This is a genomic window from Flavobacterium crassostreae (assembly GCF_001831475.1).
GTDB classification, from domain to species: Bacteria; Bacteroidota; Bacteroidia; order Flavobacteriales; family Flavobacteriaceae; genus Flavobacterium; species Flavobacterium crassostreae.
Window position 1 is genome coordinate 865,072 of record NZ_CP017688.1, and the last position, 115,343, is coordinate 980,414.

The following is a 115,343-nucleotide window of genomic DNA, read 5'->3' on the forward strand; positions in this document are numbered from 1 at the left end:
TTTTATGACTACGACGAAAAATACCGTCCTCTGGTACTCCTAGCTGGATTGTTACTAGTATTAGAAATAGCCTTAAGAAACACCATTTACAAAAGCTTTCTTTAAAACCGTTCCAAATCCAGAGATCCAATAAAACAAATAAGCGGCAATTAAAAGCTAGAAATTGAAAATGTGCCCCAATTTGAGGGCTTAGAATTTTAAAAAAATTATGGAACTAGACCAAAGCAATTACTTATACCTCCTCTTTTTACTGCCAATACTAGTGGCAGTATTCCTTTATAATATATATTGGAAAAGAAAAAAACAACGCGAGTTTGGTGACTTAAATTTGATTGCACGGCTAAGTCCAGAGCGTTCCGTATTCAAGCCGATTTTAAAACTAGTAGTGCTTCTATTGGCCATAGCCGGATTGATTTTGGGACTAGTTAACCCAAAAATTGGCACCACCATGGAAACCGTAAAACGAGAAGGAATAGACATTGTTTTTGCCATGGACGTATCCAAGAGTATGTTGGCCCAAGATATTGCGCCAAGTAGGTTAGAGAAGAGCAAACAAATTGTTTCGCAAATCATCAACCAGCTAGGCAATGATCGCATTGGTATTGTAGCCTATGCAGGTAGCGCTTTTCCGGTATTGCCTATCACTACAGATTATAGCGTAGCAAAAATGTTTTTGCAAAGCATGAGTCCAGATATCGTATCCTCACAAGGTACCGCCCTAGACGAGGCAATAAAATTATCGGCAACTTATTTTGACCCAAAAAGCAAAACCAGCAAGTTGTTAGTTCTAATTTCTGACGGAGAAGACCATTCTGAAGGGGCTCAATCCGTAGCCGCAGACGCAAACAAGCAAGGCATGCGTATTGTGACCATAGGAATAGGAACCGAAAAAGGAAGCACCATTCCACTGCCCACAACCACAGGCCAACCAAATTACCAACGCGATAATGCAGGCGCAATTGTTACCACCAAATTAAACCGAGCCAATCTTCAGGCTATAGCCAAAGCTACTAAGGGCGGTTATATAGATGGTAACAATACCAAAGAAGTGGTAGAATATCTAAAAAACACCCTAAATACCATCCAAAAAACGGAGTTCGAATCCACACAGATGGCTAATTTTCAATCTCAATTTCAGTGGTTTTTAGGATTTGCATTCGTACTGCTATTTTTGGATCTATTCTTTTTAGAAAAAAAGACCACATGGCTAAAAAAATTAAATCTCTTTAACGACAAGTCGTAACTACTTTAGCACAGACACCGGTTTGTTGGAGAAATAAAAACAGAATTAAATGAAAAATAGTAAAAAATACCACGCCGTTTTTATCTTGTTTCTTTTTTGCGGATTGCCTACCGCATGGGCACAAGACCAAGGCAGCATTTTGCCCCAAGCCAACCAGCAATACAAAGACAAAAACTTTGTAGAAGCCGAGGCCAATTACAGAGTTTCAAGTTCTAAATCTGCACATAAAACCAGCTCGACCTACAATCTAGGTAATGCCATTTATAGACAAAATCAAGCATCCGAGGCCAAACATGCCTACCAAGAGGCACTACAAACAGCCAAAACCGCTACGCAAAAACACCAAGCATTGCATAACCTTGGCAACGTTTTTATGAAAGAAAAAGACTATACACAGGCCGTTGCAGCATATAAAAATGCCCTAAGAAACAACCCCTCCGATGAAGAAACGAGATACAATTATGCTTTGGCCAAAAAAATGTTGAAAGAAAATCCGCCAAAAGAAGACCAAAACAAGAAGGATAAGGATAAAAAAGACAAAGACAAAGACAAGGATAAAAAAGACGATACTAAAGATAAAGACAAAAAAGAAGACCCCAAGAAAGATGGGGACAAAGACCAGAAAGATTCCAAAAATCCAGACCAAGAAGCTCCCAAGCCCCAACCAGAGAGCATGTCAGAACAACGTTTAAAAAACCTCTTGAACGCCGTAAATAACGAAGAAAAGAAAGTACAAGACAAAGTAAACGCAAACAAAGTAAAAGGCAAACCAACCAAAACAGAAAAAGACTGGTAAAAAAGTAATTTTCGAGGCTTGCAACCCAGCACTAAAACCCAAACCAGAACCTATTCTGTGGATAAATGAACAAAGATTAAGGATGAAAAAGTTTTTATTTATAGTACTATGGAGCTTTCAAGGGCTTTTGGCCCAAGTGCAATTTGAAGCAAAAGTTAGCAAAACAACTCTGGGTTTAAACGAGAGACTTCGGATTGATTTTGCAATGAATATTGATGGAGACAACTTCAACGAACCCTCTTTTGACGGATTTCAGGTAATTGCAGGACCAAGCCAGCAAGTTAGCCAGTCTTGGATAAACGGCCGGAGCTCTTTTGAAAAAATTTACTCCTATTATTTATTACCTAACCGCAAAGGAATACTTACCATCAAGCCAGCCACCATAGAGTACAATGGCCAGATTTACAAAACTACTCCCATAAAAGTAACGGTCACCGCTGCAGTAGAACAGCCTAAAGACCCTAATGATACGAGTATTTCGGCAGATAATAATTTATACTTAATAGCAACTATATCTAAAACCAACCCGTATGTAAATGAACCCATAACGGTAGTCTACAAATTGTATTTTGCAAACATTGGGATTTCTAATTTTAGGGAACTCAACAAACCCAAGTACAACGATTTTTGGAGTCAGAATATAGAAATAAAACAACTAGAGGCCGAAGAAGGAATATTCAAAGGAGAAAACTACCGCTATGTAGTGTTAAAAAAAGTAGTACTCTATCCACAGAAATCTGGCAAGCTAATTATAGAACCACTCACCTTAGATGTAGATGTGCAATTGCCTACCAATAGGCGCGATATTTTTGGCAGAATGTTACTTTCAGAGACCAGCAAAAAAGTTTCTGCAGGCGCCAAAACAATACAAGTACGGCCTTTGCCAGAAAGCGGCAAGCCAGACGATTTTACGGGAGCAGTAGGAACGTTTGATTTTAAAGTAACGCCTTCTAAAACAAGCTTAAAAAATGGCGAAAGCTTGGACTTGTTAGTACATGTAACCGGTAAAGGGAACCTAAAATTATTTAGTTTGCCCAAGCCAGTTGTGCCAAATGCCCTTGAGATGTATGATGCAGTACACCAAGAGAGCGTTACCACATCTTTGGCAGGAATGTCCGGAAAAATAACAGACAAGTACGCCATTGTGCCTCAGTATAAGGGCAATTATCCCATAAAACCGCTGCGTTTTTCTTATTTTGATTTAAATTCAGGTAGTTACAAAACCCTAAGTTCTCCAGAGATCTTGATCCAGGTTTTGAATGGTCCTACAGATACCCGAGCTACAGATAGTCTGAGCATAGCATCCGGAACAAATACCATACACACACCGCAGTTTGCTAACATCAAGACCAATACGGAACTAAAACCAACCAATCCAAAAGACTTTTTTGGATCGACAACCTACTTCTGGTTATTGCTGTTGCCATTTTTAGGAATACCATTACTTATACTATTTAAAAACAAAAAAGAAGCTTTTGATCGCGATATAGTAGGCAGCAAAATCCGCAACAACAATAGGTTGGCCAAAAAATATTTGTCTCAAGCCAAAAAGCAAACACACCATAAAGAATTGTTTTATATTGCCCTAGAGAAGGCCATGCATAACTTTCTTAAGGCAAAGTTGCATATGGAAACCTCAGAGATGAGTAAAGACAATATAAAGACCATTTTGTTAGATAAAAATGCAAATCCGGCTACTGTAGACCAATTTATAGCACTTACTGAAAATTGCGAAATTGCACGATACGCACCAGCATCTAGTGCCGCAATCCAGAACGATTATGACAAAGCAGTAAGCATAATTGCATCCTTAGAAAAAGAAATCTAACCAAAATTTGCAAAAAGTAAATTCCATGCCAAATCGGTTATCGTTGGTTTATAACCTAACTTAGAAACCCAAAAAAATGAAAAACATTGTATATCTATTACTACTATTTGCTCCACTTTTAGTTGCTCAAAACAACTTTGAAAAAGGCAACCAATTGTATGCAAAAGGCAATTACGCCCAAGCCGCCGCCGCATATAATTTGGTTTTAGACGCTAATTTAGAATCTGCAGAACTATACTACAACCTAGCCAATTGCTATTATAAATTAAATAAAGTAGCCCCAGCAATTTATAATTACGAAAAAGCATTGGTCCTAAAACCCAAGGATCCCCAAACAATAAACAATTTAAAATTTGCTCAAAAAAGAACCGTAGATACCGTCAAAGACATTCCTAAAGTAGGTTTTGCAAAATTACTTAGAGATTTTACGGCCCAATACCACTACAACACTTGGGGGTATCTCTCTGTTGGGATAGCAAGTTTGTTTTTGTTGCTATTTATAGGATATTATTTTTCTCAAAAAAGCCTTTTCAAACGAGTTTTTTTTGGAGGAATGCTACTACTAAGTGTACTACTGGCCAGTAGTATTATGGCTGCTATTTTTGAACGCCAAGAGTGCCAAAAAGACCAACCAGCTATTGTTTTTGCCGAAAAAACAAACCTCCAAAAAACACCACAACAAAACAGTAAAACAATAATTACAGTGCACGAGGGTACAAAGGTGTTTGTAATTAAAACCATACAAGATTGGAAAAAAGTACAATTAACAGATGGCACCAAGGGCTGGATAAACCAAAACGCCATTAAAGAAGTAAAATAATTCGATGCACTATTCTTCCGTGTGGGACGGTGTTGGCTTAGTAGTTTGGGTGTTTTTAAAATCCGAGTACCATTTTTCAAGAGAAGGATATATAAAGCGGGCTGTTTTTTGTATCGGGTTATACAACAAAGACTGTTCAAAGGTTTCCTCTTTAACAAGCATGTTGTTCAAGTTGATTTTCTGAAAAAGATTGCATACCACACTCAACAACAAAATAGTTTTGAGCACACTCAGCAATCCACCTGCAAGAGTGTTAATCCATCCCAAAAAAGCAAAATCCATAATTTTGGTAAACACCTTTGCAAGCAAATGAATCCCAATGACAATTGCCAAAAAGGTGAGCGCAAAAGCCATTATTTCAACATATTTGGAAGACCAAGAAAATGCTTTAACCAAGTATTCTTTTACAAAATGCGAACATTTAATGGCCAAATAAATCCCTAAAACCAAAGAGAGCAAAGACGCTAATTCTGCAAAAAGACCATTTCTAAGCCCCTTGTATAAGGCATAAACCAGCAAAGCTCCTAAAACAATATCCAAAAAACCCATAATTATAAATTAGTAAGTGAAGCCACAAATATAAAATAAATCAAACCGCCATTGTCAATTTTCAAGTTGTTATCTTTGCCAAAAATAATCTAGCGGTTTTACCAGATACAGCAAATCCCGAAACCGTTGGTCCCAACCAACCACCATCATGTCAAGAGATATACAACTTAAAGAACGCTGGGAACAGCTTGTAACCATACTATCGGATCAATTCTCACAAGGAGAAGACTTAGATCTAGATGCCATTATATACCTAATCGGAGTCCAAGAATTAGGCAAAGTGCACCGAGAGTACAAAAAAGACGAAAAATTAAACCTCATGCACATTGCCATTTGTAGATTATTAGAACCCTATGGTTTTTATGAATTTGAATTTTTTGACTCCGATGGCTGGCCACACTATACCGTCAAAGAAGCCTTGCCGCCGCTAAAACCAGGAGAACAATCCGTACTGATGAAAGAAGCCATCGTTACTTATTTCTTAGAGCGCGAGCTCATAGACTAAAACAGCAACAAAATTAGTCCGCAAACTTTAAACATAAAACGGTAAACCTAAAACAAATTTTGTAAATTTGTTGACCCAATTAGTGCATGAAAATGATAGACAAGATAAAAGAATATATTGACCAAGTACAGGCTTTTTCTACACAAGACAAGGCCGAATTAGAAACCTTTAGAATCAAATTTTTAGGAAGCAAAGGGCTACTAAAAGATTTTTTTGCAGCGTTCAAAGACGTGCCAAACGATCAAAAAAAAGAATTTGGTCAAGTAATCAACTTACTAAAAACCTCCGCCGAAGAAAAAGTAAAATCCATTCAAGAAACCCTAGCAAGCAAAGAAGAGACCAAAGGCATTTTTGGAGACCTAACCCGATCCTCAGAACCAGTAATCATTGGATCCAGACACCCCATCTCTATAGTCAAAAATCAAATTATAGACATCTTTTCCAACATAGGTTTCAACGTGTCCGAAGGCCCCGAAATCGAAGACGATTGGCATAATTTTACCGCATTAAACCTGCCAGAATACCATCCGGCACGAGACATGCAAGACACCTTTTTTATCCAAACCAATCCAGACACCCTACTGCGCACCCACACCTCATCGGTACAAGTACGTTACATGGAAGAAAACAAACCACCCATACGCACCATCTCACCAGGGCGTGTATTTAGAAACGAAGCCATATCCTCCCGTTCCCACTGTATATTCCATCAAGTAGAAGGCCTCTACATAGACAACGAAGTATCCTTTGCAGACCTAAAACAAACCCTATTGCACTTCACCAAAGAAATGTTTGGTAAGTCCAAAATACGCCTAAGACCATCCTACTTTCCGTTCACAGAGCCAAGCGCCGAGATAGACATTTATTGGGGACTAAAAACCGAAACCGATTATCGAATCACCAAAGGAACCGGTTGGTTAGAAATAGGAGGTTGCGGTATGGTAGACCCAAACGTTCTAAAAAACTGCGGCATCAACCCCGAAGAATACAACGGATTTGCTTTCGGAATGGGCGTAGAGCGCATAGCCATGCTACTTTACCAAATCGGAGACATCCGTATGTTTTATGAAAATGACGTGCGTTTCTTAGAACAATTCAAAGCAAATATTTAAAAAACAAGGAGCTATTTCCAGCTATTCGTTACAATCTTTTGTTGTTTTAAAGAAAAACAACAAAAGGATTTCCACTTCTATCTGGGCTAGAAATTGGGCGCGCGCACTAGTTAAAGCCAACCCAATCACAACAAAAATCGGGTCTAATGACAGCAGTTCCAAACCACAGCTACAGAATTACAACAGCATGAAAAAAGACATAATAATACCCATAGTAGAAAACGTTTTTCTGGCAGCAGTCCCAGAATGGAGCGATGAATTCATGGAAAAAGTATGGTACGCCTACTTAGTCAATGACAGCGACTACCTTATAGAAAGCGTGATGGTAGTCTCCAAAGCATTTGGAACCCTCCAAGGCGAAATGAAAAAAACCTCCCTACTACGCCACGCATTTGTTAGCGTTCCAAGCGTATCGGTAGTCAAGCTAGAAATGATCGAAAAAAGCGTCCTACAACTCCACAACGAGTTCTCGGTTACCTATTTTATAGAAAACACACTATACGACAAAAAATTTATCTTTAAAGCAAATTCCATCCAAGAAGCAAACCTCGAAGAAGTTCCAATTCTATTCCAAGATGGCGTTATACAACGATAGCCTTAAAACCATATTATAACCAACCAAGGCGCTACCCCAAACAGAGTAGCGCCTTGCTTATTTTTGCAAAAGCCAAACAAATAATTTAGTCTAATTTGTCGGTCAGTTTCTTGAAAACACTCTTGGCATCCTTACCTTGGTATAAAATTTGGTACACCGCATCAATAATAGGCGTTTTAGCACCATAATCCTGATTAAGTTGGTAGGCGCTTTGGGTAGCATAATACCCCTCGCATACCATACTCATCTCCATCATAGCACTCTTTACAGTATAGCCTTTGCCAATCATGTTACCAAAGGTGCGGTTTCTAGAAAATATAGAATAGCCAGTAACCAATAAATCACCCAAATAAGCCGAGTCATTAATGTTACGTTTCATTTTGTGTACCTTTTTGATAAATTTTTTCATCTCCCGTATACCGTTACTCATCAACACCGATTGAAAATTATCGCCATACCCCAAACCATGTGCAATACCGGCCGCAATAGCATAAATATTTTTAAGCATAGCGGCATATTCTGTACCAATAATATCGTCTGTGATTTTGGTTTTTATAAAATCTCCAGACAAATGCTTGGCAACTATTTTGGCCTTAGCAGCATCTCCACAGGCAATAGTTAGGTACGACAAACGCTCTAGTGCCACTTCTTCGGCATGACAAGGCCCAGTAATCACCCCAATGTGGTCATAAGGAATGTCATAGGTAAAATGAAAATGCTCCCCTACAATCATGCTAGTCTCGGGTACAATTCCTTTAATGGCAGAAAAAATTATTTTGTCCTTTAACGAAACCTTTAATTTTTGTAACTCTCCCCCCAAAAAAGCAGAAGGAATAGCAAAAATAATATAATCGGCATACGCCACGGCTTGGTTAATATCGTTAGTTAAGTGTAGTTTTTGGGTGTCAAACTCTACCGCGCTTAAATAATTGGGGTTATGTTTGTATTTTTTGATGTGTTCTATCGCAGATTCGTTACGCATATACCAGTATACCTCCGAAAGATTTACGCATAACATTTTGGTAATTGCAGTAGCCCAGCTTCCTCCGCCAATAACTGCAAATTTTATATTTTGGGTCATTTTTTTAATTTTATTCAAAAGTACTTAAAAAAGCATAAATCCTATGCTAAAAAAAAGCCAACAAAATCAAGTGATGCAGAAGTATTTGTTTTTTTGTGTCTAAAAAAACAAGCATTTTAGTAATTATATAAAATAATCTAACATAATTTGCGTTATTGTGATATAATTTTTATTTTTTAGTAGATTGCGTATTAAATTAGTAGTGTGCACTTTAAAAAAAAGGCGCCTTCTTAAACAGAAGAGCGCCTTTTAATTGCACCGGTATTCTAGCATGCTAGACCGTGTCTGGAATTAATAACTTCTTTCTACAATAGCTTTCACTTTTTCTAATGTGATATTTTGTTTTTCGCCTAAGGCTTTCCATCCTCTATCTTCAAAACGCTTTACGATAAAAGTAGCGGTGTTGCTATACTCTTGGGTATAATCGGATAGTTTTGTGTCCATTCCCATGCGGTGAAAAAAGGTAACGGTTTTGTTTATTGCTTCGTTTGCAATTTCGTCTTCGGTGCCTTCTAAATTAAAGATTCGTTTACCGTATTGCGCTAGTTTGGCTTTTTTGGTTTCAAACATAACCGTATACAAACTCGGAGCAATGATGGCAAGTGTTCTGGCATGATCTATCCCGTACATGGCCGTTAATTCATGACCAATCATGTGGGTTGCCCAATCACTCGGAACCCCTTTTTGTATCAAACCATTAAGTGCCATAGTACACGACCACATAAAGTTGGATGCTAAGGCATAATCACTAGGGTCTTCTACCACCTTTGGACCAACTTCAATTAAGGTATGCAAAATTCCTTCGGCAATTCGATCTTGCAAATACCCCTCATGTGGATACGTCAAGTATTGCTCCATAACATGTGTATAGGCATCTACCACACCATTTTGTAGTTGTCTTTTAGGCAAAGATTGAATTACAGTAGGATCACAGATAGAGAATTTTGGGAACAAGGCCGAACCTCCAAAGGCTAATTTTTCTTTGGTGGCTTGGATGGTAACTACTGCTCCAGAGTTCATTTCGCTTCCGGTAGCTGGCAGAGTAAGTACGGTTCCAAATGGCACTGCATTTTCTTTAATCAAAATACGCTTTTGCAAAATTTCGATAGGATCCCCTTTGTAATTAACTGCTCCCGAGATAAATTTTACCCCATCAATAACAGATCCACCACCTACAGCAAGTATAAAATCAATTTTTTGTTCCTTAACAATAGCCACTGCTTTCATCAAAGTTTCAAAATGCGGATTGGCTTCGATACCGCTAAATTCTACAATTTCGTGCCCTTTAAGGTTGCGGATAACTTGTTCGTGGATTCCGTTTTTAAAGATACTGCCGCCTCCGTAGGCTACCAAAATTTTTGCTCCAGCAGGTACCAGGTCACCTAATTTTTCTATTTGTCCTTTTCCAAAAACAAGATTGGTAGGGTTGTATAATTCAAAGTTGGTCATAATTTAAAATATTTAAAATTTAAGAAGGCTCTATCGCTACAATTCTGCGATAGAGTTGGAGCCAGATAAAGCCTTCTCAGTATTATTATGTATTATTTTTTGGCATGCAATTGTTCTAACAATTTTCCGGCAACTAATTTAGACGAAGCAGGGTTTTGCCCCGTAATCAATAAACCATCTTCTACAGCATACGGATTCCAGTCTGCTCCCTTAGAGTAAGTGGCACCATTGGCTTGCAAAGCATCTTCTAATAAAAACGGAACTACCTCTGACAATCCTACAGCAGCTTCTTCGGTATTTGAAAATCCGGTCACTTTTTTTCCTTTCACTAAAAATTCGCCGTTTACTTTTACATTTTTTAATACCGCTGGAGAGTGGCACACAAAAGCTACTGGCTTGTTGTTGGTATAAAAAGCGGCAATTAAAGCATCAGAATCTTTATTCGCAGCTAAATCCCAAAGTGGCCCATGTCCTCCTGGATAAAAAACGGCATCATAATCCGACTCTTTTATGTCAGTTAGTTTATGTGTTTTGCTCAATTTAGCTTGTAATGCCGTGTCTTTATCAAAACGTTTCGTGTCTTCTGTTGCAAAGGATTCATCCGCACTTTTTGGATCAATTGGAGGTTGCCCTCCTAGTGGAGTTGCAATGTCAATTACAACTCCTTTGTCTGCTAACTCATAATATGGTGCAGCAAATTCTTCTACCCAAAATCCTGTTTTTTCTCCTGTGTTCCCTAAATCAGAGTGACTAGTTAGAACAAATAATACTTTTTTCATGTTTGTTTTTTTTGTTTTTTGCGCAGCTGCTCTAAAACAACCTACGGTTACTACTATTAAGGCAAATAATGCAATTTTTTTCATTGGGGTTATTTTGTTGGTACAAATCTACGGGTATTATGCTATCAGTAAAAATAATTTAAATTATGTTTGTGATAAATATATTTATATCATGGTAAATCTAGAATGGTACCGTACTTTTAAATCGGTCTACAAAAACGGCAATTTCTCCTTGGCTGCCAAAGAGTTGTTTATAAGCCAACCTGCAGTGAGTCAGCAAATAGCCATGCTGGAGGCTCATGTGGGCTATACTTTATTTAACCGAAAATCAAAAGGTGTTGAACCTACGGAATATGCTAAGTTATTGAATAACTTGATTATAGAAGCGCTGGATCGTTTAGAGAATGTAGAAAATGGTTTTCGTGCCAAAGCATTTAACGCCAATAGATTGATTACTGTGGGGATTTCTAGGCATCTTTTTAATAGCTTGGGCAGGGTATTGATTTCAAAATTTGATTATATTGATTTTAGTTTTCACGAAAGTGAATTGTTGTTTGAATTGGTGAATACCAAAAAAATTGATTTTGCCATCCTTACGCAAAAACACGACACCTTTGATACCGTTCAGACCAAGGTAGGCACAATCAAACCAGTAGTGGTAGGTTCTAGGGATATAGATCTCTCGGGGCTACAACACCCTATTGAAATCCAGCATAATAACGCTATAGAGCAATGGCTAAACGAACAAATTTGGTACAGCCATGATGCCAGAATACCACATGTTAAGTTATTTTGGCTGCATGTTTTTGACAAAAAACGGCCTACTATAGTTCCTAATTATATTATTCCTTCAGAATTTGAAATGCTATCTGCCATGGTTCAAAATTCCGGAATTGCCATTAGTTGGAATTGTAATGCCAAGTTTTTTATAACTCAGGGCACTTTGCAAATGGTGTGGGATAGTGCCAAAATGCCTGGCACAGATGTGTATTTGCTGTCTGGCAAAAACGAGCATTTTAATACCGCATTTAAAGAAATCGAGACCGAATTGGTCAAAATACTGCAGTAATTATTTTTTATAAAAAAGATTGTGGTCCAGGTATTCCCAAACCTTAGCAGGCACCAAAGGCCGAATGTTTTTTCCTTCTTTGATGTTGTTACGAATAAAAGTAGACGATATCTCGACTACTGGAGCGTCAATAAGATGAATCTTGGGATGGTTTTTTAACGCTACGTTTTCTTGTTCAGATGAAATTGCTTCGCGGTTTGGTCCTTTGGCTTCGAGTCTAGGATAAACGTAGATGTCGTGATTTTGCAAAATAACGTCGTAGTTTTTCCATTTATGAAGTGATTTTAAATTGTCTTCGCCCATAAGCAACGAAAACGTATGATGAGCATATTTCTCTTCTAGGTGAACTAAAGTGTTCACGGTATAATTCGGTTGTGCTAATTTAAACTCAATATCCGAGGGTTTTATTTTGGCAAAATCTTCGGTGGCTAGATGTACCATGTGCAATCTATGAAAATCATCGAGCAAAGTGCTTTTGTTTTTGTGCGGATTGTGCGGCGTAACCACCATCCAGATTTGATCCAAATCAGAATGCTCTGCCATGTGATTGGCAAGGATTAAATGACCAATATGAACGGGGTTAAAGGTCCCAAAATAAAGTCCTATTTTCATCGATTTTCTTTCTAGCTATAATTAGATAATTAGTGTTTGCTCACAAAATCGTGCACCAACTGCTGGGCTTCTTGTAGGGCAACTTCCAATTCATAATTTTTAATAACTACATCAAATTGCGGAGCCGTTGCTAGTTCTACAGATGCTTTGGCAATACGCATATTGATTTTGTCTTCACTTTCGGTGGAGCGTTTTTTGAGTCGGATTTTTAATTCATCAATACTTGGCGGTTTTACAAACACGGCCAAAGTTTGTTCCGGAAATTTAGATTTAATACGCAATCCGCCTGCTACATCAATATCAAAAATAACATTTTTACCTTTGGCCCAAATGCGTTCAATTTCACTTTTCAGGGTGCCATAAAAGTTATCTCGGTAGACTTCTTCCCATTCCAAAAAATCTTCATTTTTGATATGTGTTTTAAAATCTTCGGTAGATATAAAATAATAATCCGTACCATTAATCTCTTCTCCCCGAGGGTCTCTAGAAGCAGCCGAGATAGAAAACTCTAAATTTAACTCTGGCTGGCCTAACAAATGTTTGACTATAGTGGTTTTTCCGGATCCCGATGGTGCCGAAAATACAATTAATTTTCCTCCTCTGCTCATGGTGTTGTGTTACTTATGCGTGCTAACGTAGCCAATTTATAATACGTTTAAAACTTGTTCTTTAATTTTTTCTAGTTCGTCTTTCATCTGGACTACCAATTTTTGCATTTGCGCATGGTTGGATTTAGAGCCCATGGTATTGATCTCTCTACCCATTTCTTGGGTAATAAAACCTAATTTTCGGCCATTGGTTTGCGTGCCCTTGATGGTTTCCAAAAAATAATCCAAATGGTTGGTCAGCCGCACTTTTTCTTCGGTAATATCTAATTTTTCTAAATAATAGATAAGCTCTTGCTCAAAACGGTTTTCGTCTACGTTTACTTTTAATTCGGCAATAGCCGTTTGCAAGCGGTCTTTGATAGCCTGCACGCGCTCTGGATCTAGTGCCAAGGCTTCGGTCATATATTCTCGAATGTTGCCAATACGCAACTGAAATTCTTTTTCAAGAGATTTTCCTTCGTCTTTTCTAAAATCCAAAATGTTCTGTATGGCCTCTTCAATAACGCCCTGGATGTGCGTCCAGTCTTCTGGGTCAATTTCTTCGCGTTCTATTTTTAAAGCATCGGGCATTCTTACTGCCATCTTCATCAATTCGGTTGGATCGGCTGCGGCATATACTTCTTGCAATTGGTTCATGTATGCCTTTACAATTGGAGCATTTACTTTAGTGGAGGTTTGTTCTGCGGTGCTTTCTATAAAAACCGAAAAATCTACTTTTCCTCTTTCTAATTTAGCCGCAATTTGGGTTCTTAAACCCAATTCCATCTCTCGGTACAAAGAAGGCATTCTTACATTTAAGTCTAACCCTTTACTGTTTAGGGATTTTACCTCTACAGTTATTTTTTTGTTAGGCAAGAGTACAGACGCTTTACCAAAACCAGTCATTGATTGTATCATATAGTTGTATAAAAGAGCTCAAAGATAACAAAAAGGGGCGTAACCCACAAAGCAAGTATTTTTAGAGAATAGAGTAGGGTTTTTTAGGCTACTGGAGTCGGTTTTCGGGTTGCCAGATAGACTCCAATAAACAGCAACAGAGCCGAGGCTATTTTGGTAAAAGACAAGGTGTCTTTGCCTAAACCAATAGCAAAAAGGGTCGCAAAAAAAGGCTGTAAATAAATAAAAACAGCCACCGTAGTTGGTTTTAACTCCTTCATGCTAAGTAGGTTGATTAAATACGTCAAAAAAGTAGAGACAACAACCACAAAAACTATTTTCCAGCCAATATCCACCGGAATAGCCTCCCAGTGCATCGCCTGGATTTGGTTCCAGCCAAAAGGCACTACCATTAGCAAACCAAATAAATAAATCCATTTTACAAAAGTAAAAGCCCGGTATTTATCCATTAATTTTTTGACCACAATCAAATAAAAACCATACGATATGGCATTGACCAACACCAATAGATTGCCTAAAGCAGCATGACTACCATTGGCTACCGTTTTGCCATACAAAATCAAAGATCCAGTACCCAGTAATCCCAACAAAATTCCAACAAACACTCTTTTTTGTAAGCGTTCCCTCATAATTATAGCCGATAAAACCAGTACAATCATGGGAGTAGTAACCATTATTACTGCCGCAGATATAGGAGAAGTAAGACTCAGTCCCTTAAAAAAAGTAAGCATATTAAAGGCAACCCCAAAAAAAGCAGCCGCAACAATCCGAGGAAAATCCTGAAGTGCAATTTTTTCTTTAGGCATAAACAACCACGCCAACCAAAACAATACCGTAGCCCCACCAACACGCAACAAGATAAAGCCATAAGCACCGATATATTGTGGCATTACGTCTTTGGCAATAGTAAAAGTAAGTCCATAAATGATCGAGACTAGAGTTGCCCCCAAAAGCGCAATATTTCTTCTAGACATGGTCCAGAGCCTTCATAACCTGAAGCATATTTTGTTGTGTCCCGCCCACAAACACCTGATTAGCAATCACAAAAACAGGACGACTCAAAAAGGTGTAATGCTCCAAGAGGTATTTTTTATAATCGGCTTCCGTCAACGATTTGTTCTTCAAATCCATGGATTTATACAACTGCGCCTTTTTGCTAAACAAAGCCTCATAACTTCCGCATAATGCATGCATTTCTTCCAATTCTTGCAAACTAAGCGGGGTTTGTTTAATATCCCTAAAAACAAGATCCGTACCTTTTGGCAAGGTTTTTATAATTTTTCGGCAAGTATCACACGAGGCAATATAATATATTTTGTTTGGCATTTTTGATATCTTTTTTTGCAAAGAAAATCCATTTGAAACTGAAAATGATTATTTTTATCAAAAAAAATAAAAAAATGAATCCCGTACTAGCCATCACACACACCAACAGAAAAATACTAAGCCAGCATCTAACCAACTACACCTTAGAGCAACTCAATACCATTCCGGCAGGGCACAACAACAATTTAATTTGGAATATAGCCCACGTAGTAGTAGTACAACAAATGCTTGTTTATGGCCTATCCGGACTACCCATAAACCTGCCAGAAGAAATCGTAGAAAAATACAAAAAAGGCAGCAAACCAGAGCAAGACGCCACACAAGAAGAGGTAGACGCCATTCAGACCATGCTTTTAAGCACCATAGACCAAACCCAAAAAGACCTAGACAACCAGCTTTTTGTACAATTTAAAGAATACCCAACCTCCACCGGATTTGTTCTAAAAAACGCCCAAGATGCCATGAATTTTAATAACTTTCACGAAGGCATACACTTAGGCGTTATATTTAGTATCCGAAAACTTATTTAGTAATTTGTGTGGAGCTATTTCCCGTTATCCGCTGTATCTTTTGTAGCTTAAAGAAAGCTACAAAAGGATGCCGCTACTACCGGGGCTAGAATACAGCAGCTACGTTATTTGAGCAACAAATAATCCTTCAAATCCTCATAGGGTATAAACAACTCTTGTGGTCCATCTGCATACGAGGCAATCTCATAGCGGTTGTAGTACAAAAGAATTCCTTTGTCCGAATAAAAAATATTTAAAGGAAGCTGGAACTGATCGCCCTCAAACATAAACGTAGTGGTATTGATTGCATGATTTTCAGGAATACGGTACTTGCTTCTAAATCTTTTTTCGGCAAAAGCCTTAAAGGCCTTCTCATCTTTAAACAACTGCTTGGTAGCGATGCTTTTTCCGGTCTTTGGGTCAAACAACAAAGAGCGCAAGCCTTGGTATCCATGAGCGCCTCCAGTATACGTATAGTGGTTGATTTCTAGATTTAAAATGCGGTCCGATTGGTATTTAATAGTACCTTCAATTTTGGCTTCCCAACCAAACTCATCTTTTGGAAATTCTGTTTTTAATTTTTCGTAAGAGCCGATAAATGCCTTCAACAATTCGTTATAATCTTTAGAAGTATAGGGTTTTTCGCCAAAATAAATAAGCTCTTTCAATACCCAAAAAACTTTCTTATTAATACTATCTGCTACTACCGCCTTGCCTTTTGCCACCGGAATAGTTAGGCTGGCTTCTGGACACGATTCGTTGCACAACAATGCTGATTTTTGGTTATAGGTTTGGGTCTCAAAAGACAACTCTTGTTGGCAGCCTAGTAATAAAAAAAATAGGCCCATTAAATAAAAAGGATGTTTCATCTCAAAAAAAATTGATTTAAATAAAAATAGCTCCACTTGCTTGGAGAATCGTTGTGATGCATGGATTGCTGGACGGAATAGAGATCCAAAAAAATTAATCTCTAAGGTAATGAATATAACCTACATTAAACCAAACCAACCAATCATTTGTTTTGTTTTCGGTATAAATTTTTCTGTTCGGATTTAGACCATCTACCCAATCTGAAGTAAAATATTGAAAACGCAAATCTACCATTAAATCCTCTAGGGCGCTTAATTTATAACGAGTTCCAAGGCTGGATACAATAGAGAATACAGCTCCTTTTTCGGTGGCAAATCCATAAGGATGGCCTTTGGAGGGAGTCAAGTATTTAGGATAGGTAACCGCAGTAGTCCCTAGCATGCCTAAAGTAGAGCTTGCTTTGGTGTTGTAGTGGCTAAGTTGCATACCTAAACTCATAAACGGCGAGAGATTGTTGTCTACCTTTTCAAAATCATGGATGTTTTTAAAATGGTACTCTAATTGCAAACCTAAATTTAATAACTGCGTAGATCCATACATGGCTTTTAGTTGTTGTACTGCAAGCGAGTTTGGATTTGCTTCAACATATTTTCCGTGGTGTTTTAAATTGGATTTGCTGTAAGATAATTCGGTTCTAATTTTAAAATGTTCTTTAAAATAACTGTCTTTACTAAACAATTTTTGGTTGTAAGAAAAATTCAAAAAATGTACGAATCCAATACCAAAACCAGAATTTTTAAAATTATTACCCGAGTTGTTTCTTTGGCCATAATCCGACCGTAGCTCTACAGGTCCAGCAATAACGCCGATTTCGGGAGCAAAATTATATTGAGCTGCAAGGTTGTTGGATAGCCCAAATAAAATAAAGAAGATAAAAGAAATCTTTTGCAACATCGTATAGAATTTCATGTGGAAACAAATATATAAAAACATCTGCTAACACATAAAATAAAACAAAAAATAACCCATTAAATAGTGGTTTGCTAATTAAAACCGATCTTTTATTTAACAAATTGCCCACTGCAGGGTCTTTTTGGTATGAAAAATAAAAAAATAAATATTTTTAGTATAAATAATAACAGAATGAAATAAAAGTATTTTTATATTAATGTATATTTGTGCGCACTAACGAAAACGTTTTCTTTAACGTTCATAATCTTATAATCATGTCACAAAGTATATCTACTTTTATTGAAGCGGTTACAAAAAAAAACCCAAACGAGCCAGAATTTTTGCAGGCAGTTTTAGAAGTTGCTGAAACAGTAATTCCTTTTATAGAGAAAAACAAGAAATACCAAAACAAAATGCTTTTGGAGCGTATGGTAGAGTCGGACCGTATTATTATGTTTCGAGTAGCTTGGATTGATGATAAAGGAGAAACTCAAGTTAATAGAGGATACCGTATTCAGATGAATTCGGCTATTGGACCATACAAAGGAGGGCTACGTTTTCACCCTTCTGTAAATTTAAGTATTTTAAAGTTTTTGGCCTTTGAGCAAACCTTTAAAAACAGTTTAACGACCTTGCCAATGGGCGGTGGAAAAGGTGGTGCAGATTTTGATCCAAAAGGAAAATCAGATAACGAAGTTATGCGTTTTTGCCAAAGCTTTATGACAGAATTGTCTAAGCACATTGGAGCCAATACAGACGTTCCTGCTGGAGATATTGGAGTTGGAGGAAGAGAAGTTGGATTTATGTTTGGTCAATATAAAAGATTAAGAAACGAATTTACAGGAGTATTAACCGGTAAAGGAATTTCTTTTGGAGGATCTCTAATCAGGCCAGAAGCAACAGGATACGGAGCAGTTTATTTTGCACAAAGTATGTTGGGAACCAAAGGAGATAGTTTTGCAGGCAAAACTGTTGTGGTTTCTGGATCCGGAAACGTGGCACAATACGCTACCGAAAAAGCAACTCAATTGGGTGGTAAAGTAGTAACTTTATCGGATTCTGCAGGATACATCTATGATGCAGACGGAATTGACGCAGAGAAATTAGCGCACGTGATGGTTATTAAAAACGAATTAAGAGGAAGAATTAGTGACTACGTTACTAAATATCCAAACGCTAAATATGTTGCAGGAGCACGTCCATGGGAAGTGAAAGGTGATATTGCCTTGCCTTGTGCAACGCAAAACGAATTGAACGAAGCAGAAGCAAAAGCTTTGGTTGCTAATGGATGTATTTGTGTTGCAGAAGGTGCAAACATGCCAACTACACCAGAGGCTGTTTTGGTGTTTCAAAATGCTAAAATATTATTTGCTCCCGGAAAAGCATCTAATGCAGGAGGTGTTGCTACGTCTGGTTTAGAGATGTCTCAAAACTCTTTGCGATTAAACTGGACTGCCGAAGAAGTAGATGAAAAATTAAAAGGAATTATGCTTGCTATTCACGCCTCTTGTGTAGAATATGGTGCAGATTCTACAGGGTATGTGGACTACGTAAAAGGAGCAAACATTGCTGGATTTGTTAAGGTAGCTGATGCTATGTTAGCGCAAGGTGTGGTGTAAGCCTTTTCGGGTTTTATATTTTATTTAAAATGCCTTTTGCCATAAATTTGGTAAGAGGCATTTTTTTATTTTATCCCAAAATAACCAATTCCGTTCTTTATGTTATCTTTGTGTATCTAATGTATACTGGTAAGATGACAAAAAGTATTTTCAGTTTCCTGTTTATTCTAAGCCTACAAATGGGTTTTTCTCAAAATAAGTTGTCTTGGCAAGGCTATTTTTCGTACAACGAAATTAAAGATGTTGCCGCCTCTAACACGGCTCTATACGCTGCCTCTGAAAACGCATTATTTTCGGTCAAAACCAGTACTAACGAAATCAAAACCACCACCACTCTAGACGGACTTTCCGGACAAACCATAAGTGCCATGTATTATAGTGCTGCTTTTAACAAAAGAGTCGTAGGGTATCAAAACGGCTTGCTTACGGTGCTCAATGAGTCGGATAATACGATTCTAAAAGTAGTAGATATTATTAGTAAGCAATTGCCTGCAAACGTAAAAAAAATCAACGATTTTATGGAATACGAAGGTATTCTATATATATCCTGTGATTTTGGGATTGTACAATTCAATTTAAAAACAATGCTTTTTGGAGACACCTATTTTATAGGTAACAACGGTGCGCAGCTACAAGTTAGGCAAACCGCCATCCTGGGAGCATATATCTATGCCGCCACCAACAATGGAATTCGTCGTGCGCTAGTGGCTAATAAAAATTTAAATGATTACCAACAATGGACTCAAGTAGCGGCAGATGATTGTGTTGCAATCCGTTCCTTTGACACAGATTTAGTAGCTATAAACACTAGTGGATTTGTTTATAAATACAATTCAAATTCAAATTTGTTTGTTGGTTTTACCCAACTGCCTCAGCCAGCGGTAGCATTATACGCCAGTGCGGATTATATGGTAATTACGACCGCTAAATCCTTGTATTTGTACAACCGCCAATTTGTTTTACTACGTCAGATAGACAATAAAACCATACCGGGCATAACCTCTGATTTTACTTGCGCCACCAGCATTGCCGAAAAGCTATACATAGGCACCAAAGCAGATGGATTGCTAGTGACTACTTTGGCGACAAGTTCTGGTTTTGAGTCCGTAACCCCTATGGGACCTTTGCGTAACAGTATTTTTGCTCTAGAGAATGGATCCGATTTTTTCTGGGCAGTTTACGGTGATTATTCCGGAGAATACAATCCGTATGATTTAGATAGCTATGGAATAAGTAAGTTTTCTAAAGAAGGATGGCTAAACATCCCTTATTCGGAAGTATTGGGTGCTAAATCCATAGTTAGAGTGCTGATAAATCCAACCAATGAAAACCAAGTTTATATGGGTTCTAGTTATTCTGGGTTGTTAAAAATAGAGAATAACGTCCCTACATTTTTATACAACCAGACCAATAGTGGGCTAGATGAAATCAGTTTTATTCCCGGATATAATAATGACGTAAGAGTCAATGGTGGTGTTTTTGATGCATCAGGAAACCTATGGCTAAACAATAGTCTTGTCAAAGAAGGATTAAAAGTATTTAAAACCAATGGACAATGGCAAAGCTACCCCATAGATAAGGTTTTGGACAAAAGTGAAGACGTAAGCTACGGAAGAATGGCAATAGACAAATATGGCACCAAATGGCTTGCCACCAATAGAGACGGAGTGATTGGTTTTAACGAAAGCAGCAATACTTTCAAGAAAATAACCTTTGGTCCAGACACAGGCAATTTGCCCTATTCGGATGCCAGAGTAGCAGCAGTAGATACTAACGGACAGCTTTGGATCGGTACCACCAAGGGACTTCGGGTGTTATCTAGTGTGGCTAATTTTAAAACAGACAAGCAACTAACAACCAGTCCAATAATAATACTCGAAGATAAATTAGCTCAGGAGTTATTATACGAACAATTTATTACTGATATCGTAGTGGATGGCGCTAACAATAAGTGGATAGGTACTGCAGATTCAGGAGTATTTATGGTCTCTGAGGATGGTAAAGAAACCAAATACCATTTTACTATAAATAATTCGCCATTGCCCAGTAACGGGATTAATGATATTGCTATAAACAAGAGTAGTGGTGAGGTATTTATTGCCACAGACAAAGGCATGATTTCGTTTAGAGGTCTAGCCACATCAGCCAATCAAGATTTAAGCAAAGTTTATGTGTACCCCAACCCGGTACGACCAGAATATACAGGAGAAGTAAAAATTTCGGGTTTAGTAGACCAAGCCAATATAAAAATCACAGACGTTACCGGAAATCTAGTCTTTGAGACAACCGCAGAGGGCGGCACCGTAGCCTGGGATACTACCGCTTTTGGCAAATACAAAGTAGCCTCAGGAGTGTATATGATCTTTATATCTGCCGAAGATGGGATAGAGACTAAAGTTAAAAAAGTAATGATAATTAGGTAATTATAAGTATAGAATGCACAAAACGATAAACCAGAACTGTTTTGATTTTTTAAGATTTTTTTTTTGTGTCCATATTGCATTGTCCCATCTTGCAGAACTTTCTCAAGCCCAAAAATTAGCATTTATATTAGACTATGCCAATTCATCCCTAGGAGTTTGTGGCTTTTTTGTAATAAGTGGTTTTTTGGTTGCCAAAAGCTACACCAGTACGCCATCCCTAAAAAAATATTTTATCAAAAGAGCCAAGCGCATCTTGCCTGCATATTTTTTTATGGTTCTTTTTGCAGCAATTATTTTATCGGTTTTTAGCTCCTTGTCTATTGGAGGCTATTTTTCAGACACCGACCTGTTTAAATATATTGGCTGGAATCTTGTTTTTATGAATTTTGTTCAGCCATGTCTTCCGGGCCTGTTTGAAAACAATTTACTCTGTGCCGTAAATGGATCTTTATGGACGTTAAAAGTAGAAGAAGGGTTCTACTTGATTTTGCCTATCATTTTTTATTTTATCCAAAAAACCAAAAAAGCGCATGCCTTACTTTTAACGCTGTACTTATTTTCTATTTTGTATTGGTTTGTAATGGATAGCTGGTTTAATTTGCCTGTTTTGGCAAAACAATTGCCAGGTTATTTAGCCTACTTTTCTGTTGGAATTGGTTTATTTTTAAATCTTGGAATTGTTTTGCAAAACAAAACAAAACTGTTTTTAATAGCGGTTTTTGGTATAGCGATAGATCATTATGCTAATTTTCAAGTCCAATTTTTATACCCAGCCGCATTTGGAATAGTGGTTATTCTGGCAGCATATAGCTTGCCTTTTTTAAATAATTTTGGCAAATATGGCGATTTTACATACGGAGTTTATATAGTTCATTTTCCCTTAATCCAACTTTTTAGACAGTATGATTTGTTCGAAAAATACAATCCATTCTGGATGGCTTTTTATATCCTGGTACTTTCTATTGCATTTGCCATTTTTTCTTGGTTTGGGATAGAAAAAAGGTTTTTAGACCGATACAAAACAGCCAACCAACAACTAGCTACTTAATCATTCCAAACATGCACGTAAAAACCAAAGCCATTGTCTTATCTAGTATTAAGTTTCAAGAAAAAAGTCTGATTGTCAAGTGTTTTACGCAATCACATGGTCTGAAGTCGTATTTTGTTCGGAACGCATTTTCGGGCAGAAAATCCAACCAAAAAATTGCTTATTTTCAGCCTCTTTCTATTCTTGAAATAGAAGCAGTCCATAAAAACAAAGGCACCTTAGAGAATTTTAAAGAGATAAAAATAAGCATCCCATTTCAAAGCATTCCTACAGATATTTATAAAAGTACCATGGTATTGTTTCTTTCCGAAATCTTATACCATTCCATTCATGAAGAAGAAAAAAATGAGCCCCTGTTTAGTTTTCTTGAAACAGCATTACTTTGGCTAGACCAGCACGAAGATAGGGCCAATTTTCATTTGATTTTAATGCTAGAAACCACCAAATATTTGGGTTTTTACCCAGATGTTTCGGGCATAGACCATCCCTTTTTTGAAATGACAGAAGGAATATTTTCGCCACTGCATGCCATAAGCTCTCTCTCAGAGCAACAAACCAATTTATTTAAAAAACTAATAGATTTACGATTTGGCACCAATCAAAAAATGTTTCATGTGGCAGAACGCCAAATACTACTCAAAATCCTGATAGAGTATTATTCCTTGCATTTGGATGGTTTTAAAAAGCCTAAATCATTGGATGTTTTAAAAGAAGTGTTTTCGTAGCATTGTTTTAAAAAAGAGCAAAGAGATGCGTATCCCAAAAAATCACTTTAGAATTAGTAAGATATATCTCTTCCTTTAAGCAACTTTCGGACTTCAGTATTCTACTTTCCACATAATTTTATTACTTTCGCATTTCGATTAAAGAAAAGGATAAAATGAGCACAAAATTTACTGAATACAAAGGACTTGACTTGCCAACAGTAGCGTCAGAAGTACTGGATTTCTGGAAGCAAGAAAACATATTTGAAAAAAGTGTAACCACCCGTGAAGGTAGCGAGCCATTCGTGTTTTTTGAAGGGCCGCCTTCGGCAAATGGTTTGCCAGGTATTCACCACGTTATGGCACGTGCCATTAAAGATATATTTTGTAGATATAAAACACAAAAAGGCTACCAAGTAAAGCGTAAAGCCGGTTGGGATACGCATGGTTTGCCCGTAGAATTAGGTACCGAAAAAGAACTCGGAATTACTAAAGAAGATATTGGAACCAAAATTTCTATAGAAGAATATAACGAAGCCTGCAAGAAAACCGTAATGCGGTATACCGATGTATGGAATGATTTGACCCAAAAAATGGGTTATTGGGTAGACATGGAAGATCCGTATGTGACCTACAAACCCAAATATATGGAAACCGTTTGGTGGATTTTAAAACAAATCTACAACAAAGATTTGATGTACAAGGGCTACACCATCCAACCGTATTCGCCAAAGGCAGGAACCGGATTATCCTCTCATGAGGTAAACCAACCAGGGAGCTACCGTGATGTTACAGATACCACGGTTGTGGCACAATTCAAAGCAATTAACGAAACTTTGCCAGCTGCTTGGCAAGGATTGGGCGAGATCCTAATCTTAGCCTGGACAACCACCCCTTGGACCTTGCCATCGAACACCGCTTTGACCGTTGGGCCAAAAATTGACTATGTAGTAGTAAAAACGTTCAATCAATATACCTTTTTGCCTACTAATGTAGTACTTGCCAAAAACTTAGTAGCAAAACAATTCGGAAAAGGGTTTTTTGCCACTGAAGATGCCGCAGACTTTGCTAATTTCAAAGCGGCAGACAAAAAAATACCCTATCAAGTTATTGCTGAGGCAAAAGGAACGGATTTAGTAGGGATCCAATACGAACAACTAATGCCATTGGCACTTCCGTATCAAAACCCCGAAAATGCCTTTAGAGTAATTTTGGGAGATTTTGTAACCACCGAAGATGGAACCGGAATTGTACATACCGCGCCAACATTTGGTGCAGATGATGCCAAAGTTGCCAAAGAAGCCACGCCAGAAGTCCCACCAATGTTAGTTTTGGATGCCGACGGAACTCCAGTGCCATTGGTTACCCTACAAGGAAAATTTATTGATGGCCTAGGAGTTTATTCTGGCAAATACGTCAAAAACGAATATTATAACGATGGCGAAGCTCCAGAGCGTTCCGCAGATGTAGAAATTGCCATCCAATTAAAAGAAGAAAATAAAGCATTCAAGGTAGAAAAATACGTACACAGTTACCCACATTGTTGGAGAACTGACAAGCCTATTTTATACTATCCACTAGATTCTTGGTTTATAAAAATCACCGAAGTTAGAGACAGAATGTTCGAATTGAACGAAACCATCAACTGGAAGCCAAAAGCAACCGGAGAAGGTCGTTTTGGAAACTGGCTAAAAAATGCCAACGACTGGAACTTATCTCGTTCCAGATATTGGGGAATTCCGCTACCAATCTGGAGAACAGAAGACAAGCAAGAAGAAATCTTGATAGGATCTGTAGAAGAATTATACAACGAAATAGAGAAATCCATTGCTGCCGGTTTCCAAAAAGAAAACCCTTTCAAAGGTTTTGAGGCCGGAAACATGGACGAAAGCAACTATGACTTAATCGACCTGCATAAAAATGTAGTAGATCAAATTACGTTACTTTCTGCGTCTGGAAAACCAATGACCCGCGAAGCAGATTTGATAGACGTATGGTTTGACTCAGGATCCATGCCGTATGCACAATGGCATTACCCTTTTGAAAACAAAGAAAAAATAGACCAGAACAAAGATTTTCCGGCTAATTTTATAGCCGAAGGAGTAGACCAAACCCGTGGATGGTTTTATACCCTACATGCTATTGGGACCTTAGTATTTGATAAAGTTGCCTACAAAAATGTAGTTTCGAACGGTTTAGTATTAGATAAAAATGGACAAAAAATGTCCAAACGTTTAGGTAATGCTGCAGATCCATTTGAAACATTGTCAGAATACGGTCCAGATGCAACACGCTGGTACATGATCTCTAATGCCAATCCTTGGGACAACCTAAAATTTGACTTAGAGGGTATTGCAGAGGTGCGTCGTAAATTTTTCGGAACACTTTACAACACCTATTCGTTCTTTAGTTTGTATGCCAATATTGATGGCTTTAAATACCAAGAAGCCGAAATTCCGTTGCAACAAAGACCAGAAATAGACCAGTGGATCATGTCTGAATTACATACACTAATCCAAGAAGTGGATGGTTTTTATGCCGAATACGAGCCTACAAAAGCAGCCAGAGCCATATCGGATTTTGTACAAGAAAACCTAAGCAACTGGTATGTACGTTTGTGTCGTCGTCGTTTCTGGAAAGGAGAATATGCACAAGATAAAATAGCAGCCTACCAAACGTTATATAGCTGTTTGTTAACGGTAAGTAAATTAAGCGCGCCAATTGCGCCGTTCTTTATGGACAAACTTTACAGAGACTTAACCCTTACAACACAGTCAGAAAGCTATGAGAGTGTACATTTGGCGAAGTTTCCAGAATACGTTGAAAACTTTGTTAATAAGTCTTTAGAGAGCAGAATGCAGAAGGCACAAACCATTTCATCGTTGGTATTGTCACTACGTAAAAAAGAAATGATTAAGGTACGTCAACCATTGCAAAAGGTAATGATTCCGGTACTTGATGAAAATGAAAGAGCCGAAATTGAAGCAGTTTCAGATTTAATAAAAGCAGAGGTAAACGTTAAGGAAATCTTGTTGTTAGACGATGCTTCGGGTGTTTTAGTAAAACAAATTAAGCCTAATTTTAAAGCATTAGGACCACGTTTTGGTAAAGATATGGGTTTGATTGCTAAAGAGATACAAAATTTTTCGGCAGATCAAATCAAACAAATCGAAGCCCACGGAAGCATAGAGGTAGTAATTGCCGCAAAAAGCATAACTTTAACACAAGAAGATGTAGAGATAAGTTCTCAGGATATAGCCGGCTGGCTGGTTGCAAATGCCAACGGAATTACCGTAGCCTTAGACATTGTAATCTCTCCCGAATTGAAAAAAGAAGGAATAGCAAGAGAATTGGTAAACAGAATTCAGAACATCAGAAAAGACTCTGGTTTGGACGTAACGGATAAGATAAAGGTGTATTTGCAACAAAATGCTACATTAGAAGCAGCTGTAAAAACAAACCAAGCCTACATAAAATCAGAAACCTTAACAGAAGAATTGATTTTTTTAGAAGAAATAGAAAATGGAGTTGCCATTGAATTTGACGAGATAAAAACAAAAATAACAATTACTAAATAATACAAAGACATGGTAGATGAAGCAACGCGATACTCTGATGCCGATTTGGCAGAGTTTAAAGAATTAATTCTTAAAAAAATTGAAAAAGCACAAGCAGATTTAGATTTGATAAAAAGTGCCTATATGAATGATTTGAACAACGGTACGGAAGATACCTCGCCTACATTCAAAGCATTTGAGGAAGGAAGCGAAACCATGTCTAAAGAGGCCAACTCCCAACTGGCAATCCGTCAAGAAAAATTTATCAGAGATCTAAAAAACGCCTTATTTCGTGTAGAAAACAAAACCTATGGGATTTGTAAAGTAACCGGAAAATTGATAGGCAAAGACAGACTAAGAATTGTTCCTCACGCCACGATGAGTATTGAGGCCAAAAATCTACAAAAATAATTACAGAATACAGAAAAGATTTAACGCTCCATTAGGAGCGTTTTTTTTGATAAAATTACTACTTTTACGCCACTAAAATTTAAAAAATGTCATTACGAAAAGCGTACCTCCTTATCTTTATTATATTAATTGTGGATCAGGTTTCTAAAATAGTTGTAAAAACTAATTTTGAATTAGGAGAAGAAGTAGGTGTTTTTAGCTGGTTTAAAATTCTATTTATTGAAAACGAAGGAATGGCTTGGGGAACCGAAATTCCTGGAGCGTATGGCAAATTATTTCTTACACTGTTTCGGTTAATTGCCGTTGTCGGTATTGGATATTGGCTGTGGGATAGCGCTACCAATAAAACACCTTCTACTAATTATCTTGTGGTGGCCATTGCACTGATTCTAGCGGGAGCCTTCGGTAATATTATAGACTCCGTTTTTTATGGAGTAATTTTTGATCATAGTAACGGGCAATTGGCGACTCTTTTTAGTGACCAACCTTACGGAACCTATTTTCATGGTAAAGTAGTAGATATGTTTTATTTTCCTTTTTGGACTGGTAATTTACCTAGCTGGTTACCCATTTGGGGCGGCAGAAATTTCACCTTTTTTAATGCCATTTTCAATGTTGCAGACATGGCTATTTGTATCGGTGTCGGTATTTTGATCTTTTTCAACAAAAAAGCATTTGACAAATAAAACGTTTTAACTTCGTTTTTTTGCCAAACTTGTTTTCTTTATAATAGTTATAAACCCATGCTAAATACACGGGCGATGCGATGCTAAAAATGGTAACAACTTTGTGGCGTAATGCAATAGTCTAATTTTATATCGGCCTCAAAAACATCCATTATAGCCTCCTCGGCCTCAAAGAAAGAAAGTCCAATTTTGATGGTTTCGGGCGCACATTCAGCCAAAAATTTATCATAAAATCCTTTTCCGTAGCCTACTCTATTGCCTTTTTTATCAAAAGCCAGTAGGGGTACAAAAACTACTTCGATTTTTTTTGAGGGCACTTCAATCCCGGTAACAGGCTCCGGAATGTGGTAGGCGTTTTTTTGGATTTTGGTATTGTCTGTAAGCAAAAAATGAGTCATTATTCTGGTTTCAAAATCTGCTTTAGAGACAATTATTTCTTTGTCCTTGCCTGCAAGCAAATGCAATAATAATTCGGTATCTACCTCTTTGTGTTCTACAATAGATAAAAACAAATGAAAATAACTTTTATCCCAAATAGGGAGTCTAAGTACCCCATTGGCAATAGCTAGACTGCTTTGTTCTATTTCTGTTTCCGAAAGATTTTGCCTAAGCGCTTTATACTTTGTTCTGAATTCTTGTTTAGTGGCTTTCATTTAAAATTATTTTAGAAATATGATAAATGGCATCCCCTTGGTAAATAATGGGAGCGTGATTGGCATTAATTATATAACCATCATTGGGAGCTTTCACTTTACGTTCAAATTTTCCAAATGGATCTGTAATGGTTGCTAAAACGGTGCCTTTTGTTACAAAAGCTCCTAGGTAGCCGTTGTCATGCAAGAGTCCGGAGCATTTGGCTCGCAACCAAGCAGATTTTTGAATGTAGATGGTTTTTTGAGCAGGTTCTTCAGGCGAGGTCTCCAGAGAGAGCATGTTTAGATGGGCTAAAAATCTTTTTACGCCAGCCACCCCAGTATCGGCAACAGTATAATCAATGTCTAATGATTTTCCGCCCTCAAAGAGTAGCATCTTTACCTGTAGCTTTTGGCTGGCATTTCTAAAACTTCCAGCGATATTTTTAGAATATAGTGTAAAGGGCGCATTAAATGCATCGGCCAAAGCCTTTAAGGCATCATCATGGGGCGCAAGTCGGATTTGCGGGGCATTAAATCGACTAGCACCACCAGCATGAAAATCTACGGCATAGTCTACAAATGGCATGATTTCGGTTAGAATATGGTAGGCAAATCTACTAGCCAAAGAGCCCTTTTTGCTTCCCGGAAAAACCCGATTTAAATCTCTCCCATCCGGAAATTCTCGGGATTTATTTACAAAACCAAACATGTTGATTACGGGGATACAAATAATGGTCCCTCGTTTTGGTTTGTTGATTTTTTTGGTAATAATTTGGCGTACAATTTCTACACCATTTATTTCATCGCCATGTATTCCGGCCGAGAAAAGCACTGTGGGTCCTTCGGTTTTTGCACGCTGAATCAGTATCGGGATTTTGAGTTTGGTGGTATTGTGCAATTTGGCAATTTCCATATAAATGGTTTTGCTTTGTCCAGGTAAAATAGTTTCTCCTAGAAGGATAAATGGTTTTGTATTTTTCATTATGGAATTAAAGTCTAAAAATAGAAATAATTATTTTGAATTCGTAAATTTGAAAATAAAATCAGGCTTTTATTTAGCAAGCTCTCTTCGCTACTGCAAAAAGAGCTACATAAAGTCTTTTTTGAAACCAAAACCATGCAAAAACCCACTCTTGAGCTCCAGATACAAACCTTGCCAGATAGTCCTGGGGTATACCAATATTATGATAAAGACGGCAAGATTTTATATGTAGGAAAAGCCAAAAATTTAAAGAAACGAGTAGCTTCTTATTTTAACAAAGTACACGATACTGCCAAGACAAATGTTCTGGTCAAAAAAATTGTTTCTATCCAACATATTGTAGTCCCTACCGAAACGGACGCTCTTTTGTTAGAAAACAATTTGATCAAAACCCTGCAACCGAGGTATAATGTTTTGCTCCGTGATGACAAGAGTTATCCTTGGATTTGCATCAAAAAAGAGCCTTTTTCGCGTATTTTTTCTACCCGCAGGATGGTGAAAGATGGTTCAGAATACTTTGGACCTTATACCAGTTTTAAGACCGTTAACACCATTTTAGAACTAATAAAAGAACTGTATCCATTACGGACTTGCAACTATGATTTAAGCCCCTCTAACATTGCTGCTGGCAAATTTAAGGTATGTTTAGAATACCATATTGGCAATTGCAAAGGGCCTTGTGAAGGGCTAGAAAGCTTAGAGAACTACCAAAAACAAGTAGATGCAATCCGAGAAATACTTAAAGGGAATTTTAAAGAAAGCATGAAAGATTTTAAAAGTATCATGATGCATTTGGCACAAGAGTTGCATTTTGAAGAAGCCCAAAAAATTAAAGATAAAATAACCATACTAGAGAACTACCAGTCTCGCTCTACCATTGTAAACCCCAAAATCACCAATATAGATGTTTTTTCGATAATATCGGATCAGGCTGCGGCTTATGTCAATTTTTTGCAAATTTCTCATGGTGCTATTATACGGTCCCATACCATGGAAATTAAGAAAAAACTAGAAGAAACGGATGAAGAATTAATCACCTTAGCCATTATTGAACTCAGAGAACGATTCCAGTTGCTCTCTACCGAAATTATTGTCCCTTTTAAGATCGATCTAGGCGAGAATCTCAAGATAACCGTTCCGCAGTTAGGAGACAAAAAACACATTTTGGATTTATCCATCCGCAATGCAAAATTTTATAGAATAGAACAGCTAAAACAATTGCAAATAGTAGATCCAGACCGCCATACCAATAGAATTATGGCGCAAATGCAAAAAGACCTGCGATTGCCTTTAGAGCCCAGACATATAGAGTGTTTTGATAATTCCAATATTCAGGGGACCAATCCTGTAGCTGCTTGTGTAGTGTTTAAAGACGGCAAGCCCAGCAAAAAAGACTACCGCCATTTTAATATAAAAACCGTAGAGGGGCCGGATGATTTTGCCTCTATGACCGAAGTCGTTTACAGAAGATACAAACGCTTGCTGGACGAAAAACAGTCCCTTCCTCAATTAATCTTAATAGATGGAGGCAAAGGGCAGTTGTCTGCGGCGCTTAAAAGTTTAGACGCTTTGGAGCTACGAGGCAAAATCAGTATTATTGGAATTGCAAAAAGACTGGAAGAATTGTTCTATCCTGGAGATTCTGTTCCACTATACTTAGATAAAAAATCCGAAACCCTAAAAGTACTCCAGCAATTACGAAACGAAGCACACCGTTTTGGAATTACACATCACAGAGACAAACGAAGCAAAGAAGCACTACAATCTTCGATAGAATCAATTCCGGGAATTGGCGAAAAAACCATGTTTACACTCCTACAGCACTTTAAAAGTGTTAAAAGATTAAAATTAGCCACCCAAAACGAAATAACGGCAGTAATAGGAGTCTCAAAAGCAAAAAAAATTGTCGACTTTTACAAAACAGTAACCAACGAATAAAACAATGCCATTAATACCATGGCATTGGGATTTCTAAATTAGCCGTAATCATGAAAAAGCATGCCCTTTTAATACTAGTTCTATTGTTTTGTTTGCCCCTTTTTTCTCAAGAGCAAAATAGGCCAAAGGTGGGCTTGGTTTTGAGTGGAGGAGGCGCCAAAGGATTTGCACATATAGGCGTTTTGAAAGTGTTAGAAGATGCTGGGATTAAAATTGATTATATAGGAGGCACTAGTATGGGAGCCGTAATAGGAGGTTTGTATGCTTCGGGATACACGGCTTCACAGATTGATTCGGTACTACAGGTTACTAATTTTGATGAATTGATTAGTGATTTTATACCCCGATCTTCCAAAAATTTTTACGAAAAAAGAAACGACGAACTCTATGCATTAGTACTGCCATTTACCAAATTTAAAGTAGGCATACCCGAGGCGCTATCTAAAGGCATGTATAATTTTAATTTAATTAGTAAGTTAACAAAAAATGTCCGGCACATTAGAGACTTTAACCAGCTTCCAATTCCTTTTTTATGTATCGGGACCGATATAGAAACCGGAAAAGCCGTTATCCTCAATAGAGGCAATCTAGCCCAAGCAATAATTGCGAGTGCCGCCTTCCCGTCTTTGTTCTCGCCAGTGGAGATAGAAGGACAACTACTTGTAGACGGCGGAGTTACCAATAACTATCCCATTGAAGAAGTCCGAAAACTAGGAGCAGATATCATCATAGGAGTAGACGTACAAGATGGTTTATTGACTCGAAATTCGCTCAAAGACGCCACCAAAATTTTAGTACAAATAACCAACCTACACTCCATCGAAAAAATGAAGGAAAACGTACTAAAAACAGATATCTATATCAAGCCAGATATTAAAGATTATGGTGTTATTTCTTTTGATAAAGGCAATGAGATTATCAAAAAAGGAGAAGACGCCACCTTTGCCGTTTATGACAAAATACGGTTGCTGGCCCAAAGCCAAGTTCCGTACACAAAGCCAAAAATGGTTATCAATAAAGATAGTTTAGATATTAAGGAAATAAATATCAGCCCTTTAGATAATTTTACCAAAGACTATGTTTTGGGTAAATTACGATTTAAGCCCAACACCAAGATAAGCTACAAACAATTAGAACGGGGAGTAAATAATATCAATGCTACTCGAAATTTTAGTGTTATTAATTATTCTTTAGACGCAAACAACACCTCCGATAATTTAAATTTGGACTTAAAAGAAAACCAAACCAAATCCTATCTTAAATTTGGCTTGCATTATGATGGCTTGTTCAAAAGCGGTGTTTTAGTAAACCTAACCCGTAAAAAAACATTTTTCAAGAATGATATAACCAGTATTGATGTAATTTTAGGAGATAATTTTCGGTACGATTTAAATTATTATATTGAAAATGGCTACAACTTAAGCTTTGGTGTCAAATCCGCATTCAATCAGTTTAACCGCAATGTAGCCAAAGAATTAAGCGATTTAGAGTTTTTTGAAGTAGGCGTTAAATCCATAAATGTAGATTATTCCGAATTTATGAGCCAAGTGTATTTTCAGTCCTTGTTTGTTCAAAAATTTTTGATAGGAGGCGGTTTAGAATACAGTTACCTCAAGATCAACTCTGCAACACTAGGCAATAGCAACCCAATAATAGACAAAAGCAGTTATTTAAGTGCATTTGGATACATGAAATACGACTCTTTTGACGACAAAGATTTTCCAAAAAGAGGCTGGTACTTTTTAGCAGACGCCAAATCCTATTTGTTATCCTCAGACTACACCAAGTATTTTCAACCCTTTACTATCGCCAAGGCAGATTTTGGTGTTGCCGCCACACTCTTTAAAAATGCCACTATCAAGATACAGTCTGATGCAGGCTTTTCTTTTGGGAACCAAAGCGTTCCTTTTTTTAATTTTGTTTTGGGAGGTTACGGTTACAAAACACTAAATAATTTCCGTCCTTTTTATGGATATGATTTTTTGAGTATTGCCGGCAATAGCTATATAAAATCTACCGCAACAGTAGATTATGAAATAATTAAAAACAACCATGTTAATTTTTCGGCAAATTTCGCTAATTTAGGGCAAGATATATTCGAAACCATAGAGTGGATTTCCATACCCAAATACTCCGGATACGCATTAGGATACGGACTAGATACCGCCATTGGCCCTATAGAAATAAAACACTCCTGGTCACCACAAAACTCCAAAAACTACACCTGGTTTAGTATTGGATTTAGATTTTAATAGGTTATAGCGCACACCAACTTAAACACGGATTGCCATGAAAACACAATGGATGGGTTTATTAGCATACTTACAATTCTTAATCAAGAGAAATCCAGAATAAACCACTGTTTTTTTGATTTAGAAAACACTACCGAAACCACCATATTCGGTTTTATTTTGTAACGTTTTAAAACAACAAAAAGATGCCATTATATCATAAATTAGGAAATTTTCCAGACAAAAGACACACCCAGTTCACCAAACCAGACGGTAGTTTTTATTACGAACAATTGTTTGGCACCGAAGGTTTTCATGGACACGCCTCATTGTCTTACCACTTGCACAGACCCACGCAAGTAAAAGAAATACTTACATCCTATAGCGTAGAACCCAAAATAGCCATAGCCAAAAACATACAATCCCTACTCCTAAAAGGATTTGAATTACGACCACAAGAAGATTTTTTGCAAAGCCGAAAAGCCATGTTAGTCAATTCCGATTGCATCATAGGCTTGGCAGCACCCCAAAAATCCCTAACCGAATATTTTTATAAAAACGCCGATGCAGACGAGATGCTCTTTATCCATCGCGGACAAGGAAAGCTCCGCACCATGTTAGGCAACCTGCGTTTCAAGGCAGGAGACTACCTGATTATTCCGCGCGGAATCATCTACCAAATAGAGCTAGACACCCCAGACAACCGCCTCTTTTATGTAGAATCCACCGCCCCATTTTATACCCCAAAACGCTACAAAAACGAGTCTGGACAACACCTAGAGCACGCCCCCTTTTGCGAACGCGATTTTATACTCCCCACAGAGCTCGAAACACACGACCAAAAAGGCGATTTTGTAATCAAAATCAAAAAACAAGGCATGCTTCACGAGCTACTCTACGCCACCCATCCCTTTGATGTAGTAGGCTGGGACGGCTATAACTATCCGTACGGACTAAGCATCCATAATTTTGAACCCATAACCGGCCGAGTACACCAACCACCACCAGTGCACCAAACCTTTGAAACAGCCAACTTTGTAGTCTGCTCCTTCGTTCCAAGACTCTACGATTACCACCCCAAAGCCATTGCTGCACCCTACAACCACAGCAATATAGACAGCGACGAAGTACTGTACTACGTAGACGGAGACTTCATGAGCCGCAATAACATAGAACAAGGACACATCACCCTGCACCCCAAAGGCATCCCACACGGTCCCGCCCCCGGAGCCATGGAGCGCAGCATAGGCCAAACACAAACCCAAGAACTAGCCGTAATGGTAGACACCTTTAAGCCACTTATGGTAACCCAAGAAGCCATGAATCTAGAAGATGGGCAATACTACAAATCCTGGGTAGAATAGCCCAATTGCACATCATTCCAGAGAGGAGCTATTTCCTGCTGTACGCTATATCTTTATGTTTTTAAAGAAAAAACATAAAGGATGCCGCTCCCATCAGGGCTAAAAATCCAAATTCAAAAAACACCACTGTTATTTACAAGTAAACAACAGAACCCTAAAACACACACAAAATGGCAAAAGAAATACAATCCGTAGACTACGGACTAGAAAAAATATTCCAAGGCGCCCAAGACTTTTTACCCTTGCTAGGCACCGATTACCTAGAATTTTATGTCGGAAACGCCAAACAATCCGCCCATTATTACAAAACCGCTTTTGGATACCAATCCTTAGCCTACGCCGGATTAGAAACCGGAGTCAAAGACAGAACCTCCTATGTTCTAAAACAAGACAAAATCCGCATCGTACTCACCACCCCATTAACCCCAGACTCCCCCATTCACGAACATCTAAAAAAACACGGAGACGGCGTAAAAGTAGCCGCCCTATGGGTAGAAGACGCCACCAGCGCCTACCACGAAACCATCCAACGTGGCGCCAGATCTTTCCTAGAACCCACCATCGAAAAAGACCAACACGGAGAAGTAGTGCGCTCGGGTATATATACCTACGGCGAAACCGTGCATATTTTTGTAGAACGCAAAAATTACCATGGCGTTTTCTTGCCAGGCTACCAACCCTGGCAATCCGACTACAACCCAGAACCAACCGGACTAAAATACATAGACCATATAGTGGGCAACGTAGGCTGGAACCAAATGAATACTTGGGTAAAATTCTACGAAGAAGTAATGGGTTTTGTCAACTTCCTTTCCTTTGATGACAAACAAATCACCACCGAATATTCGGCCCTAATGAGTAAAGTAATGTCCAACGGAAACGGGCGCATCAAATTTCCAATCAACGAGCCCGCCAAAGGAAAGAAAAAATCCCAGATTGAAGAGTACTTAGACTTCTATGGAGGACCCGGCATACAACACATCGCTATTGCCACAGATGACATTATTGCCACCGTAAAAAAACTCAAAGCAAGAGGCGTAACGTTTTTGTCTGCGCCCCCAGCAACGTATTACCAAGCAATTCCAGAACGCTTAGGAGAACACATGAAAATGATGAAAGAAGACCTGCAAGAAATAGAACAATTAGCCATCATGGTCGATGCAGACGAAGAAGGCTATTTATTGCAAATATTTACGAAACCCGTACAAGACAGACCTACCTTATTTTTTGAAATCATACAAAGAATGGGTGCCAAGGGCTTTGGTGCAGGCAACTTTAAAGCCCTGTTTGAATCCATAGAAAGAGAGCAGCAATTGAGAGGAACGTTATAAAAAACACTTTTTTTTATAGGATACAAAAAAATAACTATTCACTACTGTTTTTATTACATCGGTAATGTTAAAATTAATTTTTAGTTAAATAAATACACATCTCTTAACTACCTTTGCACACGCAAAATAGAGGGGGTGGTTTCCTTCTAAGTGATATAAACTTCATAATTTATATTTTTTTTGGTTAGTTAATAGCATAAAAACTCAGTCATAATTTGACTGAGTTTTTTTGTTTTAATATATTTGGAACAAAATTTGCAGTTTTATTTTTAAATAAATAAAAAAAGTAAGCCATGAAAAAGATTCTTCCATTACTGTTGCTACTAATGACCGTAAGTTTTGATAGCCGTACACCAGATGCCTATGCTGTTGGAGAGTGGTTTAAGTTTCGTATTCATTACGGATTTGTAAACGCAGGATACGCTACCCTAGAGGTCAAAGAGAGTAAAATAAGCAACAAAAAAGTATTTCACGTTATTGGAAAAGGATATACCACCGGTATGTCTCGTTTTTTCTTTAAAGTAGAAGATTTGTACGAAAGTTATATAGACAAAGAAACCGGAATCCCGTATCGTTTTGTTAGAAACATCAATGAAGGAGGGTATAAAAAAAACCAAGAAGGATTTTTTAATACCGCCACCAACCAAGTACTGGTTAAAGATTATAAAAACAACAACCAAAAAACGGTTGCCATACCCCAAAACACACAAGATATTTTATCCTCGTTTTATTATTTAAGAAACCATCCCGAAATTAATAAAATCAAAACAGGAGACTCCATAAGTATTAACATGTTTTTTGATGACGAAACCACAAAATTTAAGTTAAAATTTGTGGGTCGTGAAAATATTACCACTAAATTTGGCGTTGTACCAGCAATGATTTTTAAGCCACTAGTGCAATCTGGACGGGTATTTAAAGAAAAAGAAAGTCTAACGGTTTGGATTTCAGATGACCACAACAGATTGCCAGTAAGGATAAAAGCCGATCTAGCAATAGGGTCATTAAAAGCCGACCTAGATGCTTATAAAGGATTAAACAATCCGTTTAAAACACACTAATAATGAATAGTACCGAAGATAGAGAAGCTATTTTAAAAGAAATTGAACTAAAATACGATGCTATAAATCAAAGCACTACCACCCAATTAGAAGGATTACTTTGGGCCAAACCAATAAATTACTGGGATTACATCCAGACAGATGCATTATTGAGTTTGCAAACCCAAAGAACGGTGCTTCCGGACGAAATGGTCTTCATTCTTTACCACCAAGTAAATGAATTGATTTTTAAGATGATTCTATGGGAAATCCAACAAATAGGAGAGGCACAGAACATTCGTGCGGCCTTTTTTACCGAAAGGTTAATGCGCATAAGCAGGTATTTTGATATGTTAACCACCTCTTTTGTTATCATGGAAGAAGGAATGGACGTAACACAATACATGAAATTTAGAAATACCTTAACCCCTGCTAGCGGATTTCAAAGTGCACAATATAGGTTGATTGAATTTTCATCTACCAATTTGATCAATTTGATAGATTATCGTTTTAGAGAAAAAATGGATCCAAACCCGTCTTGCGAAGATGCTTTTGAACATTTGTACTGGCAAGCTGCGGGCAAAAATTACCAAACGGGCGAAAAATCTTTTTTATTACAAGAATTTGAACGCAAGTACAAGCACGTTTTTTTAAGACACATGGAGCAATACAAATCCATGAATATTTGGCAAAAATACCAACAACTACCAAAGTCCGATCAGAACAATCCAGAACTAATCCAAGCCATGCGCCATTTGGACCATACAGTTAATATCAAATGGGTTATGCAGCACCTAAACGTAGCCATAAAATACATCGAAAATAGCGGGCAAGGAGATGGTGAAGCCACCGGAGGAAGCGATTGGAAAAAATACATGCACCCAAAATACCAAAGAAGAATCTTTTTTCCAGAATTATGGAGTACCGAAGAATTAAAAAATTGGGGAACAGAAAAAAACAAATCAAATTAAAAAATAAAGAAATACAGTTTGAAGCAAGTAGTAATAGTTATCGTGGCATTAGTAACAATGCTTTCTTGTACTAAATCCGAAGATAAATTAGAGGAAGACCAACCTCTTGCAAAAGGTAGAATCGTAGCCAAAAACTCGGATTTTGGATTTAATTTTTCAGACTTTAACGTACTGCAAGATACCGTCCAAAAGGGAGATACCTTTGGAACCATAATAAACAAGCAAAACATAGGCGACAGAAAAGTATACCAAATTGTACAAAGCGTAAAAGACACCTTTGATGTCCGGATCATTAAACCCAATAGAGCCTATACCTTATTGCGTTCTAAGGACAAAAAAAACAAATTACAATTATTTGTCTACCAACCAGACGCATTGAGCTACTATATTTTTGATTTGCGAGATTCCATCATAGTTGCCCACAAAAAAACCAGACCAATAACCCTTAGAAGGCGTACCATAGGAGGTGTTCTAAAGGGCTCTTTGTCTGAAACCCTAGAAAACGCAGGTGTCGAAGCCGCACTTGCCAATCGGATCACTAAAATATACTCTTGGTCTATTGATTTTTTTAAATTAAAAAAAGGAGACCGTTACGGCATTACCTTTACCGAAAAGTTTATCAACGATTCCATCTATGATGGTGTAGACAATCTCGAAGCTTCGTTTTTTGAATACAAAGGCAAACTGGTTTATGCCTTTCCGTTTGTAGCCAATCCCACAACCGGAAAAGTAGAATACTATGACGAAGAAGGCAAAACATTGCGTAACTTTTTTCTAAAAACACCAATCAAATTTAGCAGGCTAACCTCAAGGTTTACAATGAATAGATTCCATCCGGTACAAAAAAGATGGAAGGCCCACAAAGGAACCGATTATGCCGCCCCTACAGGAACCCCAATTACCACAACAGCCTCGGGAGTAGTAGAAAAAACAGGATACACAGCCGGAAACGGAAACTACGTAAAGGTCAAACACAATGGCACCTATTCTACACAATATTTGCACATGTCTAAAATACTAGTCCGGCAAGGGCAGCATGTCAACCAAGGCGACGTTATAGGTCGAGTAGGCAGTACAGGACTAGCAACAGGGCCACATGTTTGTTATCGATTCTGGAAAAACGGAAAACAAGTCGATGCTTTAAAATTAAACTTACCCAACGGAGAACCCATGAACGGAAACAACAAAGTCCGCTTTATGCAAAAGATAGCCCCGCTTAAGTTGGAGTTGGATAGCATTGCGGATTTATAATGAAACATTGCGTTAACTAAAATTTAAAAAAAGACTTTAAAGAGATGTAAAACATAACTTTAAAGTCTTTTTTAGTTTACACAAAATAGAGGCAAGAATGTTAAATTCAGGCCATATTATAAAGAATCTATAAATTAAAAACATATTTGAGTATTTTTACCCGTATTACAAACTTGAACTAAAACAAATGGCCTTACAAACAATTAATCCTACAACAACCGCATCTTGGGCTAAGCTTAGGGAGCATTTTGAACTAATTCAAAATACAACCATGCAAGAAATGTTCCAACAAGATCCTGATAGAGCCGAAAAATTCGGTATAAAATGGAATGATTTTTTGTTAGACTATTCCAAAAACAGAATCAGTACCAAAACCATGTCTTTGCTACTGGATCTAGCCTCAGAATTAGATCTCAAAAACGCCATTAAAGACTACTTTGCTGGAGAGCCAATCAATAAAACCGAAAATAGAGCCGTGCTTCATACTGCTCTAAGAGCCCAAAAAACAGACGTCATAAATGTAGATGGTACCAATATTGTTCCAGCAGTTTATGAAGTAAAAGACAAAATAAAAGCATTTAGTCATCAGGTTATATCAGGCAACCAAAAAGGCTATACGCACAAAGCCTTTACAGATGTGGTAAATATAGGTATTGGAGGATCGGATCTGGGACCTGCCATGGCAGTAGAGGCTTTAGGGTATTACAGAAACCATCTGAATATTCATTTTGTATCCAATATAGATGGAGATCATGTCCATGAAATTATAAAAAAGATCCATCCCGAAACAACTCTTTTTGTACTAGTATCTAAAACATTTACCACCCAAGAAACCCTCACAAATGCCCAAACCATCAAGAAATGGTTTTTACAGACTGCAAAGCAAGAAGATGTAGCCAAACATTTTGTTGCAGTGTCTACCAATATTCCAAAAACAACAGAATTTGGTATCCATCCAGACAATGTTTTTCCAATGTGGGATTGGGTTGGTGGTCGTTTTTCGCTCTGGAGTGCCGTTGGTCTTAGCGTTAGTTTGGCCGTAGGGTATAAAAATTTTGAAGATTTATTGCGTGGAGCCAATGAGATGGACACCCATTTTAAAACCACCGATTTGGATCAAAACATGCCAGTAATTCTGGCTTTATTGAGTATTTGGTACAATAATTTTTTTGGAGCCCAAACCGAAGCAATCATTCCGTACACGCAGTATTTACAAAAACTAGCGCCCTATTTGCAACAAGGCATTATGGAGAGTAACGGCAAAAGTGTAGGTAGAGACTGCAAAACAGTAAACTACCAAACCGGAACCATTATTTGGGGGGAGCCAGGCACCAATGCACAACACGCTTTTTTTCAGTTACTACACCAAGGTACCAAACTAATTCCTTCAGATTTTATTGGATTTAAAACGCCTTTGTACGGAAACACAGAACATCATGACAAGCTAATGGCTAACTTTTTTGCCCAAACTCAAGCCTTAATGCAAGGCAAAGCAGCAGAACAAGTGCAAGCAGAATGCCAACAACAAGGAATGACAGCCGAGGAGATAAAATTTATAACAGCCTTTAAAACATTTCAGGGCAACAAACCCACCAATGCACTATTGATAGAGAAGTTGACCCCTAAAACACTAGGAGCACTCTTGGCGTTATATGAGCATAAAATTTTTGTGCAAGGAATAATTTGGAATATTTTTAGCTTTGATCAATGGGGCGTAGAATTAGGCAAGCAATTGGCCAATACCATTCTAGAAGAAATCACTACCCAAAAAGTAAGTGCTCAGGATAGCTCCACAACAGCTTTGCTAAAGTATTATTTAAATAAATAATTATACTAAATTAGTAACAAAACCCTTATTTGCTACCAAATAAGGGTTTTTTTTATTCCTTTTTTACTTATATTTGTTTTTAAAAAATTAATTAATATATGTACCAATTTATTCAACAGTTCCACTCCGGTTGGGCTTACTTAGCGCTTATAATGCTAGTTATTGCAGTGATTAACGCACTGATAGGGTTTTTCTCCAAAAAAGAATTTACTCCCAAAGACAGAAAAATCGCAATATTTGCCCTTATCGGTACCCACACCCAGTTGTTACTTGGTTTAATTCTATATTTTGTTTCTCCACTAGGTTTTTCTGCCTTAGGCAACATGACAGACAAAGCCCTTCGTTTAACCTCATTAGAACATCCATTAACCAATATTATTGCCATAACGTTAATAACCATTGCATGGTCTAAGCACAAAAAACTCACAAGCAGTCATGCCAAATTTAAAATATTTGCCATTTTTTACACCCTAGGATTACTACTTATTTTAAAAATGATCCCCTGGAGTATGTGGTTCTAAAACTACTTTAAAGCCCTTTTTACAGGGCTTTTTTTATCTAGGTATGGTTTTTGTAAATTGTAGAACAGAAATATAAATAAAACATGAAAAGATTATTTACCCTATTTTTTTTAATGGCCCTTATTAGCGTAGCAAACAGTCAAAATACTCTAGCCAACAAACCAAAGACCACCCTACAAAAAGCACTTACCGCCAAAGACACCCTCAAAAAAAACAAAGTTGTAGTGGTTGCCCCGTCAGAACCCGCCAAAGATACCCTAGCCGAAAAATGGGGCAGTCTAAGTCCTTATAAAACTGATGCACACGCATCCTACTATGCCGATAAATTTCATGGAAAGAAAACCGCAAGTGGCGTTCCTTTTGACATGCGAAAATATACCGCAGCCCATAAAAAATTTCCGTTTGGCACCAAATTAAAAATAACCAATCAAGCCAATGGCAAAGCAGTAGTGGTAGAGGTAAATGACCGAGGTCCCTTTGTAAAATCAAGAGAAATTGACCTATCCAAAAGGGCGTTTATGGAAATTGCCAAAAACAAAGCCATAGGAGTAATGACCGTAACCATAGAGGTGTTTTCAAAACCATAGCTCACCAAGACCCAAAAGGATTGTTGCTCAAATACGCATTGTAATACCGAGCATCGTTGGTCACCTCTTTGCCCAGCCACAACGGCTTTTCAAAGTGTTCCAACTCAGATTGGAGTTCAATTTCGGCAACAACCAAACCGTCATTGAGGCCATAAAACACATCAATTTCAAAGAGATGGCCACCAAAATTCACTTCATAACGGGTTTTGTCAATAATGCCTTTTTCACAAAGCAATAAAAGGCTTTCCGCCTCCAGAATTGCAATTTCCTTTTCCCATTCAAACCGAGACATGCCACTAGCACTAGAGGCGCCCTTGATGGTCAAAAACCCCCGATTGTCTTTAATGCGCACCCTAACGGTTCTTTCCGGAACCGAACTCAAATACCCCTGTTTGATTCTTTTTTCAGCATAGGCCAGCTCTTTAAAAGCCGCTGAGTTTACCAAAAATTTACGTTCTATTTCTACCATCATTTCTTTTTTTTTAAGGAGCTATTTCCAGCTGTACACTATATCTTTTTATAATTCCTGCTTGTTCCTCGCAGCAATCATAAAAAGGATGCCGTTTCCATCTGGGCTACAAATACGTTCAAATGTATTAAAATAATTTAACAGCATTAGCATTTCATTTTAGCCAAAAGGACTTTAAATTTGCCCCATGGATACTGCCGCTACCAACCGAAAAATAATACACATAGACATGGACGCCTTTTATGCGGCAGTGGAACAAATGGACAACCCCTCCTTGAGAGGCAAACCCATAGCAGTAGGCGGCTCCGAGAACAGAGGCGTAGTGGCAGCAGCTAGTTACGAAGCCAGAAAATTTGGTGTACATAGTGCCATAAGCGGCATAATGGCCAAAAAAAACTGTCCAGAACTTATATTTGTGCCCCCAAGATTTGAGAGATATAAAGAAATCTCAAAAAAAATCCATAAAATATTCCAAGAATACACCGATTTAGTAGAACCCCTCTCCCTAGACGAAGCCTATTTAGACGTTACCCAAAACAAAAAAGGCAATAGCAGTGCCAGTTTATTGGCGCAAGAAATCCGAACACGCATTTTTAACGAAGTAGGATTAACCGCCTCGGCAGGCATATCGGTCAATAAATTTGTAGCCAAAATTGCCAGTGATTACCACAAACCCAACGGACAAAAAACAGTAAATCCAGACCAAGTGATTGCTTTTTTAGAAAACCTACCCATTCGTAAATTTTACGGAGTAGGAAAAGTCACCACCCAAAAGATGTACCAACTAGGCATTTTTACAGGCCTAGAGTTAAAAAGCAAATCCATAGCATTTTTAGAAAAACACTTCGGTAAATCGGGCACTTATTATTACCATGTAGTCCGAGGCGTGCATAATAGTCCGGTAAAACCCAATAGAATTTCAAAATCGGTAGCGGCCGAACACACCTTTGATACCAATCTAACATCCGAGATTTTTATGTTAGAACAATTAGAAATACTAGCAGCAACTTTAGAAAGAAGACTCAAAAACAACCATATATCCGGCAAAACCATCACCTTAAAAATAAAATATAGTGATTTTGCCCAACAAACACGAAGCAAAACCCTGGCTTATTTTATAGCAGACAAAGGGCTGATTTTAGAAACTGTCAAAGAGTTGCTTTATCAAGAGCGCATGAAAAATTCGGTTCGGTTGTTGGGTATTGCGATGAGTAATTTGAATACCGAGAATAAAAAAGCCGTTGTTGTACAACTTCAATTTCCGTTTTCGTATTAATACGAACTTCAACAAAAGTTAAAAGAGTATTTTTTGGTATTTTTATTTTTTTTAAAATTTATATTTGAATAAAATTTAATTACAATGATACATCTTAAGGATTATGATAACGGAGTAGCCAAGTTCCATCAAGAGTTCCATCTAAATGCTACACCCTTATTCTCTTGGAATTTTTATGGTACCGTATTGCAGCAGTTAAGGAATGCAAATTTAGACACCCAAAAAATAGATCAAATTGCGGCAACCTTCAAGTGGGAATCGGCAAACTGGGAATTAAAAAAAGCTCTCTATGAAGACGTAATAGTGGTAACAGATCCTGCTCTAAAGATTGTTTTTTCGTCTCAAAACATGGTCAAAATGAACGGCTACAAAGCCGAGGAAGTTGTAGGTAAAACCCCAAGAATGTTTCAGGGCAAAGATACTTGCATAGAAACTTCAAAAGAAATCAAAATAGCCATCCAAAAGCAGCTTCCTTTTGAAAAAAAGGTACTGAATTACAAAAAAAATGGTGATCCTTATTATTGTATCATCAAAGGCTTTCCAATTTTTAACAAAAAGGGTTTTTTGTCTCATTTTATAGCTTTTGAGAAAACGGCATAAAAAAAGCTTTCCGTTTACCGAAAAGCTTTTGTTGTAGTTTGTTTTAAAAGGTTTAGTCCTTGCTAGAGAGTTTAGAGAGCAGTCTCAAAAACTCAATATATAGCCATACTAAGGTGATCATAAGGCCCATAGCGCCAAACCATTCCATGTATTTTGGCATTTTCTCGGCCACTCCTTTTTCAATTCTATCAAAGTCCAAAAACAAATTCAGAGCAGCAATAATAATTACAAAAACACTAATTCCGATGCTCATCATGGAGTTGCCATAATGCACAGGTTGAAAACTAGTAAACATAGAAACCACCCAAGAAATAAGGTAATAGGTTGCTATGGCTAATGTAGCGGCTACTACTACAGATTTAAATTGTTCCGTTACCTTTACAATCTTAAATCGGTACAGACCCAAACACACTCCAAAGGTAACAAAGGTTGCTCCTACGGCTTGGATTACTATGCCGGGATAACGGGCTTCAAATATGGCCGAAATTCCTCCTATAAATAATCCTTCAAATAAGGCATATCCAGGAGCTAAATAGCCCGAATATTGGGGTTTAAAAGCGGCAACAACAACTAATAATAATCCAACCACTGCGCCTCCTATGGCAGGAACTATCGGATTCATTCCGTTAAAGGCCATCCACCAAATAACCATGGCTGAGGCTATAAGTAACAAAAATAACAGCACTGTTTTATTGATGGTTCCAGATAAGGTCATCTCTTGATTGTAATCGATAACAGTAGCTTGATGCACTTGTTCTTTTGGGGCAGCTGTTGTGGCCGAAAAAGATTTGTTATTTAAAAAAGGATTTTTTGATTTGAAATTCATAAATAGTAAATTTTTTTTCAAATATAATTTTTATTTTTTAGAAGATTGTTTATTTAATCTTAAAATTTGGTTCTAAAAAAGTGCCTAAAAATGCGTGTATCCATTTTAATTTTACACTTTTAAGGCATTGGTTTTCTAAAAATATCCAAAGATATAATGGACTCGAAACAAGCGCAGCAATAGCTGCTTTAATTGTTGCTGAGAGTGTTTTTAACACACAAAACCCCCAGTTGAGTACAACTAGGGGTTTTGTGTTTTGTGATTTTAGCGCAAGGGTTATTCTATTTCAGAAACGCGCATTGTATTTACCATTCCTTTTTCTTTAATAGGCATTGCTGCAAGATTGATCAAAAAATCGCCTTTAGTAACGTATCCTTTTTGTCTAGCAATTTCATTAACATCCATTACGGTATCATCGGTACTAACAATTTTGTCATAATAATATGATTTTACGCCCCACAACAAACTCAATTGGGTTACAATTCTTTTATTGGATGTAAATACCAGTATGTGTGCTGAGGGTCTCCATGCCGAAATCTGAAAGGCGGTATATCCGCTATTGGTTAAGGTACAAATTGCTTTAGCTTGGATTGCATCTGCCATGATAGCTGCGTGACGACAAATTGTTTTGGTAATAAAACGATTTGTTCTAATTTGAGGCGTGTTCTGTGGAACCTGAATCAATGGCGAATCTTCTACGGCTTTTATAATTTGGGTCATTTTTTGAATTACCTGTACTGGATAATTACCTGCAGCGGTTTCTCCAGATAACATGACCGCATCAGCTCCATCCATAACCGAGTTGGCTACATCATTTACCTCCGCTCTTGTAGGTGTTAGACTACTTATCATGGTTTCCATCATTTGGGTTGCCACAATAACCGGAATACGAGCCATTTTTGCCTTTCGGATTAGATCTTTTTGTACCAATGGCACTTCGTGAGCAGGGAGTTCTACACCCAAGTCGCCACGAGCAACCATTAAACCATCGCAGTAAGCAACAATTTTGTCAATGTTCTCTAAGGCTTCGGGCATTTCTATTTTGGCAATGATGGGTATTTTGTATTCGGAATGGGTGTTTATTAAATCTTGCAAGTCCTGAAGGTCTTGTGGTGTTTTTACAAAAGATAGTGCAATCCAGTCTACTTTTTGTTCAATAGCAAAAATAGCATCCGCAATATCTTTTTCGGTCAATGCCGGAAGCGATATTTTGGTATTCGGCAGATTAACGCCTTTTTTAGATTTTAATTCGCCACCTTGTAATACTCTAGCAACTACTTCGGATATTTTATCTGTAGATACAATCTCAAAGATAAGTTTTCCGTCATCTAATAGTATTTTTTCGCCAGGATTAACATCATTAGGAAAGTTCTGGTATTTCATGAATACTTTTTCGGCAGTACCAATAAGATTTTCGGCAGTGGTAAAGGTGATTAGGTCTCCGTCATTGACAATTACGCCTTCGTTCATGACTCCAACACGTAGTTTTGGACCTTGTAAATCTCCAAGGATTGCTGTGGTGTAGCCAAATTCTTCGTTTAGGGACCGAATAATCTGTATTTTTTCTTTAACGCCTTCGTAATCTGCATGAGAGAAATTAATTCTAAACACATTGACTCCTGCGTCAATCATGTCTTTTATAATTGTTTTGCTGCTACATGCTGGTCCGAGTGTGGCTACAATTTTAGTTTTTTTGTTAGAAATCATGGTATTAAAAAATTAAATTGTTTTTTGATTTGATTTGGTTGGTCTCAATAGTATACACCGTTGAGATATTGTTTATGGCATTTAATTTGGATTTGATTTGAGGCAAATCTATAGTGTGTTCTGGAGTGTTTTCTATTTTTAAAAAATAATCGACGGTTTTAAATTCGGGCAACAAAAATACTTTTTTAGAAGAAACCATCGCTTGATCCGAAAACAATTCAGAGATAGGGCTTGTTTTTTTTAAAACTACTTCGTTTTTGTTTTGAATTAGATCCCAGTTGATATCATTTTCCGAATCATAATGGTGGTATCTGGCAAAACTGGTTTCGCCTTCTTTGATATGTATTTGAATTTCGTTGTTGCTTTTTGCTAAACGGATCGGGAGAATTTGGTTTATAAAAAAAGCCAATCTATAATCTTCTAGGGAGGTATGAATGGCTATTAAATAGTAATCTATCTCATCAAATTCGCCAAGATTTAGTTTATGAACAGCCATTTTACAAAATTATAATGGTGTAAATATACCATTTATGTAGTATTTAAAGAACTGCAGATGTAATGATTTGGTTAATTTATGAACGAAAACGTTGTAGTTGCGAAATTAACGCAACTATCGTTTGTCCATTTTTTCTTGAAATGCAAAATAAGCACGTTGGGAGGCTTTTTCTTCTGCTTTCTTTTTAGAGGTAGCTCTTGCTTTTGCAATCACTTTTGCATCAATACTTAATTTGACCCCAAATAAACGCTGTCCGTCTATGGCATTGTCTTCAAATATATCATAATGAAATATTTTTTTTTCTTTTTGGCACCATTCTATAACCAAACTTTTATAGCTAATAACTTTGCCTTCTAATTTAGAAATATCTACATAGGGTATAATAACTCGGTTGTATATAAATTTTTCACAATAGTGGTATCCTTTGTCTTGGTAGATAGCACCAATTAAAGATTCAAAGATGTTTCCGTGTATGTTTTCACCAAAATGCTGTACGGGTACTTTGCTTTCAATAAATTGGATTAGTTTTAAATCTTTTCCTAATTCATTTAAATGTTCACGACTCACTATTTTGGAACGCATCTTGGTTAGGTAGCCTTCGTCTCCGTTGGGTGCTTCGGTAAATAAATAAGCAGCAATTACGGCGCTCAACATAGCGTCTCCTAAAAACTCTAGGCGTTCATAATTTATAGGGCTTCCGTTGTTATTGAGCCTGTTGGAAGAACGGTGGGTAAATGCTTTTTTATAGTTTTCTAAGTTTTTTGGCGAAAACCCTAGTATTTTTTCGATAGCATCAAAAAAAATCCCGTCTTCTAGAGAACGGGATTTAGAAAATATTTTTTTAAATATACTCATAAGGGCAATTACAAGTCTAATTTTTTTACTAAAACACAAGCGTTATGGCCACCAAAACCAAAGGTATTACTCATAACTACATTCATGTCTCTTTTTTGAGCCACGTTGAATGTGAAATTTAATTTAGAGTCAATGTTTGCATCATCCGTAAAATGATTAATGGTAGGCGGTACTATACCGTGTTGCATTGAAAGTATAGAAGATATTGTCTCTATGGCTCCAGCTGCCCCTAATAAGTGGCCTGTCATGGATTTTGTAGAGTTAAGATTCATGCTGTATGCGTGGTCTCCAAATACGTGTTCAATGGCTTTAGATTCGGCTAGATCTCCTAATGGAGTAGACGTACCGTGCATATTAAGTCCATCTACGTCCGAGGGTTGTAATTCGGCATCTCGCAAACAGTTTAACATCACATTTTTGGCTCCTAATCCTTCTGGGTGTGGTGCAGTAATATGGTGTGCATCTGCAGACATTCCGCCACCGCCAATCTCGCAATATATTTTGGCTCCACGAGACATGGCATGTTCGTATTCTTCGAGAATTAATGCGCCAGCTCCTTCGCCCAAAACAAAACCATCTCGGTCTTTGTCCATTGGTCTTGAGGCTGTTTTTGGATCGTCATTTCGGGTAGACAAAGCATGCATGGCATTAAAACCACCCATTCCTGCAATGGTTACTGCAGCTTCTGATCCACCAGTTACCATCACATCTGCATGCCCTAAACGTATGTAGTTGAAGGCATCAATAATAGCATTGGTCGAAGATGCGCAAGCAGATACAGTTGCAAAATTAGGACCTCTAAAGCCATATTTTATAGAAATATGTCCACTAGCGATATCTGAGATCATTTTCGGGATAAAAAACGGATTAAATTTTGGCGTACCATCACCCGAGGCAAAATTTAGCATCTCTATTTGAAAAGTTTCTAAACCTCCAATTCCAGATCCCCAAATAACTCCAGCTCTGTCTTTATCTAGTTTTTCAAGATTAAATCCTGCATCTTTTACAGCTTCTTCAGACGAAACCATTGCGTATTGTGCATAGCGGTCCATCTTTCTGGCTTCTTTTCGGTCTAAGAAATCTTCAATAGTAAAGTTTTTTAATTCGCAGGCAAACTGCGTTTTAAACTTTGAAGCGTCAAAATAAGTTATTGGAGCAGCTCCGCTAACTCCATTAATAAGGCCGTTCCAATATTCTTGAATGTTATTTCCTATAGGAGTAAGAGCACCTAAACCCGTCACTACAACTCGTTTTAATACCATAACTATTATTTTATTATCTTTAAATAATAATACCCACGCTTTCTTTATTGTATTGTACAAAAGAGCCGTGGGCATTATTTAGTAAGTATCTTTTTGATTGCATAGCAATCTTAATTTTTTTCTTAAAAAATAATAGCACCCATACCCAGTTTAGCATACGGGTGCATTATTTATTATTTTTTAGCTTCCTCAATATATGAGATAGCTTGACCTACAGTAGCGATGTTCTCTGCTTGATCGTCTGGAATTTGAATGTCAAATTCTTTTTCGAATTCCATAATAAGCTCAACAGTGTCTAATGAGTCAGCTCCTAAATCATTAGTGAAGCTTGCTTCTGTTACAACTTCGTTTTCGTCAACTCCTAATTTGTCTACGATAATCGCTTTTACTCTTGATGCAATGTCTGACATAATCTTTAATTTTAAAATTTAATTTGTTGGCAAAAATAAAAAACTTTATTTTAAAACAACCAATAAGTTGATAAATGTGACAACTAAATTAAAAAATTTATTTCAACAAAGGCATCTCAATGTTATTTATTTTGGATTTTTATTCCTTTTTTTGCGTAACTTAAAACACGTCAATCATGAAAAAAATTTTGATTTTTGCTTCTGGATCGGGCACTAACGCTGAAAATATTATAAAACATTTTCAGAATAAGGCACTTGCTAATGTGGTTGGTGTTTTTACAAACAATCCTAATGCTGGAGTCATCGAAAAGGCTCAAAATTTAGGAATTTTGGTACAAATTTTTAATAAAATAGATCTAAATGAAGGTAAAGTACTACAAAAAATAGAGCTTATGAAGCCAGATTTAATCGTTTTAGCGGGTTTTTTGTGGAAATTCCCAGAGCAAATTATTGAGATATTTCCTAATAAAGTGATTAATATTCATCCAGCACTACTACCTAAGTATGGTGGTAAAGGCATGTATGGTATGCATATACACCGCGCGGTTGTAGAGAATAAGGAGCTGGAAACGGGGATAACCATTCATTTGGTGAACGAGCATTACGATCAAGGAGCAATTCTTTTTCAGAAAAACATTGCTTTGAGCAAGCAAGAAACTCCCGAAACGGTGGCGCAGAAAATCCATCAGTTGGAGCAAGAATGCTTTCCGGTAGTTTTAGAAGATTTTTTAAAACAATCTTCCTAAAATACGCTTTCAACCCAATTATAACAGATGAATTACGACGTACACATATATACCGATGGCGCAGCAAAAGGCAACCCCGGAAGAGGAGGCTATGGTGTGGTTATGGAAAGCACCCAAATGGGCAAAACGTACCGCAAAGAATTTTATGAAGGCTTTCGGCTAACCACCAACAACAGAATGGAATTGTTGGCTGTAATTGTAGGGTTAGAAAAACTCAAGAACCCCAACACTACCGTATTGGTTGTTTCGGATTCTAAATATGTGGTAGATTCGGTAGTCAAAAAATGGGTTTTTGGTTGGGAGAAAAAAAAATTTCTGGACCGAAAAAATGCAGATTTATGGAAACGTCTTTTGCTAGTTTATAGAAAACATCACGTAGATTTTCAATGGATCAAAGGGCACAACAACCATCCGCAAAACGAACGCTGTGATGCCCTTGCAGTGATGGCATCCATGCAAAAAGAGCTTTCGGTAGATGCTTTTTATGAGCAACAGGAAGCAAAATGAATCTAAAACTTTGCCAGATTGAAACTTTGCAACTATGAAACATATAAACTATCTTTGTGCCTTAATTCGAAACTGATATAAATGAATAAATTATTGATTGTTGGAACTGTTGCTTTTGATGCAATCGAAACTCCTTTTGGTAAAACAGATACAATTTTAGGCGGAGCAGCTACTTACATTGGTTTATCGGCTTCTTTTTTTAACGTACAGTCTGCTATAGTATCCATAGTTGGAGATGATTTTCCGCAAGAATATTTAGATTTGCTTACAGACAGAAATATAGATATTTCTGGGCTTGAGGTAGTTAAAGGAGGTAAAACTTTTTTCTGGAGAGGTCGTTATCACAATGATCTAAACTCCAGAGACACGCTAGAGACCCAGTTGAATGTCTTGGCAGATTTCAAACCCCAAGTTCCTGAAAACTACAAAAATGCCGATGTGGTTATGCTAGGCAACTTGCATCCATTGGTACAAAGTGCTGTTTTGGATCAAATGGAAACCAAACCAAAATTAGTGGTTTTAGACACCATGAATTTTTGGATGGATTGCGCCCTAACGGATTTGTTAGACGTCATAAAACGAGTAGACGTAATTACCATCAATGATGAAGAGGCGAGACAACTCTCTGGAGAATATTCTTTAGTTAAGGCTGCCGCCAAAATTCAAGCCATGGGACCTAAATATGTAGTAATAAAAAAAGGAGAACATGGCGCTTTATTGTTTCATGACCAGGATATTTTCTTTGCGCCCGCTTTGCCATTAGAAGAAGTCTTTGATCCAACAGGAGCAGGAGACACCTTTGCAGGGGGTTTTGCAGGATTTATCACACAGAGTGAAAACATCTCTTTTGAAAACATGAAAAATGCGATTATTTACGGCTCTAATTTAGCTTCTTTTTGTGTAGAGAAATTTGGAACAGAACGAATGGTAGCCCTAGATAAAGAAGCCGTTTTATCACGCTTGATGCAATTTAAGTCTTTGACACAATTTGATATAGAATTATAACGCCTTATTGCCTCGGAAACGAGGCTTTTTTGATTTCTTTTTTGTAAGTAAAGCCTACAGCTGTAGTTTAAAAAAAAGAACCTATTTTAAAATAAACAAACCCCACAAACCCCCACAAAACAATGAGCGACGCTTTAAAACATGAGTGTGGTATAGCTTTAGTTAGACTGCTTAAACCGCTTGAATTTTACAAAGAAAAATACGGTAGTGCTTTTTATGGAATACAAAAAATGTATCTCCTTATGGAAAAGCAACACAATCGCGGACAAGATGGAGCCGGTTTTGCAAGCATAAAATTAGATGTTGCCTCTGGTGAGCGTTACATTAGTAGAGTGCGATCCAACCATTCTCAACCAATACAAGACGTATTTGCACAAATCAATGACAGAATAAATTCAGAAATGGCAGCGCACCCAGAGTATGCTGAGGATGTGCAGTTGCAAAAAACAAAGATTCCCTATATAGGAGAGTTGTTTTTAGGACACGTGCGTTATGGCACCTTTGGGAAAAACAATATTGAGAGTGTACACCCATTTTTGCGTCAAAATAACTGGATGCACCGTAATTTAATTTTGGCAGGAAACTTTAACATGACCAACGTTAAAGAACTTTTTGATAGCCTAGTAGAATTGGGGCAACATCCCAAAGAAATGGCCGATACAGTAACCGTAATGGAAAAGATAGGTCATTTTTTGGATGACGAAGTGACGGATTTGTATCAAGAATGCAAAAATAATGGCTTAACCAAAAGAGAGGCCTCGCCTATTATTGCCGAAAAATTAGATGTAGCTAAAATTTTGTCCAGAGCCTCCAAAAACTTAGATGGTGGTTATGCCATGGCAGGATTATTAGGCCACGGAGATGCCTTTGTATTTAGAGATCCAGCAGGGATACGTCCGGCTTATTTTTATCAAGATGACGAAGTGGTGGTAGTGGCTTCCGAAAGACCTGTGATCCAAACCGTATTTAATGTACCTTTTGAAAAAGTGCACGAGATTGATCCAGGAAGTGCACTGATAATTAAAAAAAACGGAACAGTTTCTATGCAAGAAATTTTGACTCCAACCGTTAAGAAAGCCTGTTCTTTTGAAAGAATATACTTTTCTAGAGGTAGTGATGCCGAAATTTATCAAGAAAGAAAAAACTTAGGTCGATTGATTCTGCCAGCTGTTTTAGATGCCATAGACCAAGATACAGATAACACCGTTTTTTCGTACATTCCAAATACTGCAGAAACCTCCTTTTATGGTTTAGTAGAGGCGGCACAAGATTTTTTAAATCAAAGAAAAAACAACTTTATTTTAAAAAATAGAGATACTCTTACTGCCGAGACGTTGCAAGAATTACTTTCGGTAAAAATACGTACCGAAAAAGTAGCAATAAAAGATGCAAAACTACGCACCTTTATCACCGAAGACAGCAGTAGAGACGATTTAGTAGCGCATGTTTATGATGTAACTTATGGCGTTATCCAACCTACAGATAATTTAGTGATTATTGACGATAGTATTGTAAGAGGGACTACTCTAAAGATGAGTATTATCAAAATGATGGACCGTTTAAACCCAAAACGAATTGTAGTGGTTTCGTCGGCACCGCAAATTAGATTTCCGGATTGTTACGGTATTGATATGGCTAAACTAGAAGGACTTGTTGCCTTTAAAGCTGCTTTAGAATTGTTAAAAGAAAGAAACCTATACCACATTGTGGATGAAGTATATGCTAAATGTAAGGCACAAGAAGGTTTTGTAGACAGCAAAATCATCAACTACGTAACGGCTATCTATGCACCATTTGCACCCCAAGAGGTGTCGGATAAAATTGCCGAAATGTTGAGTTCGCCAGAAATAAAAGCAGAGGTTAAAATTATTTTTCAAACCGTAGAAGATTTGCATATTGCATGCCCTAAAAATTTAGGAGATTGGTATTTCACTGGAGACTATCCTACCCCAGGTGGTAATAGAGTAGTAAACCGTGCTTTTATAAATTTTTACGAAGGCAAAGACGCAAGAGCATATTAATAACTCCCTAAAACAGGGCGTTTATCGGTTTTATAAGTAGTTTGTCTTATAAATTAGGTATCAGAAAGCCTATCCCGTAAATTCGCTGAACCATAAAATTAGTAGGTTAAGTTTATGGTAGATTTGGGGCAAAAGGGGTGGAAGAAATTCCGCCCTTTTTATTTACTTACGGTTTAAGTTCGCTGCAAACAAAAAGTGCCGATTTCAAATTTTGAAATCGGCACTTTTTGTTTATTATACTACAAGAGGAAGAGCCAAAGTTTTTAAATCGGAATCCTCTAAAAAACTATTTTTCAGAAGCAAATCTTCTAGAAACTTCCGTCCAATTAATTACATTAAAGAAAGCTTCAATATAATCGGGTCTTCTGTTTTGGTAGTGCAAGTAGTAAGCATGCTCCCAAACGTCCATTCCAAGAATTGGTGTTCCGCCACATCCTACACCAGGCATTAAAGGATTGTCTTGGTTTGGAGTACCGCATACGTCTAGTTTACCTCCTTTGTGTACACATAGCCAAGCCCATCCAGAACCAAACTGCGTAGCACCTGCTTTGCTGAATTTTGCTTTAAACTCCTCAAAACTACCAAAGTCAGCTTCGATTGCAGCAAGTAAATCTCCTGTAGGAAGACCGCCACCATTTGGAGACATTACCGTCCAAAAAAGGTTGTGATTGTAAAATCCACCTCCGTTATTACGTACTGCAGCATTTTTTAAATCCAGATTGATCAAAATGTTTTCAATAGTTTTTCCTTCCATATCAGTACCCGTTACGGCAGCATTTAGGTTGGTGGTATAGGCGTTGTGATGTTTTGAGTGGTGAATTTCCATGGTTCGAGCATCAATATTTGGTTCTAATGCGTCATAGGCATAAGGTAACTGAGGTAATTCAAAAGCCATAATATGTTTGTTTAAATAGTTATAAAAATTTATTCAAATTTAAACATTAAACTTTGTAATCGGAAATTCTATTTTGTTATAATTTCATTAAAAAAGGACTTTGTTATTAAAATTAGACTGTTTTCAGGCTTTGGAGTCCCTTTTTTTTAGTTTTATGGGCTTAAATACGTTTTATCGGCAGATTTTTTTGCCCCATTTAATAATCTGACATAGCCATACAAAGAATGCTGATTTGTGTGCCAGGAATTTTTAAAAGAGCTCTAGAGCATGCCTCAAGAGTAGCACCTGTAGTAATAACATCATCAATCAGTAGGTAGTGTTTGTTGTGGTCTTTTTCCGAAAAAATTACGTCAAATGTAGTCTCGTTGCCTTGGATTCTGTCAGAGAAATCTTTTTTGGATTGGGTTTTAGAATAGGTATTCCGGATCAATAAAGCGGCGTTGTACTCTAGGTTTAATTTAGCAGATAGAGCCAGGCCAAAACTGCTAACCTGATTGTAGCCTCTTTCTCTAAATTTTCGGGGGTGTAGCGGCACGGGTATAATACAATCTACAGCGGTTAGTTCTTTGGTTGCGATCCAATCTTCGGCCACCCAATTGCCTAAACATTGTCCAATTTCTTGTTGGCCACGGTATTTAAGGTTGTGTACCATCTCTTGTACGATTCCTTTTTTACGAAAGTATAAAAATGCAGCAGCAAATTGTACGTCTATACGGCCATAAAATGTATTAAAAACAGCATTCTTTGGGTTCAGATGGTGGTTTGTTAGCGGTAGGGTATGCCTACACAAGGTGCAAAGTATGGTTTCATTACTAGATAAAATATGGTTGCAGCCACCACAAGTTTTAGGAAAAAACAAATTCAGAATACTTAGAAACATAAATAGGGTTTTTAGGTATAAAAATATAAAAATCTATCCTTCAATCGTTTCTTTTTTCTTTTTTTTAAATTCTCTTTTCCTATTTTTGCAGTATGGCAAAACAAGAAGATATATTTAAGAATGTAATTTCGCATGCAAAAGAGTACGGATTTATTTTTCCGTCCAGCGAAATTTACGATGGTTTAAGTGCAGTATATGATTATGCACAAAACGGAGTAGAATTAAAAAAGAATATAAGAGATTATTGGTGGAAATCCATGGTTCAGATGCATGAGAATATTGTAGGTCTGGATTCTTCTATATTGATGCATCCAACAACCTGGAAAGCATCTGGACATGTAGATGCGTTTAATGATCCATTAATAGACAATAAAGATTCTAAAAAAAGGTACCGAGCAGACGTTTTGATCGAAGACTATGCCGAAAAACTCAATATAAAAGCCCTCAAGGAGATTGAGAAAGCAAGAGTTCGGTTTGGAGATGCTTTTGATGAAGCAGAATTTGTAGCTACCAATACCAGAGTAATTGCCTACAAAGACAAAGAAAGAGCCATTCTGGAACGCTTAGCGACTTCTTTAGAAAAAGAAGACCTTGAAGACGTAAAGGCATTGATTGAAGAGTTAGAAATTGCGTGTCCAGAAACAGGCTCACGTAACTGGACCGAAGTGCGCCAATTTAATTTAATGTTTGGTACAAAATTAGGAGCCTCTGCAGATACCGCAATGGATTTGTATTTGCGTCCCGAAACTGCACAAGGGATTTTTGTAAACTTTTTGAATGTACAAAAAACCGGAAGGATGAAAATTCCATTTGGTATTGCCCAAACCGGTAAGGCATTTAGGAATGAAATTGTTGCAAGACAGTTTATTTTTAGAATGCGAGAATTTGAACAAATGGAAATGCAATTTTTTGTACGTCCAGGCGAAGAAATGAAACATTATGAGTTTTGGAAAGAAACGCGTTTAAAATGGCACTTGTCTCTAGGTTTAGGAAAAGAAAATTACCGTTTTCATGACCACGAAAAATTAGCACATTATGCCAATGCAGCAGCAGATATTGAATTTAATTTTCCGTTTGGATTTAAAGAACTAGAGGGGATACACTCGCGTACGGATTTTGATCTCAAAGCCCACGAAAAATTTTCAGGCAAAAAACTACAGTATTTTGACACCGAGTTAAACAAAAACTATGTGCCCTATGTTGTAGAGACTTCCGTAGGATTAGACCGTATGTTCTTGGCTGTTTTTGCCACTTCCTTAAAAGAAGAAACTCTAGAAGATGGTTCTACCAGAACGGTGTTGCGATTGCCATCGGTTTTGGCACCTACAAAAGCAGCCGTTTTGCCATTGGTAAAAAAAGATGGCTTGCCAGAAATTGCTCACAAGATCATAGAGGATCTAAAATGGGATTTCAGCGTAGCCTATGATGAAAAAGATGCTGTTGGCCGCCGTTACAGAAGGCAAGATGCGTTAGGAACGCCATTTTGTATCACTGTTGATCACCAAACCATAGAAGATCAAACCGTAACCATACGTCATAGAGATACCATGAAACAAGACCGTGTTAAAATAACGGATCTTAATGCACTAATCCAAAATGAAGTTGCCGTCAAAAATTGGCTACTAAAAATGGAATAATATCGTGTATTTAAAAGTAAAAGAGGCTGCTAATGTATTTTAGCAGCCTCTTTTGATTTATTCTCGCAAGGCATTCCAGCCCCGAGCCTTTAAAGCAATTTTAGTATTTGCCCTAGTAACCAAGTGTATGCCTTCGCTTTGTTGGGTCATGTGTCCGATAATTGAAAAGTTAGGGTTTCCTTTAATTTTTTCAAAATCTTCCATAGCAATAGTAAAAAGCAATTCGTAATCTTCGCCTCCATTTATGGCCACCGTGGTACTATCAATAGCAAACTCTTCGCAAACATTAATTAATTGAGGGTCTAGTGGCAGTTTGTCTTCATATAAATTACAACCCACGCCAGATTGTTTGCACAAATGCATAATTTCGGAGGATAATCCATCCGAGATGTCAATCATGGCAGTAGGTTTTATTTCTAAAGCATGTAATAAGGTTCGCACATCTTTGCGTGCCTCAGGCTTTAATTGTCGTTCAATGAGATAGGTGTAGGCATCCAGATCCGGTTGCGAATTAGGATTTACCTGAAAGACCTGTTTTTCACGTTCTAAAACTTGCAAACCCATATAGGCCGCTCCAATATCTCCAGTTACTACCAATAAATCGGTTTCTTTGGCACCATTTCGGTACACTATTTCTGCTGCATCCGCTTCGCCAATGGCAGTAATGCTTAGGATCAATCCTTTTTGAGAAGAGGTAGTGTCTCCACCAATAACATCTATATTGTATTCTTTTGCAGCGTGTGCAATTCCTTCAAATAATTCTTCTAAGGCCTCCAACGGAAACCGATTAGACACCGCCACAGATACCGTAATTTGAGTAGCCTTGGCATTCATGGCACAAATGTCAGACACATTAACCACCACCGCTTTATAGCCTAAATGTTTCAAGGGCATGTATGCCAAATCAAAATGAACTCCTTCAATTAATAAATCCGTAGAGACCACTATTTTTTTGTCTTTAAAATCCAAAACCGCGCCATCATCTCCTATTCCCTTTAAAGTAGAGGGTTGGTTGGTTGCAAAATTTTTAGTTAAATGGTCAATTAGTCCAAATTCTCCTAATTGCGCTATACTGGTACGTTGTGGGTTTTTATCTTCAATCATTATTTTTAGTTTCAATCCAACAAAGGTACAAAGTACAAACGCTTTATAAGAGTAAAGCAGTATAGTTTTTTTTAGATTTACACGCCAGGTATTGTATTATTTTTTGCATCTTTAGAGCAATTAAAACCCGTAGCATGAACCCATATAACATAGCCACCCTAACCGTAAACCCCGCAGTAGACAAAAGCACCCATCTAAGAGGTTTGGTGCCCGAACAAAAAATACGATGTGATGCACCACGATACGATGCTGGAGGCGGCGGCATAAATGTATCCAAAGCCATAGCACGTTTAGGCGGCAACCCACTAACTATTTTTACCGCAGGTGGCGCTTCTGGGCAAATGCTAGCCGAATTGTTGCAACACGAAGCTATTGCTTGCCAGGCCATTGGTACCAAAAATACCACCCGAGAAAATTTTGTAGCCGTAGATGACAATACCAATTCCCAATACCGGTTTGGATTTCCAGGAGCAGCAATTAGCACCTCCGAAACCGCAAAGATTATAGATGCCATATCCCAGTTGAAATCCGAATTTTTAGTTCTCAGCGGCAGTTTAAACACATCCTTATCGGTAGATTTTTATAAGCAATTGGCTATAATTGCCAAAAAAGCCGCTATAAAAGTAATCGTAGATACCTCAGGAGAAGCCTTAGAAAAAGCGTTAGAAGCCGGTGTATATTTAATCAAACCCAACGTAGGTGAGTTGGCAAAACTAATCGGTGTAGCACAACTTGAAATGGAACAAGTGCAACAAGCAGCACAGCAAGTTATAGCCAAAGGAGGCGCCGAAATTGTGGTGGTTTCTTTGGGAGCACAAGGCGCTGTTTTGGTTACCAAAGAAGTCTGCGAGTACGTTCCGGCACCAAATGTAGCCAAGAAAAGCACCGTTGGAGCTGGAGATAGCATGGTAGGAGGTATGGTATGGGCGCTTTCGCAAAAGAAAAGCCTAAAAGAAGTACTCTGCTGGGGAGTAGCCTGTGGCACTGCAGCAACCATGAACGAGGGAACCCAGTTATTCCAAACAACAGACGCAAAGCGATTGTACGATTGGATGTCAAGCTAAGGGGAGAACAAATAAAGAGAAACCCGGACCATTTTTACATCGTCAGGGTTTCTCTTTATTCGTGTTTCTTTGTTCTATTTTCTAGAAAAAAGATTAATCATTCAATTTCAATACCGCCATAAAGGCCTCTTGCGGAATCTCCACATTACCTACCAATCGCATGCGTTTTTTACCTTTCTTTTGTTTTTCAAGCAACTTACGTTTTCTGGAAATATCCCCACCATAACACTTAGCAGTAACGTCTTTACGTAAGGCTTTGATCGTTTCGCGCGAAATCACCTTTACACCAATTGCCGCTTGAACCGGAATATCAAATTGTTGCCTCGGAATCAATTCCTTCAGCTTTTCACACATTTTTTTACCAATAGAATAAGCGTTATCAACGTGCATCAATGAAGATAAAGCATCTACAATTGTTGCATTCAATAAAATATCTACCTTCACTAAGTTTGAAGTACGCATTCCAATAGGAGTATAATCAAACGATGCATATCCTTTAGAAACCGTTTTCAAACGATCATAAAAGTCAAATACAATTTCTGCTAAGGGCATATCAAACGTCAGCTCCACACGTTCTGTAGTCAAGTAGGTTTGATTGGTGATTAAACCACGCTTTTCGATACATAAACTCATTACGTTACCAACATAATCTGCTTTGGTAATGATGGTAGCTTTTATAAAAGGCTCTTCCACATGGTCTAAACGAGAAGGCTCTGGCAAGTCAGATGGGTTGTTTACCACCAAAACAGTATCAGGATCTTTCTTTGTAAACGCATGGTACGAAACGTTAGGAACCGTAGTGATAACCGTCATGTTAAACTCCCGTTCGAGACGCTCTTGTATAATCTCCATGTGCAGCATCCCCAAAAATCCACAACGAAAACCAAATCCTAAAGCCGCCGAACTTTCGGGTAAAAATACAAGTGAAGCATCGTTCAATTGTAACTTTTCCATAGAGTTTCGTAGCTCTTCATAATCTTCCGTATCTACAGGATAAATTCCGGCAAAAACCATAGGTTTTACATCCTCAAAGCCGGTAATTATATTTGTTGTAGGCGTTTTAGCATCCGTCAAGGTATCCCCAACTTTTACTTCTTTGGCTTCTTTAATTCCGGAGATTAAATACCCAACATCTCCAGCCGAAATCACTTGCTTCGGAACTTGGTTTAGTTTTAGCGTGCCAATCTCGTCAGCAAAATATTCATTGCCTGTAGCCATGAATTTAATTTTTTGCCCTTTTTTAATTTCGCCATTAACCACCCTAAAAATAACCTCAATACCTCTAAAAGGGTTGTAGTGCGAGTCAAAAATTAAGGCTTGTAATGGCTCGTCTTTATTACCGGAAGGTGGCGGGATTTTTTCAATAATGGCCGCCAAAATATTTTCGACACCAAAGCCCGTCTTGCCCGAAGCATGAATAATATCCTCGAGTTTACAACCTAATAAATCAATAATATCATCACTAACCTCCTCTGGATTAGCGCTAGGCAGATCCACTTTATTCAAAACCGGAATAATCTCCAAATCATTCTCTAAAGCAAGATACAAATTCGAGATCGTTTGCGCTTGTATACTCTGAGCCGCATCCACAATCAATAGCGCCCCTTCGCAAGCCGCAATAGATCTCGAAACCTCGTACGAAAAATCTACGTGCCCCGGAGTATCAATCAAATTCAAGATATATTCTTCACCTTTATAGGTGTATTCCATCTGGATGGCATGACTCTTAATCGTAATCCCGCGCTCGCGTTCCAGATCCATGTTATCGAGCAATTGCGCCTTTTCTTGGCGAGCTGTAACAGTTTGTGTAGCACCCAATAAACGGTCCGCCAAGGTACTTTTACCATGGTCAATATGTGCAATAATGCAAAAATTACGTATTTTTTTCATTTTCTCTATAGTGTCAATTTTTAGGGCGTGACCACAAGGGTCGGGCTATTGGTTGCAATCTTTTGCTTTTTTAAAGAAAAAAAGCAAAAGGATTTTCACCGCTATCCCTCACGCGCAAGTGTCGAACAACGACAATTAATCTGCAAATATAGTCTAAATATAGCAGTTTTAAAATAACACAGCACAAACTCACTACCACTTTTATAGGACCTTTTTCCGTATTCGCTTAAAAAGTGTATTTTTGCACCAAATTAAACCAAGATGATTAAGATAGGCACCATAGAATTACCAGAATTTCCGTTACTACTCGCCCCTATGGAAGACGTTAGCGACCCACCATTTCGTAGGTTGTGTAAAATGCATGGTGCCGATATGATGTACTCGGAGTTCATTTCGTCCGAGGGATTAATTCGGGACGCCATCAAAAGCCGTATGAAATTAGACATCTTTGATTACGAGCGTCCTGTTGGAATTCAGATTTTTGGCGGAGACGAAGAAGCCATGGCATTATCCTCTAAAATTGTCTCCACCGTCAACCCCGATATCATTGACATTAACTTTGGTTGTCCAGTCAAAAAAGTAGTTTGCAAAGGCGCCGGTGCCGGCGTTCTAAAAGACGTAGACTTAATGATCCGTTTAACCCAAGCCGTTATAGACAGCACCCATCTGCCAGTAACAGTCAAAACCCGTTTGGGCTGGGACGATAGTTCTATAAACATAGACGAAGTTGCCGAGCGGTTGCAAGACATAGGCGTTGCCGCACTCAGCATACATGCCAGAACCCGAGCCCAGATGTACAAAGGCCACTCCGACTGGTCCCATATTGCTCGAGTAAAAAACAATCCAAGAATCACCATGCCTATTTTTGGCAACGGCGATATTGACTCCCCCGAAAAAGCCTTACAGTATAAAAACGAATACGGAATAGACGGCATCATGATAGGCCGTGCCGCCATTGGATATCCATGGATTTTTAACGAAATCAAGCATTACTTTAAAACCGGAGAACATTTGGCCAAACCAACCGTTGCAGATAGAGTAGCCGCTGTCCGCAATCACCTAACATGGGCAATGGAGTGGAAAGGAGAACGGTTAGGCATTGTAGAAACCAGACCCCATTATACCAATTATTTTAAAGGAATTCATTCCTTCAAACCCTTCAAGCAACAGTTAGTAACCCAAGACAATCCACAAGAGTTATTTGCTATTTTGGATACCATAGAGCAAACATACGCTGGTTATAAAGTAGAGTAAATACCCTATTGAAAACCCCAATTCCACAAATCATACCAAATCAATTGGTGCAAATTAGTAAAATTGGGGTTTTATTTGGAATAGCCCGAAAATTTATTCCAACAATTTTTTACTCACGCGACTACTTGCAATCAACGAAGCGATAAATCCAAGGGAGACAATTGTACCCATTACAATCAATACATTTTGGATAGAAAAAACCACCGGATAAGCCAACGTAGGAGTAATTTTAATAAATTCAAAATGTTGTTGTAACAGCACAATTAGTATTCCAATAACCAGGCCAATAACGCCACCAACCACACTGAGTAGCGTGCCTTGCAGTAAAAATATTTTTCTTAAATCGGCAATATCCGTTCCAAGATTCAAAAGCGTTTTTAGATTGCTTTTCTTGTCCAGAATCATCATAATTAGCGCGCCAATCAAATTAAAAAGCGCCACCACAATCACCAGCGTAAAAATCAAATACACCGCAATATTCTCCGTGTTCAACATCTTATAAAGAGCCTCATTGAGTTGGGCTCTGTTTTTAATCGTAATTTTATTCTCAAAAATAGCATGCAACGAATCGATAATTGCCTGCTCCTCTGCACCAGCCTTTTCTTGAATCTCAATCCCAGAAATCTGGTTGCTTTTATACTCCAATAACTCTTGCGCCAAGCCTAAATCTGCAAAAACATATTTAGAATCCAGATCTTCACTAATGGCATAAATTCCAACTGGATACACCACAGCTTTATTAAAAGCCTGCGCCGCATTTTCAATAGTACCCTTTCCGGGTTTGGGCACCATTACCTCAAGTTGGCTATTAAAATCCAATAACCCCATCGAAAACTTTTGAGCAATCCCATAGCCCACCACCACCTGATAAGTATCCTTCTCGAGCCATTGGCCATTATAAAGCGTTTTTTGGATCGCATTTACCTTGTCAAACTGCGGATCGGTTCCCTTCAAATACGTAACCATTTGCTTGCCATTAAAAACAAACAAAACCCGTTCTTCAATAATTTTTGAATAGCCAGCTACACCATCTATTTTCTTAATTTTGGCCTCTTGCTCCGGACTAATAAAAAAAGATTTCCCTAGAGTGCTACTAATCTTCAAGTCAGGATCAATAGCATTGGTAAACGAAAGACTAAAAACCTTCAATCCACTAAAAACCGATAACACCACAAACAAAGCCATAGCGCCCACAATAATCCCCATACTAGCAATACGGTTGATAATATTAATGGCATTATTTTTACTGGTACTACGCAAGTAGCGTTTGGCTATATAAAAAGAAAAATTCAAATTAAATTTGCTTGCGTTTTTCCAAAAGATCCCTATTCTCAATAGGATTATCCCTATTAGACAAGGCCGTATTAATTTTTTCAATATAATCCAAAGAGTCATCAATAAAAAACACCAAATTAGGCACCTTTCGTAACTGCAAACGCACCCTTTGCGACAAATCATGCTTAATTGTCTTGGCATTAGACTTCACTGCCTCCAAGATCTCCTGAGCTTTCTCCTGAGGAAATACACTCAAATACACCGTTGCCACAGACAAATCCGTAGTCACACTCACTTTAGATACCGAAATAATCAAATTAGATACCCCATTTTTTCTCACTTCACCCTGCAGAATATCCACCAAATCTTTTTGGATCACCCCACCTATTTTTTTCTGTCTATTTGTTTCCATAGCGCAAAAATACTACTTTTAAACATTAAACAAACAAAATTTAAAAACAACCTAGCATTCCCTTGTTTTTTTTCAGAAGCCAATTCCTGCTGTACACTCTATCTTTGCTGCCAAACCCTGGCAGCAAAGGATGCCGTTTCCATCAGGGCTAGGGAGTAGTGGTAGCCAGAACAAAAAGCATCTTGGTTTCCAAAAAAACGTTTCAGACAAAAACCGCCATGAAAAACAACCCCAATCCCGAACATACAACAAATCCCACAACCAGCGCCTCCTTCTCCATATACGATGCCTCAGCAGGTTCTGGCAAAACCTATGCACTAGTCAAAGAATATTTAAAAATTATTCTAACCGCAGCCAAGAACGATGCCTACAGAAACATCCTAGCCATAACCTTCACCAACAAAGCCGTGCACGAAATGAAAAGCCGTATTGTGGGGAGTCTATCCGAGTTTGCCAAAGACGCCCCCAGCTCCAAGGCTACAGAACTCCTGCAAGACCTAGCCGCAGACACCGGACTTTCTGGCTCCGAGATCCAAACCAAATCCCGGCAAATCATCAAGCACATCATTCATAATTATGCCGCTTTTGATATTTCGACTATTGATAAATTTACCCACAAAGTGATTCGTGCCTTTGCTCACGACCTTAATTTGCCCATGACCTTTGAGGTAACCCTGGACACCGAAAATCTCTTGACCGAAGCCGTAGATGCCATCATTGCGCAAGCCGGCGAAGACCCCACCTTGACCAAGTTGCTCATTGATTTTACCATGGAAAAAACCGACGAAGATAAATCCTGGGATATCTCCAGAGAAATTCTAGACACCGGACGCTTGGTTCTAAACGAAAACCACCGCACCGAAATCACCCATTTTCAAGACAAAACCATTGCAGATTTTGTAGCCATAAAAAAGAAATTGGTAGCGAGTTGTGCCAGCTTAGACCAAGATAATGCCGAATTTGCCCAAGCAGCATTAGCATTAATCGAAAACCACGGTATTGATTTAAAATCGTTTTCAAGAGGAACCTTCCCGAACCATTTGAGCAGCATTCGAGACAAAAAATACAACCCCAAAAACAAAACCTTTCATGAACCAGAGGCTATTGCAATCAACAAAACCGCCAAAGACCGTACTTTAATAGAAAACCTAATTCCAGAGTTGCTAAAAATTCTGGCAGTAGTGTACCAAAATTTTGAAAAAAGAGATTTCTACAAAGCCTTTCTTAAAAACATAACCCCACTATCGTTATTAAATACCGTAAGTAATGAGTTAGCCAAAATTCAGCAAGAACAAAACCTGCTTTCCATCACGGAATTTAACGCCCTCATTCACCGCGAAATTCAAAACCAGCCCGCACCCTTTATATACGAACGCTTGGGCGAGCGTTACCGCCATTTTTTTATAGATGAGTTTCAAGACACCTCCGAGATGCAATGGCAAAACTTAATCCCCTTGATTGATAACGCCCTTTCGGGCCAAGATGATTTAGGGCAAAAAGGCACCTTAATGATTGTCGGAGATCCCAAACAATCCATTTACCGCTGGCGTGGCGGCAAAGCAGAACAGTTTATAGAACTAAGCAAAGATGCCAATCCGTTTAATAATCCGGACAAAAAGCGCGTGCATTTAGACAAAAACTACCGCAGTTACTCCCAAGTAATTGATTTTAATAATGCCTTTTTTAAACTCGTTTCGGAACAATTTGAGCAGCCAGATTATAAAGAGTTGTATGCCAACCACAGCCATCAAAAAACCAATAGCAAGACCGGAGGCTACGTCCAGATTTCCTTTATACCCAAAATAGAAACAGCCACCCAAGAGGAAGAAGCGTTGGATAAAACAAAATTATATGTTTTGGCAACCTTAAATACCATTCAAAAAGTACGTAACGAAGGTTTTGAATACAAAGATATAGTTATCCTAACCCGCAAACGAGGACAAGGAGTGGCTATTGCTAATTATTTGACCGAGCAAAACATTCCGCTTTTGTCCTCAGAAACCTTGCTGATTCAAAACGCCACCGAAGTGCGCTTGATTATTCACCTATTAAAATATTTAAAAAACCACGCAGATTTAGAAGCCAAGGCTTATTTTCTGCATTACATCGCAGAGCATGTTCAGGATCAATTGCCAGTCCATGATTTCATTGCTCAAGGAATGGCGCATACAAACGAAGTAAATTTTGAGAACTGGCTCCGTAGTTTTTCTATTTCGCTTTCGTTTCAAAACATACGCAAAAAAGCACTCTACGAAGCCGTCGAAATTATTATAGCAAAATTTCTATCGCCCAATTTCTCCAAAGGCAGTGGCGCTTATGTACAGTATTTTTTGGATATCGTATTAGAGAGAGATGTCCGGAATCAAGCCGGAATTGCAGATTTTTTGCACTTTTGGGACAAAAACGCCGACAAATTTAGCATTCCCTCGCCCGAAGGCAACAATGCCGTACGTATTATGACCATTCATAAATCCAAAGGGTTAGAGTTTCCGGTGGTTATTATGCCTTTTGCCGAAGAAGATTACAACCGAAAACCCAAAGATAAATTGTGGCTTGATGCTCCAGAAACCGATTTTGGACTGCCTAAAGTTTTAATTGATAATAGCAGCGAAGTAGAGGGTTTTGGTCCAGAAGCAAAAATAATTTACGATCAAAAAAAGCAAGAAGAACTTTTGGATAATATCAATGTTCTGTACGTGGCTTTGACTCGAGCAGAAGAGCAATTGTATGTTATATCGAATGCCAATTTAACCAGCAAAGGCGAAGTAATGGCCAATAATATGTCTGCTTTTTTTATTAATTACCTGGATAGCAAAGGAGTGTTTGATCCAGAAAAGTTGGAATACCAATTTGGCAGTTCAAAAAAAGTATCGCCTACATCCAAACATATAGATACCTCCAAAAAAATTGAAGTAGTTGCACAAACCCTAGACCCCAAAAACATAAAAATTGCCCAACGAGAAGCTTTAATGTGGGGAACACAACAGCAAGAATCTATGGAATACGGAAATGTAGTGCACGAAATTTTATCTTTTGTAAAAACAAAACAAGACGTAACACTGGCCATTGAAAAAGCCCTAGAAAGCGGATTGATTCATTTTGGTCAAAAAGAGCTCGTTCAGCAAACCATTTTAGATATTGTGACCCACAAAGAATTAGAACGCTATTTTGCTCCAGAAAACACCGTTTGGAACGAACAGACCATAATCCAAAAAAAAGGACCTATAGTCAAACCAGACCGTATGGTAGTCAACAAGGCCAAGGAAGTGTATTTATTGGACTACAAAACAGGGGCGCATAATACAAAATACCAAAAACAACTAGAAAATTACCAACAAGCAATAGAATTAATGGGATACAAAGTAGTAAAAAAAGCCTTGATTTATATAGGAAAAGAAATTGATGTAGTAAATTTGTAGCTCAAAAGCACGCCACATTAAATAAATTATAAAAAGACAAAAAATGTACGGAAAAATAAAAGAACACCTTCAGGATGAATTGCAAACCATTCAAGACAACGGAATTTTTAAAAAGGAACGAATTATTACTTCGGCGCAAGATGCCGAAATTACCATTGCAACAGGAGAGACGGTTCTGAATTTTTGTGCCAACAATTATTTAGGATTGTCCTCCCATCCAGAAGTAATCCAAGCGGCCAAAGATGCTATGGATACCCATGGTTTTGGGATGTCATCGGTGCGTTTTATTTGTGGCACACAAGACATACACAAAACATTAGAAAGAAAAATTTCGGAATTCTACGGAACCGAAGATACTATTCTGTACGCTGCAGCCTTTGATGCTAACGGAGGGGTTTTTGAGCCATTATTAGGTGCCGGAGATGCTATAATATCCGATAGTTTGAACCATGCTTCAATAATTGACGGAGTGCGTTTGTGCAAAGCATCGCGTTACCGTTATGAGAACAGCAACATGGAAGACTTAGAGCAGCAATTGATTAAAGCAAACCAAGCAGGAAGTCGTTTCAAAATCATTGTAACCGATGGCGTGTTTTCAATGGATGGCATAGTAGCACCATTAGATAAAATATGTGACCTAGCTGACAAATACGATGCTATGGTTATGGTGGATGAATGCCATGCTGCGGGATTTATAGGAGCCACAGGCAAAGGAACCCTCGAGGCAAAAGGAGTAATGGGCAGAGTAGATATCATTACAGGAACCCTTGGAAAAGCTTTAGGCGGTGCCATGGGAGGATATACCACAGCCAAGAAAGAAATAATAGAATTGTTGCGCCAACGTTCCAGACCGTATTTATTTTCTAATTCTTTAGCGCCAGCAATTGTAGGAGCTTCTATTAAAGTATTCGAACTTTTAGAAAAAGACACTACATTGAGGGATAAGCTAGAGTGGAATACCAATTATTTTAAAGACGGAATGAAAAAAGCAGGCTTTGATATTGTAGATGGCGATTCGGCAATCGTGCCAGTAATGTTATACGATGCAAAGCTATCCCAAGCCATGGCGGATGCATTACTAAAAAAAGGAATTTACGTTATTGGGTTCTTTTATCCAGTAGTTCCGCAAGATAAAGCCAGAATTAGAGTACAGCTTTCGGCAGCGCATACTCAAGCGCATTTAGATCAGGCAATTGCAGCATTTGTGGCAGTAGGACAATCTCTTAAGGTTATATAATTATAAGTTAAATAATACATAATTGCCACATTCGGGCAATATAATTGTTTTTTTTTAATATTTGGTTTTGTAGTTAATTATTAACGCATTACTTTTGTTCGTAATTAACTAAAATTGTAATTAAAAATAATAAGTATGAAACATCTTAACAAGATTTTAGTTGCTGCTATGATGGTTATGGGATTAAGTTCTCAAGCACAAGACAGTAACAACCCATGGGCTATCTCTTTTGGAGCTAACGCTGTAGACACTAAAACAAGTGCAGGTGGTGGTAATGGCTGGTTAGACCGTCACTTTTCTCAGCCATTTGCTGTAAAAGACAACTGGAACATTCTTCCATCAGTATCTTATGTTAGCGTGTCTAAATATGTTGGAAACAACTTATCTGTAGGGCTTCAAGGATCTGTTAACAAAATCAACAAGTTTGTTAAATTTGACCCAACTGCACCAGGACATGATTCTCGTGGTTATGTAGTTTCTAACCCAGGAGACTTAATGTATTATGGTATTGATGCTAGTGTTAAATATAGCTTCATGACTTTGATTAATTCTAAAGTTTTAGATCCTTCGTTACACGTAGGTGGAGGGTATACTTTCCTAGGAGATAGTAGTTTTGGAACTGTAAATCCAGGAGCTGGATTGACTTTTTGGATTACTGAAAACGTAGGTTTAGCATTAGAGACTTCTTACAAAAAAGCATTCGGAGATAGAGAAGATGCTACAAGAACTCCAGATGCACCATCTCACTTCCAACACACAGCGGGTATTATCTTCAAATTTGGAGGAAAAGATACCGATGGTGATGGGATTTATGACAAAGATGATGTTTGTCCAGAAATTGCTGGTTTAAAAGAATTCAACGGTTGTCCTGATACGGATGCAGATGGAATTACTGACAAAGAAGATTCTTGTCCAGAAGTTGCTGGTCCTAAAGAATTTAACGGATGTCCAGATACGGATGGAGATGGAATTGCAGACAAAGACGATGCATGTCCAGAAGTTGCTGGTCCTAAGGCCTTAAATGGTTGTCCAGATGCTGATGGAGATGGTGTTGCAAATAAAGATGACAAATGTCCAAACGTTGCAGGACCTAGAGATAACAGAGGTTGTCCATGGCCAGATACTGACGGAGATTCTGTTTTAGATAAAGATGACAAATGTCCTAATGTAAAAGGAACTGTTGCTAACTCTGGATGTCCAGAAGTTACTGCTGATGTAATCAAACAATTAAATGACTACGGTAAAACAATTTTGTTTGATTCAGGTAAAGCTTCTTTCAAAGAACAAACATTTGCTGTTTTACAATCTATCACAGATATCTTAAAAGAATTTCCTAACTCAAGCTTTATGATTGAAGGGCACACAGATAGTGACGGAAGTAATGTATTAAACCAAGCATTGTCTGAAAATAGAGCTGCTGCTGTTAGAAATTTCTTAGTTGAAAAAGGAATCAATACAGATAGATTAAAATCAACTGGTTATGGTGAAACAAAACCAATTGCTTCTAACAAAACTGCAAAAGGAAAAGCAGAAAACAGAAGAGTTGAGGTTTCTTTAATTAAAGAATAATTTTTCTGAAATATTTATAGAAAACGCCCCGATTTATCGGGGCGTTTTTTTATTTTTATAACATGATAGATATTTCTTTTTTAGATAAAATTGCACAAACTTTAATTCAAGATTACTCCGATAAATTATCAGACACTGTAGTAGTTCTGCCCAACAAAAGAGCTAAGGTTTTTCTAATAGAAGCTTTAAAAAAACAAGTAACCAGCAACATACTTTCGCCCGAAATAATTAGTATTGAAGATTTTATTCAAGATATTGCGGCTATACGTGCTATAGATCCTATAGAGTTGTTATTTGAATTTTACCAAGTCTATCTATCTATAACCATCAAATCCCAGCAGCAATCCTTTGAGCTGTTTGCCAATTGGGCCAAAATGCTTTTGCAAGATTTTAATGAAATAGACCGCTACTTACTAGATCCTACCCATGTATTGTCTTACCTAAAAGACATTGAGGATATTAAAAAATGGGGTATTGAAGTAGAGAACAAAACCCAATTACTTGAAAACTATATAGATTTCTGGAAACTATTACCTAATTACTACCAAAGTTTGTATGCCCATTTGCTTCAAAAAGGAATTGGATACCAAGGGCTAATATACAGACAAGCAGTAGCTAATTTAGAATCATTTTCTAAAACCATTACCAACAAACAGTATGTATTTGCAGGTTTTAACGCCTTAAATGCTTCCGAAGAAAAAATCATACAACATTTGGTAGCTGCCAACCAAGCCAAAATATATTGGGATGCAGACCAATCCTTTTTAAACGATCCCTACCATGATGCAGGGCTTTTTTTAAGACGATTCAAGGCCAATTGGAAACACTACAAGAGCAATCCTTTTGAATGGATAGTCGATGATTTTTCGCAAACCAAAAACATACACGTTATTGGTACCCCAAAAACCATTGGTCAAGCCAAAATTGCAGGCAACATTATAGAAACCATGCTTAGTGAGCACCCAGAGGTTTCATTAGATAAAGTAGCCATAGTTCTTGGAGAAGAAAATGTTTTGGTTCCACTTTTATATGCATTGCCCTCTAGCGTTGGCGCTTTGAATATAACCATGGGATATTCCAGCAAGAACAATCCGGCGCAGATACTCCTAGCAAAACTATTTAAGATGCATACCAATGCCTTATCTCGAAATGCAACAAGCTATGTTTTGTATTACAAAGATGTCTTGGATATTTTGACCCACCCTTTGGTGGAGCCTTATGCTCAAAGCTCTAAATTGGTACATACCATCAATCAAAACAATTATACCTTTGTTAGCCAGCAAAAAATAATAGAATTAAACCCAGAACCCACGGAATTGTTTTTGCTGCTGTTTACAAAATGGGACACCGGCTCTATGGCAGTTTTGCACATGCTCACTACTTTATTGCTGACCATCAAAAACAATTTAAGTAATGATAACGAAGAAGAAAAAATAACCAAAGCCTTTGTGTTTGCTATCTTTAAAGTCATTAACAAACTCATAAATTACTACTCCCAACACGAACATATTGACAAAATAGACACCCTGCATGCTATCTATAAACAGGTGATTGATCTAGCGGCAGTTTCTTTTGAAGGAGAACCACTGCATGGTTTACAGATTATGGGGGTTTTAGAGAGTAGAGTCCTGGATTTTGACACCGTAATTGTTACCTCTATGAATGAAGGAAAATTCCCAGCGGGTAAATCACAAAATTCCTTTATACCCTATGATGTAAAGCGCGAGTTAGGGTTGCCAACATTCAAAGAAAAAGATGCCATCTACACCTATCACTTTTACCATTTATTACAACGAGCCAAAACTATTTATTTACTCTATAATACCGAAAGTGACGGATTAGATGCCGGAGAAAAAAGCCGGTTTATCACCCAGTTAGAAGTAGAAAAACAGCCCAACCACAACCTAAGCCATCAGATTTACAATGCCACATTGCCAGAAAAGGCATACACTCCAATGGTAATTGAAAAGTCCGCAACGGTTCTGATCCGCTTGAAAGAAATTGCTTTGGTAGGATTTTCGCCCTCGGCACTGACCAGTTATATCCGGAATCCAATTCAGTTTTATTTTCAGAAAATTCTGCGCATTCAAGAAGTAGAAGAAGTAGAAGAAAATATTGCATTAAACACCCTAGGAACCATTATTCACGAAACCCTAAAAGTGTTGTACGAGCCCTTTATTGGACGTTTTATTTCCCAAAAAGACCTAGAAAACTGCTTTACACAAGTAGACAACCAAGTGCTCCAGCAATTCAAGGCTGTTTACAAAGAAGGAGAAATCAAAAAAGGCCGTAACCTACTTGCCTTTGAAGTAGCCAAACGCAATGTCTCTAATTTCTTAAAAGTAGAACTAGAAAGCATAAAAGCAGGCGATGCCATCAAGATAATCGCTTTGGAACAAACCTTTTCGCGCAATTTAACGCATCCGAGTTTGCCATTTCCGGTACTAATCAAAGGAAATGTAGATAGAATTGAAGAGCGCAACGGAACGATCCGAATTATCGATTATAAAACGGGTAAAGTAGAGAAAGCTAGTGTGACCTTGAAAACCTGGAATGGACTGACTCAGGACATTAAAAACGACAAAATAATTCAAGTTTTGGCCTACGCTTTTATGTACGAAAAACTAGCCGAATCGCAGCCCATTGAAGTGGGGATTATTTCATTCAAAAATTTAAAATCCGGCTTTTTGCCTTTTAATTATAAAGAAGATAAAGACGAGCAGTTGGTAGTAAGTGAGGGTATAATGGCAAGTTATCTCGAGCAAATGGTATTGCTTTTAAAAGAAATTTTAGATCCAAGCATTCCCTTTGAAGAAAAAGTAGTTTAGCAAATCCGGTCAAAAAAGCAGGAATAGACTTTGGTAGAGGTTGCCATCTGGGGCTTAAATTTTCTTAAAAAAAGCTCCCAGAACAACCATAAGTTCCTCTTGATTTTCAATAGAACTCATGTGTCCGTCAGAAAAACCAACCAATTCTACCTTGGTGTTTTCGACTTGAGTTTTAGTTTCTTCAAAACCCAAAATAGGATCTTTTTTGCCCAAAACCAGCATTTTTGGAAAACTAGTATTGTGCAACAAAACCTCTCGATCCACACGTGTCTTCATGCCTTCTAGAGTAGCAACAATAGCTTGTAGTGGCGTTTTTAAAGCCTCTTTTTTGATGTTTTCAATTTCTTCAATTAGTCGTTTTTGGTTGTTTTCACTAAATAAATTGGCTATTGCCAAACCAACAAAAGCCCGATAATTTTGCTTAACAGCCCGTATAGCTCGATCTCGGTTCTGTTTCCGGTCTGGACTATCGGCTCTGGCTGTAGAGTTTAACAAAACCAACCCCTTGATAGTCTCGGGATACAAATCAGCAAAGGCTAGTGCCACATAACCGCCCATAGAATGCCCCACCAAAACAGCCCTACGGATGCGTAATTGGGTCAAAACAGCATGTACCACATCGGCATTATCTTCCATAGTATGCACGTAGCCCATACATTCGGTCTGGCCATGCCCCAACAAATCAATAGTAATTATCCGGTATTTTTGAGCAAAAACGGCAATATAAGCATCCCACATTTTTTGATTTTCCAGAAAACCATGCAGCAAAACAATTGCAGCTCCTTTTCCGGTATCTGTGTAGGCAATATCTGTGTTTTTGAACTGTAGATGACGCATGGATTGTTGTTTTTGGATTGCAAAACTAATGCTTTAATTTTTTTAAAACATATAACTTTGTATGATAACAGTAAGGATTAGTTGTGATAACAGAGTCGTACTGGAAGTTGAAGAAATGGTGATAGGTTATAGAAAAAATTAAAATTTAGCAGTGGAGGTTATTGTCAATGTAAAAAGAAATAAATATTTATGTAATTTGGTTGAATGACATGATGCGTACATAAGGAACTAATTTTGGTGATTGAAATGAGGCAATTCTCTTTTGCGTTTTTCATAAGTTAGCAAGTCTATTTTGTATTGGTTTTCAGCTTTGTAGCTAATCTTTTTTTGAATTTTAAGATAAATATCTATCAAAATATTTTTTTTTAGTTTTTTAAATAGATAATTTTGCAGTAATATATCCAATTAATCAATATGGTGAATAATAAAAATACTTTTGATAGCATTTTGGGATTCCTAGGAGTTTTGTCTCTTTTGATTATTCTTCACGATATTTACAATACATTGAAAACAGACACGGCAACTAATGTGATTTCTGATGACGCGTTAAAAGCGATACAGGATCCTAAAACTGCTGATAAACTTAGGCAAGCTGTAGATGATTATCATGATACAGGAGAATGGAGCGAAACAAACTTAGAATCAATTTTATAACTTTTAGGCTATATGAATCTTACTTTAGGTTTTATAGCCTTTTTTATATCGATAGTTATTCCAGGTATCATATTTAGGAGATTCTTTTTTTATGGAGAGTTTTCAAAGCAATTTAATACCAAAGACCCTGTATTGCATTCTGTTTTTTTTAGTATTATTCCTGGCATTGTCATACAAATCATAACTTTTATAAGTTATAATTTATCCATTGGGTTTGATGCAAGTTATCTTGATGTTTTTACTATTTTCAGAGACATTACTTCGGATGGAACTAATGGTACCCAAAAAGCTACTAAAAATTTCATTAATAATGAGTTAGTAGGTTTCTTTTGGTATTCTATAGGGGTTTTTGTTTTTGCGTCTTTTTCTGGATGGTTTTGTAGTAGGCTCATTAGAACTTTAAAATGGGATAAAAAATACAAACTTTTTAGGTATAATAACCAATGGTATTATATCTTTAGTGGCGAAGTTCTTAATATGAAAAAATTTGAAGATGCTCACCATGTATCTTTCAAGAGCAATAAAGGACAAGAACAAGATACTTTGATGACTTATGCAGATATTTTGGTTTCTGTCAGTGAACAAAATGACAGAAAGGAGCTTTATACTGGCTATGTTGTTGATTACGACTTAAAAAGTGATGACATTACTCAGTTGGATAAAATCTATTTAATCGATACACATAGATATAAGAAGAAAGAAAAAAATATTTATAAAAAAGGAGTCGAAAGCAAGGAGGTAGAACCTAAACAATCTAGAAATAGGTTAAAGGTTCCTGGAGATATTTTTGTTTTAAATGCTAAAAACATCGTAAATCTTAATTTGACGTATATACCTTCTGTAAAGAAGAAAATTGAAAAAGAAAAAAAAGAGGCGAAAAAACAAAGGGTGTTTTCGAAAATCCAAATTGGATATTTGATTTTTATTGTACTAGTGATTTTGATTCATTTCTTCTATAAATTCTTAAATTTAGATCAAACAATTTTGTCAGATTATTTTATTAGTATCAGTTTTTGGGGGAAACTACTCGTCATATTTTTTATCAATCAACTGATTGTTCTTTTTGTTCCTTCAGAAGGTAAAGACAAAAAGCTTCGTTATGATTTTAAAAACATAGGTATTAGGGCATCAGGTCTAATTATTTGGGGAGCTTTATTATTTTGGTTTGTAATAAAGCCCTTATTGTACCGATAGTAGCTTTTAATATCCTTGTAGCATTGACTCTTTAAAACCGATTGTCCCCATCTAATAAATTTCCGATGCCGCCCAAAAGACTTCCTTCGCCACGACTTTCGCCGCCTGCTTTGGGAGCCGATGCGATGATTCTATCTGCTAGTCTACTAAATGGAAGCGATTGTACATAAACCGTTCCGGGTCCGCGTAGTGTGGCGTAGAACAATCCTTCGCCTCCAAAAACGGAGTTCTTGATGCCGCCAATAAATTCGATATCATAATCGACCTCCTTGGTGAATCCTACTATGCAACCGGTGTCTACTTTTAAGATTTCGCCTGCTTTTAGTTCTTTTTTGGCTAGTGTGCCTCCGGAGTGTACAAATGCCATGCCGTCTCCTTCAATTTTTTGCATAATAAAGCCTTCGCCTCCAAAAAGCCCTCGCCCTATTTTTTTAGAAAATTCAATACCTACCGATACGCCTTTGGCGGCACATAAAAACGAGCTTTTTTGGCAGATAAATTTGCCTTGAAATTGAGTTAAATCTATCGGAAGGATTTTGCCTGGATATGGTGATGCAAAGGATACTTTGCCTTTGGTATTGTTTTGATTGATAAATGCGGTCATAAATAAACTCTCGCCGGTTAAGACTCTTTTGCCTGCATTTAGTAATTTGCCAAACAAACCCGATTGTTGCTCTGAACCATCTCCAAAAATGGTTTGCATTTGGATGTTGTTGTCCATCATCATGAAGCTGCCTGCTTCGGCTATGACAATTTCTTGTGGGTCTAGTTCAATTTCGACGTATTGCATTTCTTGTCCAAAGATCTTGTAATCTATTTCGTGTGCGGTCATGGTTTGTTTTGTTTTTAAATTGGGTTTGGTTGTTTGGGCGTTTTTAAAAATTATTTCTGGGTGCTCCATTGGCTTGTGTTGGAAGCTTTTGGATCATAAAGTTATTTTTTTTTGGAGATTGTAGGGATGTTTTTTTGGAATTTTTAACATTGTTTTGTCTGCGCAAGGGATGGCAGCGGATAGCCCACAGCGCCCTTTTTTGGGTGCGAGGACTTGGAGCGTACAGCCCGACCCTGCCGGAGTTTACGTAGGCGGGATGCGCCCAAATTTTGGGGTGGATATAAATCAAAAAAGGACGGCTCGCATTGCTGTGAGACGTCCTTTTTTTGGGTGTTGTGTTTTAGGAATGCATTAGGGTTTCAATTTCTTCTACCTCAATCGGGATGTTGCGCATCAGGTTGAATGGTGCTCCGTTTTCTTGGATTACGACATCGTCTTCTAGGCGGATTCCAAATCCTTCGGCTGGGAGGTATATTCCGGGCTCTACTGTAAAGACCATGTTGGCTTGCATTGGTTCGGTGAGGAGTCCGTAATCATGGGTGTCTAGGCCCATGTGGTGGGAGGTTCCGTGCATGAAGTATTTTTTGTATGCGGGCCATTCTGGGTTTTGGTTTTGTACATCGGCTTTGTCTAGGAGTCCGAGTGCTAGTAGCTCTGAGGTCATGATTTTTCCTACTTCGATATGGTATTGTTTCCATAGGGTTCCTGGAAGGAGCATTTTTGTGGCTTCGTTTTTAACGTTCAAAACGGCGTTGTACACGGCTTTTTGTCTGTCTGAGAATTTTCCGGATACCGGAACTACTCGGGTCATGTCACTGGCATAATTGGCGTATTGTGCTCCTACGTCCATCAGGATTAAATCGCCTGCTTTGCATTGTTGGTTGTTTTCGATATAGTGCAATACATTGGCGTTGTTGCCTGATGCAATGATGGGTGTGTAGGCAAAGCCATTGGAGCGGTTGCGGATAAATTCGTGAATAAATTCGGCCTCAATCTCGTATTCCATGACATTGGGTTTGACAAAAGATAGGATTCTTCTAAAGCCTTTTTCGGTGAGGTTGCAGGCGTGTTGCATTAGGTCAATTTCTTCCGATTCTTTGATGGACCGTATGCGTTGTAAGATCGGGTTGCTTTTGGCAACGGCATGTGCGGGGTATTTTTCTTTCCATTTTTTGATAAAACGGGCTTCTCTGGTTTCGGTTTCAATTACGGCACGATAATGTTCGTTGGTATTGATGTACATGGTTTCGCAATGGGTCATCATTTCGTTCAATACTTTGTCAAAATCTTGAAGCCAGTGCACGTTTTGGATTCCCGAAACAGCATAAGCGCGCTCTTTGGTGAGTTTTTCTCCTTCCCAAACGGCAATGTGCTCGTTGGTCTCTTTTAAGAATAAAATTTCTCTTTGGTTTTCATAAGGAGCATCCGGAAAGAGTAGCAATATGCTTTCTTCTTGGTCAATGCCACTTAGGTAAAAAATATCCCGATGTTGTGCAAAAGGCATGCTGCTATCTGCGCTTATGGGGTAGATGTCATTGGAGTTAAAAACGGCAACACTTTTGGGCTTCATTTGTGCCATGAATTTGCTGCGATTTTTTATAAATAAGTCCCGGTCAATTGGATGGTATTTCATAAGAATTTTGTTTTTTGTTTTAGATATTCAAAAATACTAAGATTATATGGGTTCTGGAGGGTCTATTGGGCTTTTTTGTTTAAACTTTTTTGGGGGATTTCCGCTTTAGATATTGATATTTAAGGGATTGTTACTTTTTTAGCCAAAACACTTTAAATTCATTATAAATAACGGTAAAAAGGTTGTAGTTCAAGACTATTTGCTTTATTTTTGTAATATTTTTTAAAACAATTTATTCAAATCTTATGGCAAAATCTACATTATTGAAGTCGTCAATAGCTAAAAAAGTTGCTATGGCGCTTTCAGGACTTTTTCTGATGTTGTTTCTAGCACAGCACTTTTTCATTAATATGACTTCGGTGTTTAGCTCCGATGTATTCAATTCTATATCTCATTTTATGGGGTACAATCCTTTAGTTCAGTTTGTGATCCAACCAATTCTTATTGTGGGGGTTATTTTTCACTTTATCATGGGGTTTGTTTTAGAGATTCAAAACAGAAATGCTAGACCTATTGCTTACGCAAAAAACAATGGCGCTGCGAACTCTTCTTGGGCGTCTAGAAACATGATTGTTTCGGGATTGGTTATCTTGGCTTTTTTGGCTTTACACATGTATGATTTTTGGTTTCCAGAAATGGTTTACAAATATGTTGCTATCAATCCATTGGATGAAACAAGATATTTTCATGAATTAGCCGAAAAGTTTGAAAGCCCAGTGCGTACGGCCTTATATTGTATTGCATTTGTATTGTTATCTTTACACCTAAAGCACGGATTTAGTTCTTCGTTTCAGTCGGTAGGTTTCAATAACAAATATTCCAGAGGATTAAAAAATTTCGGATTAGGATTTGCGTTTGTAATTCCTTTCGGATTTATTTTTATTGCTTTATTTCATCATTTCAATCATTAATATTAAATTATAATGGCATTAGACTCAAAAATTCCAAATGGTCCAATTTCGGATAAATGGACAGATTATAAAGATCATATTAATTTAGTGAACCCTGCCAACAAACGTAACTTAGATGTTATTGTTGTAGGAACAGGATTAGCTGGAGGTTCAGCTGCTGCAACATTAGCAGAATTAGGATATAACGTAAAAGCATTTTGTTTTCAAGATTCTCCACGTCGTGCGCACTCTATTGCAGCACAAGGAGGGATCAATGCAGCAAAAAATTATCAAGGAGACGGAGATTCTGTTTTTAGATTGTTTTACGATACCGTAAAAGGAGGAGATTATCGTGCCCGTGAAGCAAACGTACACCGTCTTGCCGAGGTATCTACAAATATTATTGACCAATGTGTGGCGCAAGGAGTACCATTGGCACGAGAATATGGCGGACTATTAGACAACCGTTCTTTTGGAGGGGCTCTAGTATCGCGTACTTTTTATGCAAGAGGGCAAACCGGGCAACAACTATTGCTAGGAGCATACTCTGCGATGAACCGTCAAATTGGACGCGGAAAAATCACCATGCACAACCGTCACGAAATGCTAGATATAGTAATCGTAAACGGAAAAGCTAGAGGAATTATAGCACGGAACTTAATTACTGGAGCCATAGAAAGACACTCTGCTCACGCCGTAGTGATTGCTTCAGGAGGATACGGAAACGTGTTCTTTTTGTCTACCAATGCCATGGGATCTAACGCTACTGCAGCCTGGAAAATCCACAAAAAAGGAGCATATTTTGCCAATCCTTGCTACACCCAAATTCACCCAACCTGTATTCCTGTTTCTGGAGACCACCAATCCAAACTAACCTTAATGTCGGAGTCTTTGCGTAATGACGGTCGTATCTGGGTTCCTGCAAAAATCGAAGATGCTATTGCCATTAGAGAAGGAAAGAAAAAAGCAATTGATTTATCCGAGTCCGAAAGAGATTACTACCTAGAGAGAAGATACCCAGCCTTTGGTAACTTAGTTCCTAGAGATGTTGCCTCTCGTGCAGCAAAAGAAAGATGTGATGCCGGTTTTGGAGTAAACAAAACAGGCGAAGCAGTTTACTTGGATTTTGCGGCAGCAATACAGCGTTACGGAAAAGAGCAAGCATTTCTAAAAGGAGTAGATGCTACAGACAAAGAAGCAGTAACTAAATTAGGTACCGAAGTTGTAAAAAACAAATACGGGAACCTATTCCAAATGTACTACAAAATTGTAGATGAGGATCCATATACCTCTCCAATGATGATATACCCAGCGGTGCACTACACCATGGGAGGAACTTGGGTAGATTATAACTTAATGACTACCATTCCGGGTTGTTTCTCTATCGGAGAATCTAACTTTTCGGATCACGGAGCTAACAGATTAGGAGCTTCTGCCTTAATGCAAGGATTAGCCGATGGTTATTTTGTATTGCCATATACCATTGGCGATTACTTATCTCCAGATATCAAAATGGGGCCAATATCTACAGATACACCAGAATTTGAAGCTGCAGAAAAAGCAGTAAAAGGACAGATTGAAAAATTCATGAACAACAACGGAACCCATTCTGTAGACTATTTCCACAAGAAATTAGGAAAGATAATGTGGAACAAAGTTGGAATGGCTCGTAACGCAAAAGGACTTACCGAAGCTATTGAAGAAATTGCAGCATTGCGCGAAGAGTTTTACAAAGACGTTAAAGTGCCCGGAACAGACAAAGGCTTCAACCAAGAGCTAGAAAAAGCAACCCGAGTTGCAGATTTCTTAGAACTAGGAGAATTGTTTGCCAAAGATGCCCTACACCGTAACGAATCCTGTGGAGGACACTTTAGAGAAGAGTACCAAACCGAAGAAGGAGAAGCAAAACGTGATGACGAGAACTTTGCATACGTAGCAGCTTGGGAGTACAAAGGAAAACCAAGTGACGCCGTATTGCATAAAGAAAACTTGGTATTTGATGCCGTTAAACTAGTTCAAAGAAATTACAAATAGCAATTAGTCCAAAGCCCAAAGCCTTAAAGTCAGATGACCCATGTCAAGCGACTTTCGACTTTCGACTTTATGACTTTCAAACTAAAATAGTATGAAACTTACATTAAAAATATGGCGTCAAAAAAACGCCCAAGATAAAGGAGCAATGGTTGATTACCAAATCGACGGAATTGAACCAGATATGTCCTTTTTAGAAATGTTAGACGTATTCAATGACGATTTAATCAACAAAGGAGGCGAGCCAGTAGCCTTTGACCACGATTGTCGCGAAGGAATTTGCGGGATGTGTTCCTTATATATCAACGGAGAAGCACACGGCCCAGATAGAGGAGTAACCACCTGCCAGTTGCACATGCGTATGTTCAAGGATGGCGACACCATCACCATAGAACCTTTCCGTGCAGCCGCCTTTCCGGTAATCAAAGATTTAGTAGTAAACCGTAGCGCATTTGACAGAATCCAGCATGCAGGAGGATTTATATCCGTAAACACATCCGGAAACACCATCGATGCCAATTCTATACCAATCAACAAAAAAGACGCAGACGAGGCATTTGACGCCGCAACCTGCATCGGCTGTGGTGCCTGTGTAGCCACCTGCAAAAACTCCTCGGCTATGTTATTCGTAGCAGCCAAAGTATCGCAATACGCCTTACTGCCACAAGGTAGAATTGAAGCCACAGACCGAGTACTAAACATGGTAAGCCAAATGGATGCCGAAGGATTTGGTAACTGTACCAACACAGGAGCCTGTGAGGTAGAATGTCCAAAAGGAATATCTCTAGAGAATATCGCTCGCATGAACAGAGAATACATGTCAGCAAGCCTAAAAGGATAACTCTTTATAGGCCAAAGACAAAAAATAAATAGTTCTAAAAAACGCATTCATTCATTTGGATGCGTTTTTTGTTTTTGGGGTGCCCTACGCAAAAGCTCCGGTCGGGCTATCCGCTACAAGTCCTCGCACCTCCTACGTCGGGCTGTGGGCTATCCGCTACTATCCCTCACCCAAGAACACAACCCCAGTTTTTGTAATTATGCTACCAAACAAGAAAACAATTATTTCTAAACAAAGCGCTTTTTTAGTAATTTTATAAAATGAAAATAGCACTAATACAATCCAGCATCGTTTGGCAAAACCCCGAAGCAAATCGAGTCTACTTAGAACAAAAAATCCATAGTATTCCAGCAGGCATTAATCTCATCGTGTTGCCAGAGATGTTCACCACCGGCTTTACCATGCATCCAGAGCAAGTAGCAGAACCCATGAACGGCAAAACAGTACAATGGATGCAAGCATTGGCCAAAGCCAAAAACACCGCAATCACAGCCAGTATTGTCATAACCCAAAACAACGCCTATTATAACCGATTGTTATTTGTATTTCCAACAGGAGCAATACAGCATTACGACAAAAGACATTTGTTTAGCCTAGCAGGCGAAGAAAAAGTATACCGCAGAGGCACCCAAAAATTAGTAGTCGATTATCTAGGCTGGAAAATTTGTCCATTGGTATGCTACGACTTGCGATTTCCGGTTTTTTCTCGTAATGTAGAACAGTATGACTTATTACTTTATGTAGCCAGCTGGCCCAAACCAAGAATCAAAGCTTGGGATAGCCTACTAGTGGCCCGTGCCATAGAAAACATGAGTTACGTTATTGGCAGCAATAGAGTAGGAGAAGACAATAATGGATACCAATACAACGGACACTCTCAAGTAATAGACTGCCTAGGAGAGTATGTTGTAGAACCCTCAGAAAACGAAGCTATCTTTATAACCACGCTACACCAATCTGCCCAAAATGCAGTTAGAGAAAAGCTCCCTTTTTTAAAAGACAAAGACAGCTTTGAAATACAGGACTAGTCCTAATTAGAATTCGTTGCCCCCTAAATACCGTGTTGTCATGCCTTGCGTCAGAATTATTTTGTGTTTAAATCCGCTGAATATGGCATGCTCACATCAAAAACTTGATCCACATCCCAGTTGGCCCTAACATCAATTTCTTTAGAAAAATAAAGCACCTCTTCGGGATATTTTTTTTGTAAAAAAGTACCAGAATCATACCGCTGATTCTTGTTTTGATCGTATATAATACGCAGACGATACACCGCTGGCTCTATAAGATTGAAATCTATAATGGGACTATTTTGGCTGTATTTAGAAGCCATTACATCGCCTTTAGTATTAGTTAGCTCCACCAGCACCGGAAAATGTTGGACGTTTTGTAGAGTAACGCGTAGGTTGCCGTATTCGGCTTCTTTTTTGGTAGCAAAAGAAAAGCGCAGGCTATCGTTAGATTTTTCGTAAAAATCAGTCAATGCGCCCGGTAATAAGTGAAGGCTGTATTTTTTGTTGGGTTCTTTCTTAAAATCAAAATAAATTTTTTGGTCCAAAACAACATACTCTCTTTTAAAGGCAACTGCAACACTGTCGTTAGCTAGCAATTGGATCTTAGAATCCTCAAAACCAACCAATGGCGTACTGGATTGTAACGCCAACCGATCATTAAAATTAGCCAATCCGCCAGAAGATAGCGTCACATTTAGCGTGTCTTTTTTTTGGTTTTTTATTTTTAGAGTAAAATCTCGGGAGTAATTGTCTTTGCTTACCCTAACGGCCAAAGAATCCGTCTGAAGGGCTGGAATCCAAATCTGTAAAGAATCTTTTTGGGGCATTTGTGTAACTATTGTTTGCAGTATTTTGGAATTGTTTTTGACCACAATTGTAGGTTGTTTCTCAGCGGTATTTGGAGCACCAGCATACCCCAGCAACAGTCTGTTGCCAGAGGCTTGTGTGGGTGGATAGGCCTTAAAATCTGGAGTTTCTTGGAATAACTTAATTTCAAAAACGGTGTCGTTAGGGATGTCAATAAATTCTTTTAAAAAGCCTATTTTATCCTCTTTAGGATTAAATTTATTGTTGCCATTTTTATCTTTCATAGCCACTAAGAGGTATTTTCCGGCTTTCAAATTGTCCAGTTTAAAACTCTTTGTGCTGTCTAATGTGTTGGTGATGTATTGTGGAGCATGGGTATAAACCACAGAGTCCGTGTATTTTTGGTTGACTTCATAGAGCATCACAGACACGTAAGGGTCTGCGTTTTTAAGGTAGGCATCCTTTATTTTTCCGCTAATGGATAGCGAATCGATGTAAGCCCCTGTAGAAAAAACATATTTAAATTGACGGTATGGATTTCCCTCATTATTATCGACAATACTTTGCCCAAAATTAAAACTATAGGTAGTATTGGGCCGTAAACTGTCTTTGATTTTTATAGTCAAAAACGTACTTACGCTAGTGGGCAAAATTAACGGCTCCTGTTGCATTGGAGGCGAAATTATTAGTTGTTTGTTCTGGTTTTTGAGGCGGATGTTTTCGTCAAAAAGTAATCGGATATCGCCGCCTTTAAAATTGGTGCTAAAGTTTTTGGGAAAACTCTCTTTTAAAACCGGTCCCAGAGTGTCCTTGAGACCACCAGTGATAGTGCCCCTTTTGGCACAATTGGTTAAAGATAAGGCAAAAAGGATGCAAAAAATTACAGTTGGATGCTTAAACATAAAGACGGTAGATTTAGGAGTACAAAATAACAATTATATTTTTTGTAATCGAAATATTTGGGACACTATTAAAACGCATTGTAGTTGTTTTTTAGTATTAAAAGAAACCCAAAGACTCATTTTGGCAGTAATAAATTCTTACATTTGTTAGACTCATAACGTCCTTTTTTTTGAAAAAATACTGCTATTATATTGCCTTGATTATGTTTTTTGTTTCTTGCCAACAAAAACAATACCCTGCGGTTAGTTTTTATTATTGGAAAACCAATTTTAATTTGTCTGCATTAGAGCAAGAAACCCTAAAAGAAAACGCAGTTCAAAAAATATACATTCGGTATTTTGATCTGGATTTGCATCCTAAAACCAAACAGGTTTTTCCTCGCAGTCCGATACATTTTAGTATGTTGCCTCCTGTACAAACAATTGTTCCGGTGGTGTACATTCAAAATAAAGTGATGTTGGATCCGGCATTTAATAGCCAAGAACTCGCACAAAAAACGCATGATTTTGTTGCTTTAATTAATACCAAAAATGGACTTAGCTGCCAAGAAATCCAAATTGATTGTGATTGGACCTTGAGTAGCAAAACCAATTATTTGCAGTTTATAGAAGCTTTTAAGCGTATTTCTGCCAAAAAAATAACTACTACCATTAGACTGCATCAAGTAAAATATTTTGAAAAAACAAAAATACCTAACGTAGATTCGGGGGTTTTGATGTACTACAATATGGGAGTGATTGGGAGTCCGTCTTCCAATTCTATCTACAACCAAGCCATAGCAAGTAGGTATTTAGCAAGTTTAAAAAAATACCCTTTGGCATTAAATTATGCCTTGCCTATATATTCTTGGGGCGTTCATAGCAGTAATGGTAGCGTAATTGGGTTGCGCAACAAGCTCACAAACAAGGATTTAGATTTGGATCCAAAATTTTTATTGACCACCACCAACAAGTACCGAGTGATGGTTTCTCATTATAGAAAAGGTGTTTTTTATAAAAAAGGAGATAGCATAAAAATAGAAGCCATTAGCACTGCAGATTTAAAAGAAATGGCAAGCGACCTGAGAGAGCATTCGGCGCAAAGCCCTAAAGAAATTATTTTTTACGATTTAGACCAACGCAATATTAACAATTATGAAAAAACGATTTTCCAACAAATTACTGCTTATTTTTAGCGCAGTATTACTTTTTGGTTGCAGTATTATTTATGCCTGTGGCGGCGGAGATTGGTTCGAAGATTGGTATTATGGCTATAATTCCAATTTTACCCCAGAGGCTTTTGTAGAGGCTTCGTATGCGCCTTTGTTTTTGTCTGGAGAAGTTTTTTATGGAATAGGCTTTGATGACCAGCATAATTCCAGATTCAATACCCAAATTACTTCGGATTGGGAGGGGTATCTCAAAGGGAGCATGGCAACTTCGGAGGTGCGTTTTTTTTTAACAGGCACTAGCGCCAACGATGTAGTTGCATTAGAGCAATATTATACCCAACCTACAGAAAATGCCACAGCAATCAAATGGGGCAAAAAGTTTCGTTTAAAAGATCCCAAAGTGGTTGCTTTTTTGCGCTTTTTGTACTTGGCTCAAAAAGTAGAAACTGCCTCTGTCAAAGAAGACTACTGGAGTTACGAGCCCGTTGCGGCAAAAGTTTTTACGGATTGGAACAGTATTGCCAAACTAGAGCGTGCTTATGCCCAAAATACGGATGTTTTTATAAAAAACAGGTATTGGTTCCAGCTCATGAAAGCTTATTTTTATAGTGATAACAAACCAAAAGCAATTGCTTTTTTTGAGCAAACTTCAAAAACCGCAGTCAAAAACACCTTATACTATCGGGCACTTAGTTACTGTGCTGGGATACATTATCAGAATAAAAAATATGCCCTATCTAATTATTTGTACAGCATTGTTTTTGATAAATGTCCTCCAATGCGAGTGGTGGCGGCTTATAGTTTTCATCCTCAAGACCAAAATGACTGGAATGAGTCTTTAGCTTTGGCTAAGACCAATCCCGAAAAAGCGGCATTATGGGCAGTTCATGGCTATTATAAAGACGAAATAAATGCCATAACAAATATCTATGCCTTAGATCCCGCTAGTCCACATCTTAATTACCTTTTGACGCGGTTGGTGCATAATCAGGAAAACAAAATCCAGACCAATTATGCCCAACGAACTGTAACCGAAGATAAAAAACAACAGATAGCACAAATGGATCCCGACGTGTTGGCTTTGGTGCAAAAAATCGCAAAGGATACCGCTACCAACAAACCGTATTTATGGAAAATTGCCTTAGGGTATTTGCAAACCCTACACGGACAATATGCTAATGCAGAGGCGACCTATGCCAGTGTTGCGGCTAAATTACCTAACACTATTTTGGCAACGAGTCAATTGCGGTTGTTACGGTTTGTGAATAATTTGAACCAAATTACGGTGCTTAATTCTGCTTCCGAAAAAAAAATTATAAAGGATTTAAATTGGCTTTATCAAGAATTGCCAAATCAAAAAATAGAAAATTTTAGGTATTATAATGCGGCCCAATGGAGCAAAAAATACCTTTCGGCAGTATTTAGAAATCAAAAAAATAATGTGATGGCGGAGCTTTTTGAGCCAACAGAGCAGTTTTATGATTCGGATGCAAACCTAGAGGCCATGAAAAAATTTCTTTTAAAGCCTAAATGGAGTCCATTAGAAACCATTGCAAAGCATATTTACAGCGTAAAGCTAACCGATATTTATGCTTTTCAGGCGGTCAAAGCTACTTTTGCAGACAAAATTCCTGAAGCCATAGCGTATATGGAACAAACGGATAGTGCTCAAAAAGCAGTTCTTTTAGGAAATCCATTTAATGGAACTATTAAAGATTGCCATGATTGTGAACATGCAGCCAGACAGAACAGAAAGTTTACACATATAGATTTTTTAAGGATTATGCAGCAAATGCAAAACAAAATAAGCCAAAATCAGGACGTTTACAACAATAGTTTGTTATTGGGGAATGCCTTTTATAACCTTTCTTATTTTGGGAACGCACGTACCTTTTACGAAAGTAATCTGGTTGGCTACGGTTCTAGTCCAACTTATTTTAGGCCCTCTATCAAAAAAAGAATACTCGATGGTACTGTTTCTAAAAAATACTATCAAAAAGCTTTGGCAGCAGCAACTACAAAAGAACAAAAAGCCAAATGCCTATATTTGTTAACCAAATGGGAGCGTAATGAATTTTATAACAACAGCTATTATTTTAAGGATACAAACTGGTGGGATAGGTATGACGATAAAATTAATTTTTTAGCCTGGAATGGTTTTCAAATTTTACAAAAAGATTATGCAGATACCCAATATTACCAAGAGGTTATAGCAGAGTGTGGTTACTTTAAGACCTATGTTGCTAAGGATTAGTTGTTTTAAAATAATTAAAATTTCGTTATATGATGCTAAAAATAGAGCACATTGGGATTGCTGTCCAAGATTTGGAGGCGTCTAGTCTGTTGTTTGAAAAATTGTTAGGAACACCAGCCTATAAAACAGAAGAGGTGGCTAGTGAGGGAGTAATAACTTCGTTCTTTGCCAATGGTCCCAATAAAATAGAGCTCCTTGCGGCTACAAATCCAGAGAGTCCAATTGCTAAATTTATACAGAAAAAAGGCGAAGGAATGCATCACATTGCTTTTGCAGTCACGGATATTGTGGCTGAGATTGCTAGATTAAAGGCGGAAGGTTTTGTAGTCTTGAACGAAACACCCAAAATAGGGGCGGATAATAAGTTAGTGGCTTTTCTGCATCCCAAAAGCACTCAATCTGTTTTGATTGAATTATGTCAAGATATAAAATAAGTATACTCTGAATGGGTTTTTTATGATTCTGTAAATCAGCACGTTTGTAGTTGGGTTTGTTTTTTTTACAGTTTAATTGTAAATATAGGACCAAAATAGTTGTAACAATCGAAAAATAGTAGTAATATTGCAAACTCTTAACCGGTCCTATAGCTCAGCTGGTTAGAGCACCTGACTCATAATCAGGTGGTCCCTGGTTCGAGCCCAGGTGGGACCACAGTTTAAGTTTAAAAAACCTTATAAACATTGCGTTTATAAGGTTTTTTTGTTTTTGGTGTGTAAAAATGTTTTAAAAATAAGGGATAAGTTCTTGTTTAGTAACAGATTAATTTGTTAATTTTGTATTATCATGAAAAAGATTTTTAAAAATAACTACTTACTACTAGCCTTTGCGGTTATTTCCTTAGGTGTTTTTGCTGCTCCGGAGCCGCCACCGCCTGGAGTTAAGGGGAGTAGTGCGTTTCCGCCACCACCGCCACCGCCTGGTTTGCCAATAAACAAGGAGTTAGTCTTTCTTTTGGTTGCGGGAGTCGCATTGGGTAAGTATACTACTTATAAATATATAAAAACAAAAAAAACCTCTGTGTAAAATAAGCAGAGGTTTTTTTTGTTTCAAACCACATTACATTTTGTTTTGATGCAGTCTAGTGACATATTTGCCTATAACGTCAAACTCTAAATTAATTAGAGTGCCTGTTTTGAAGGTGTTAAAGTTGGTATGTTGGTGTGTATACGGAATTATAGCTACGCTAAATTGATTTCTTTTAGAGTCCACCACTGTTAGGCTAACGCCATTTACGGTAATAGATCCTTTTTCTATGGTTAGATTGTTTAGGGCAGTATCGTATTCAAAAGTATAGATCCAACTTCCGTTGGTTTCTTGGGTATAAATACAGCGAGCTGTTTGGTCTACATGGCCTTGAACAATGTGTCCGTCAAGCCTATCGCCTAGTCTCATTGCTCGTTCCAGATTGACTGCGTCGCCAATATTCCAATGGCTTATGTTGGTTTTTTGAATCGTTTCGCCAATTGCGGTAACAGTGTAAGAATTGTCTTTAATAGCTACTACCGTAAGACAGATGCCGTTATGAGCAACACTTTGATCAATTTTTAATTCGTTGGTTATGGCAGACTCTATGGTAATGTGTAAGTTGTCTTTGTCTTTTTGAATATCTTCAATAGTGCCAAGGGTTTCTATTATTCCTGTAAACATTTCTTGTTTTATTTTACTAAATTTGTAGTTCAAAATTAGTAATAAATAATTAGTCGTCATTATGAAAAGAGCAGAAAATATAATAGTTGGAATTTCAATAGGAGATTTAAACGGTATTGGAAGCGAAGTTGTGCTTAAAACATTTGAAGACAATAGAATGTTGGAGTTGTGTACACCGGTTATTTTTGCTAATGTCAAGATCTTATCTTTTATCAAAAAAAATTTAGGAGCCACTACCGCCTTGCACGGAATAGATCGCTTGGATCAAGTTGTTTTAGGTAAAATAAATGTGCTAAACCTCTGGAAAGAAGGAGTGGATTTAAATCTAGGAGTTAATGACGAAAAAGTAGGAGCGTATGCTATTACGTCTTTTGTGGCAGCAACCAATGCCTTAAAAGAAGGTCTGGTAGACGTGTTGGTTACGGCTCCCATAAACAAATACAACATCCAGTCTGAGGCGTTTTCGTTTCCGGGGCATACCGATTATTTGGATCAAGAATTAGAAGGAAATGCTTTAATGTTAATGGTACAAGATAATCTAAGAGTGGGCTTGTTGACCGATCATATTCCGCTAAGCCAAGTTGCGTCTCATTTGACAGAAGAATTAATAACACGAAAAGTTGCCACCGTAAAAAAAGCGTTAATTCAGGATTTTAGTATAAATAATCCAAAAATTGCAGTATTGGGGCTGAATCCACATTGTGGAGACGGAGGCGTTATAGGTAAAGAAGAAGATGCCGTTTTAAAGCCTACTTTGAAAAAAATATTTGAAAAAGGAACGCTTGTTTTTGGTCCATTTGCCGCGGATGGCTTTTTTGGGAGTAGCCAATACCAAAATTATGACGCCATACTAGCGGTGTATCACGACCAAGGATTGATCCCTTTTAAAACATTGTCCTTTGGCAAAGGAGTTAATTTTACGGCAGGTTTGGATAAAATCAGAACCTCGCCAGATCATGGTACAGCCTACGAAATAGCTGGAAAAAACCAAGCGGATCACAACTCATTTAAAGAAGCCGTGTATCTTGCCTTAGATGTTTATCGTTCCAGAATGGAATACCAAGAAATCAGTAAAGCGCCCTTAAAATTAAAAGAAAAATAGTACTAAACAAAAAAAGATAAATAACATTATTAGTTTTATAATAATTTTATATCTTTGCACTCCCGAAGTTTGGGGCAAAATCATGTTGAAATGAACAAAACAAAAGAATATTTAATTCCTTTTGTGGGATTAAAGCAAGGAAAACATCATTTTGAGTATCAATTAAGTAATGCGTTCTTTGAAATCTTTGATTATGACGAATTTGATAATTCAGACATCAAAGTAAATGTAGTTTTAGAGAAGAAGAGCACGATGTTGGAGTTAGCTTTTCAGCACCAAGGAACCGTTAGAGTTCTTTGTGATGTAACAAGCGAAGAATTTGACCTGCCTATCGAGGGTAGTATGAAATTAATTGTTCGTTTTGGAGAGGAGTTTAATAATGATAACGAAGAATTGCTTATTGTACCTTTTGGGGAATTTGAGATAGATATAGCGCAATATATTTATGAAATGATTGTGCTTTCAGTACCTCTAAAACGAGTTCATCCAGGAGTTGCCGACGGAAGTTTAAAAACAGAAACCTTAGACATACTCAATGAACTAAAAGTAAGTGAAACAAAACAAGAAGAAAAAGAAGAAAATATTGACCCTAGATGGGACAAATTAAAGCAACTATTAACGGATAAATAATATAGTAAAATGGCACATCCTAAGAGAAAAATCTCCAAAACAAGAAGAGATAAAAGAAGAACACATTATAAAGCTACTGTAGCACAGATTGCTACTTGCCCAATCACGGGTGAAGCACATTTATACCACAGAGCCTACTGGCACGAAGGTAAAATGTATTACAGAGGGCAAGTGGTTATAGATAAATCTGTAGCGGTTGCTTAATGCATTTTTTTTACAAATGATATTTGAACTCTCACATTGTGAGAGTTTTTTTGTTGTTTGTAATTTTAGTAAATAAGAAGTTCTAAAACAATTGGTTTAGATTTTTTTTTGTAATTTTCAACTCTTTTAAACGTTTTACTCAATGGAAACATTTAGTAAAAAATATTCGAATACAATGAATAAAATTACCGCCGCAATTACCGCTGTTGGTGCCTATGTTCCAGACTTTATTTTAACCAATAAAGCTCTAGAGACCATGGTAGATACAAACGATGAGTGGATTATCTCTCGTACAGGAATTAAAGAAAGAAGAATCCTTAAAGATGCAGATAAAGGAACCTCTTATTTGGCAATAAAAGCTGCTCAAGATTTAATTGCTAAGGCAAATATCGATCCCTTAGAGATAGATTTATTGCTTATGGCAACTGCCACATCTGATATGCCCGTAGCGGCAACAGGAGTTTATGTAGCCTCTGCTATAGGTGCAACAAATGCTTTTTCGTATGATTTGCAAGCAGCTTGTTCTAGCTTTTTGTACGGTATGTCTACAGCGGCCGCCTACATAGAGTCCGGAAGGTACAAAAAAGTATTGCTTATAGGAGCAGATAAAATGTCTTCTATTGTAGATTATACCGACCGTTCTACATGCATTATTTTTGGAGATGGTGCAGGTGCAGCATTGTTTGAACCTAATTATGAAGGATTGGGACTGCAAGATGAATACTTAAGAAGTGATGGAGTAGGGCGCGATTTCTTAAAAATTGATGCCGGTGGGTCTTTAAACCCAACCTCCGAAACTACCTTAAAAGAAAGAAGACACAACATTACTCAAGACGGTAAGACAGTATTTAAATATGCCGTAACCAATATGGCGGATGCTAGTGAATTAATTTTAAAAAGAAATAATTTAACCAATCAAGACGTAGATTGGTTAGTGCCGCACCAAGCAAACAAAAGAATTATTGACGCCACAGCAAATAGAATGAACTTAGAAGATTCTAAGGTGTTGATGAATATAGAAAAATACGGTAACACCACCTCAGCAACATTACCATTGGTTTTAAATGATTTTGAGCATAAATTCAAAAAAGGCGATACCATTATACTTGCTGCTTTTGGAGGCGGATTTACTTGGGGTTCTATTTATTTAAAATGGGCTTACGACAAAAAATAATTTTAAACTAAAAACAAATAATTATGGATTTAAAAGAAATTCAGAATCTAATCAAATTTGTAGCAAACACAGGAGTTGCAGAAGTTAAATTAGAAATGGATGATGTAAAAATCACCATTAGAACCACTTTAGAAGGTAGTACAGAAACCACGTATGTACAACAACTACCAGCTCAAAACACCTTACAACAAGCCTTAGCGCCACAACCAGTAGTTCCGGCTGCACCAGTAGCTGTTGCACCAGCTGAAGATTCAAAATATATTGTTGTCAAATCTCCGATCATTGGTACTTTTTACAGAAAGCCATCTCCAGATAAGGCGGTGTTTGTAGAAGTAGGAACTAACATCAATAAAGGAGACGTTGTATGCGTAATTGAAGCCATGAAATTATTTAACGAAATAGAATCTGAGGTTTCTGGAAAAATAGTAAAAATTCTTGTGGATGACATGTCACCAGTAGAATTTGATCAGCCATTATTTTTAGTGGATCCATCTTAATTAATTTTAAATTATATATTTCAAAGCATTCCTTAATATGGTTTTGAAATAATTTAAAATTTAAAATTCATAATTTAAAATTTAAAACAAGATGTTTAAAAAAATATTAATTGCCAATAGAGGAGAAATTGCACTACGTGTGATTAGAACCTGTAAAGAAATGGGCATTAAGACTGTTGCGGTTTATTCTACTGCAGATGCAGAGAGTTTGCACGTTAGGTTTGCAGATGAGGCCGTTTGTATTGGTCCAGCGCCAAGTAGCCTTTCTTATTTAAAAATGTCAAATATTATTGCTGCTGCCGAAATAACCAATGCAGATGCAATCCATCCTGGTTATGGGTTTTTGTCCGAAAACTCTAAATTTTCAAAAATTTGTCAAGAGCACGGTATTAAATTTATTGGTGCAGCCCCAGAGATGATCGATAGAATGGGAGATAAAGCCTCGGCTAAATCTACCATGATTGAAGCTGGTGTGCCATGTGTACCAGGATCGGTAGGTATTTTAGAATCGTATGAGCAAGCATTACAACTTTCTAAAGAATTTGGTTTTCCGGTAATGCTAAAAGCAACAGCAGGTGGTGGCGGAAAAGGAATGCGAGCTGTTTGGAAAGAAGAAGATTTATTAAAAGCTTGGGAAAGCGCACGTCAAGAATCGGCTGCAGCTTTTGGAAATGACGGAATGTATCTTGAAAAATTAATTGAAGAGCCTCGTCATATTGAAATTCAGGTAGTAGGAGATTCGTACGGAAAAGCCTGTCATCTTTCTGAAAGAGACTGCTCGGTACAAAGACGTCACCAAAAACTAACCGAAGAAACTCCTTCTCCATTTATGACGGACGAACTGCGTCAAGCTATGGGAGAAGCTGCCGTAAAGGCTGCTGAATATATTAAATATGAAGGAGCTGGAACCGTAGAATTTTTGGTTGACAAACACCGTAATTTCTATTTTATGGAAATGAATACGCGCATCCAAGTAGAGCATCCTATTACAGAGCAAGTGATTGATTATGACTTAATACGAGAGCAAATATTAGTTGCAGCAGGTGTGCCTATTTCTGGCAGAAATTATTTGCCTAAACTGCACGCTATTGAATGCCGTATTAATGCCGAGGATCCATATAATGATTTTCGTCCGTCTCCCGGAAAAATCACCACATTGCACATGCCTGGTGGTCATGGAGTGCGTTTAGATACTCATGTTTACTCGGGGTACACCATTCCGCCAAATTATGATTCTATGATAGCTAAATTAATTACTACTGCGCAAACCCGTGAAGAAGCCATCAGTAAAATGAGAAGAGCCTTGGATGAATTTGTGATTGAAGGGATTAAAACAACCATCCCTTTTCATAGACAATTAATGGATGAGCCAAAGTATATTGAAGGAGATTATACTACTGCATTTATGGATACCTTTAAGATGAATCCATTGGATTAGTCCAGAATTATATAGCATTTATATCTATAAAAAAAACCTCGTTTAATTATAAACGAGGTTTTTTTTGTACTACTATTTTGATCTAAAATAAGTTTAAAACAAACGTAGCCTTAGATTATAATTTTAATTTTTTGGCAATATCATTAGGCACAGCAGCTTTGTTTACTAAAAATGCAGTAGTTTTATATTTCACAAAATTTTTGCTTACATACAAATACCCTTTATAGTCATTGGAAGCTCCCCACGAGTTTTTAACAATATAATACTCTTTGCCCGTTTGGTCTTTAGAGATACCTACAATATGCATGGCGTGGTCGTCTGTGGTTTGGTAATTGTCAAAAGCTTTCTGACGCATTTCTTCGGTAATATCTAATTCTTGCTTTGGACCATTAAACATGTTTTCCTTTTCGGTAGCTGACATGTCTTCGTAGTTTTTATTAGGTACATACGCAATACCATTTTTCCAGCTAAAACTTTTTTCACTAACATCCGAAGCCCAAGCAACCGTAAAACCGTTCTTTAAAGCGTGGTCAATTATAGCGGTAATGTCATTCATCTTAATGTTATACACCAAATCAAAAGACCAGTTGTCTGGAACCATCATCATGGTTTTTTCGTAGTATGGCTCTGTGGTATACGATCCAAACTCAATGTATTCTTCAGGTTGTATGCCTACAACTTCTTTTGCAAATGTTTGTGGTGTGTAGGATTTGCCTTTGTAGTTAAATGTTTTTGGTACCTCGCCCAAGTAGGTATCTAGTACTGCAGCGTAGGCTTTTTCCCAATTAGGGGTAAGCTCTCCATTTGGATTTTTTACTACGGCGGCTAATAAGGCTTGCGTGATGCTTGCCATTTCGGCAAATTTGTTTTTGGAAGTACCGTAGTTTAAACCAGTATAAACCTCTTGTGGCACAGCACCATATTTTTTGTACATATTGATAACATCGTGTAGTTCTCCACCGTCTCCTAGAGTAACAGCACCATGCATGCGTACGTAATTTTTACCTTTTTCAAGATATGCATTACGAGCAGAAAATACTTGAGAGATCTCTACAGGTTGTTTACCTAACCGAATCATTTCGGATTCTAAATACGAGTTAGTTGAGTAACTCCAGCAGGTTCCTGAAGATCCTTGGTTTTTGATAGAGGTATTGGCAAGATTGATAACGTCTGTAAATTTAAAGCTTTCTACACTTTTTTCGCTGGCATTTACTTTAAGCGAATTGACTAAGCCATCTTGTGCGTTCATGGAGCTCATCCCTAATAGGAATGCCGAAACTACAAATGCTTTTTTAAATTGAAATGGATGCATGTTTTGATTTTTAATAATTAATTATAAGGGTGTTAAATTTAGGGTATTATAAGGTTTCTTTAAGCCATTTAAAAAATTCTTTTTGCCATACTTGTGCATTTTGGGGCTTTAGGATCCAGTGATTTTCTTCCGGAAAATATAAAAGTTTGCTTTTAATACCACGCAATTGTGCTGCCTGAAAAGCTTCTAAGCCTTGTCCAATTGGCACTCTAAAATCTTTTCCTCCTTGAATGATCAAAATGGGTTGGTTCCATTTTTCTACCAATTGGATCGGATTAAAAGTGGTATAGCTTTTTTGAGCCACAGCATTCTCTTTTTCCCAATAAGGGCCTCCAAAATCCCAGTTACTAAAGAAAACTTCTTCGGTGGTTCCATACATACTTTGGGTATTAAATACGCCGTCATGGGCTATAAAACTCTTAAAACGGTTGTTGTGAATACCGGCAAGGTAAAAAACAGAATAGCCGCCGTAACTAGCTCCAATGCATCCCAAACGATTTTTGTCTACATAGTTTTCTGTGGCAACAGCATCCATAGCAGCTAAGTAATCGTCCATAACCTGGCCGCCCCAATCTTTACTAATTTGCTCATTCCAGGCTACGCCGTGTCCGGGCATACCTCTACGATTAGGTGCCACAACAATATATCCTTTTGCAGCCATTAGCTGAAAATTCCAACGGAACGAATAGAATTGTGTTAACGCACTCTGTGGGCCTCCTTGACAATATAAAAGTGTTGGGTATTTTTTGGTAGCATCAAAATTTGGTGGCAAAACAACCCAAACCAACATTTTTTTGCCATCGGTAGTGGTTACATATCTTTTTTCAGTTTTGCTCAAGGCTAAAGTATCATAAATAGCCGAGTTTACAGTCGTGATTTGCTTCCAAGAATTCTTTTTAAGGTGGTAAGAAAATATTTCGGAAGCATGATTCATATCTGCGCGTGTCACAACTAGCATGTCTTGCGTAATGCCAATAATTTCATTTACATCAAAATCTCCTTTGGTAATTTGAGTAACCCGTATAGCAATTTTGGTAAGCCCCGGAAAGTTTACTTCAAATACTTGCTTGGTGCCATCAACAGGTGCAATAAAGTATATTTTGCTGCCATCTGCACTCCATGTAAAACTATCCACGGTTCCGTCCCAATTTGCAGTAAGATTTATTTTGCTGCCTTTAAAGGCAACGATAATATCGTTTTTGTCTGCCTCAAAACCATCGCGTTGCATTTGTAACCAACTAAGGTTTCCGGTAGGCGAAAATTGAGGAGCCATGTCATAGCCTAAATTTCCTTCGGTTCTGTTGGTTGTTTCTCCAGTTTGTAGGTGGTATTCAAAAATATCTGTGTTGGTGGACACCGCATATTGCGTTCCAGATTTTTTCTTGGCTACATACAAAATACTTTTGCTATCTGGAGACCAGATATAATCCTCGTCGCCACCAAATGGTTTTTGTGGACTATCATAGGCTTGGTCTTTTAAAAGATCCACTCCGGTAGCATTCTCTTTATTTTCTTTATAAAAAACATGATTGAATTTTCCTTCATTCCAAGTGTCCCAATGGCGGTAATCCAGACCATCATAAATTTGTACCTCAGACTTGTCTAAATCCGGATAAAAATCCTTGCCATTTACTGCCTTAACCTTCACCTCCTGGTTATAAACGAGATATTTTGCGTCTGGAGAAATGTTTTTATCCGCAACCCATACTTTAGGATCTTTAATTTCCACTGCTTTTCCGCCAGTTACCGCAATGGTATAATACGCAGAAGAGAGCTTATCTTCGGCAACAGAAGGTGTACTTACCTTATAAACGATGTTTTTTGCATCTTTAGTAAGTCCAATAGGAGAGACTCTCCCTAGCTTCCAGAGTAATTCTGGAGACATTACATTTTGGCTCATGGCACTTAAACCTATCATTGTTAGTGTTGTAAGAAGAATTTTTTTCATGTAAATAAATTTATTTTTGGTTTTTAAAAGTACAATTTTATTCTAAAACCAAGACACACATTTTGTTAACTATTTCTAAAGGGTATACTCTAGCATCTATGCCTTATTTTTTATATTAAAAAAAAACCAATCCCAACAACCAACAACCTGGATAGATTTTTAAATAAAACAACAACGGTACCTTAGCAGGGAAAATTGTATAAAATAAATAAAAACAAGGCTTAAAAACAGTAATTTTGCGGGCTCCTAATTTTCAGATAGGGAACCCAGTTTAAGCAAGAAATATTTTAAAAAAAAAGAATCCCTAGTTATAGAATGGCAACAAAAACACCCCCCAGAAAAGCCCCAGTCAAAAAAAGCAGTAAAAAAAAACCAACAAGTTTTAAAACCAAATGCCTTCGCTTTCTATTTAAAGCAATAGTGCTTTTTGTGGTAGTTTCCTTATTTTTGGTGGTGTTTTTTAAATTTGTGCCCGTACCCTTTACGCCATTGATGGCCATAAGAGCCATAGAACACCAAAAAGCCAACAAAGAAGCCGTTTGTAGCCACGATTGGGAACCACTTGAAAATATTTCCATCCATTTACAAAAAGCAGTTATAGCCAGCGAAGATGGAACCTTTTTGACCCATAACGGTTTTGATTTTGGCGCCATGCAAAAAGCGTACAAAAACAACGAACGCGGACGCAAGATAAAAGGAGGCAGCACCATATCCCAACAAACAGCCAAAAACGTTTTTTTGTGGCAAGGCCGAAGTTATCTTCGCAAAGGTCTAGAGGCTTATTTTACTGTTTTGATAGAAGCCATTTGGGGCAAAAAACGCATCATGGAAGTGTATTTAAACAGTATCGAAATGGGAGACGGCGTGTACGGCGCACAAGCAGCCGCAGCCCATTGGTACCGCAAGGATGCCGCAAACCTCACCCCAAGACAAGCAGCCGGAATAGCAGCCATATTGCCTAATCCTCGCAGATTTACCGCAACAAGTTCTTCGTCTTACATCAATAACAGAAAAACCAAGATCATGAGAGTAATGCAAACAGTAGGCAAAATAAACTATTAATTCCACTCCCCAATACAACATGCCTTTGCCATAAAGCAATCCGTTTATTGTTTTGACAGAACTAAAATAACCAAGCACAAAAAAACCGTAAATCCAAAATAGATTTACGGTTTTTGTTTGTGGAGAATACCGGATTCGAACCGGTCACCCCTTGCCTGCCAGGCAAGTACTCTAGCCAAATGAGCTAATCCCCCAAATAGAGCTGCAAATATAACATTATTTTGGATTCAAAAACAAATAAAAAAAAATTTCTACACAAATAAGTGTTTTATACTCTAAGTAATAATTTTAACTTTACAACAAAACAATACCATGACCCAAACCAGATCACACGGTACCATCACCACCGCAATTCAGCACCAAATTGCCACCATAGAATTTGCACATCCCGCCAGCAACTCCTTTGAGCGCACCCAACTAGACGCCTTAACCCACAGCTTTCAAGAACTAAGCAACAACCCCAACGTATCGGTAATAGTACTGCAAAGTCAAGGCACAGGCGCCTTTTGCGCAGGCGCCTCCTTCAAAGAATTACTAGCAGTAACCACCCCAGAACAAGGTCGCAACTTCTTCTCTGGCTTTGCCCACTTAATCCAAGCCATGCGAGACTGCCCCAAAATCATCCTAGGGCGCATCCACGGCAAAGCAGTAGGCGGAGGCGTAGGCATTATAGCCGCCTGTGACTACACCCTAGCCACCACCAACGCCAGCATCAAACTCTCCGAACTCGCCATAGGCATCGGGCCCTTTGTCATAGAACCCGCCGTAAGCCACAAAATAGGCAAAACCGCCATGGCCGCCATGACCCTAGAGCCAGACCAATGGCAAAGCCCCCAATGGGCCCACCAAAAAGGCCTCTACACCCAACTACACCAAGACCAACCTAGCCTAGACCAAGCAGTAGCAGAACGCGCCGCCAAACTCGCCAGCTACAACCCAGAGGCACTAACCCAGCTCAAAAAAATACTCTGGCACAACACCCCAAACTGGGAGCAACTCATGCTAGAACGCGCCACCATATCCGGACAACTAGTCCTGTCCCAGCACACCAAAACCGCCCTAGAACAATTCAAAAAATAAGTCCAACAAAATTTTTATTTGGAGCCAAAACCTGCTCTACGCTGTATCTATCGTGGCGAACCCCGCCACAATAGGATGCCGCTACGATCAGGGCTACAGCCACCCAAAGACCAAAAGCCAAGATTTGCAGACCATTTCTCAACACAAATCACTAAATTTACACCCAAAAGTACACCCAGATGAGCAATATCAGAATAACAAAACAATTTAATTTCGAAACCGGACACGCCCTATACGGCTATGACGGCAAGTGCAAAAATGTTCACGGCCACAGCTACAAACTCTCCGTGACCGTAATAGGCCGCCCCATCACCAACAGAGAAGACGCAAAATTCGGAATGGTAATTGATTTTTCGGACCTAAAAAAAATCGTAAAAGAAGAAATAGTAGACCAATTTGACCACGCCACCGTCTTTAACCAAACCACCCCGCATATAGAGCTAGCCATGGAGCTCAAAAAACGCGGCCACCACGTTATCCTAGTAGACTACCAACCCACCAGCGAAAACATGGTAATCGATTTTGCCCAAAGAATAAAAAGCAGACTACCGATAGGCATCCAGCTATTTTCCCTAAAATTACAAGAAACAGAATCATCCTTTGCAGAATGGTTTGCAAGCGATAATATATAATTCCATTGACACCTTAGTTTAATGAAACTACCCCATAACAAAAAAGTATACTTTGCTTCTGATCAGCATTTTGGAGCGCCAACACCAGAATTGAGTTTTCCTAGAGAAAAGAAATTTGTAGCATGGCTCGACCAAATAAAGACAGACGCCGAAGCAATTTTTTTGGTAGGCGATTTGTTTGATTTTTGGTTTGAATACCAAACCGTAGTCCCAAAGGGTTTTGTACGCGTATTGGGCAAACTAGCCGAAATACGAGACAGCGGCATTCCGATTTACTTCTTTGTAGGCAACCATGATCTATGGATGCACGGCTATTTTGAGAAAGAATTGAATATCCCAGTATATCATGACAACCAAGAGTTTAACTTTTGGGGCACCAGCTTTTTGATAGGCCACGGAGATGGAAAAGGCCCGGGAGACATGGGGTACAAACGCATGAAAAAAGTATTCACCCATCCGTTTTCTAAATGGTTATTTGGATGGTTGCATCCAGATATTGGCGTGCGTTTGGCACAATACCTATCGGTAAAAAATAAATTGATCTCCGGAGACGAAGACATCACCTTTTTGGGAGAAGACAACGAGTGGTTGATCCTATATGCCAAAAAGAAACTAGAAACCAAACACTACAACTACTTGGTTTTTGGACACCGTCACTTACCCATGAAAGTCACCATAGGCCAAGATTCGCACTATGTCAATCTAGGAGATTGGATTAGTTATTTTACCTACGGTGTTTTTGACGGCCAAACCTTTGAGATCCAAAAATACCAATAAACTCTCTTGGAGTTAATTTCGACCAATTCCATTACAATATTCCTCCAAATTTATTTTAAATAAAGTGCCCTCCACAAGATCTTTAATTGCTTTTAACTCACGCATCGAAACCGCTAAATCAATTTGAGAACAAGGCGTTTTTAATAAAAACTTGTAGCAATTATTCTTTAGCGGACAGCCATCACAGCATTTGTTTAATTGGTAACTTTCGTCAATACAGCCTCTAAATAGTTGCAACTCTTGTCTGGTAAAATAAAAACCGGTTTCTCTAAAAATCAATTGGATGCAGTGGGTTAGGACCTCGTTTTCTTTTTTCCAAAAAAAAGAAGTGCCAGAATTGTTGTAATAAATTTGCTTCATTTCGTCCATAAGAATTCATTTGCAACAAAGATACTAATTATTTAGATTTATTCTAAATAAAAAAACATTAATCTTCTTTCTCATGCTCTTCTATGTCTTTGGTAAGGTCTAGTTTTCTAAAAGTAGGAGAGATTATTCCTGTAGTAAGCACTACAAAAAGCGTCATGGTGCCTCCAAAAACTACCGCCGTTACCGTTCCCATTAATTTGGCAGTTAAGCCACTTTCAAAAGCGCCCAACTCATTCGAAGATCCCACAAACATAGAATTTACCGAAGCCACACGACCACGCATAGAATCGGGGGTTTTTAGTTGCAAAATAGTTTGTCTAATTACCATTGAAATTCCATCAAATACCCCGCTAAAAAACAAAGCAAGCAAAGAGACCCAAAATATAGTAGAAAGACCAAAAACAATAATACTAACTCCAAAGGCAAATATGGCAACCAATAATTTCATTCCTGCATTTTTGCTTAAAGGCACATAGGCAGTAATGAGCATGGTGATCAAAGCCCCAATAGCAGGGGCGGCTCTCAAAAAGCCAAATCCTTCGGGCCCTACTTTTAAAATATCTTGTGCAAAAATGGGTAACAAAGCCACGGCGCCACCAAATAAAACAGCCACCATATCTAGAGTTATGGCTCCTAAAATGGTTTTATTGTTAAAAACAAATCGGATGCCTTCGGTTAAACTCTGCATCACTGGCTCGCCAATTTTTGGATTCAAAATAGGCTTAGGATCAATTTGAGATAAGGCAATTAATGCTACAACCGAACAGGCAAAAACCGAACACAATGACCAATGAACACCGATCCAGGTAATAAAAAAACCGGCAACCGCTGGTCCCAAAACGGTAGCTGCTTGCCAAATAGAGCTACTCCATGTAGCGGCATTAGGATAGGCTTTTTTGGGTATGAGCAAAGCCAAAAAAGAAAAAATAGTAGGTCCCAAAAATGCCCGAACCAAACCGCCTAAAAAAACCATAAAATAAATAGCATACAAAATAGTTTGGGTATCCAAACCAGAAACTATTTCAGGCCAAGTCAGCAAAAAAAGACCAAAACTAATAATCGAGAATGCCAGAATACATTTTACCAATAATCCTTTTTTTTCTTTTTGATCCACAATATGCCCAGCAAATAAGGCCATGGATACTGCCGGAATGACTTCCATTAAGCCAATTATTCCTAAAGATAAAGGGTCTTTGGTGATGCTATACACCTGCCATTCAATCACAATAAATTGCATAGACCAGGCAAAAACCATCGCAAAACGCATTACTAAAAATAAGGAAAACTCTCTAAAACGTAAGGCAGCGTAGGGGTCTTTTTTGGGTAGTTTGTTGGCACTCATTCTTGAATTTCTTTTAGTCTTAATTGGGTTGTAGTCTTGCCATTCCATTGGTTTTCATCAATACAATATGCCGCCTGGAAAGGACTTTGATTTTTGGTAAGGTTTATTTTTGGGCCTAAACCAAAACCTATTGCAGCAATTCCTGGGGAGTTGTTTTGTTTGACAAAAAGCCGCAAATGTTCATTATTTTTTCCCATGGTTTTTGGATAGCCGGTATCTATAATGTTTTTGCTCCAAAAAACTGGAGTTCTGTTCTGAGGGCCAAAAGGCTCAAATTGTTTTAGAATTCGGAATAACTTGGGCGTAATGTCTGTAAATTGAATTTCGGCATCTATTTCGATTTCTTGCGTAAGCATTTCGGGCAAGATGGTTTTTTGTACTTGTTTTTCAAATGCGGCTTTAAATGCAGGATAGTTTTCAGGAAGTATAGTCATTCCTGCGGCATACATATGGCCTCCAAACTGATCTAAATACTCTGAGCAAGCTTCTAGCGCATTATAAACATCAAATCCTTTTACAGATCGTGCCGAGGCGGCGTATTTGTCTCCACTTTTGGTAAAAACTAAAGTAGGGCGGTAATGGGTTTCTATCAATCTAGAGGCTACAATACCAATGACACCTTTGTGCCAATCTTCCTGAAAAACCACAGTAGTAAACCTATTGGTTTCTTTATTGTCTTCTATTTGAGTGAGTGCCTCTTGGGTTATTTGTCGGTCCAATTCTTTCCGATAGGAGTTGTATTGTTCAATTTGGGAAGCAAATAGTTGGGCTTGTTCCAAATTAAATTCGGTCAATAATTCTACTGCCCGATTGCCATGTTGTATCCGTCCTGCTGCATTGATTCTGGGCGCTAACACAAAAACAACATCGGTTATGTCTATGGGGTGTTTTTTTATCTGAGAGACCAAGGCTTTAATTCCGGGTCTTGGATTGGTGTTGATCACTTGTAGTCCATAGTAAGCCAACACCCGATTCTCGCCAGTCATCGGTACAATATCTGCTGCAATAGCGGTTGCTACTAAATCTAGATATGGGGTCAAATCGGCACTTGTTTCTCCTTTATTGCTACCCAAAGCTTGTATCAATTTAAAGCCTACGCCGCAGCCACAGAGTTCCTCATAGGGATAGTTGCAATCGGCTCTTTTGGGATCCAATACCGCAACGGCTTCGGGGAGTTGGTCTCCTGGTCTGTGGTGGTCACAAATAATAAAATCAATCTGTTTGGCTTTTGCGTAAGCAACCATATCTATGGATTTGATACCGCAATCCAAAGCAATGATTAGGCTAAAACCATTGTCATGGGCAAAATCAATACCTTTATAAGAGATGCCATATCCTTCTAGATACCGATCTGGAATATAAGTGGCAACATCCGGATAATAGGATTTTAAGTAAGAAGATACTAACGAAACAGCTGTGGTGCCATCTACGTCATAATCTCCAAAAACCAGTATGCGTTCTTGTTTGGCAATTGCTAATTCAATTCGGGCAACAGCTTTGTCCATGTCTTTCATCAAGAACGGATCATGAAGGTGGCTCAGAGAGGGCCGAAAAAAATCTTTGGCTTGATCAAAAGTGGATATGCCTCGTTGTACCAGTAGGTTAGCTACAAAATCTTCCACATTTAAGGCAGCAGCTAGTTGGGCAACAGTCTCTTTGGGAGGTTTTGGTTTTAGGGTCCAACGCATGGTTTAGGATTTCAAGTTTTATTTTTTTTGGTAAAAAAAAGCAGGGTCTGATTGGTTTATTTTAACGCCAAAGCATCTGCTTCAAAGTGTAGCCCATCCCATCCAGTAAGCATAAAATTCCGGATATTTTGATGGTCTGTTCCGTTGGGGTGGTTTAGAACATCTTCAAAATAATAGGCTCCAAAACAGGCTAGGGTTTGGTCTAGAGAGAGTTGTTGTGCTTTTGCAAAAGCGAACAATTTACAAGAGCCAGAGTTTTGTCCAGCGGCATTGTGTAGGGTTCCGTTTTGAAAAGCGGTAGGGGTAAAGGTATACTTATCTTCAATCACTGCCATAGTATCTGCAAAGACAATTGTTTTAGGGTTTTGTTTTAGGGTAGTGAGGTAGGTAGATAATGTCATGATGCAGTGTTTTGGGTATCGTTTTGATTGGAGAATTTACTTTTTTTGGCTTCTTTAACAAATGGTTTGCCGGCTAGAACCACTACAATTTCGCCTCGAGGGGCAGTTTTTTCAAAATGCGTTAGCACTTCCTGAGCAGTTCCTCTTACATTTTCTTCGTGTAGTTTGGATAATTCTCTAGAAACACATAGTTGTCGATCGGCACCAAAATAGGTGATAAATTCGGCTAATGTTTTGAGTAGTTTATGTGGCGATACATACAGAATCATGGTTCTGCTTTCTTCGGCTAATTCTAAATAACGGGTCTGACGGCCTTTTTTTTCGGGCAAAAACCCTTCAAAAACAAATTTATCATTAGGCAAGCCACTATTGACCAAGGCAGGCACAAATGCAGTTGCTCCGGGCAGGCACTCTACGTTAATTCCGTTTTCGACACAGGCGCGGGTGAGCAAAAAACCAGGATCCGATATTGCTGGCGTTCCGGCATCAGAGATCAAGGCAATGGTTTCTCCGGCTTTCAAGCGGGCAAGTACATTTTCAATTGTTTTGTGCTCGTTGTGCATGTGGTGGCTGTGCATGTGGGTGCCTATTTCAAAATGTTTTAAGAGTTTTCCGCTGGTGCGTGTGTCTTCTGCAAGAATTAAATCGGCTTCTTTGAGAATACGGATGGCTCTAAAAGTCATGTCTTCGAGATTGCCTATAGGGGTAGGAACGATATATAATTTGGACATAATAAGGAATACATGGATTTTTAAAAAGAAAAAATAGAACGCCAACAACAGGATGTATTTTACATGGAATGGAAACTATTTTATAAAAATTTCTTTTCAATAATAGCAATAAAACGTTCTGCATAATCGTCTTTTCCTTTCCAGTTATTGTAGTCTGGTTTTACCATTTCTTCAATAAAATTGCGCGTTTCATAAAAAGTATCAAAGGTGATTAATTGATTTAAAACCCGATTATAATCTTCTTCGCTATTACCAAAAAGATGTTTTACAAAGGCAATCCTGTCGTTGAGATCAATCTCAATCCCTTTAGAAAACGTATCGTTTAGAGAGGCCTTTTTTGGAGCCACTGGAATTGCTGCTTTCTCTGCAGTAGGCACTTGAGTTGTACTAATGCTAGGCGTTTCTTTTTCTATAATAGGCTCTAAAACAGGTTCAAAAACAGGTTCTGGAGCAATGGGAGCTACGTCTTCTACCTTTATAAATTGTGGGTGGTTATAATTGCCTCCCAATAAATCCTCAAACGAAATCTGTATTGCTTCGGGTTTAGTAACCGCGGGAGTTCCTTTAAGCAATTCTGCCGTAGGGATGGTCTCTTCTTTAGGGGTGGCTTGTTGTGTAGGAGCACTATTTGGTTGGGTATCTTTGGCAAGGGGAACAGTTTCCAAAACAGTAGGGATTGTATTTGCGGCAGTTTCTGGTGCCCAAGCGGTTGGCATAGCTTCAACAGAAGTCGTTTCGGGCTTGCTACTTGCCGCTACAGGAGTTGGAGTAGCATAAAAACCATCTATTTCGTGTTCTATTTCTTGGCGTCCAATGGTAGGTTTGGTATCTCCGTAGTGTTGGTCAATAAATTTTAACACCGAGAGTTTTTCGTATAATTTTTGGGTTTCTAAATACAATTGGTCAATATCCGATTTGTTTTTAAGTTGTAATACTCTGTGAGCAATGCTAATTAAATCAGCTTGGAGTTTTTTTTTCATAACCTTTAAATTATTGTATGTATGGCGTTTTTTATTTGTTTAAAAATGCAGCTTGAAACCGCTATCCAGGCTTTGTAAAGGATTAAAAAATAGGTTTAATTTTTTAAATAAGCCTTTGCAAGACCTCAAATGCATAAAAAAATAGTTACTTTTGGAATTGTGTAAAAGTATAAAATATTAAGCCGAATTGGTACACTACAAAGGAATAAAATCTATTCCTTTTTTAAGTCAAAAAATACAAAATGTTTCTTGAAAATACGGTAAATCATAAAGAGCAATTTGGCTGGATTGAAGTTATCTGTGGTTCGATGTTTTCGGGCAAAACCGAAGAATTAATCCGCAGGCTCAAAAGAGCCCAATTTGCCAAGCAAAAAGTAGAAATTTTTAAACCCGAGCTAGATACGCGTTACCACCAAGAAAACGTAGTGTCTCACGATGCCAATGCAATCCGTTCTACGGCGGTGCCTGCTGCTGCTAATATTGCTATATTGGCACAAGGTTGTGCGGTAGTGGGTATTGATGAGGCGCAGTTTTTTGATGACGAAATTGTCAAAATCTGCAACGATCTTGCCAATCAAGGCATTCGTGTTATTGTGGCTGGGCTAGACATGGATTTTAAAGGAAATCCTTTTGGGCCTATGCCGGCATTGATGGCAACAGCCGAATATGTGACCAAAGTGCATGCTGTGTGTACCCGCACAGGAAATCTAGCAAACTATAGTTTTAGAAAAACAGCCAATGATAAATTGGTTATGTTAGGAGAAACCCAAGAGTATGAGCCGCTGAGTCGTGCGGCTTATTACCACGCTATGCGCAAAGATCAAGAAGAAAAGAAGTAATTTATAAAACAGATTAAATAACCAAAAAACGCTCCGTTTTCTTTTTTGCAGAAGCTAAAAAAACCATTAAAAAGGCACTAAAGTTAAGCTACAACTTAACTTATAGTGCCTTTTTAATGGTTCTAAAAGAGATGTAGCAATCTTATATCTTCTTTCGCATCCTGGCCACCGGAATATCGAGTTGTTCTCTATATTTGGCAATGGTTCTTCGGGCAATTGGATACCCTTTTTCTTTCAATAATTCGGCCAATTGGTCGTCTGGATAGGGTTTCTTTTTGTCTTCGGCTTCCAGAATGTTCTGCAATATTTTTTTGATTTCAAGCGTAGAAACATCTTCCCCTTGATCGTTTTTCATGGCTTCGGAGAAAAACTCTTTAATTAACTTTGTTCCATACGGCGTTTCTACATATTTGCTGTTGGCTACTCTAGATATGGTAGAAATGTCTAGTCCTACTAAATCCGCAATATCTTTTAAAATCATTGGTTTTAGCTTGGTTTCATCACCATCCAAAAAGTATTCTTCTTGGTAATGCATAATGGCATTCATGGTAACAAATAAGGTTTCTTGGCGTTGTCGGATAGCATCAATAAACCATTTGGCAGAGTCTAATTTTTGTTTTATAAACTGTACGGCATCTTTTTGAGCGCCAGATTTATTTTTAGAATCTTTATAGGTCTGCATCATCTCCTGATAGTCTTTGGATACGTGTAGACTAGGAGCGTTTCTTCCGTTTAAAGTTAGTTCCAGGGCACCATCGACAATTCGGATTGCAAAATCCGGAACCACATTTTCGGTAACTTTATTGTTTCCAGTAAAGGCACCTCCAGGTTTTGGGTTTAAGCGTTCAATTTCGTGAATGGCTTTTTTTAATTGCTCGGTAGATACATTGTATTTCTGGATCAATTTATCATAATGTTTTTTTGTAAAAGCATCAAATTGATCTTCAATAATAGCGGTAGCCAAAGCCACGTATTCTGAGGGTGTTTTGTGTTTTAGTTGCAGCAATAAACACTCCTGCAAATCACGAGCGCCAACTCCAGAAGGCTCCAATTGGTGTATTACCTGCAACATCCGCTCTACCATTGCTTGGTCTGTGTAAATGGCTTGTGTAAAGGCCATATCGTCCACAATATCTGGAATGCTCCTGCGGATGTAGCCCATATCGTCAATGCTACCCACCAAAAATTCTGCAATTTCTCGTTCAGAATCCTCGAGTATAAAGGTATTTAATTGGTTGATTAAATCCTGATGAAAACTAATAGGAGAGGCTAATGGAGACTCTCGTTCTTCGTCATCATCGCTATAATTGTTTGCCTGTGTTTTGTAGTCTGGCGTGGCATCGTCACTTAAGTATTCGTCGATATTGATGTCTTCGGCCTCAATTTTATCCGAGTCCACATCGTCATAATCGTCGTATTGTTCTTTGTCAAAATCATCGGCATCGTACTCGTCTTCTTTGCCAGATTCGAGGGCAGGATTTTCGTTCATTTCTTCTAACAAACGTTGCTCAAAGGCTTGCGTAGGCAATTGAATTAACTTCATCAGCTGGATTTGCTGTGGAGATAATTTTTGGGATAATTTTAAATTTAAGAATTGCTTTAGCATAAAAAAAGTGACTGAGTTACTGAGTTGCAAAGCTACTAAGTAACATTTATGGACTATTTATAATTAGTTGTTTTTATTAACTCAGAATCTTAAAAAATTTGTTTAAAAAGTTTAAAGTTGCTCGTATTTCAAGCAAAGTTAAACCTTAAACTTGAAACAATTTTCTAAAACTTAAAAATCGTAGTGACTTTGCAGTTCCCAAACTTTTTCTTTCTAAAATTCCGCATTCATTGGTGTTCTCGGAAATGGAATTACGTCACGGATGTTGGTCATACCTGTAACAAACAATACCAATCTTTCAAAACCAAGTCCAAAACCAGAGTGAACCGCAGATCCGAATCTTCTGGTATCTAAATACCACCACAATTCTTCTTCATCAATCCCTAAGGCTTTCATTTTTTCGACCAAAACATCCAAACGTTCCTCTCTTTGAGAACCGCCTACAATTTCGCCAATACCCGGAAAAAGAATATCCATAGCACGTACCGTTTTGCCATCTTCGTTCAAACGCATGTAAAACGCTTTGATATTTGCAGGATAATCAAACAAAATTACGGGGCATTTAAAGTGTTTTTCTACCAAATAACGCTCGTGTTCAGATTGCAAATCCGCACCCCATTCATTAATGATGTAGTTAAATTTTTTCTTTTTATTAGGCGTACAATTTCTTAAAATATCAATAGCTTCGGTATACGAAACCCGTTTGAAGTTGTTCTCTAAAACAAAATTTAATTTATCCAACAAAGCCAACTCGCTTCTCTCCGCCTGAGGTTTTGCTTTTTCTTCTTCTAACAAACGGGTCTCCAAAAATTTCAAATCCTCCGGACATTTCTCCAACGTGTATTTAATCACGTATTGAATAAACTCCTCTGCAAGATCCATATTGTCATCCAAATCATTAAAAGCAACCTCTGGCTCAATCATCCAAAACTCCGCAAGATGCCTAGAAGTATTCGAATTCTCCGCTCTAAAGGTAGGGCCAAAAGTATATACCTGTCCCAGAGCCATTGCAAAGGTTTCTCCTTCAAGCTGTCCAGAAACAGTCAAATTGGTTTCTTTACCAAAAAAATCTTCTTTATAATCCACTTTTCCATCTTCCTTTCGGGGCGTACCATCAAACGGTAACGCAGTAACCTTAAACATCTCTCCGGCACCCTCCGCATCAGATCCCGTAATGATAGGCGTGTTTACATACACAAAACCTTTTTCCTGAAAATAGCTGTGCACCGCATAAGACAATACCGAACGCACACGCATAATCGCCCCAAAAATATTGGTACGCACACGCAAATGCGCATTTTCACGCAAAAAATCCAAGCTAGGTTTGTTCTTAGGTTGTATCGGAAATTTCTCCGCATCCGAATCGCCCAAAATCTCCAATTTAGCAACCTGAATTTCAAATTTTTGACCCGCACCTTTGCTTTCAACTAATGTTCCAGTAACAGATACGGCAGCACCAGTGGTAATTCTCTTCAACATCTCGTCTGGAGTATTCTCAAAATCCACCACACATTGTATATTGTTGATGGTAGAACCATCATTCAAAGCAATAAATTGATTGTTTCTAAAAGTTCTTACCCATCCTTTTGCATTTACTTCCTGTAGCGTCGTGGTACTGTTTAGTAAGTCTTTAACTTTTGTATGTCTCATTTTAGGTATATAATTGAATTTAAAATTGTGTCCAGTTCTAACTGCAAATATAAATCATTTGTTTTAAATGTCCTTGTAGTAAACCCGCAATCCCAATAGAGATTGTAATTTTTAGGAGCTATTTCCAGCTATCCGCTATATCTTTTACTTTTTTAAAGAAAAAAAGTAAAAGGATGCCGCTACTATCTGGGCTAAGGACCAAGCAAAGACTCCAATTGCAAACTACATTAAACCAAATAAAAAATTTGACAAACCACTCCTGAGTTTGTATTTTTGCCAGATGAGTGATAATTTTACAACCGAGTATTTTGGCATTGGCATCCAAAACGGAAAAACCCCCGAAAACTTAGGTGTTTTATGGCGTACGGCTCAAAACCTAGGAGCCAGTTACATTTTTACCATAGGCAACCGCTATGCCAAACAAGCCTGCGACACCCATAATGCCGTCAAATCCATCCCGTATTTTCATTACCAAACCTTCGAAGATTTTTATAACAACCTCCCCAAAGGCGCCCGCTTAGTAGGTGTAGAGCTTGATGATACCGCAGAAGATCTAGAAACTTTTGCACATCCCAGACGTTGCGTCTATCTATTAGGAGCCGAAGATAACGGACTCTCCAAAAAAGCCATCGAAAAATGCCATTATTTGGTCAAATTCAAGTCCGAAAAAAGTTTGAACGTTTCTGTGGCAGGAAGTATCGTGCTTTATGATAGAGGACTTGATAAACCCAGGTCCTAAACCAAAAGGCTTTCTATTTCAAAGAAACAGAAAGCCTTTTGGAGTAATAAACAAAAAAAACCTTACGGCATTCTCTTATTTGTTGTTCTGAACATGAACATCCATTTGTGGAAAAGGAATATTGAGTCCATAATCAGAAAATTTAGTATACACTTTTTCATTCATTTCAAAAAACACATCCCAATAATCCGCTCCAGAGGTCCATGCTCTAACAGTAAAATTCACCGAACTATCTCCCAGTTCGGATAGTCCAATAAAACTAGCGGGCTCTTTTAAAATTCGAGCATCTTCGGAGATAAACTGGTTAATGGCTTTCTTAAAACTTTCTACATCATCTCCATAAGCAATCCCAAAGGTCCAGTCCACTCTTCGGATTGGTTCTGCAGAATAGTTTACAAGAGCACCCGTAGAAAGAGGCCCATTTGGAACAATAACTAATTTATGATCCAGAGTATTTAATATAGTAGAGAAAATGGTAATTTCTTTTACGATACCCAAAAAACCTTGTGCCTCTACAAGGTCTCCAATTTTAAACGGTTTTAGGATCAAGATAATCACCCCTCCAGCAAAGTTCTGTAGGGTTCCAGACAATGCCAATCCAACGGCTAAGCCCGCAGCACCCAAAATGGCAACAAAAGAAGTCATTTGTATCCCTACCATACCCATTACCGTAATGGCAATCACGACCTTTAAAAGTATCGCCACCATGCTGGACAAAAAGGGCACCAGAGATTGGTCTATTTTGGATTTGGTTAAGGTTTGTCGGAGTTTTTTGGTAATTAATTTAGTGACCCATAAGCCAATTAGTAGTACCAGTATGGCGCCTATTACTTTTGGGATATACTCGTAGCCCAAGCTAGTTATTTTATCCAGATACTTGTTTGCAACTAAAACTTGTTCGTTCATTTTCTTGTTTTTTTATTTTTTCTACTCGTTAGGCTTTTCGATTTCGCCCCGTTTTTTTAATTGGTAACTGGACTCCATTGCATCCAAAATGCAGTACCGATTTGGGATACTGTAAAGCAAATATGGATCTTCCGCCAAGATACCCTTTTAGATACTAACCACAAAAAGTTATCGTTTTAGGTAAAAAAAACCCGTCTAAAAACAAGACGGGTAGTTTAAAAAAGGTTTTTTTTGGGAGTGGCAGCACAACCAGAGGTTTTAGTACTCCGTATCGTCGTTGTCTTGCGTATGACTCAAAACATCAATTTTTGGTTCTATGAATTCTTGCGCATTGGCCAAGGATTTATTTAATGTTAGTACCAAACAAGGCAACAACATTAGGTTGGATAGCATTCCAAAAGCAAGCGTAATGGCAATTAATCCTCCGAGGGCTACTGTTCCTCCAAAATCAGAAAGCAAGAATACCGAAAAACCAGTAAACAATACTACCGAGGTGTAAAACATGCTTATTCCGGATTCTTTAATAGTAGCAAAAACGGATTTTTTAATTTTCCAGTTATTATTAGCAAGTTCTTGCCGGTATTGTGCCAAAAAGTGAATGGTGTCATCTACCGATAATCCAAAGGCAATACTAAAGACCAATATAGTAGAGGGTTTTAACGGAATGCCAAAATAACCCATCAATCCGGCTGTAATAAACAACGGCAGCAAATTAGGTATTAAGGATACCACTACCATTTTAAAAGAACGGAACATAAAAACCATTAGCAAAGAGATCAGTAGCACAGCAAACAACAAAGAGGTTACGAGATTGTCTAACAAATATTGGGTTCCTTTCTCAAAAACCAATGCTTTTCCTGTCATCACTACATGGTACCGGTCTTTTGGGAAAATTTGGTTGGCTTTGTCCCAAAGTTTCTCTTCGATCTTGGCCATGTTACCCGTGCCTATATCTCGCATAAAAGTGGTAATTCGGGCTACTTGTCCGGTGCTGTCTACATAACTTTTCATTAGGTTGGTAGTGTTGCTTTTGACGCCATTTTTGGCATAGCTTAAAATAAAACTTTTTTCTTGAGAGGTGGGCAATTCATAATATTCTGGATTGCCATTATAATAGGCTTGTTTGGTGTATTTAACCAAGTTCAGAATAGATATCGGTTTGGATAGCTCCGGAATTTCTTCGATGGTTTTTTGAAGTTCGTCCATTTTTCTTAGAGTAGAGAGTTTCATAACTCCTTTT

105 protein-coding genes and 2 tRNA genes (2 of these 107 only partly in view) are annotated in these 115,343 nt (G+C 37.9%); 62 read left to right on the plus strand and 45 right to left on the minus strand.

From position 1 onward, the window contains the following. From LB076_RS03810 to LB076_RS03830, 5 genes are all read left to right on the plus strand, one after another. A protein-coding gene (locus LB076_RS03810) for a vWA domain-containing protein (RefSeq protein WP_066333063.1) crosses the window boundary here: on the plus strand, positions 1–105 show its end. It extends 897 nt beyond the left edge of the window; only the last 105 of its 1,002 coding nucleotides appear in the window; the start codon falls outside the window, past its left edge; the stop codon is at positions 103–105. Positions 106–208: 103 nt separating this feature from the next. Continuing rightward, positions 209–1,243 carry a VWA domain-containing protein gene (locus tag LB076_RS03815; RefSeq protein WP_066333071.1) on the plus strand — a complete coding sequence of 345 codons (1,035 nt, stop codon included), beginning with the start codon at positions 209–211 and terminating at the stop codon, positions 1,241–1,243. 49 nt (positions 1,244–1,292) lie between these two features. After that, a complete protein-coding gene (locus LB076_RS03820) occupies positions 1,293–2,039 on the plus strand; it encodes a tetratricopeptide repeat protein (protein ID WP_066333073.1) in 747 nt (248 codons plus the stop codon). Between the two features lie 82 nt (positions 2,040–2,121). Further along, positions 2,122–3,867 carry a BatD family protein gene (locus tag LB076_RS03825; RefSeq protein WP_066333075.1) on the plus strand — a complete coding sequence of 582 codons (1,746 nt, stop codon included), beginning with the start codon at positions 2,122–2,124 and terminating at the stop codon, positions 3,865–3,867. Between the two features lie 76 nt (positions 3,868–3,943). Continuing rightward, positions 3,944–4,687: a tetratricopeptide repeat protein gene (locus LB076_RS03830; protein WP_066333077.1), complete on the plus strand. Its 744-nt coding sequence runs from the start codon at positions 3,944–3,946 to the stop codon at positions 4,685–4,687. 9 nt (positions 4,688–4,696) lie between these two features. On the opposite strand, the gene LB076_RS03835 is transcribed toward LB076_RS03830, so the two are convergent. Next, positions 4,697–5,236, minus strand: a complete 540-nt coding sequence (locus LB076_RS03835; RefSeq protein ID WP_066333084.1) for a CvpA family protein — start codon at positions 5,234–5,236, stop codon at positions 4,697–4,699. A gap of 148 nt (positions 5,237–5,384) precedes the next feature. Here LB076_RS03835 and LB076_RS03840 point away from each other — a divergent pair, with 148 nt between their 5' ends. The 3 genes from LB076_RS03840 to LB076_RS03850 all read left to right on the plus strand — a co-directional run bounded on the left by LB076_RS03840 (position 5,385) and on the right by LB076_RS03850 (position 7,448). Further along, entirely contained in the window at positions 5,385–5,741 is a 357-nt protein-coding gene (locus tag LB076_RS03840; protein ID WP_066333087.1) for a hypothetical protein, read from the plus strand. A 92-nt stretch (positions 5,742–5,833) separates the two neighbouring features. Next, a complete protein-coding gene (pheS, locus tag LB076_RS03845) occupies positions 5,834–6,853 on the plus strand; it encodes a phenylalanine--tRNA ligase subunit alpha (RefSeq protein WP_066333405.1) in 1,020 nt (339 codons plus the stop codon). A 187-nt stretch (positions 6,854–7,040) separates the two neighbouring features. Then, a complete protein-coding gene (locus LB076_RS03850) occupies positions 7,041–7,448 on the plus strand; it encodes a hypothetical protein (RefSeq protein WP_066333090.1) in 408 nt (135 codons plus the stop codon). An 85-nt stretch (positions 7,449–7,533) separates the two neighbouring features. Here LB076_RS03850 and LB076_RS03855 read toward each other — a convergent pair whose 3' ends face one another. The 3 genes from LB076_RS03855 to LB076_RS03865 all read right to left on the minus strand — a co-directional run bounded on the left by LB076_RS03855 (position 7,534) and on the right by LB076_RS03865 (position 10,841). Continuing rightward, positions 7,534–8,529: an NAD(P)H-dependent glycerol-3-phosphate dehydrogenase gene (locus tag LB076_RS03855; RefSeq protein WP_066333093.1), complete on the minus strand. Its 996-nt coding sequence runs from the start codon at positions 8,527–8,529 to the stop codon at positions 7,534–7,536. 291 nt (positions 8,530–8,820) lie between these two features. Further along, positions 8,821–9,978: an iron-containing alcohol dehydrogenase gene (locus tag LB076_RS03860; RefSeq protein ID WP_066333096.1), complete on the minus strand. Its 1,158-nt coding sequence runs from the start codon at positions 9,976–9,978 to the stop codon at positions 8,821–8,823. Positions 9,979–10,070: 92 nt separating this feature from the next. Continuing rightward, the gene (locus LB076_RS03865) at positions 10,071–10,841 is read right to left on the minus strand and encodes a type 1 glutamine amidotransferase domain-containing protein (RefSeq protein WP_066333101.1); all 771 of its coding nucleotides are present in this window, start codon (positions 10,839–10,841) and stop codon (positions 10,071–10,073) included. Positions 10,842–10,929: 88 nt separating this feature from the next. Between LB076_RS03865 and LB076_RS03870 the strand changes: the two genes are divergently transcribed. After that, positions 10,930–11,826 (plus strand): LysR family transcriptional regulator, encoded by an 897-nt coding sequence (locus tag LB076_RS03870; protein ID WP_066333408.1) that lies wholly within the window; start codon positions 10,930–10,932, stop codon positions 11,824–11,826. Here the strand turns inward: LB076_RS03870 and nadD are convergent, their stop codons facing one another. The 5 genes from nadD to LB076_RS03895 all read right to left on the minus strand — a co-directional run bounded on the left by nadD (position 11,827) and on the right by LB076_RS03895 (position 15,269). Further along, positions 11,827–12,438 carry a nicotinate (nicotinamide) nucleotide adenylyltransferase gene (gene nadD / locus LB076_RS03875; RefSeq protein WP_066333105.1) on the minus strand — a complete coding sequence of 204 codons (612 nt, stop codon included), beginning with the start codon at positions 12,436–12,438 and terminating at the stop codon, positions 11,827–11,829. Between the two features lie 29 nt (positions 12,439–12,467). Further along, positions 12,468–13,046: a guanylate kinase gene (gmk, locus tag LB076_RS03880; protein WP_066333108.1), complete on the minus strand. Its 579-nt coding sequence runs from the start codon at positions 13,044–13,046 to the stop codon at positions 12,468–12,470. 36 nt (positions 13,047–13,082) lie between these two features. After that, entirely contained in the window at positions 13,083–13,943 is an 861-nt protein-coding gene (locus tag LB076_RS03885; protein ID WP_066333114.1) for a YicC/YloC family endoribonuclease, read from the minus strand. 83 nt (positions 13,944–14,026) lie between these two features. Further along, positions 14,027–14,917 carry a DMT family transporter gene (locus tag LB076_RS03890; RefSeq protein ID WP_066333116.1) on the minus strand — a complete coding sequence of 297 codons (891 nt, stop codon included), beginning with the start codon at positions 14,915–14,917 and terminating at the stop codon, positions 14,027–14,029. Continuing rightward, entirely contained in the window at positions 14,910–15,269 is a 360-nt protein-coding gene (locus tag LB076_RS03895; RefSeq protein WP_066333118.1) for an arsenate reductase family protein, read from the minus strand. Before LB076_RS03895 ends, LB076_RS03890 begins: the two co-directional genes overlap by 8 nt. 74 nt (positions 15,270–15,343) lie before the next feature. Here LB076_RS03895 and LB076_RS03900 point away from each other — a divergent pair, with 74 nt between their 5' ends. Then, the gene (locus LB076_RS03900) at positions 15,344–15,799 is read left to right on the plus strand and encodes a DinB family protein (RefSeq protein WP_066333411.1); all 456 of its coding nucleotides are present in this window, start codon (positions 15,344–15,346) and stop codon (positions 15,797–15,799) included. A 104-nt stretch (positions 15,800–15,903) separates the two neighbouring features. On the opposite strand, the gene LB076_RS03905 is transcribed toward LB076_RS03900, so the two are convergent. Next, positions 15,904–16,647, minus strand: coding sequence for a DUF3298 and DUF4163 domain-containing protein (locus LB076_RS03905; protein ID WP_066333121.1), 744 nt, complete (start codon positions 16,645–16,647; stop codon positions 15,904–15,906). Between the two features lie 94 nt (positions 16,648–16,741). Further along, positions 16,742–17,542, minus strand: a complete 801-nt coding sequence (locus LB076_RS03910; RefSeq protein WP_066333122.1) for a THC0290_0291 family protein — start codon at positions 17,540–17,542, stop codon at positions 16,742–16,744. 272 nt (positions 17,543–17,814) lie between these two features. Between LB076_RS03910 and gdhA the strand changes: the two genes are divergently transcribed. The 7 genes from gdhA (at position 17,815) to LB076_RS03945 (ending at position 27,987) form a co-directional block, all read left to right on the plus strand. Beyond that, positions 17,815–19,158 (plus strand): NADP-specific glutamate dehydrogenase, encoded by a 1,344-nt coding sequence (gene gdhA / locus LB076_RS03915; protein ID WP_066333123.1) that lies wholly within the window; start codon positions 17,815–17,817, stop codon positions 19,156–19,158. Positions 19,159–19,337: 179 nt separating this feature from the next. After that, entirely contained in the window at positions 19,338–21,581 is a 2,244-nt protein-coding gene (porZ, locus tag LB076_RS03920) for a type IX secretion system anionic LPS delivery protein PorZ (RefSeq protein WP_232505673.1), read from the plus strand. 13 nt (positions 21,582–21,594) lie between these two features. Next, positions 21,595–22,629 (plus strand): acyltransferase family protein, encoded by a 1,035-nt coding sequence (locus tag LB076_RS03925; protein WP_066333127.1) that lies wholly within the window; start codon positions 21,595–21,597, stop codon positions 22,627–22,629. 11 nt (positions 22,630–22,640) lie between these two features. Beyond that, positions 22,641–23,354 (plus strand): DNA repair protein RecO, encoded by a 714-nt coding sequence (recO, locus tag LB076_RS03930; RefSeq protein ID WP_066333129.1) that lies wholly within the window; start codon positions 22,641–22,643, stop codon positions 23,352–23,354. 155 nt (positions 23,355–23,509) lie between these two features. Further along, complete coding sequence (ileS, locus tag LB076_RS03935; protein ID WP_066333131.1) at positions 23,510–26,911, plus strand: isoleucine--tRNA ligase; 3,402 nt, start codon at positions 23,510–23,512, stop codon at positions 26,909–26,911. A gap of 9 nt (positions 26,912–26,920) precedes the next feature. Then, positions 26,921–27,301 carry a TraR/DksA family transcriptional regulator gene (locus LB076_RS03940; RefSeq protein WP_066333133.1) on the plus strand — a complete coding sequence of 127 codons (381 nt, stop codon included), beginning with the start codon at positions 26,921–26,923 and terminating at the stop codon, positions 27,299–27,301. Positions 27,302–27,387: 86 nt separating this feature from the next. Continuing rightward, on the plus strand, positions 27,388–27,987 hold the full coding sequence (locus tag LB076_RS03945; RefSeq protein ID WP_066333135.1) for a lipoprotein signal peptidase: 600 nt from the start codon (positions 27,388–27,390) through the stop codon (positions 27,985–27,987). Between the two features lie 83 nt (positions 27,988–28,070). On the opposite strand, the gene LB076_RS03950 is transcribed toward LB076_RS03945, so the two are convergent. Next, the gene (locus LB076_RS03950; protein ID WP_066333138.1) at positions 28,071–28,640 is read right to left on the minus strand and encodes a 5-formyltetrahydrofolate cyclo-ligase; all 570 of its coding nucleotides are present in this window, start codon (positions 28,638–28,640) and stop codon (positions 28,071–28,073) included. After that, the gene (locus LB076_RS03955) at positions 28,627–29,604 is read right to left on the minus strand and encodes a succinylglutamate desuccinylase/aspartoacylase family protein (RefSeq protein WP_066333141.1); all 978 of its coding nucleotides are present in this window, start codon (positions 29,602–29,604) and stop codon (positions 28,627–28,629) included. Before LB076_RS03955 ends, LB076_RS03950 begins: the two co-directional genes overlap by 14 nt. Before the next feature lie 135 nt (positions 29,605–29,739). Here LB076_RS03955 and uvrC point away from each other — a divergent pair, with 135 nt between their 5' ends. The 10 genes from uvrC (at position 29,740) to LB076_RS04005 (ending at position 42,666) form a co-directional block, all read left to right on the plus strand. Next, positions 29,740–31,542, plus strand: coding sequence for an excinuclease ABC subunit UvrC (uvrC, locus tag LB076_RS03960; RefSeq protein WP_066333144.1), 1,803 nt, complete (start codon positions 29,740–29,742; stop codon positions 31,540–31,542). 50 nt (positions 31,543–31,592) lie between these two features. Next, a complete protein-coding gene (locus tag LB076_RS03965) occupies positions 31,593–33,794 on the plus strand; it encodes a patatin-like phospholipase family protein (RefSeq protein ID WP_066333147.1) in 2,202 nt (733 codons plus the stop codon). A gap of 185 nt (positions 33,795–33,979) precedes the next feature. Further along, positions 33,980–35,137, plus strand: a complete 1,158-nt coding sequence (locus tag LB076_RS03970) for a homogentisate 1,2-dioxygenase (protein ID WP_066333149.1) — start codon at positions 33,980–33,982, stop codon at positions 35,135–35,137. A gap of 170 nt (positions 35,138–35,307) precedes the next feature. Then, positions 35,308–36,468 (plus strand): 4-hydroxyphenylpyruvate dioxygenase, encoded by a 1,161-nt coding sequence (gene hppD, locus LB076_RS03975; RefSeq protein ID WP_066333151.1) that lies wholly within the window; start codon positions 35,308–35,310, stop codon positions 36,466–36,468. Positions 36,469–36,761: 293 nt separating this feature from the next. Continuing rightward, entirely contained in the window at positions 36,762–37,529 is a 768-nt protein-coding gene (locus LB076_RS03980) for a DUF3108 domain-containing protein (RefSeq protein WP_066333154.1), read from the plus strand. Positions 37,530–37,531: 2 nt separating this feature from the next. Beyond that, on the plus strand, positions 37,532–38,479 hold the full coding sequence (locus LB076_RS03985; RefSeq protein ID WP_066333157.1) for a tryptophan 2,3-dioxygenase family protein: 948 nt from the start codon (positions 37,532–37,534) through the stop codon (positions 38,477–38,479). Positions 38,480–38,497: 18 nt separating this feature from the next. Next, positions 38,498–39,730, plus strand: coding sequence for a peptidoglycan DD-metalloendopeptidase family protein (locus LB076_RS03990; RefSeq protein WP_066333159.1), 1,233 nt, complete (start codon positions 38,498–38,500; stop codon positions 39,728–39,730). A gap of 187 nt (positions 39,731–39,917) precedes the next feature. After that, complete coding sequence (pgi, locus tag LB076_RS03995; protein WP_066333162.1) at positions 39,918–41,558, plus strand: glucose-6-phosphate isomerase; 1,641 nt, start codon at positions 39,918–39,920, stop codon at positions 41,556–41,558. A gap of 98 nt (positions 41,559–41,656) precedes the next feature. After that, positions 41,657–42,079: a hypothetical protein gene (locus LB076_RS04000; RefSeq protein WP_066333163.1), complete on the plus strand. Its 423-nt coding sequence runs from the start codon at positions 41,657–41,659 to the stop codon at positions 42,077–42,079. Positions 42,080–42,162: 83 nt separating this feature from the next. Continuing rightward, on the plus strand, positions 42,163–42,666 hold the full coding sequence (locus tag LB076_RS04005) for a septal ring lytic transglycosylase RlpA family protein (RefSeq protein ID WP_066333165.1): 504 nt from the start codon (positions 42,163–42,165) through the stop codon (positions 42,664–42,666). A gap of 1 nt (position 42,667) precedes the next feature. Here the strand turns inward: LB076_RS04005 and LB076_RS04010 are convergent, their stop codons facing one another. Beyond that, on the minus strand, positions 42,668–43,135 hold the full coding sequence (locus LB076_RS04010; RefSeq protein WP_066333414.1) for a CYTH domain-containing protein: 468 nt from the start codon (positions 43,133–43,135) through the stop codon (positions 42,668–42,670). Between the two features lie 187 nt (positions 43,136–43,322). On the opposite strand from LB076_RS04010, the gene dinB reads away from it, so the two are divergent. Continuing rightward, positions 43,323–44,411 carry a DNA polymerase IV gene (dinB, locus tag LB076_RS04015; RefSeq protein WP_066333168.1) on the plus strand — a complete coding sequence of 363 codons (1,089 nt, stop codon included), beginning with the start codon at positions 43,323–43,325 and terminating at the stop codon, positions 44,409–44,411. A gap of 84 nt (positions 44,412–44,495) precedes the next feature. Beyond that, positions 44,496–45,011, plus strand: coding sequence for a PAS domain-containing protein (locus LB076_RS04020; protein ID WP_066333171.1), 516 nt, complete (start codon positions 44,496–44,498; stop codon positions 45,009–45,011). 52 nt (positions 45,012–45,063) lie between these two features. Here the strand turns inward: LB076_RS04020 and LB076_RS04025 are convergent, their stop codons facing one another. From LB076_RS04025 to LB076_RS04050, 6 genes are all read right to left on the minus strand, one after another. After that, positions 45,064–45,837, minus strand: a complete 774-nt coding sequence (locus tag LB076_RS04025; protein WP_066333174.1) for a Bax inhibitor-1/YccA family protein — start codon at positions 45,835–45,837, stop codon at positions 45,064–45,066. Positions 45,838–46,113: 276 nt separating this feature from the next. After that, positions 46,114–47,544, minus strand: coding sequence for a pyruvate kinase (gene pyk / locus LB076_RS04030; RefSeq protein WP_066333176.1), 1,431 nt, complete (start codon positions 47,542–47,544; stop codon positions 46,114–46,116). 4 nt (positions 47,545–47,548) lie between these two features. Next, positions 47,549–48,040, minus strand: a complete 492-nt coding sequence (locus LB076_RS04035; protein WP_066333177.1) for an IPExxxVDY family protein — start codon at positions 48,038–48,040, stop codon at positions 47,549–47,551. Between the two features lie 114 nt (positions 48,041–48,154). Next, entirely contained in the window at positions 48,155–48,895 is a 741-nt protein-coding gene (gene rnc / locus LB076_RS04040; RefSeq protein ID WP_066333417.1) for a ribonuclease III, read from the minus strand. An 8-nt stretch (positions 48,896–48,903) separates the two neighbouring features. Next, positions 48,904–50,157: a beta-ketoacyl-ACP synthase II gene (fabF, locus tag LB076_RS04045; protein ID WP_066333420.1), complete on the minus strand. Its 1,254-nt coding sequence runs from the start codon at positions 50,155–50,157 to the stop codon at positions 48,904–48,906. 173 nt (positions 50,158–50,330) lie between these two features. Next, complete coding sequence (locus tag LB076_RS04050) at positions 50,331–50,567, minus strand: acyl carrier protein (RefSeq protein WP_007137004.1); 237 nt, start codon at positions 50,565–50,567, stop codon at positions 50,331–50,333. A 176-nt stretch (positions 50,568–50,743) separates the two neighbouring features. Here LB076_RS04050 and purN point away from each other — a divergent pair, with 176 nt between their 5' ends. The 4 genes from purN to LB076_RS04070 all read left to right on the plus strand — a co-directional run bounded on the left by purN (position 50,744) and on the right by LB076_RS04070 (position 54,846). After that, the gene (purN, locus tag LB076_RS04055; RefSeq protein WP_066333179.1) at positions 50,744–51,313 is read left to right on the plus strand and encodes a phosphoribosylglycinamide formyltransferase; all 570 of its coding nucleotides are present in this window, start codon (positions 50,744–50,746) and stop codon (positions 51,311–51,313) included. Positions 51,314–51,340: 27 nt separating this feature from the next. After that, positions 51,341–51,820, plus strand: coding sequence for a ribonuclease HI (gene rnhA, locus LB076_RS04060; protein ID WP_066333181.1), 480 nt, complete (start codon positions 51,341–51,343; stop codon positions 51,818–51,820). A gap of 81 nt (positions 51,821–51,901) precedes the next feature. Beyond that, positions 51,902–52,825, plus strand: coding sequence for a PfkB family carbohydrate kinase (locus LB076_RS04065; protein WP_066333183.1), 924 nt, complete (start codon positions 51,902–51,904; stop codon positions 52,823–52,825). A 122-nt stretch (positions 52,826–52,947) separates the two neighbouring features. Beyond that, the gene (locus tag LB076_RS04070; RefSeq protein WP_066333185.1) at positions 52,948–54,846 is read left to right on the plus strand and encodes an amidophosphoribosyltransferase; all 1,899 of its coding nucleotides are present in this window, start codon (positions 52,948–52,950) and stop codon (positions 54,844–54,846) included. Positions 54,847–55,132: 286 nt separating this feature from the next. Here the strand turns inward: LB076_RS04070 and LB076_RS04075 are convergent, their stop codons facing one another. Further along, entirely contained in the window at positions 55,133–55,741 is a 609-nt protein-coding gene (locus LB076_RS04075) for a superoxide dismutase (RefSeq protein WP_066333187.1), read from the minus strand. 196 nt (positions 55,742–55,937) lie between these two features. Beyond that, positions 55,938–56,621: a ComF family protein gene (locus tag LB076_RS04080; RefSeq protein ID WP_066333188.1), complete on the minus strand. Its 684-nt coding sequence runs from the start codon at positions 56,619–56,621 to the stop codon at positions 55,938–55,940. A 92-nt stretch (positions 56,622–56,713) separates the two neighbouring features. Here LB076_RS04080 and LB076_RS04085 point away from each other — a divergent pair, with 92 nt between their 5' ends. Continuing rightward, a complete protein-coding gene (locus LB076_RS04085) occupies positions 56,714–58,258 on the plus strand; it encodes a glycine--tRNA ligase (protein WP_066333191.1) in 1,545 nt (514 codons plus the stop codon). A 57-nt stretch (positions 58,259–58,315) separates the two neighbouring features. Here the strand turns inward: LB076_RS04085 and thiL are convergent, their stop codons facing one another. After that, positions 58,316–59,362 carry a thiamine-phosphate kinase gene (gene thiL / locus LB076_RS04090; RefSeq protein ID WP_066333193.1) on the minus strand — a complete coding sequence of 349 codons (1,047 nt, stop codon included), beginning with the start codon at positions 59,360–59,362 and terminating at the stop codon, positions 58,316–58,318. 134 nt (positions 59,363–59,496) lie between these two features. Here thiL and LB076_RS04095 point away from each other — a divergent pair, with 134 nt between their 5' ends. After that, positions 59,497–60,426: a 1-phosphofructokinase family hexose kinase gene (locus tag LB076_RS04095; RefSeq protein WP_066333194.1), complete on the plus strand. Its 930-nt coding sequence runs from the start codon at positions 59,497–59,499 to the stop codon at positions 60,424–60,426. Between the two features lie 93 nt (positions 60,427–60,519). Here the strand turns inward: LB076_RS04095 and lepA are convergent, their stop codons facing one another. Further along, the gene (gene lepA, locus LB076_RS04100; protein ID WP_066333197.1) at positions 60,520–62,316 is read right to left on the minus strand and encodes a translation elongation factor 4; all 1,797 of its coding nucleotides are present in this window, start codon (positions 62,314–62,316) and stop codon (positions 60,520–60,522) included. Between the two features lie 261 nt (positions 62,317–62,577). Here lepA and dusB point away from each other — a divergent pair, with 261 nt between their 5' ends. Next, positions 62,578–63,570, plus strand: a complete 993-nt coding sequence (gene dusB, locus LB076_RS04105) for a tRNA dihydrouridine synthase DusB (RefSeq protein ID WP_066333198.1) — start codon at positions 62,578–62,580, stop codon at positions 63,568–63,570. A 93-nt stretch (positions 63,571–63,663) separates the two neighbouring features. Here the strand turns inward: dusB and LB076_RS04110 are convergent, their stop codons facing one another. Together LB076_RS04110 and rbfA are read right to left on the minus strand one after the other, a co-directional pair. Next, positions 63,664–64,863 carry an ABC transporter permease gene (locus tag LB076_RS04110; protein WP_066333202.1) on the minus strand — a complete coding sequence of 400 codons (1,200 nt, stop codon included), beginning with the start codon at positions 64,861–64,863 and terminating at the stop codon, positions 63,664–63,666. A gap of 1 nt (position 64,864) precedes the next feature. Next, complete coding sequence (gene rbfA, locus LB076_RS04115; protein ID WP_066333211.1) at positions 64,865–65,257, minus strand: 30S ribosome-binding factor RbfA; 393 nt, start codon at positions 65,255–65,257, stop codon at positions 64,865–64,867. A 218-nt stretch (positions 65,258–65,475) separates the two neighbouring features. Here rbfA and LB076_RS04120 point away from each other — a divergent pair, with 218 nt between their 5' ends. The 4 genes from LB076_RS04120 (at position 65,476) to LB076_RS04135 (ending at position 74,310) form a co-directional block, all read left to right on the plus strand. Next, positions 65,476–68,676, plus strand: coding sequence for a UvrD-helicase domain-containing protein (locus LB076_RS04120; protein WP_066333423.1), 3,201 nt, complete (start codon positions 65,476–65,478; stop codon positions 68,674–68,676). A gap of 43 nt (positions 68,677–68,719) precedes the next feature. Continuing rightward, the gene (gene kbl, locus LB076_RS04125; protein ID WP_066333213.1) at positions 68,720–69,913 is read left to right on the plus strand and encodes a glycine C-acetyltransferase; all 1,194 of its coding nucleotides are present in this window, start codon (positions 68,720–68,722) and stop codon (positions 69,911–69,913) included. A gap of 135 nt (positions 69,914–70,048) precedes the next feature. Next, a complete protein-coding gene (locus LB076_RS04130) occupies positions 70,049–71,482 on the plus strand; it encodes an OmpA family protein (RefSeq protein ID WP_066333215.1) in 1,434 nt (477 codons plus the stop codon). A gap of 62 nt (positions 71,483–71,544) precedes the next feature. Further along, complete coding sequence (locus tag LB076_RS04135; protein ID WP_066333217.1) at positions 71,545–74,310, plus strand: PD-(D/E)XK nuclease family protein; 2,766 nt, start codon at positions 71,545–71,547, stop codon at positions 74,308–74,310. A 54-nt stretch (positions 74,311–74,364) separates the two neighbouring features. On the opposite strand, the gene LB076_RS04140 is transcribed toward LB076_RS04135, so the two are convergent. After that, entirely contained in the window at positions 74,365–75,147 is a 783-nt protein-coding gene (locus LB076_RS04140; protein WP_066333220.1) for an alpha/beta fold hydrolase, read from the minus strand. A gap of 414 nt (positions 75,148–75,561) precedes the next feature. On the opposite strand from LB076_RS04140, the gene LB076_RS04145 reads away from it, so the two are divergent. Both LB076_RS04145 and LB076_RS04150 read left to right on the plus strand, forming a co-directional pair. Beyond that, positions 75,562–75,801: a hypothetical protein gene (locus LB076_RS04145; protein WP_066333224.1), complete on the plus strand. Its 240-nt coding sequence runs from the start codon at positions 75,562–75,564 to the stop codon at positions 75,799–75,801. A 12-nt stretch (positions 75,802–75,813) separates the two neighbouring features. Then, on the plus strand, positions 75,814–76,995 hold the full coding sequence (locus LB076_RS04150) for a hypothetical protein (protein ID WP_066333227.1): 1,182 nt from the start codon (positions 75,814–75,816) through the stop codon (positions 76,993–76,995). A 31-nt stretch (positions 76,996–77,026) separates the two neighbouring features. Here LB076_RS04150 and LB076_RS04155 read toward each other — a convergent pair whose 3' ends face one another. Together LB076_RS04155 and LB076_RS04165 are read right to left on the minus strand one after the other, a co-directional pair. Continuing rightward, the gene (locus LB076_RS04155; RefSeq protein WP_066333426.1) at positions 77,027–77,827 is read right to left on the minus strand and encodes a TIGR00266 family protein; all 801 of its coding nucleotides are present in this window, start codon (positions 77,825–77,827) and stop codon (positions 77,027–77,029) included. Positions 77,828–78,167: 340 nt separating this feature from the next. Then, positions 78,168–79,460 (minus strand): aminopeptidase P family protein, encoded by a 1,293-nt coding sequence (locus tag LB076_RS04165; RefSeq protein ID WP_066333231.1) that lies wholly within the window; start codon positions 79,458–79,460, stop codon positions 78,168–78,170. 245 nt (positions 79,461–79,705) lie between these two features. Between LB076_RS04165 and LB076_RS04170 the strand changes: the two genes are divergently transcribed. The 4 genes from LB076_RS04170 to LB076_RS04185 all read left to right on the plus strand — a co-directional run bounded on the left by LB076_RS04170 (position 79,706) and on the right by LB076_RS04185 (position 84,250). Continuing rightward, on the plus strand, positions 79,706–80,371 hold the full coding sequence (locus tag LB076_RS04170) for a succinate dehydrogenase cytochrome b subunit (protein WP_066333233.1): 666 nt from the start codon (positions 79,706–79,708) through the stop codon (positions 80,369–80,371). Between the two features lie 12 nt (positions 80,372–80,383). After that, positions 80,384–82,384 (plus strand): fumarate reductase/succinate dehydrogenase flavoprotein subunit, encoded by a 2,001-nt coding sequence (locus tag LB076_RS04175; protein WP_066333235.1) that lies wholly within the window; start codon positions 80,384–80,386, stop codon positions 82,382–82,384. Between the two features lie 91 nt (positions 82,385–82,475). After that, on the plus strand, positions 82,476–83,222 hold the full coding sequence (locus LB076_RS04180; RefSeq protein ID WP_066333238.1) for a succinate dehydrogenase/fumarate reductase iron-sulfur subunit: 747 nt from the start codon (positions 82,476–82,478) through the stop codon (positions 83,220–83,222). A 260-nt stretch (positions 83,223–83,482) separates the two neighbouring features. Then, on the plus strand, positions 83,483–84,250 hold the full coding sequence (locus LB076_RS04185; protein WP_066333241.1) for an amidohydrolase: 768 nt from the start codon (positions 83,483–83,485) through the stop codon (positions 84,248–84,250). Positions 84,251–84,306: 56 nt separating this feature from the next. Here LB076_RS04185 and LB076_RS04190 read toward each other — a convergent pair whose 3' ends face one another. Further along, the gene (locus tag LB076_RS04190; protein ID WP_066333244.1) at positions 84,307–85,944 is read right to left on the minus strand and encodes an Ig-like domain-containing domain; all 1,638 of its coding nucleotides are present in this window, start codon (positions 85,942–85,944) and stop codon (positions 84,307–84,309) included. Between the two features lie 170 nt (positions 85,945–86,114). Here LB076_RS04190 and LB076_RS04200 point away from each other — a divergent pair, with 170 nt between their 5' ends. The 4 genes from LB076_RS04200 (at position 86,115) to LB076_RS04215 (ending at position 90,000) form a co-directional block, all read left to right on the plus strand. After that, a complete protein-coding gene (locus LB076_RS04200) occupies positions 86,115–87,119 on the plus strand; it encodes a hypothetical protein (RefSeq protein ID WP_066333248.1) in 1,005 nt (334 codons plus the stop codon). Next, positions 87,079–89,349 (plus strand): hypothetical protein, encoded by a 2,271-nt coding sequence (locus LB076_RS04205; protein ID WP_066333250.1) that lies wholly within the window; start codon positions 87,079–87,081, stop codon positions 89,347–89,349. The genes LB076_RS04200 and LB076_RS04205 overlap by 41 nt, the downstream gene beginning before the upstream one ends. Positions 89,350–89,381: 32 nt before the next feature. Beyond that, positions 89,382–89,783, plus strand: a complete 402-nt coding sequence (mce, locus tag LB076_RS04210; RefSeq protein ID WP_066333428.1) for a methylmalonyl-CoA epimerase — start codon at positions 89,382–89,384, stop codon at positions 89,781–89,783. Between the two features lie 143 nt (positions 89,784–89,926). Next, positions 89,927–90,000, plus strand: a tRNA-Ile gene (locus tag LB076_RS04215). A 155-nt stretch (positions 90,001–90,155) separates the two neighbouring features. Here LB076_RS04215 and LB076_RS14120 read toward each other — a convergent pair. Both LB076_RS14120 and LB076_RS04225 read right to left on the minus strand, forming a co-directional pair. After that, positions 90,156–90,284, minus strand: a complete 129-nt coding sequence (locus LB076_RS14120; RefSeq protein ID WP_255308164.1) for a hypothetical protein — start codon at positions 90,282–90,284, stop codon at positions 90,156–90,158. Positions 90,285–90,405: 121 nt separating this feature from the next. Further along, positions 90,406–90,996 carry a riboflavin synthase gene (locus tag LB076_RS04225; RefSeq protein WP_066333430.1) on the minus strand — a complete coding sequence of 197 codons (591 nt, stop codon included), beginning with the start codon at positions 90,994–90,996 and terminating at the stop codon, positions 90,406–90,408. A gap of 58 nt (positions 90,997–91,054) precedes the next feature. On the opposite strand from LB076_RS04225, the gene pdxA reads away from it, so the two are divergent. From pdxA to accC, 6 genes are all read left to right on the plus strand, one after another. After that, positions 91,055–92,098, plus strand: coding sequence for a 4-hydroxythreonine-4-phosphate dehydrogenase PdxA (gene pdxA / locus LB076_RS04230; RefSeq protein WP_066333255.1), 1,044 nt, complete (start codon positions 91,055–91,057; stop codon positions 92,096–92,098). Between the two features lie 90 nt (positions 92,099–92,188). Next, positions 92,189–92,728 carry a YceD family protein gene (locus LB076_RS04235; RefSeq protein ID WP_066333258.1) on the plus strand — a complete coding sequence of 180 codons (540 nt, stop codon included), beginning with the start codon at positions 92,189–92,191 and terminating at the stop codon, positions 92,726–92,728. Between the two features lie 9 nt (positions 92,729–92,737). Then, positions 92,738–92,932, plus strand: coding sequence for a 50S ribosomal protein L32 (rpmF, locus tag LB076_RS04240; RefSeq protein ID WP_007137315.1), 195 nt, complete (start codon positions 92,738–92,740; stop codon positions 92,930–92,932). A 175-nt stretch (positions 92,933–93,107) separates the two neighbouring features. Continuing rightward, positions 93,108–94,106, plus strand: coding sequence for a beta-ketoacyl-ACP synthase III (locus tag LB076_RS04245; protein ID WP_066333433.1), 999 nt, complete (start codon positions 93,108–93,110; stop codon positions 94,104–94,106). 23 nt (positions 94,107–94,129) lie between these two features. Beyond that, entirely contained in the window at positions 94,130–94,603 is a 474-nt protein-coding gene (accB, locus tag LB076_RS04250) for an acetyl-CoA carboxylase biotin carboxyl carrier protein (protein WP_066333260.1), read from the plus strand. Positions 94,604–94,694: 91 nt separating this feature from the next. Further along, complete coding sequence (gene accC / locus LB076_RS04255; protein WP_066333263.1) at positions 94,695–96,041, plus strand: acetyl-CoA carboxylase biotin carboxylase subunit; 1,347 nt, start codon at positions 94,695–94,697, stop codon at positions 96,039–96,041. 115 nt (positions 96,042–96,156) lie between these two features. Here accC and LB076_RS04260 read toward each other — a convergent pair whose 3' ends face one another. Then, positions 96,157–97,353 carry a C1 family peptidase gene (locus LB076_RS04260; RefSeq protein ID WP_066333265.1) on the minus strand — a complete coding sequence of 399 codons (1,197 nt, stop codon included), beginning with the start codon at positions 97,351–97,353 and terminating at the stop codon, positions 96,157–96,159. Between the two features lie 46 nt (positions 97,354–97,399). Next, entirely contained in the window at positions 97,400–99,301 is a 1,902-nt protein-coding gene (locus LB076_RS04265) for a S9 family peptidase (RefSeq protein ID WP_066333268.1), read from the minus strand. A 315-nt stretch (positions 99,302–99,616) separates the two neighbouring features. Here LB076_RS04265 and mtgA point away from each other — a divergent pair, with 315 nt between their 5' ends. After that, entirely contained in the window at positions 99,617–100,363 is a 747-nt protein-coding gene (gene mtgA / locus LB076_RS04270) for a monofunctional biosynthetic peptidoglycan transglycosylase (RefSeq protein ID WP_066333269.1), read from the plus strand. A 120-nt stretch (positions 100,364–100,483) separates the two neighbouring features. Here mtgA and LB076_RS04275 read toward each other — a convergent pair. Beyond that, positions 100,484–100,557: transfer RNA gene (locus tag LB076_RS04275), tRNA-Ala, on the minus strand. A gap of 118 nt (positions 100,558–100,675) precedes the next feature. On the opposite strand from LB076_RS04275, the gene LB076_RS04280 reads away from it, so the two are divergent. The 3 genes from LB076_RS04280 to LB076_RS04290 all read left to right on the plus strand — a co-directional run bounded on the left by LB076_RS04280 (position 100,676) and on the right by LB076_RS04290 (position 102,852). Continuing rightward, positions 100,676–101,443, plus strand: a complete 768-nt coding sequence (locus tag LB076_RS04280) for an enoyl-CoA hydratase/isomerase family protein (protein WP_066333271.1) — start codon at positions 100,676–100,678, stop codon at positions 101,441–101,443. 179 nt (positions 101,444–101,622) lie between these two features. After that, positions 101,623–102,075 carry a 6-pyruvoyl trahydropterin synthase family protein gene (locus tag LB076_RS04285; RefSeq protein ID WP_066333273.1) on the plus strand — a complete coding sequence of 151 codons (453 nt, stop codon included), beginning with the start codon at positions 101,623–101,625 and terminating at the stop codon, positions 102,073–102,075. A gap of 21 nt (positions 102,076–102,096) precedes the next feature. Further along, the gene (locus LB076_RS04290; protein WP_066333275.1) at positions 102,097–102,852 is read left to right on the plus strand and encodes a UDP-2,3-diacylglucosamine diphosphatase; all 756 of its coding nucleotides are present in this window, start codon (positions 102,097–102,099) and stop codon (positions 102,850–102,852) included. A 12-nt stretch (positions 102,853–102,864) separates the two neighbouring features. On the opposite strand, the gene LB076_RS04295 is transcribed toward LB076_RS04290, so the two are convergent. The 6 genes from LB076_RS04295 to LB076_RS04320 all read right to left on the minus strand — a co-directional run bounded on the left by LB076_RS04295 (position 102,865) and on the right by LB076_RS04320 (position 108,363). Continuing rightward, on the minus strand, positions 102,865–103,221 hold the full coding sequence (locus LB076_RS04295) for a hypothetical protein (protein ID WP_066333278.1): 357 nt from the start codon (positions 103,219–103,221) through the stop codon (positions 102,865–102,867). A gap of 58 nt (positions 103,222–103,279) precedes the next feature. Beyond that, complete coding sequence (locus tag LB076_RS04300) at positions 103,280–104,563, minus strand: MFS transporter (protein ID WP_066333435.1); 1,284 nt, start codon at positions 104,561–104,563, stop codon at positions 103,280–103,282. Then, a complete protein-coding gene (recJ, locus tag LB076_RS04305; protein WP_066333282.1) occupies positions 104,560–106,251 on the minus strand; it encodes a single-stranded-DNA-specific exonuclease RecJ in 1,692 nt (563 codons plus the stop codon). Before recJ ends, LB076_RS04300 begins: the two co-directional genes overlap by 4 nt. A gap of 56 nt (positions 106,252–106,307) precedes the next feature. Then, positions 106,308–106,652 (minus strand): HopJ type III effector protein, encoded by a 345-nt coding sequence (locus LB076_RS04310; RefSeq protein WP_066333284.1) that lies wholly within the window; start codon positions 106,650–106,652, stop codon positions 106,308–106,310. Further along, positions 106,649–107,383 carry a 16S rRNA (cytidine(1402)-2'-O)-methyltransferase gene (rsmI, locus tag LB076_RS04315; protein ID WP_066333285.1) on the minus strand — a complete coding sequence of 245 codons (735 nt, stop codon included), beginning with the start codon at positions 107,381–107,383 and terminating at the stop codon, positions 106,649–106,651. The genes LB076_RS04310 and rsmI overlap by 4 nt, the downstream gene beginning before the upstream one ends. An 80-nt stretch (positions 107,384–107,463) precedes the next feature. Further along, a complete protein-coding gene (locus tag LB076_RS04320; protein ID WP_066333288.1) occupies positions 107,464–108,363 on the minus strand; it encodes a hypothetical protein in 900 nt (299 codons plus the stop codon). Positions 108,364–108,605: 242 nt separating this feature from the next. Between LB076_RS04320 and LB076_RS04325 the strand changes: the two genes are divergently transcribed. Further along, the gene (locus tag LB076_RS04325; protein WP_066333290.1) at positions 108,606–109,202 is read left to right on the plus strand and encodes a thymidine kinase; all 597 of its coding nucleotides are present in this window, start codon (positions 108,606–108,608) and stop codon (positions 109,200–109,202) included. Between the two features lie 142 nt (positions 109,203–109,344). Here the strand turns inward: LB076_RS04325 and rpoN are convergent, their stop codons facing one another. Beyond that, positions 109,345–110,808 carry an RNA polymerase factor sigma-54 gene (rpoN, locus tag LB076_RS04330; protein ID WP_066333291.1) on the minus strand — a complete coding sequence of 488 codons (1,464 nt, stop codon included), beginning with the start codon at positions 110,806–110,808 and terminating at the stop codon, positions 109,345–109,347. A gap of 213 nt (positions 110,809–111,021) precedes the next feature. Beyond that, the gene (gene asnS / locus LB076_RS04335; protein ID WP_066333295.1) at positions 111,022–112,458 is read right to left on the minus strand and encodes an asparagine--tRNA ligase; all 1,437 of its coding nucleotides are present in this window, start codon (positions 112,456–112,458) and stop codon (positions 111,022–111,024) included. Between the two features lie 280 nt (positions 112,459–112,738). On the opposite strand from asnS, the gene LB076_RS04340 reads away from it, so the two are divergent. Further along, a complete protein-coding gene (locus LB076_RS04340) occupies positions 112,739–113,197 on the plus strand; it encodes an RNA methyltransferase (RefSeq protein WP_066333298.1) in 459 nt (152 codons plus the stop codon). Positions 113,198–113,272: 75 nt separating this feature from the next. Here the strand turns inward: LB076_RS04340 and LB076_RS04345 are convergent, their stop codons facing one another. Together LB076_RS04345 and LB076_RS04350 are read right to left on the minus strand one after the other, a co-directional pair. Further along, positions 113,273–114,103, minus strand: a complete 831-nt coding sequence (locus LB076_RS04345; RefSeq protein ID WP_066333300.1) for a mechanosensitive ion channel family protein — start codon at positions 114,101–114,103, stop codon at positions 113,273–113,275. Between the two features lie 258 nt (positions 114,104–114,361). Then, positions 114,362–115,343, minus strand: partial view of an efflux RND transporter permease subunit gene (locus tag LB076_RS04350; protein WP_066333301.1) — the 3' end only. It continues 1,427 nt past the right edge of the window; the window shows 982 of its 2,409 coding nt (coding positions 1,428–2,409); the start codon falls outside the window, past its right edge — the gene reads right to left on this strand; the stop codon is at positions 114,362–114,364.

Coding starts and splice junctions, on each gene's coding strand:
- LB076_RS04085 (WP_066333191.1), top strand. CDS start 56,714: ATGGCAAAACAAGAAGATATATTTAAGAATGTAATTTCGCATGCAAAA.
- fabF (WP_066333420.1), bottom strand. CDS start 50,157: ATGGTATTAAAACGAGTTGTAGTGACGGGTTTAGGTGCTCTTACTCCT.
- pgi (WP_066333162.1), top strand. CDS start 39,918: ATGGCCTTACAAACAATTAATCCTACAACAACCGCATCTTGGGCTAAG.
- LB076_RS04010 (WP_066333414.1), bottom strand. CDS start 43,135: ATGGTAGAAATAGAACGTAAATTTTTGGTAAACTCAGCGGCTTTTAAA.
- LB076_RS03900 (WP_066333411.1), top strand. CDS start 15,344: ATGAATCCCGTACTAGCCATCACACACACCAACAGAAAAATACTAAGC.
- LB076_RS03850 (WP_066333090.1), top strand. CDS start 7,041: ATGAAAAAAGACATAATAATACCCATAGTAGAAAACGTTTTTCTGGCA.
- LB076_RS04340 (WP_066333298.1), top strand. CDS start 112,739: ATGAGTGATAATTTTACAACCGAGTATTTTGGCATTGGCATCCAAAAC.
- LB076_RS03985 (WP_066333157.1), top strand. CDS start 37,532: ATGAATAGTACCGAAGATAGAGAAGCTATTTTAAAAGAAATTGAACTA.
- LB076_RS04005 (WP_066333165.1), top strand. CDS start 42,163: ATGAAAAGATTATTTACCCTATTTTTTTTAATGGCCCTTATTAGCGTA.
- LB076_RS04155 (WP_066333426.1), bottom strand. CDS start 77,827: ATGACCGCACACGAAATAGATTACAAGATCTTTGGACAAGAAATGCAA.
- LB076_RS04285 (WP_066333273.1), top strand. CDS start 101,623: ATGAGCAATATCAGAATAACAAAACAATTTAATTTCGAAACCGGACAC.
- mce (WP_066333428.1), top strand. CDS start 89,382: ATGCTAAAAATAGAGCACATTGGGATTGCTGTCCAAGATTTGGAGGCG.
- pyk (WP_066333176.1), bottom strand. CDS start 47,544: ATGATTTCTAACAAAAAAACTAAAATTGTAGCCACACTCGGACCAGCA.
- LB076_RS04075 (WP_066333187.1), bottom strand. CDS start 55,741: ATGGCTTTTGAATTACCTCAGTTACCTTATGCCTATGACGCATTAGAA.
- LB076_RS04295 (WP_066333278.1), bottom strand. CDS start 103,221: ATGGACGAAATGAAGCAAATTTATTACAACAATTCTGGCACTTCTTTT.
- LB076_RS04025 (WP_066333174.1), bottom strand. CDS start 45,837: ATGAATTTCAAATCAAAAAATCCTTTTTTAAATAACAAATCTTTTTCG.
- LB076_RS03955 (WP_066333141.1), bottom strand. CDS start 29,604: ATGAAAAATACAAAACCATTTATCCTTCTAGGAGAAACTATTTTACCT.
- accB (WP_066333260.1), top strand. CDS start 94,130: ATGGATTTAAAAGAAATTCAGAATCTAATCAAATTTGTAGCAAACACA.
- lepA (WP_066333197.1), bottom strand. CDS start 62,316: ATGAAAAAAATACGTAATTTTTGCATTATTGCACATATTGACCATGGT.
- LB076_RS04185 (WP_066333241.1), top strand. CDS start 83,483: ATGAAAATAGCACTAATACAATCCAGCATCGTTTGGCAAAACCCCGAA.
- LB076_RS04265 (WP_066333268.1), bottom strand. CDS start 99,301: ATGAAAAAAATTCTTCTTACAACACTAACAATGATAGGTTTAAGTGCC.
- LB076_RS03885 (WP_066333114.1), bottom strand. CDS start 13,943: ATGATACAATCAATGACTGGTTTTGGTAAAGCGTCTGTACTCTTGCCT.
- LB076_RS03840 (WP_066333087.1), top strand. CDS start 5,385: ATGTCAAGAGATATACAACTTAAAGAACGCTGGGAACAGCTTGTAACC.
- dinB (WP_066333168.1), top strand. CDS start 43,323: ATGGATACTGCCGCTACCAACCGAAAAATAATACACATAGACATGGAC.
- LB076_RS04000 (WP_066333163.1), top strand. CDS start 41,657: ATGTACCAATTTATTCAACAGTTCCACTCCGGTTGGGCTTACTTAGCG.
- rnc (WP_066333417.1), bottom strand. CDS start 48,895: ATGAGTATATTTAAAAAAATATTTTCTAAATCCCGTTCTCTAGAAGAC.
- LB076_RS04130 (WP_066333215.1), top strand. CDS start 70,049: ATGAAACATCTTAACAAGATTTTAGTTGCTGCTATGATGGTTATGGGA.
- LB076_RS04080 (WP_066333188.1), bottom strand. CDS start 56,621: ATGTTTCTAAGTATTCTGAATTTGTTTTTTCCTAAAACTTGTGGTGGC.
- purN (WP_066333179.1), top strand. CDS start 50,744: ATGAAAAAAATTTTGATTTTTGCTTCTGGATCGGGCACTAACGCTGAA.
- LB076_RS04065 (WP_066333183.1), top strand. CDS start 51,902: ATGAATAAATTATTGATTGTTGGAACTGTTGCTTTTGATGCAATCGAA.
- LB076_RS04165 (WP_066333231.1), bottom strand. CDS start 79,460: ATGAAATACCATCCAATTGACCGGGACTTATTTATAAAAAATCGCAGC.
- rnhA (WP_066333181.1), top strand. CDS start 51,341: ATGAATTACGACGTACACATATATACCGATGGCGCAGCAAAAGGCAAC.
- hppD (WP_066333151.1), top strand. CDS start 35,308: ATGGCAAAAGAAATACAATCCGTAGACTACGGACTAGAAAAAATATTC.
- LB076_RS03820 (WP_066333073.1), top strand. CDS start 1,293: ATGAAAAATAGTAAAAAATACCACGCCGTTTTTATCTTGTTTCTTTTT.
- LB076_RS04245 (WP_066333433.1), top strand. CDS start 93,108: ATGAATAAAATTACCGCCGCAATTACCGCTGTTGGTGCCTATGTTCCA.
- rsmI (WP_066333285.1), bottom strand. CDS start 107,383: ATGTCCAAATTATATATCGTTCCTACCCCTATAGGCAATCTCGAAGAC.
- rpoN (WP_066333291.1), bottom strand. CDS start 110,808: ATGCTAAAGCAATTCTTAAATTTAAAATTATCCCAAAAATTATCTCCA.
- LB076_RS03980 (WP_066333154.1), top strand. CDS start 36,762: ATGAAAAAGATTCTTCCATTACTGTTGCTACTAATGACCGTAAGTTTT.
- LB076_RS04190 (WP_066333244.1), bottom strand. CDS start 85,944: ATGTTTAAGCATCCAACTGTAATTTTTTGCATCCTTTTTGCCTTATCT.
- LB076_RS03830 (WP_066333077.1), top strand. CDS start 3,944: ATGAAAAACATTGTATATCTATTACTACTATTTGCTCCACTTTTAGTT.
- LB076_RS04260 (WP_066333265.1), bottom strand. CDS start 97,353: ATGCATCCATTTCAATTTAAAAAAGCATTTGTAGTTTCGGCATTCCTA.
- LB076_RS03815 (WP_066333071.1), top strand. CDS start 209: ATGGAACTAGACCAAAGCAATTACTTATACCTCCTCTTTTTACTGCCA.
- LB076_RS03925 (WP_066333127.1), top strand. CDS start 21,595: ATGCACAAAACGATAAACCAGAACTGTTTTGATTTTTTAAGATTTTTT.
- rbfA (WP_066333211.1), bottom strand. CDS start 65,257: ATGGAAACAAATAGACAGAAAAAAATAGGTGGGGTGATCCAAAAAGAT.
- LB076_RS04035 (WP_066333177.1), bottom strand. CDS start 48,040: ATGGCTGTTCATAAACTAAATCTTGGCGAATTTGATGAGATAGATTAC.
- LB076_RS04170 (WP_066333233.1), top strand. CDS start 79,706: ATGGCAAAATCTACATTATTGAAGTCGTCAATAGCTAAAAAAGTTGCT.
- LB076_RS03835 (WP_066333084.1), bottom strand. CDS start 5,236: ATGGGTTTTTTGGATATTGTTTTAGGAGCTTTGCTGGTTTATGCCTTA.
- LB076_RS03870 (WP_066333408.1), top strand. CDS start 10,930: ATGGTAAATCTAGAATGGTACCGTACTTTTAAATCGGTCTACAAAAAC.
- LB076_RS03895 (WP_066333118.1), bottom strand. CDS start 15,269: ATGCCAAACAAAATATATTATATTGCCTCGTGTGATACTTGCCGAAAA.
- dusB (WP_066333198.1), top strand. CDS start 62,578: ATGATTAAGATAGGCACCATAGAATTACCAGAATTTCCGTTACTACTC.
- uvrC (WP_066333144.1), top strand. CDS start 29,740: ATGCAAAAACCCACTCTTGAGCTCCAGATACAAACCTTGCCAGATAGT.
- LB076_RS04290 (WP_066333275.1), top strand. CDS start 102,097: ATGAAACTACCCCATAACAAAAAAGTATACTTTGCTTCTGATCAGCAT.
- LB076_RS03940 (WP_066333133.1), top strand. CDS start 26,921: ATGGTAGATGAAGCAACGCGATACTCTGATGCCGATTTGGCAGAGTTT.
- LB076_RS04320 (WP_066333288.1), bottom strand. CDS start 108,363: ATGAAAAAAAAACTCCAAGCTGATTTAATTAGCATTGCTCACAGAGTA.
- gdhA (WP_066333123.1), top strand. CDS start 17,815: ATGTCACAAAGTATATCTACTTTTATTGAAGCGGTTACAAAAAAAAAC.
- LB076_RS04235 (WP_066333258.1), top strand. CDS start 92,189: ATGAACAAAACAAAAGAATATTTAATTCCTTTTGTGGGATTAAAGCAA.
- rpmF (WP_007137315.1), top strand. CDS start 92,738: ATGGCACATCCTAAGAGAAAAATCTCCAAAACAAGAAGAGATAAAAGA.
- asnS (WP_066333295.1), bottom strand. CDS start 112,458: ATGAGACATACAAAAGTTAAAGACTTACTAAACAGTACCACGACGCTA.
- LB076_RS04135 (WP_066333217.1), top strand. CDS start 71,545: ATGATAGATATTTCTTTTTTAGATAAAATTGCACAAACTTTAATTCAA.
- LB076_RS03945 (WP_066333135.1), top strand. CDS start 27,388: ATGTCATTACGAAAAGCGTACCTCCTTATCTTTATTATATTAATTGTG.
- LB076_RS03965 (WP_066333147.1), top strand. CDS start 31,593: ATGAAAAAGCATGCCCTTTTAATACTAGTTCTATTGTTTTGTTTGCCC.
- LB076_RS04020 (WP_066333171.1), top strand. CDS start 44,496: ATGATACATCTTAAGGATTATGATAACGGAGTAGCCAAGTTCCATCAA.
- LB076_RS04140 (WP_066333220.1), bottom strand. CDS start 75,147: ATGCGTCATCTACAGTTCAAAAACACAGATATTGCCTACACAGATACC.
- porZ (WP_232505673.1), top strand. CDS start 19,338: ATGGGTTTTTCTCAAAATAAGTTGTCTTGGCAAGGCTATTTTTCGTAC.
- gmk (WP_066333108.1), bottom strand. CDS start 13,046: ATGAGCAGAGGAGGAAAATTAATTGTATTTTCGGCACCATCGGGATCC.
- mtgA (WP_066333269.1), top strand. CDS start 99,617: ATGGCAACAAAAACACCCCCCAGAAAAGCCCCAGTCAAAAAAAGCAGT.
- LB076_RS04325 (WP_066333290.1), top strand. CDS start 108,606: ATGTTTCTTGAAAATACGGTAAATCATAAAGAGCAATTTGGCTGGATT.
- LB076_RS04145 (WP_066333224.1), top strand. CDS start 75,562: ATGGTGAATAATAAAAATACTTTTGATAGCATTTTGGGATTCCTAGGA.
- LB076_RS04150 (WP_066333227.1), top strand. CDS start 75,814: ATGAATCTTACTTTAGGTTTTATAGCCTTTTTTATATCGATAGTTATT.
- LB076_RS04070 (WP_066333185.1), top strand. CDS start 52,948: ATGAGCGACGCTTTAAAACATGAGTGTGGTATAGCTTTAGTTAGACTG.
- recO (WP_066333129.1), top strand. CDS start 22,641: ATGCACGTAAAAACCAAAGCCATTGTCTTATCTAGTATTAAGTTTCAA.
- LB076_RS03855 (WP_066333093.1), bottom strand. CDS start 8,529: ATGACCCAAAATATAAAATTTGCAGTTATTGGCGGAGGAAGCTGGGCT.
- LB076_RS04300 (WP_066333435.1), bottom strand. CDS start 104,563: ATGAGTGCCAACAAACTACCCAAAAAAGACCCCTACGCTGCCTTACGT.
- LB076_RS04310 (WP_066333284.1), bottom strand. CDS start 106,652: ATGACATTATCTACCTACCTCACTACCCTAAAACAAAACCCTAAAACA.
- pheS (WP_066333405.1), top strand. CDS start 5,834: ATGATAGACAAGATAAAAGAATATATTGACCAAGTACAGGCTTTTTCT.
- thiL (WP_066333193.1), bottom strand. CDS start 59,362: ATGATTGAAGATAAAAACCCACAACGTACCAGTATAGCGCAATTAGGA.
- kbl (WP_066333213.1), top strand. CDS start 68,720: ATGTACGGAAAAATAAAAGAACACCTTCAGGATGAATTGCAAACCATT.
- recJ (WP_066333282.1), bottom strand. CDS start 106,251: ATGCGTTGGACCCTAAAACCAAAACCTCCCAAAGAGACTGTTGCCCAA.
- nadD (WP_066333105.1), bottom strand. CDS start 12,438: ATGAAAATAGGACTTTATTTTGGGACCTTTAACCCCGTTCATATTGGT.
- LB076_RS04225 (WP_066333430.1), bottom strand. CDS start 90,996: ATGTTTACAGGAATAATAGAAACCCTTGGCACTATTGAAGATATTCAA.
- ileS (WP_066333131.1), top strand. CDS start 23,510: ATGAGCACAAAATTTACTGAATACAAAGGACTTGACTTGCCAACAGTA.
- LB076_RS03910 (WP_066333122.1), bottom strand. CDS start 17,542: ATGTTGCAAAAGATTTCTTTTATCTTCTTTATTTTATTTGGGCTATCC.
- LB076_RS04175 (WP_066333235.1), top strand. CDS start 80,384: ATGGCATTAGACTCAAAAATTCCAAATGGTCCAATTTCGGATAAATGG.
- LB076_RS04095 (WP_066333194.1), top strand. CDS start 59,497: ATGAACCCATATAACATAGCCACCCTAACCGTAAACCCCGCAGTAGAC.
- LB076_RS04345 (WP_066333300.1), bottom strand. CDS start 114,103: ATGAACGAACAAGTTTTAGTTGCAAACAAGTATCTGGATAAAATAACT.
- LB076_RS03865 (WP_066333101.1), bottom strand. CDS start 10,841: ATGAAAAAAATTGCATTATTTGCCTTAATAGTAGTAACCGTAGGTTGT.
- LB076_RS03860 (WP_066333096.1), bottom strand. CDS start 9,978: ATGACCAACTTTGAATTATACAACCCTACCAATCTTGTTTTTGGAAAA.
- LB076_RS03825 (WP_066333075.1), top strand. CDS start 2,122: ATGAAAAAGTTTTTATTTATAGTACTATGGAGCTTTCAAGGGCTTTTG.
- LB076_RS04050 (WP_007137004.1), bottom strand. CDS start 50,567: ATGTCAGACATTGCATCAAGAGTAAAAGCGATTATCGTAGACAAATTA.
- LB076_RS03950 (WP_066333138.1), bottom strand. CDS start 28,640: ATGAAAGCCACTAAACAAGAATTCAGAACAAAGTATAAAGCGCTTAGG.
- LB076_RS04180 (WP_066333238.1), top strand. CDS start 82,476: ATGAAACTTACATTAAAAATATGGCGTCAAAAAAACGCCCAAGATAAA.
- LB076_RS04280 (WP_066333271.1), top strand. CDS start 100,676: ATGACCCAAACCAGATCACACGGTACCATCACCACCGCAATTCAGCAC.
- LB076_RS04205 (WP_066333250.1), top strand. CDS start 87,079: ATGAAAAAACGATTTTCCAACAAATTACTGCTTATTTTTAGCGCAGTA.
- LB076_RS03905 (WP_066333121.1), bottom strand. CDS start 16,647: ATGAAACATCCTTTTTATTTAATGGGCCTATTTTTTTTATTACTAGGC.
- LB076_RS04120 (WP_066333423.1), top strand. CDS start 65,476: ATGAAAAACAACCCCAATCCCGAACATACAACAAATCCCACAACCAGC.
- LB076_RS03890 (WP_066333116.1), bottom strand. CDS start 14,917: ATGTCTAGAAGAAATATTGCGCTTTTGGGGGCAACTCTAGTCTCGATC.
- LB076_RS03970 (WP_066333149.1), top strand. CDS start 33,980: ATGCCATTATATCATAAATTAGGAAATTTTCCAGACAAAAGACACACC.
- accC (WP_066333263.1), top strand. CDS start 94,695: ATGTTTAAAAAAATATTAATTGCCAATAGAGGAGAAATTGCACTACGT.